The organism is Gordonia spumicola (assembly GCF_009932475.1).
GTDB lineage: Bacteria > Actinomycetota > Actinomycetes > Mycobacteriales > Mycobacteriaceae > Gordonia > Gordonia spumicola.
In genome coordinates, this window is record NZ_BJOV01000001.1 from 227199 (window position 1) to 339789 (window position 112591).

Annotated in this window: 118 protein-coding genes and 2 pseudogenes (2 of these 120 only partly in view); 90 read left to right on the top strand and 30 right to left on the bottom strand. The window is 68.3% G+C overall.

What is annotated here, in order from left to right:
* Positions 1–109, bottom strand: partial view of a hypothetical protein gene (locus tag GYB83_RS01165; RefSeq protein WP_161893741.1) — the 5' end (the start) only. Its footprint begins 536 nt before the window's first position; the window shows 109 of its 645 coding nt (coding positions 1–109); it begins with the start codon at positions 107–109; its stop codon lies off the left edge, out of view.
* A 227-nt stretch (positions 110–336) separates the two neighbouring features.
* On the opposite strand from GYB83_RS01165, the gene GYB83_RS01170 reads away from it, so the two are divergent.
* The 3 genes from GYB83_RS01170 to GYB83_RS01180 are packed head-to-tail and all read left to right on the top strand — an operon-like array spanning position 337 to position 5098.
* On the top strand, positions 337–1581 hold the full coding sequence (locus GYB83_RS01170) for an ABC transporter substrate-binding protein (RefSeq protein ID WP_161893742.1): 1245 nt from the start codon (positions 337–339) through the stop codon (positions 1579–1581).
* Positions 1582–1640: 59 nt separating this feature from the next.
* Positions 1641–4361, top strand: coding sequence for a branched-chain amino acid ABC transporter permease/ATP-binding protein (locus tag GYB83_RS01175; protein ID WP_161893743.1), 2721 nt, complete (start codon positions 1641–1643; stop codon positions 4359–4361).
* On the top strand, positions 4361–5098 hold the full coding sequence (locus GYB83_RS01180) for an ABC transporter ATP-binding protein (RefSeq protein WP_161893898.1): 738 nt from the start codon (positions 4361–4363) through the stop codon (positions 5096–5098). The genes GYB83_RS01175 and GYB83_RS01180 overlap by 1 nt, the downstream gene beginning before the upstream one ends.
* A 22-nt stretch (positions 5099–5120) precedes the next feature.
* Here GYB83_RS01180 and GYB83_RS01185 read toward each other — a convergent pair whose 3' ends face one another.
* The 3 genes from GYB83_RS01185 to GYB83_RS01195 are packed head-to-tail and all read right to left on the bottom strand — an operon-like array spanning position 5121 to position 7647.
* Positions 5121–5681: a hypothetical protein gene (locus GYB83_RS01185; protein ID WP_161893744.1), complete on the bottom strand. Its 561-nt coding sequence runs from the start codon at positions 5679–5681 to the stop codon at positions 5121–5123.
* 26 nt (positions 5682–5707) lie between these two features.
* On the bottom strand, positions 5708–6691 hold the full coding sequence (locus tag GYB83_RS01190; protein WP_228461127.1) for a TIGR03617 family F420-dependent LLM class oxidoreductase: 984 nt from the start codon (positions 6689–6691) through the stop codon (positions 5708–5710).
* 41 nt (positions 6692–6732) lie between these two features.
* Complete coding sequence (locus tag GYB83_RS01195; protein ID WP_228461114.1) at positions 6733–7647, bottom strand: amidohydrolase family protein; 915 nt, start codon at positions 7645–7647, stop codon at positions 6733–6735.
* Positions 7648–7790: 143 nt separating this feature from the next.
* On the opposite strand from GYB83_RS01195, the gene GYB83_RS01200 reads away from it, so the two are divergent.
* Both GYB83_RS01200 and GYB83_RS01205 read left to right on the top strand, forming a co-directional pair.
* Positions 7791–8456, top strand: coding sequence for a GAP family protein (locus GYB83_RS01200; protein WP_161893747.1), 666 nt, complete (start codon positions 7791–7793; stop codon positions 8454–8456).
* Between the two features lie 11 nt (positions 8457–8467).
* Complete coding sequence (locus GYB83_RS01205; RefSeq protein WP_186349689.1) at positions 8468–9313, top strand: formylglycine-generating enzyme family protein; 846 nt, start codon at positions 8468–8470, stop codon at positions 9311–9313.
* 115 nt (positions 9314–9428) lie between these two features.
* Here the strand turns inward: GYB83_RS01205 and GYB83_RS01210 are convergent, their stop codons facing one another.
* The 5 genes from GYB83_RS01210 to GYB83_RS01230 form a co-directional block, all read right to left on the bottom strand.
* A complete protein-coding gene (locus GYB83_RS01210) occupies positions 9429–10109 on the bottom strand; it encodes a PaaI family thioesterase (RefSeq protein WP_161893749.1) in 681 nt (226 codons plus the stop codon).
* Between the two features lie 11 nt (positions 10110–10120).
* The gene (locus tag GYB83_RS01215) at positions 10121–10507 is read right to left on the bottom strand and encodes a carboxymuconolactone decarboxylase family protein (protein WP_186349690.1); all 387 of its coding nucleotides are present in this window, start codon (positions 10505–10507) and stop codon (positions 10121–10123) included.
* Positions 10504–11379, bottom strand: a complete 876-nt coding sequence (locus GYB83_RS01220; protein ID WP_228461115.1) for an NAD(P)-dependent oxidoreductase — start codon at positions 11377–11379, stop codon at positions 10504–10506. Before GYB83_RS01220 ends, GYB83_RS01215 begins: the two co-directional genes overlap by 4 nt.
* Entirely contained in the window at positions 11376–12119 is a 744-nt protein-coding gene (locus GYB83_RS01225; protein ID WP_161893750.1) for an SDR family oxidoreductase, read from the bottom strand. Before GYB83_RS01225 ends, GYB83_RS01220 begins: the two co-directional genes overlap by 4 nt.
* 117 nt (positions 12120–12236) lie before the next feature.
* Complete coding sequence (locus GYB83_RS01230; protein ID WP_161893901.1) at positions 12237–13697, bottom strand: aldehyde dehydrogenase; 1461 nt, start codon at positions 13695–13697, stop codon at positions 12237–12239.
* A gap of 78 nt (positions 13698–13775) precedes the next feature.
* Here GYB83_RS01230 and GYB83_RS01235 point away from each other — a divergent pair, with 78 nt between their 5' ends.
* Genes GYB83_RS01235 through GYB83_RS01265 form a run of 7 tightly spaced genes read left to right on the top strand, consistent with a single transcriptional unit; the run spans position 13776 to position 19865 of the window.
* The gene (locus GYB83_RS01235; RefSeq protein WP_161893751.1) at positions 13776–14360 is read left to right on the top strand and encodes a TetR/AcrR family transcriptional regulator; all 585 of its coding nucleotides are present in this window, start codon (positions 13776–13778) and stop codon (positions 14358–14360) included.
* Positions 14357–15607, top strand: coding sequence for a cytochrome P450 (locus GYB83_RS01240; RefSeq protein WP_161893752.1), 1251 nt, complete (start codon positions 14357–14359; stop codon positions 15605–15607). Before GYB83_RS01235 ends, GYB83_RS01240 begins: the two co-directional genes overlap by 4 nt.
* 5 nt (positions 15608–15612) lie before the next feature.
* Complete coding sequence (locus GYB83_RS01245) at positions 15613–16401, top strand: SDR family oxidoreductase (protein ID WP_161893753.1); 789 nt, start codon at positions 15613–15615, stop codon at positions 16399–16401.
* Positions 16398–17873, top strand: a complete 1476-nt coding sequence (locus GYB83_RS01250) for a cytochrome P450 (protein WP_228461116.1) — start codon at positions 16398–16400, stop codon at positions 17871–17873. The genes GYB83_RS01245 and GYB83_RS01250 overlap by 4 nt, the downstream gene beginning before the upstream one ends.
* Positions 17874–17876: 3 nt before the next feature.
* Positions 17877–18068 carry a ferredoxin gene (locus GYB83_RS01255; RefSeq protein ID WP_161893754.1) on the top strand — a complete coding sequence of 64 codons (192 nt, stop codon included), beginning with the start codon at positions 17877–17879 and terminating at the stop codon, positions 18066–18068.
* 1 nt (position 18069) lies between these two features.
* On the top strand, positions 18070–18627 hold the full coding sequence (locus GYB83_RS01260; protein ID WP_161893755.1) for a nuclear transport factor 2 family protein: 558 nt from the start codon (positions 18070–18072) through the stop codon (positions 18625–18627).
* Positions 18624–19865: a hypothetical protein gene (locus GYB83_RS01265; RefSeq protein WP_161893756.1), complete on the top strand. Its 1242-nt coding sequence runs from the start codon at positions 18624–18626 to the stop codon at positions 19863–19865. The genes GYB83_RS01260 and GYB83_RS01265 overlap by 4 nt, the downstream gene beginning before the upstream one ends.
* A gap of 70 nt (positions 19866–19935) precedes the next feature.
* On the opposite strand, the pseudogene GYB83_RS01270 reads toward GYB83_RS01265, so the two are convergent.
* A pseudogene (locus tag GYB83_RS01270) lies at positions 19936–21151 on the bottom strand (acetyl-CoA C-acetyltransferase).
* Positions 21152–21328: 177 nt separating this feature from the next.
* On the opposite strand from GYB83_RS01270, the gene GYB83_RS01275 reads away from it, so the two are divergent.
* On the top strand, positions 21329–22120 hold the full coding sequence (locus tag GYB83_RS01275; RefSeq protein WP_161893757.1) for an SDR family oxidoreductase: 792 nt from the start codon (positions 21329–21331) through the stop codon (positions 22118–22120).
* 518 nt (positions 22121–22638) lie between these two features.
* On the opposite strand, the gene GYB83_RS01280 is transcribed toward GYB83_RS01275, so the two are convergent.
* Positions 22639–23523: a PaaI family thioesterase gene (locus GYB83_RS01280; RefSeq protein ID WP_161893758.1), complete on the bottom strand. Its 885-nt coding sequence runs from the start codon at positions 23521–23523 to the stop codon at positions 22639–22641.
* A 146-nt stretch (positions 23524–23669) separates the two neighbouring features.
* Here GYB83_RS01280 and GYB83_RS01285 point away from each other — a divergent pair, with 146 nt between their 5' ends.
* From GYB83_RS01285 to GYB83_RS01320, 8 genes are read left to right on the top strand one after another with little or no spacing between them, the layout of a single operon-like run.
* Entirely contained in the window at positions 23670–24452 is a 783-nt protein-coding gene (locus tag GYB83_RS01285; protein ID WP_161893759.1) for a TIGR03084 family metal-binding protein, read from the top strand.
* A 1-nt stretch (position 24453) separates the two neighbouring features.
* Positions 24454–26151, top strand: a complete 1698-nt coding sequence (locus GYB83_RS01290; RefSeq protein WP_161893760.1) for an acyclic terpene utilization AtuA family protein — start codon at positions 24454–24456, stop codon at positions 26149–26151.
* Between the two features lie 45 nt (positions 26152–26196).
* Entirely contained in the window at positions 26197–27357 is a 1161-nt protein-coding gene (locus tag GYB83_RS01295; RefSeq protein WP_161893761.1) for an acyl-CoA dehydrogenase family protein, read from the top strand.
* A gap of 34 nt (positions 27358–27391) precedes the next feature.
* Positions 27392–28990, top strand: a complete 1599-nt coding sequence (locus GYB83_RS01300; RefSeq protein ID WP_161893762.1) for an acyl-CoA carboxylase subunit beta — start codon at positions 27392–27394, stop codon at positions 28988–28990.
* Between the two features lie 8 nt (positions 28991–28998).
* Positions 28999–31026, top strand: a complete 2028-nt coding sequence (locus GYB83_RS01305; RefSeq protein WP_161893763.1) for an acetyl/propionyl/methylcrotonyl-CoA carboxylase subunit alpha — start codon at positions 28999–29001, stop codon at positions 31024–31026.
* Entirely contained in the window at positions 31023–32180 is a 1158-nt protein-coding gene (locus GYB83_RS01310; RefSeq protein ID WP_161893764.1) for an acyl-CoA dehydrogenase family protein, read from the top strand. Before GYB83_RS01305 ends, GYB83_RS01310 begins: the two co-directional genes overlap by 4 nt.
* Before the next feature lies 1 nt (position 32181).
* Positions 32182–32976, top strand: a complete 795-nt coding sequence (locus GYB83_RS01315; RefSeq protein ID WP_161893765.1) for an enoyl-CoA hydratase family protein — start codon at positions 32182–32184, stop codon at positions 32974–32976.
* A complete protein-coding gene (locus GYB83_RS01320) occupies positions 32973–33569 on the top strand; it encodes a TetR/AcrR family transcriptional regulator (RefSeq protein ID WP_161893766.1) in 597 nt (198 codons plus the stop codon). The genes GYB83_RS01315 and GYB83_RS01320 overlap by 4 nt, the downstream gene beginning before the upstream one ends.
* 34 nt (positions 33570–33603) lie before the next feature.
* On the opposite strand, the gene GYB83_RS01325 is transcribed toward GYB83_RS01320, so the two are convergent.
* The 4 genes from GYB83_RS01325 to lipA form a co-directional block, all read right to left on the bottom strand.
* The gene (locus tag GYB83_RS01325) at positions 33604–34716 is read right to left on the bottom strand and encodes an NDMA-dependent alcohol dehydrogenase (RefSeq protein WP_161893767.1); all 1113 of its coding nucleotides are present in this window, start codon (positions 34714–34716) and stop codon (positions 33604–33606) included.
* Positions 34717–34747: 31 nt separating this feature from the next.
* Positions 34748–36244 (bottom strand): aldehyde dehydrogenase family protein, encoded by a 1497-nt coding sequence (locus GYB83_RS01330; protein ID WP_161893768.1) that lies wholly within the window; start codon positions 36242–36244, stop codon positions 34748–34750.
* 148 nt (positions 36245–36392) lie between these two features.
* Complete coding sequence (locus GYB83_RS01335) at positions 36393–38000, bottom strand: helix-turn-helix domain-containing protein (protein WP_161893769.1); 1608 nt, start codon at positions 37998–38000, stop codon at positions 36393–36395.
* A gap of 63 nt (positions 38001–38063) precedes the next feature.
* Complete coding sequence (gene lipA / locus GYB83_RS01340; RefSeq protein WP_161893770.1) at positions 38064–38996, bottom strand: lipoyl synthase; 933 nt, start codon at positions 38994–38996, stop codon at positions 38064–38066.
* Positions 38997–39127: 131 nt separating this feature from the next.
* On the opposite strand from lipA, the gene GYB83_RS01345 reads away from it, so the two are divergent.
* The 10 genes from GYB83_RS01345 to GYB83_RS01390 all read left to right on the top strand — a co-directional run bounded on the left by GYB83_RS01345 (position 39128) and on the right by GYB83_RS01390 (position 49231).
* Positions 39128–40120, top strand: a complete 993-nt coding sequence (locus GYB83_RS01345) for a thiamine pyrophosphate-dependent dehydrogenase E1 component subunit alpha (RefSeq protein ID WP_161893771.1) — start codon at positions 39128–39130, stop codon at positions 40118–40120.
* Positions 40117–41100, top strand: coding sequence for an alpha-ketoacid dehydrogenase subunit beta (locus GYB83_RS01350; RefSeq protein WP_161893772.1), 984 nt, complete (start codon positions 40117–40119; stop codon positions 41098–41100). Before GYB83_RS01345 ends, GYB83_RS01350 begins: the two co-directional genes overlap by 4 nt.
* A 45-nt stretch (positions 41101–41145) precedes the next feature.
* On the top strand, positions 41146–41415 hold the full coding sequence (locus GYB83_RS01355) for a biotin/lipoyl-containing protein (protein ID WP_161893773.1): 270 nt from the start codon (positions 41146–41148) through the stop codon (positions 41413–41415).
* Between the two features lie 11 nt (positions 41416–41426).
* Positions 41427–42167: a 2-oxo acid dehydrogenase subunit E2 gene (locus tag GYB83_RS01360; protein ID WP_161893774.1), complete on the top strand. Its 741-nt coding sequence runs from the start codon at positions 41427–41429 to the stop codon at positions 42165–42167.
* The gene (locus GYB83_RS01365) at positions 42164–42646 is read left to right on the top strand and encodes a VOC family protein (protein ID WP_161893775.1); all 483 of its coding nucleotides are present in this window, start codon (positions 42164–42166) and stop codon (positions 42644–42646) included. The genes GYB83_RS01360 and GYB83_RS01365 overlap by 4 nt, the downstream gene beginning before the upstream one ends.
* 33 nt (positions 42647–42679) lie before the next feature.
* Entirely contained in the window at positions 42680–43927 is a 1248-nt protein-coding gene (locus GYB83_RS01370; protein ID WP_161893776.1) for an amidohydrolase family protein, read from the top strand.
* 31 nt (positions 43928–43958) lie between these two features.
* A complete protein-coding gene (locus tag GYB83_RS01375; RefSeq protein ID WP_161893777.1) occupies positions 43959–45440 on the top strand; it encodes an aldehyde dehydrogenase family protein in 1482 nt (493 codons plus the stop codon).
* Positions 45437–46225 (top strand): TIM barrel protein, encoded by a 789-nt coding sequence (locus GYB83_RS01380; protein ID WP_161893778.1) that lies wholly within the window; start codon positions 45437–45439, stop codon positions 46223–46225. Before GYB83_RS01375 ends, GYB83_RS01380 begins: the two co-directional genes overlap by 4 nt.
* Positions 46222–47592 (top strand): dihydrolipoyl dehydrogenase, encoded by a 1371-nt coding sequence (lpdA, locus tag GYB83_RS01385; RefSeq protein WP_161893779.1) that lies wholly within the window; start codon positions 46222–46224, stop codon positions 47590–47592. Before GYB83_RS01380 ends, lpdA begins: the two co-directional genes overlap by 4 nt.
* A gap of 145 nt (positions 47593–47737) precedes the next feature.
* Entirely contained in the window at positions 47738–49231 is a 1494-nt protein-coding gene (locus GYB83_RS01390) for a purine-cytosine permease family protein (RefSeq protein ID WP_161893780.1), read from the top strand.
* Positions 49232–49260: 29 nt separating this feature from the next.
* Here the strand turns inward: GYB83_RS01390 and GYB83_RS01395 are convergent, their stop codons facing one another.
* A complete protein-coding gene (locus GYB83_RS01395; RefSeq protein ID WP_161893781.1) occupies positions 49261–50016 on the bottom strand; it encodes a FadR/GntR family transcriptional regulator in 756 nt (251 codons plus the stop codon).
* Between the two features lie 78 nt (positions 50017–50094).
* On the opposite strand from GYB83_RS01395, the gene GYB83_RS01400 reads away from it, so the two are divergent.
* The 6 genes from GYB83_RS01400 to GYB83_RS01425 all read left to right on the top strand — a co-directional run bounded on the left by GYB83_RS01400 (position 50095) and on the right by GYB83_RS01425 (position 54670).
* Positions 50095–51201, top strand: a complete 1107-nt coding sequence (locus GYB83_RS01400) for an FUSC family protein (RefSeq protein ID WP_161893782.1) — start codon at positions 50095–50097, stop codon at positions 51199–51201.
* Positions 51202–51342: 141 nt separating this feature from the next.
* Positions 51343–52101, top strand: a complete 759-nt coding sequence (locus tag GYB83_RS01405; protein ID WP_161893783.1) for a FadR/GntR family transcriptional regulator — start codon at positions 51343–51345, stop codon at positions 52099–52101.
* A 128-nt stretch (positions 52102–52229) separates the two neighbouring features.
* Positions 52230–53069: a mycofactocin-coupled SDR family oxidoreductase gene (locus tag GYB83_RS01410; protein WP_161893784.1), complete on the top strand. Its 840-nt coding sequence runs from the start codon at positions 52230–52232 to the stop codon at positions 53067–53069.
* Between the two features lie 80 nt (positions 53070–53149).
* Positions 53150–53608 (top strand): hypothetical protein, encoded by a 459-nt coding sequence (locus GYB83_RS01415; RefSeq protein ID WP_161893785.1) that lies wholly within the window; start codon positions 53150–53152, stop codon positions 53606–53608.
* Complete coding sequence (locus GYB83_RS01420; RefSeq protein ID WP_161893786.1) at positions 53608–53754, top strand: hypothetical protein; 147 nt, start codon at positions 53608–53610, stop codon at positions 53752–53754. The genes GYB83_RS01415 and GYB83_RS01420 overlap by 1 nt, the downstream gene beginning before the upstream one ends.
* A gap of 31 nt (positions 53755–53785) precedes the next feature.
* A complete protein-coding gene (locus tag GYB83_RS01425; protein WP_161893787.1) occupies positions 53786–54670 on the top strand; it encodes an exodeoxyribonuclease III in 885 nt (294 codons plus the stop codon).
* 10 nt (positions 54671–54680) lie between these two features.
* On the opposite strand, the gene GYB83_RS01430 is transcribed toward GYB83_RS01425, so the two are convergent.
* A complete protein-coding gene (locus GYB83_RS01430) occupies positions 54681–56402 on the bottom strand; it encodes a cytochrome c biogenesis protein DipZ (protein ID WP_161893788.1) in 1722 nt (573 codons plus the stop codon).
* Positions 56403–56552: 150 nt separating this feature from the next.
* Here GYB83_RS01430 and GYB83_RS01435 point away from each other — a divergent pair, with 150 nt between their 5' ends.
* The 8 genes and pseudogenes from GYB83_RS01435 to GYB83_RS24210 all read left to right on the top strand — a co-directional run bounded on the left by GYB83_RS01435 (position 56553) and on the right by GYB83_RS24210 (position 65075).
* Positions 56553–57212, top strand: coding sequence for a fasciclin domain-containing protein (locus GYB83_RS01435; protein ID WP_161893789.1), 660 nt, complete (start codon positions 56553–56555; stop codon positions 57210–57212).
* 35 nt (positions 57213–57247) lie between these two features.
* Positions 57248–58582 carry a TIGR01777 family oxidoreductase gene (locus tag GYB83_RS01440; RefSeq protein WP_161893790.1) on the top strand — a complete coding sequence of 445 codons (1335 nt, stop codon included), beginning with the start codon at positions 57248–57250 and terminating at the stop codon, positions 58580–58582.
* Between the two features lie 44 nt (positions 58583–58626).
* Entirely contained in the window at positions 58627–59958 is a 1332-nt protein-coding gene (locus tag GYB83_RS01445) for an NAD(P)/FAD-dependent oxidoreductase (protein WP_161893791.1), read from the top strand.
* Positions 59955–60695 carry a DUF1365 domain-containing protein gene (locus GYB83_RS01450; RefSeq protein WP_161893792.1) on the top strand — a complete coding sequence of 247 codons (741 nt, stop codon included), beginning with the start codon at positions 59955–59957 and terminating at the stop codon, positions 60693–60695. Before GYB83_RS01445 ends, GYB83_RS01450 begins: the two co-directional genes overlap by 4 nt.
* A complete protein-coding gene (locus GYB83_RS01455; protein ID WP_161893793.1) occupies positions 60695–61969 on the top strand; it encodes an SAM-dependent methyltransferase in 1275 nt (424 codons plus the stop codon). Before GYB83_RS01450 ends, GYB83_RS01455 begins: the two co-directional genes overlap by 1 nt.
* Positions 61970–62088: 119 nt before the next feature.
* Positions 62089–62652: an ECF RNA polymerase sigma factor SigK gene (gene sigK / locus GYB83_RS01460; protein ID WP_161893794.1), complete on the top strand. Its 564-nt coding sequence runs from the start codon at positions 62089–62091 to the stop codon at positions 62650–62652.
* Positions 62645–63361, top strand: a complete 717-nt coding sequence (locus GYB83_RS01465; protein WP_161893795.1) for an anti-sigma factor — start codon at positions 62645–62647, stop codon at positions 63359–63361. Before sigK ends, GYB83_RS01465 begins: the two co-directional genes overlap by 8 nt.
* A 203-nt stretch (positions 63362–63564) precedes the next feature.
* Positions 63565–65075: pseudogene (locus GYB83_RS24210) on the top strand (HNH endonuclease signature motif containing protein).
* Between the two features lie 30 nt (positions 65076–65105).
* Here GYB83_RS24210 and GYB83_RS01475 read toward each other — a convergent pair.
* Positions 65106–66362, bottom strand: a complete 1257-nt coding sequence (locus GYB83_RS01475) for a CynX/NimT family MFS transporter (protein WP_161893796.1) — start codon at positions 66360–66362, stop codon at positions 65106–65108.
* A 55-nt stretch (positions 66363–66417) separates the two neighbouring features.
* Between GYB83_RS01475 and GYB83_RS01480 the strand changes: the two genes are divergently transcribed.
* The 6 genes from GYB83_RS01480 (at position 66418) to GYB83_RS01505 (ending at position 72786) form a co-directional block, all read left to right on the top strand.
* Positions 66418–67083, top strand: coding sequence for a FadR/GntR family transcriptional regulator (locus GYB83_RS01480; RefSeq protein ID WP_161893797.1), 666 nt, complete (start codon positions 66418–66420; stop codon positions 67081–67083).
* 356 nt (positions 67084–67439) lie between these two features.
* Positions 67440–67811, top strand: a complete 372-nt coding sequence (rpsL, locus tag GYB83_RS01485) for a 30S ribosomal protein S12 (protein WP_008376090.1) — start codon at positions 67440–67442, stop codon at positions 67809–67811.
* Positions 67812–67814: 3 nt separating this feature from the next.
* A complete protein-coding gene (rpsG, locus tag GYB83_RS01490; protein WP_008376088.1) occupies positions 67815–68285 on the top strand; it encodes a 30S ribosomal protein S7 in 471 nt (156 codons plus the stop codon).
* A 98-nt stretch (positions 68286–68383) separates the two neighbouring features.
* Positions 68384–70501 (top strand): elongation factor G, encoded by a 2118-nt coding sequence (fusA, locus tag GYB83_RS01495; protein WP_161893798.1) that lies wholly within the window; start codon positions 68384–68386, stop codon positions 70499–70501.
* Between the two features lie 189 nt (positions 70502–70690).
* Positions 70691–71881: an elongation factor Tu gene (gene tuf, locus GYB83_RS01500; RefSeq protein ID WP_161893799.1), complete on the top strand. Its 1191-nt coding sequence runs from the start codon at positions 70691–70693 to the stop codon at positions 71879–71881.
* 92 nt (positions 71882–71973) lie between these two features.
* Positions 71974–72786 (top strand): SHOCT domain-containing protein, encoded by an 813-nt coding sequence (locus tag GYB83_RS01505; RefSeq protein WP_161893800.1) that lies wholly within the window; start codon positions 71974–71976, stop codon positions 72784–72786.
* 4 nt (positions 72787–72790) lie between these two features.
* Here the strand turns inward: GYB83_RS01505 and GYB83_RS01510 are convergent, their stop codons facing one another.
* Entirely contained in the window at positions 72791–73738 is a 948-nt protein-coding gene (locus GYB83_RS01510; protein ID WP_161893801.1) for an EamA family transporter, read from the bottom strand.
* 58 nt (positions 73739–73796) lie between these two features.
* Here GYB83_RS01510 and GYB83_RS01515 point away from each other — a divergent pair, with 58 nt between their 5' ends.
* The 4 genes from GYB83_RS01515 to GYB83_RS23315 all read left to right on the top strand — a co-directional run bounded on the left by GYB83_RS01515 (position 73797) and on the right by GYB83_RS23315 (position 75704).
* On the top strand, positions 73797–74546 hold the full coding sequence (locus GYB83_RS01515; protein ID WP_161893802.1) for an alpha/beta fold hydrolase: 750 nt from the start codon (positions 73797–73799) through the stop codon (positions 74544–74546).
* Positions 74547–74628: 82 nt separating this feature from the next.
* Positions 74629–74910 (top strand): ArsR/SmtB family transcription factor, encoded by a 282-nt coding sequence (locus tag GYB83_RS01520; protein ID WP_161893803.1) that lies wholly within the window; start codon positions 74629–74631, stop codon positions 74908–74910.
* Complete coding sequence (locus GYB83_RS01525) at positions 74907–75299, top strand: VOC family protein (RefSeq protein ID WP_161893804.1); 393 nt, start codon at positions 74907–74909, stop codon at positions 75297–75299. The genes GYB83_RS01520 and GYB83_RS01525 overlap by 4 nt, the downstream gene beginning before the upstream one ends.
* A 180-nt stretch (positions 75300–75479) precedes the next feature.
* Complete coding sequence (locus tag GYB83_RS23315; RefSeq protein ID WP_186349691.1) at positions 75480–75704, top strand: hypothetical protein; 225 nt, start codon at positions 75480–75482, stop codon at positions 75702–75704.
* Between the two features lie 87 nt (positions 75705–75791).
* On the opposite strand, the gene GYB83_RS01530 is transcribed toward GYB83_RS23315, so the two are convergent.
* Positions 75792–76703, bottom strand: coding sequence for an oxygenase MpaB family protein (locus tag GYB83_RS01530; protein WP_161893805.1), 912 nt, complete (start codon positions 76701–76703; stop codon positions 75792–75794).
* 122 nt (positions 76704–76825) lie between these two features.
* Here GYB83_RS01530 and GYB83_RS01535 point away from each other — a divergent pair, with 122 nt between their 5' ends.
* The 11 genes from GYB83_RS01535 (at position 76826) to GYB83_RS01585 (ending at position 86131) form a co-directional block, all read left to right on the top strand.
* The gene (locus tag GYB83_RS01535; RefSeq protein ID WP_161893806.1) at positions 76826–77941 is read left to right on the top strand and encodes a hypothetical protein; all 1116 of its coding nucleotides are present in this window, start codon (positions 76826–76828) and stop codon (positions 77939–77941) included.
* Between the two features lie 16 nt (positions 77942–77957).
* Positions 77958–79019 carry an o-succinylbenzoate synthase gene (locus tag GYB83_RS01540; protein ID WP_161893807.1) on the top strand — a complete coding sequence of 354 codons (1062 nt, stop codon included), beginning with the start codon at positions 77958–77960 and terminating at the stop codon, positions 79017–79019.
* Positions 79020–79106: 87 nt separating this feature from the next.
* Entirely contained in the window at positions 79107–80447 is a 1341-nt protein-coding gene (locus GYB83_RS01545; RefSeq protein WP_161893808.1) for a cytochrome P450, read from the top strand.
* The gene (locus tag GYB83_RS01550) at positions 80448–81041 is read left to right on the top strand and encodes a TetR/AcrR family transcriptional regulator (RefSeq protein ID WP_161893809.1); all 594 of its coding nucleotides are present in this window, start codon (positions 80448–80450) and stop codon (positions 81039–81041) included.
* A gap of 23 nt (positions 81042–81064) precedes the next feature.
* Complete coding sequence (locus GYB83_RS01555; RefSeq protein WP_161893810.1) at positions 81065–81925, top strand: SDR family NAD(P)-dependent oxidoreductase; 861 nt, start codon at positions 81065–81067, stop codon at positions 81923–81925.
* Between the two features lie 70 nt (positions 81926–81995).
* Positions 81996–82565, top strand: coding sequence for an Rv1363c family protein (locus tag GYB83_RS01560; protein ID WP_161893811.1), 570 nt, complete (start codon positions 81996–81998; stop codon positions 82563–82565).
* The gene (locus GYB83_RS01565; RefSeq protein WP_161893812.1) at positions 82562–83065 is read left to right on the top strand and encodes a hypothetical protein; all 504 of its coding nucleotides are present in this window, start codon (positions 82562–82564) and stop codon (positions 83063–83065) included. The genes GYB83_RS01560 and GYB83_RS01565 overlap by 4 nt, the downstream gene beginning before the upstream one ends.
* Positions 83062–83661 carry an Rv1363c family protein gene (locus GYB83_RS01570; RefSeq protein WP_161893813.1) on the top strand — a complete coding sequence of 200 codons (600 nt, stop codon included), beginning with the start codon at positions 83062–83064 and terminating at the stop codon, positions 83659–83661. The genes GYB83_RS01565 and GYB83_RS01570 overlap by 4 nt, the downstream gene beginning before the upstream one ends.
* Positions 83658–84176, top strand: coding sequence for a hypothetical protein (locus GYB83_RS01575; protein ID WP_161893814.1), 519 nt, complete (start codon positions 83658–83660; stop codon positions 84174–84176). Before GYB83_RS01570 ends, GYB83_RS01575 begins: the two co-directional genes overlap by 4 nt.
* Positions 84177–84212: 36 nt before the next feature.
* Positions 84213–85406, top strand: coding sequence for an NAD(P)/FAD-dependent oxidoreductase (locus GYB83_RS01580; protein WP_161893815.1), 1194 nt, complete (start codon positions 84213–84215; stop codon positions 85404–85406).
* The gene (locus GYB83_RS01585) at positions 85403–86131 is read left to right on the top strand and encodes a DNA alkylation repair protein (RefSeq protein ID WP_161893816.1); all 729 of its coding nucleotides are present in this window, start codon (positions 85403–85405) and stop codon (positions 86129–86131) included. Before GYB83_RS01580 ends, GYB83_RS01585 begins: the two co-directional genes overlap by 4 nt.
* 5 nt (positions 86132–86136) lie before the next feature.
* Here the strand turns inward: GYB83_RS01585 and GYB83_RS01590 are convergent, their stop codons facing one another.
* The gene (locus GYB83_RS01590; protein WP_161893817.1) at positions 86137–86526 is read right to left on the bottom strand and encodes a DoxX family protein; all 390 of its coding nucleotides are present in this window, start codon (positions 86524–86526) and stop codon (positions 86137–86139) included.
* A gap of 30 nt (positions 86527–86556) precedes the next feature.
* Positions 86557–87615, bottom strand: coding sequence for a ferredoxin--NADP reductase (locus GYB83_RS01595; protein WP_161893818.1), 1059 nt, complete (start codon positions 87613–87615; stop codon positions 86557–86559).
* A gap of 186 nt (positions 87616–87801) precedes the next feature.
* Here GYB83_RS01595 and GYB83_RS01600 point away from each other — a divergent pair, with 186 nt between their 5' ends.
* Entirely contained in the window at positions 87802–88962 is a 1161-nt protein-coding gene (locus tag GYB83_RS01600; RefSeq protein ID WP_161893819.1) for a DUF6924 domain-containing protein, read from the top strand.
* Here the strand turns inward: GYB83_RS01600 and mftR are convergent.
* Entirely contained in the window at positions 88939–89559 is a 621-nt protein-coding gene (gene mftR, locus GYB83_RS01605; protein WP_228461119.1) for a mycofactocin system transcriptional regulator MftR, read from the bottom strand. The two genes, GYB83_RS01600 and mftR, sit on opposite strands and share 24 nt — an antisense overlap.
* 130 nt (positions 89560–89689) lie before the next feature.
* Between mftR and mftA the strand changes: the two genes are divergently transcribed.
* Genes mftA through mftD form a run of 4 tightly spaced genes read left to right on the top strand, consistent with a single transcriptional unit; the run spans position 89690 to position 92634 of the window.
* Positions 89690–89782 (top strand): mycofactocin precursor MftA, encoded by a 93-nt coding sequence (gene mftA, locus GYB83_RS01610; RefSeq protein ID WP_132992091.1) that lies wholly within the window; start codon positions 89690–89692, stop codon positions 89780–89782.
* Positions 89782–90123 (top strand): mycofactocin biosynthesis chaperone MftB, encoded by a 342-nt coding sequence (gene mftB, locus GYB83_RS01615; RefSeq protein WP_161893820.1) that lies wholly within the window; start codon positions 89782–89784, stop codon positions 90121–90123. Before mftA ends, mftB begins: the two co-directional genes overlap by 1 nt.
* Positions 90120–91388, top strand: a complete 1269-nt coding sequence (gene mftC, locus GYB83_RS01620) for a mycofactocin radical SAM maturase (RefSeq protein ID WP_161893821.1) — start codon at positions 90120–90122, stop codon at positions 91386–91388. The genes mftB and mftC overlap by 4 nt, the downstream gene beginning before the upstream one ends.
* Positions 91389–91416: 28 nt before the next feature.
* Positions 91417–92634 (top strand): pre-mycofactocin synthase MftD, encoded by a 1218-nt coding sequence (gene mftD / locus GYB83_RS01625; RefSeq protein WP_161893822.1) that lies wholly within the window; start codon positions 91417–91419, stop codon positions 92632–92634.
* Between the two features lie 15 nt (positions 92635–92649).
* Here mftD and GYB83_RS01630 read toward each other — a convergent pair whose 3' ends face one another.
* On the bottom strand, positions 92650–93561 hold the full coding sequence (locus GYB83_RS01630) for a cation efflux transmembrane domain-containing protein (RefSeq protein WP_161893823.1): 912 nt from the start codon (positions 93559–93561) through the stop codon (positions 92650–92652).
* 175 nt (positions 93562–93736) lie between these two features.
* Here GYB83_RS01630 and GYB83_RS01635 point away from each other — a divergent pair, with 175 nt between their 5' ends.
* Positions 93737–94537: a mycofactocin-coupled SDR family oxidoreductase gene (locus tag GYB83_RS01635; protein ID WP_161893824.1), complete on the top strand. Its 801-nt coding sequence runs from the start codon at positions 93737–93739 to the stop codon at positions 94535–94537.
* A gap of 96 nt (positions 94538–94633) precedes the next feature.
* Here the strand turns inward: GYB83_RS01635 and GYB83_RS01640 are convergent, their stop codons facing one another.
* On the bottom strand, positions 94634–95749 hold the full coding sequence (locus GYB83_RS01640) for a CaiB/BaiF CoA transferase family protein (RefSeq protein WP_161893825.1): 1116 nt from the start codon (positions 95747–95749) through the stop codon (positions 94634–94636).
* A 157-nt stretch (positions 95750–95906) separates the two neighbouring features.
* Between GYB83_RS01640 and mftE the strand changes: the two genes are divergently transcribed.
* From mftE to mftG, 3 genes are read left to right on the top strand one after another with little or no spacing between them, the layout of a single operon-like run.
* On the top strand, positions 95907–96614 hold the full coding sequence (gene mftE, locus GYB83_RS01645; RefSeq protein WP_161893826.1) for a mycofactocin biosynthesis peptidyl-dipeptidase MftE: 708 nt from the start codon (positions 95907–95909) through the stop codon (positions 96612–96614).
* Positions 96611–98017, top strand: coding sequence for a mycofactocin biosynthesis glycosyltransferase MftF (gene mftF / locus GYB83_RS01650; protein ID WP_186349692.1), 1407 nt, complete (start codon positions 96611–96613; stop codon positions 98015–98017). The genes mftE and mftF overlap by 4 nt, the downstream gene beginning before the upstream one ends.
* Positions 98014–99207 carry a mycofactocin system GMC family oxidoreductase MftG gene (gene mftG / locus GYB83_RS01655; protein WP_161893828.1) on the top strand — a complete coding sequence of 398 codons (1194 nt, stop codon included), beginning with the start codon at positions 98014–98016 and terminating at the stop codon, positions 99205–99207. Before mftF ends, mftG begins: the two co-directional genes overlap by 4 nt.
* Here mftG and GYB83_RS01660 read toward each other — a convergent pair.
* The 5 genes from GYB83_RS01660 to GYB83_RS01680 form a co-directional block, all read right to left on the bottom strand.
* Entirely contained in the window at positions 99195–99761 is a 567-nt protein-coding gene (locus tag GYB83_RS01660; RefSeq protein WP_161893829.1) for a hypothetical protein, read from the bottom strand. The two genes, mftG and GYB83_RS01660, sit on opposite strands and share 13 nt — an antisense overlap.
* 190 nt (positions 99762–99951) lie before the next feature.
* Entirely contained in the window at positions 99952–100599 is a 648-nt protein-coding gene (locus GYB83_RS01665; RefSeq protein ID WP_228461120.1) for a vitamin K epoxide reductase family protein, read from the bottom strand.
* A gap of 7 nt (positions 100600–100606) precedes the next feature.
* The gene (locus tag GYB83_RS01670) at positions 100607–101359 is read right to left on the bottom strand and encodes a DsbA family protein (protein ID WP_161893830.1); all 753 of its coding nucleotides are present in this window, start codon (positions 101357–101359) and stop codon (positions 100607–100609) included.
* Positions 101360–101492: 133 nt separating this feature from the next.
* Positions 101493–102176, bottom strand: coding sequence for a DsbA family protein (locus tag GYB83_RS01675; protein ID WP_161893831.1), 684 nt, complete (start codon positions 102174–102176; stop codon positions 101493–101495).
* Positions 102173–102670, bottom strand: a complete 498-nt coding sequence (locus GYB83_RS01680) for a hotdog fold domain-containing protein (protein WP_161893832.1) — start codon at positions 102668–102670, stop codon at positions 102173–102175. Before GYB83_RS01680 ends, GYB83_RS01675 begins: the two co-directional genes overlap by 4 nt.
* Positions 102671–102692: 22 nt before the next feature.
* Between GYB83_RS01680 and GYB83_RS01685 the strand changes: the two genes are divergently transcribed.
* The 15 genes from GYB83_RS01685 to GYB83_RS01755 form a co-directional block, all read left to right on the top strand.
* Positions 102693–103427 carry an SAM-dependent methyltransferase gene (locus GYB83_RS01685; RefSeq protein ID WP_161893833.1) on the top strand — a complete coding sequence of 245 codons (735 nt, stop codon included), beginning with the start codon at positions 102693–102695 and terminating at the stop codon, positions 103425–103427.
* Between the two features lie 83 nt (positions 103428–103510).
* Positions 103511–104428: a type IV toxin-antitoxin system AbiEi family antitoxin domain-containing protein gene (locus GYB83_RS01690; protein WP_161893834.1), complete on the top strand. Its 918-nt coding sequence runs from the start codon at positions 103511–103513 to the stop codon at positions 104426–104428.
* A gap of 512 nt (positions 104429–104940) precedes the next feature.
* Entirely contained in the window at positions 104941–105246 is a 306-nt protein-coding gene (rpsJ, locus tag GYB83_RS01695) for a 30S ribosomal protein S10 (RefSeq protein WP_003938093.1), read from the top strand.
* Positions 105247–105265: 19 nt separating this feature from the next.
* Positions 105266–105922: a 50S ribosomal protein L3 gene (rplC, locus tag GYB83_RS01700; RefSeq protein WP_161893835.1), complete on the top strand. Its 657-nt coding sequence runs from the start codon at positions 105266–105268 to the stop codon at positions 105920–105922.
* Complete coding sequence (gene rplD, locus GYB83_RS01705; RefSeq protein WP_161893836.1) at positions 105919–106575, top strand: 50S ribosomal protein L4; 657 nt, start codon at positions 105919–105921, stop codon at positions 106573–106575. Before rplC ends, rplD begins: the two co-directional genes overlap by 4 nt.
* 2 nt (positions 106576–106577) lie before the next feature.
* Positions 106578–106883: a 50S ribosomal protein L23 gene (rplW, locus tag GYB83_RS01710; RefSeq protein WP_161893837.1), complete on the top strand. Its 306-nt coding sequence runs from the start codon at positions 106578–106580 to the stop codon at positions 106881–106883.
* 31 nt (positions 106884–106914) lie between these two features.
* A complete protein-coding gene (rplB, locus tag GYB83_RS01715; protein ID WP_008376017.1) occupies positions 106915–107751 on the top strand; it encodes a 50S ribosomal protein L2 in 837 nt (278 codons plus the stop codon).
* A gap of 16 nt (positions 107752–107767) precedes the next feature.
* Entirely contained in the window at positions 107768–108049 is a 282-nt protein-coding gene (gene rpsS, locus GYB83_RS01720; RefSeq protein ID WP_006895647.1) for a 30S ribosomal protein S19, read from the top strand.
* Positions 108050–108051: 2 nt separating this feature from the next.
* Positions 108052–108462 (top strand): 50S ribosomal protein L22, encoded by a 411-nt coding sequence (rplV, locus tag GYB83_RS01725; protein WP_161893838.1) that lies wholly within the window; start codon positions 108052–108054, stop codon positions 108460–108462.
* 3 nt (positions 108463–108465) lie between these two features.
* Positions 108466–109278: a 30S ribosomal protein S3 gene (gene rpsC / locus GYB83_RS01730; protein WP_161893839.1), complete on the top strand. Its 813-nt coding sequence runs from the start codon at positions 108466–108468 to the stop codon at positions 109276–109278.
* Positions 109279–109281: 3 nt separating this feature from the next.
* Complete coding sequence (rplP, locus tag GYB83_RS01735) at positions 109282–109698, top strand: 50S ribosomal protein L16 (RefSeq protein WP_008376013.1); 417 nt, start codon at positions 109282–109284, stop codon at positions 109696–109698.
* Complete coding sequence (gene rpmC, locus GYB83_RS01740; protein WP_161893840.1) at positions 109698–109931, top strand: 50S ribosomal protein L29; 234 nt, start codon at positions 109698–109700, stop codon at positions 109929–109931. Before rplP ends, rpmC begins: the two co-directional genes overlap by 1 nt.
* Positions 109928–110209, top strand: a complete 282-nt coding sequence (gene rpsQ / locus GYB83_RS01745) for a 30S ribosomal protein S17 (protein ID WP_161893841.1) — start codon at positions 109928–109930, stop codon at positions 110207–110209. Before rpmC ends, rpsQ begins: the two co-directional genes overlap by 4 nt.
* Positions 110210–110532: 323 nt before the next feature.
* Complete coding sequence (locus GYB83_RS01750) at positions 110533–111972, top strand: ATP-binding cassette domain-containing protein (protein WP_371864981.1); 1440 nt, start codon at positions 110533–110535, stop codon at positions 111970–111972.
* Positions 111969–112591, top strand: partial view of an ABC transporter permease gene (locus GYB83_RS01755; RefSeq protein ID WP_161893842.1) — the 5' portion only. 196 nt of this gene lie beyond the right edge of the window; the window shows 623 of its 819 coding nt (coding positions 1–623); the start codon lies at positions 111969–111971; the stop codon falls past the right edge of the window. Before GYB83_RS01750 ends, GYB83_RS01755 begins: the two co-directional genes overlap by 4 nt.

A 112591-nucleotide genomic window follows, 5' to 3' on the forward strand; every position in this document is an offset into this window, starting at 1 on the left:
CGTGCGGATCGTTCGACGTGTCGGTGTCGAGCGTCGCCGAGCCATGCGCGTACGCGGCCTCGGGAGTGGGGCAGCGGTCGGCCGGGATCAGCCAGAGGTCGTAGCTCACGTCCTCGACTGTATCGGGCGTCGTGGCGACGGGCGTGAGCGTCGAATTCGTGCCAATCGGATCATCGGATCTGTCCAGAAAGCGCATAACGATCGGTGTGTGACTGTCGTCACGCTAGGGTCCGATCTCAAGTCGAACGGACCGCGCGAATGCGACGTCGTCGTCGACTTCCTGGCTGGTGAGAAACGTTCTCGCCGCAGGTCGACTCCCACCCGAAGGGACACCGAATGCACTCTCCCCGCAGATTCCGTCGAGCTTTTCGGACCGCGGCCGTCCTCGGCGCGACCGGCGCACTTCTCGCAGGCGGCCTCACCGCCTGCTCGTCCGACTCGGACGACAGCGCAGCCAGCAGCGGGCCGACCGTCGAACTGACCGAGAAGGCGGCCACCGGTGAGGCGATCAAGATCGGCGTGATCAGTTCCGAAGGCGGCCCGGTGTCGGCTCCGGCGCCGCGTGAGGCGGCCGAGGCCGCCGTCCGATACCTGAACGACAATGCGGGCGGCGTCAACGGGCACAAGATCGACCTGGTGGTCTGCAAGCAGCACGAGGAGGCCGCTTCCGCGACGGCCTGTGCCAACGAGATGGTCGAGAAGAAGGTCGCCGCGGTGATCAGTCCCTTCAGCTCGATGGGCGCCGTCATCGGGCCGATCATCGTCGGAGCGAAGATTCCGTACATCTCGCAGGCCCCGGTGTCGGCGATCGAATACGGGCTGCCCGGCGCGTACATGCTCTCCGGCGGCGGCTACGCGGTGCTCGCCGGTCAGGCGGCGCACGCGGCCAAGAACAAGTACAAGAAGGTCACCGTGATCATCGGCGACACCGGCGACGCGGCCGCGTCGATCGGCAAGCTCGGCGGCGCGATCTTCAAGCAGGTCGGCGTCGAGTTCAAGGTCGTGACCGTTCCGACGTCCACCGCGGACGTGGTGCCGGTCATCACCGCCGGACTGGCCGACAAGCCGGACGCGGTGTCGATCCTCGGTGACGCCAAACAGTGCAGCACCGCCATCAAGGCGCTCCAGACCGTCGCGCCCGACATCAAGAAGTACCTGATCACCAGCTGCCTCGACTCCAACGTCACGGACGCCACCGGCGAAGACGCGATCGAAGGCTCGGTCGCGTTCACGACGGTGAACCCGATGACCGACGATCCGACCGTCAACCTGTTCCGCAGCGTGCTCGCGAAGTACTCGCCGTCCACCGACATCCGTGGTCTCGCGTACCTCGGGTACCAGCCGATCATGTCGATCGCCGAGGCGGGCAAGGCCCTCCCGGCAGGGCCCGTCACCGCCGAACAGATCCACGCGGCGCTGAAGGGCGCCAAGGATCTCCCGGTCCCGGCGGCACCCGGCCTGACCTTCACATGTGACGGCAAGCAGGTTCCGCAGATGCCGACCCTGTGCGGAAAGTCGATCCTCGTGAGCGACATCGGGGCCGACTTGGCGTTCGAGAACACCGTCGTAGAGAACAAGTAAGCATCGTGAACTCCGGGGGTTGCAGTTGATGCGGCCCCCGGATTCATGTGAGGGAGCCCATGACTTCTCATCTCGCCAACTTCGTCCTCGGACTCGGCAACGGCGCCGTGTACGCGGCGCTCGGTCTCGCCCTGGTGATGACCTTCAAGAGCTCCGGGGTGGTCAACTTCGCCACCGGAGCCGTCGCCCTGTACGCCGCGTACACGTACGCGTTCCTGCGGAAGGGTGAACTGCTCGTCCCCATCCCGGGGCTGGAACCGACAGTCGACGTCGGTGGCAAATGGGGTGTCGTTCCCGCCTTCATCGTGGCGGTGCTCCTCGCGGGGCTCCTCGGAGTCCTCCTCTACGTGGCGGTCTTCCGGCCGATGAGGAATGCGCCGGTCCTCGCAAAGGCCGTCGCGGCGATCGGCATCATGCTGGTCCTGCAGTCGTTGTTGAACATTCAGGTCGGTGAGAACGCTCCGTCGGTGAAGCCGATCTTCCCCGAAGGGACGTTCTCCATCGGCGACGCCGTGGTCCCGACCGATCGGATGTGGCTGACCGCCGTCATCGTCGGGCTGGGCGTGGTCTCGGGCCTGGTCCTCAAGTACACCCGCTTCGGCATCGCGACCGAAGCGGCGGCCGAGTCGGAGAAGGGTGCGCTCGTCACCGGGCTCTCGCCGGATCGGATCGCCGTCACCAACTGGGGACTGTCGTCGATGACAGCGGCGGTCGGCGGTGTCGTGATCTCCCCGATCGTGCCGCTCAGTCCGATCGCGTACACGATGTTCATCGTCCCGGCGCTCGCGGCCGCGCTCGTCGGGAACTTCACCAGCGTCGCCGTCACCGTCGGTGCGGGGCTCGCGATCGGCATGCTGTCGTCCGAAGCCACCTACCTGCAGGTGACGATCGACGCGATGCCGGACGCGGGCGTCGCCGAAGCGGTGCCGCTCCTCTTGATCGTGGTGTTCCTGCTCGTGCGCGGTGAGCCGATGCCGGGCCGCGGCGCCGTGATTCGAAGCGACCTCGGCCGTGCTCCTCGCCCCGATCGGATCGTGGTCCCGGCCGTCGTCGGCGGCGCGATCATGCTCGTCGCGCTGCTGCTGACCGAGGGCAGCGTGCGGCTCGCCCTCGTCATGTCGATGATTCTGGCCGTCGTCGCGCTCTCCCAGGTCGTCATCACCGGATACGCGGGCCAGGTGTCGCTCGCCCAGTTGACCCTCGCGGGTGCCAGCGCGTTTGCGCTCAACCGGTTCAGTGAGGACCTCGGGGTGCCGTTCCCCATCGCACCGATACTCTCGGCCCTGGTCGCGGCCGCCATCGGCGTGATCGTCGGGCTGCCCGCGCTGCGGGTGCGGGGACTGCCGCTGATGGTCGCCACGCTCGCCCTGGCGGTGTTCCTCGAGGCGTTCTGGTTCCGCAATCCGTCGCTCAACGGAGGAATGGCCGGCGCGCCGGTCCGAACGCCGACCCTCTTCGGCATGGATCTCGGGATCGGTGTCGGTGAAGGCGCCCCGAAGACGGGATTCAGCGTCCTGTGCCTCATCGTCCTCGTCGGCGTCGCCGTCGGTGTCGCGCTCCTACGTCGGAGCAGGCTCGGTGCAGCGATGCTCGCCGTCCGCGCGAACGAGCGATCGGCGGCGGCGATCGGAATCAACGTCGGTGCGACCAAACTCGCCGCGTTCGGGATCTCGTCGTTCATCGTCGGACTCGGCGGCGCGCTGATCGCCTATCAGCAGAACAATCTCGCCAACCCGGCGTCCTTCTCGGCGCTCGGAGGCATCGGTCTCTTCGCAGTCGTCTACATCGCGGGAGTCACGTCGCTGACCGGCGGACTGCTCGCGGGCTTCCTCGGCACGGGCGGACTCGTCTTCTACCTCGTCGACAGGTATCTCTCCCTCGACGATTGGTACATGCTGATCAGCGGGGTCCTCCTCGTTGTGACGGTGATCGTCAACCCGGACGGCATCGCCGGTGCACTGGGGCGGATCAGGCTTCCCGGGTGGCTGACGAAGTCGACCGGGGTGCCGATTCCCGCGGCAGCTCCGACGCCGCGTCCTTCCGGCGACCACACGATCGGCGAACCGCTGCTCACCGTCACAGACGTCGGGGTGTCGTACGGTTCGGTGCAGGCCGTCGACGGTGTGACATTCGAGGTCCGGGAGGGTGAGATCGTCGGATTGATCGGCCCGAACGGCGCGGGAAAGACCACCCTCGTCGACGCGATCAGCGGTTTCGCACCGTCGAGCGGACACGTCGAACTCGGCGGCGTCCGTCTCACCGGCTTGGTTCCGCACCGGCGTGGCCGCGCCGGCCTCGGACGGACGTTCCAGGACATCGAACTGTACGACGAACTCTCCGTGTCCGAGAACGTCTACGTCGCGGCGCCGCGGGCGGGAGCCGCCGACGCCGTCGCACGCACGCTTGCACTGTTGGAGATCACCGAGCTGGCCGATCGGCCGGCGGCGGATCTGTCTCAAGGGCAACGACAGCTCGTGTCCGTCGCGCGTGTGCTCGTCGCGTCGCCGCGTGTCGCACTGCTCGACGAGCCGGCCGCCGGGCTGGACAGCACGGAGAGCCGTTGGCTCGGCGAACGGCTGTCCGCGGTCCGGGCCGACGGCGGTTCGATGCTGCTGATCGACCACGACATGGACCTCGTCCTGTCACTGTGCGATCGGATCATCGTGCTCGATCTCGGTCGGGTGATCGCCTCCGGAACGCCGGACGAGATCCGCACCGACGAGCGTGTGGTGCAGGCATATCTGGGCGCCCCGGCCGGCGCCGACCAGGAGGCTCGGTGATGACGGTGTTGGCGTGTGACGATCTCGACTGCGGGTACTTCCAGGACAACCCGTGTGTGCGCGGCGTCGACCTGGCGGTCGACGAAGGCCAGGTGATCGCGCTCCTCGGGCCGAACGGTGCGGGTAAGACGACTCTGCTGGAAACTCTCGCCGGACTGGTCCCGCGGATCGGCGGCACGGTCTCGGTCAAGGGGACTCCGGTGAAGTCCGGAGACGCGAGGCGCGCGGTGCGAGCGGGGATGGTGCTGGTACCCGATGATCGAGCCCTCTTCAAGAACCTCACCACCGAGCAGAACCTTGCGCTCGCGATCCCGCAACGAACGATCGGCGGCCTGGTGTCGAACCGGCGGAGCGTCGCAGAGGGAGTGGCTCAGACCGTGAGCCGATTCCCGGCGCTGGAGAAGCGACTCAAGGTGAAAGCCGGTCAGTTGTCGGGTGGCGAACAACAGATGCTCGCCATTTCGCGCGCGTTGCTGCAGCGCCCGAACGTCCTGCTGATCGACGAGTTGAGCATGGGCCTGGCACCGGTGATCGTCGAATCTATTCTTCCGGTGCTGCGTGAGGTCGCCGCGTCGGACGGCACCGCGGTGATCCTCGTCGAGCAGCACGTCCGGCTCGCCCTCGACGTGGCCGACCGGGCGCTCGTCCTCGTCCACGGCGACATCGTCATCGACGAGTCCGCGGCATCGTTGGCAGCGGATCCGGGGCGCTTGGAGAAGGCGTACCTCGGCGGCTGAGGTCGGGCGGCGCGGCTGCTGGTCACCAGAACTGGTACCAGGCGAGATGGTCGGGGTGCAGTCCGGTCGTGTACAGCAGGCCACGGCGACCGCGGTAGGCGGTGACGGGGGTGCCGATCCGGTATCGGGCTATGAGCGCGTTCACATCGTCGCGGTCGCGGGCGTTGAAGCTGAACCGACGGGTCAGCGTCACCTGCTCCCGTGACTTCAGTGCCGGGTCGGTGGGGTCGGCGGCGAACCGGATCGTGATCGACACGATCACGATGTCGGCGCCCCGAGGGTTCGGGCGGAACGTGTTCGAGACGTCGACCACGGTCCCGTCCCGGCGGTCCCCGACAGCGACGATCCGTCGTCGCAGCAGAGCCACGCCGCTCCGCACCAGTCGTCTGTAACCCCAGAGCCCGACGGTCCCGCAGACGAATCCGACGAGCACCATCGCGTTGCCGCTGAACGAATACGTGGCGGCCAGCGACAGGCCGAAGCAGGCGATCGCGACGACGGGCATGCCGATCACGTAGGCGACGGCGGCGCAGACGGCGGGCCATCGGTGCTCGGCGGAGCGCATCGGTGCGGTACGCGACATGGGGTCGACCGTACGCCGGCGACGGGTCAGCGATCGCGGTCGCGCACCGCTCGGGCCAGTCGGGCGAGGATGGCGGGATCGGCCGAGTACGGGGTGTTGAAGCCCAGCCGGTCCACATAGGGGCCGTAGCGTCGGAGCAGTTCCGCCGCGCCGTCGCGCGGATCGTCGACGGTGACGGCGATCGAGTCGACGAGTTCGTCTGGGACCTGTCGACCCATCGCCTGCCAGTCTCCCGACTTCGACATCGCGTGGAGCATCGGATGCAGGTCCGCGAACCCGACCGACGCGAGGATCGGCTGATACGCGGGTGTCGACGCGTAGAAGGCGATCTGCGTCCGGACCGCTGCCCGAGCCGCCGCCGTCTCCTGGGCCGTGTCGCCGATGATCACCATCGCCGAATGGTGGACGGCCGTGCGCCCCCTGCCCGACGACTCGGCCCCCTGCGCCAACGACGGGAGAGTCGTGTCGCGGAGGAACTCGGGTGTGCACAGCGGGTGAGAGAGGAAGCCGTCCGCCACCCGTCCCGCGACGCGTGTCATCGCAGGACCGACCCCGGCCAGCCACACCGGCGGCGGCCCGAAGCCGTCGACTTCGGACGGGCTCGGGCGGAACAGCGGCGGCATCAACGTGTGCTGATAGAAGTCGCCGCGATGGTCGAGCCGCCCACCGGTCGTCCACGAGTCCCAGATGGCGCGAACCGCCGACACCATGTCGAGCATCCGGTCGGCCGGTCGACTCCACGGCATCGAGTACCGACGGGTTATGTGCGGCCGGATCTGAGTGCCGAGGCCGAGAATGAAGCGCCCCCGCGAGTACGCCTGAAGGTCCCATCCGAGTGTCGCCAGCAGCAGCGGATTGCGGCCGAACGCGACCGCGATCGACGTCCCGAGCATCACCCGATCGGTGTGCTCGGCGGCCAACAGGAGTGGAAGGAACGGGTCGTGTGCTCCCTCGAATGTCCAGACGGCGTCGTACCCGGACTCCTCTGCGCCGGCCGCGGCCGCACCCATCTCCGCCAGCGGGCATGCGATGGTGGTGTCGATCAGCACCGTCACACCGGCCGCACGTCGAAGAGGCGGGCGGCGTTGTCGTGCAGGACGCCGCGGACCCAGTCGTCGCCGAGGTCGAGGCGGACGATCGCATCCAGTGCGTGGCGGTAGCCGTACGGGATGTTCGGGAAGTCGCTGCCGAAGAGGATCTTGTGCCCCAGCGCCGTCAGTCGCGGCATCAACGTCCGCGGGTACGGTGCGCCTTCCTCGGAGAAGTCGGTGAACGACATCGTCGTGTCCAGGCGGACGTTCTCGTACTGCTCCGCGAGGTCGAGGAACTGCACGTATTCCGGCGTGCCCATGTGCGCGACGATCAGCGGGAGGGTCGGGAAGCGCGACAGCAGCGTCCGGATCGGTTCGGGGCCCGTGTGCCTGCCGGGTGCGGGACCCGATCCGCAGTGGATGACGACGGGGATCTGCGCGTCGTCGACGAGGCCCCACACGTCGTCGAGCATCGGGTCGAGCGGCGAGTAGTCGCCCACCTGGATGTGCGACTTGAACACTCGCGTGCCCGCGTCCACCGCGGCGGAGACGTATGCGCCGGCGCCGGGTTCGGGATAGAACGTCGACGTGTGCAGGCAGTCGGGGTGCGTCGCCGCGAACTCGACGGCCCACGAGTTCAACCACTGTGCCATCGCGGGCTTGTGCGGATAGATCATCGACGAGTACGCGAGGACCCCGAACGAACGGAGCGCGTCGACGCGGGCCTCCTCGTTTGCGCGGTAGGTGATCGGCCAGTCGCGACCCAGCATGGGGCCGGCCGAGTCGAAGTACGCCCACACCTTGTCCATCACGCGACCGGGCATGAAATGCGTGTGGACGTCGATGATGCCGGGGAGACCCAGCCGCTGCCACATGTCCCGGACGGCGTCGACTTCGGCGGGGGAGAACGGGGCGATGTCGCGATCGTCACACATGAGACCGACGCTACCCATCACGGACCTCCGGCGGGTCGCCGGGTCGGATCCTCCGCGCCGACCACCGTGCCCCACATCCGGACGTCCACGGTGGGATACGATCGCCCTCCACCGGACCGACGACTGTGCTGGAGGGACTGCCGATGGGCGCGATGATCGTCGACGTGCTGCCCGCGGCCGTCGGAGTCGCGACGTCGCCCGTGCTGTTGATCGCGGTCGTCCTCGTCCTGTTGAGCGAGCGGGCGCGGCCCGCGAGCATCGCGTTCGCCGCGGGCTCGGTCGGGACGATCGCGACGATCACCGGTGCCGCCGCAGTCCTCGGCGGGGCCGCCGACCCGGACGCGTCGTCGCCGATGTTCATGTACTGGGTCAAACTGCTCGGCGGTGCGGTGCTCGTGGTGTTCGGCATCCGGCGCTGGCGCGGCAGGCACGAGTCGACGGAACAGCCCGCATGGATGGCCTCGCTCGCCCACACGACCCCGGCGAAGGCCCTGCTGGCCGGGATCGTCGTGACGGCGGCCAACCCGAAGCACCTGGTGTTCTTCGTGGCCGCCGGAGTGGGCATCGGAGCAGCGGGCCTCGGTGCCGCCCGGGAGTCGCTGGGCGTCGCGGTCTTCGTGCTCCTCGCCGGGTCGTCGATGCTCCTCCTGGTCTTCGGGTGCTTGATCGCCCCGGCGTGGGCCGCGCCCCGCCTCGTCGCGGTCCGCACGTGGCTCGAGCACCACACCGCCGCCCTGATCGCGGTGATCCTGATCGTCCTCGGCGTGATCCTCGTCGGTCAGGGACTCGGCGGGCTGGTGTCCCGATGACGGTCGACGCCATGACCCGAATCGACGGCGGCGAGTTCGACATGGGATCGGACGACTTCTTCCCGGAGGAACGGCCCGTCCACCGCAGGAGGGTCGACGGGTTCTGGATCGACACGACGCCGGTCACCGTCGCCGAGTTCGCTGAGTTCGTCGACGCCACCGGGTACGTGAGCGTCGCGGAACGACCCATCGACCCGGCCCGGTATCCGGGCGTCGACCCCGCGCTTCTCGTCCCCGGCGGCCTCGTGTTCGTGCGACCCGATCGGCCGGTCCCCCTCGACGACTGGAGCCGCTGGTGGGCGTACCGTCCGGGCGCCCGGTGGCGGCGCGACGGGGCCGGCGATCACCCGGTGACGCAGATCGCCTTCGAGGACGCGCAGGCCTTCGCGACCTGGGCGGGCAAGTCGTTGCCGACCGAGGCCGAGTGGGAGTTCGCCGCGCGCGGCGGAACGGTCGGGACCGTCTACGCGTGGGGCGACGACGTCGCACCCGACGGCCGCCGCATGGCGAACACGTGGGTCGGCAGGTTCCCGAGCGAGTTCATCCCCGGCGACGGGCAGCACGCCGAACCCGGCACGACTCCGGTCGGGACGTACCCGCCGAACGGATACGGCCTGTCCGACATGATCGGGAACGTGTGGGAGTGGACCGTCGACGAATATCGCGACCGACACGTGTCGTCGTGCTGCGGGCCGTCGTCGCCGATGTCCGACGGCGTCGTCCGCCGCGTCATCAAGGGCGGCTCGCACCTGTGCGCCCCGAACTACTGCCTCCGCTACCGGCCCGCCGCCCGTCAGTCGCAGGACGACGACACGTCCACCTCGCACATCGGGTTCCGCTGCGTCGTCCGCGACTGAGTACCAGCGATTGTCACGAGGTGTCGACTCGACGCCTCGGCTGGCGCCTCGGTGTCGGCTCAACCAGCGTGGGGTGGGCTCCTCTGGTGGTTGAGCCCTTCCCGGTTCGCTGGAACTACGGAGTCGGTTTGTCGGCGGTCGGGGTGTCGTGGCCGGTGATGGCGGCGGAGATCTGGTCGCGGGAGGGGAAGCTCTTCGGCCGGATCATGACGGCGTCGGCCTCCACGGTGACGCCGTCGGCGTCCGACAGTTCGCCGTGCACGAACGTCTTCCGGCCCTCAGTGCCGGTCACCCGACCAGTCAGCGTCACCGGGCCGAGGGGCGTCGGACGCAGATAGCGGACCGTCAGCGTGCCGGTGAAACTAGGCATGTTGTCGGCCGCGGCCGTCTCCCCGACCAACTGGTCGAGGAGCAGCGCCGCGATTCCGCCGTGCACATGCCCGCCCGGACCCTCGTACGCGGCGCCGAGCACCACGTCACCGCGCGTCACGCCGTCGACCTTGGACAGTCGCAGCGGCGGCGCGACAGCGTTGCGGGCGCCGGTCGCGGCATTGCCCCACGGCATGCCGGTGAAGTCGCGGGTGAACGCGACGCCGTATCCCTTGTCCTTCTGGCGGGCCCGGAGGCGGGTGACGATCGCCTCGATCGCCGTGCGTGCGGCGATCAGTTCGGCGTCGTCGACCTCCGTGCGGATCACCGCGTCCACCAGGTCGCGGACGGAGTCGGTGAGCGGTTCGACGATCGACAGCCGACGTGCGATCTCGGCGTCGTCGATGTCTTCGAGGCGGAAGTCCATGTCTGCAGACACTATTCGGCTCGCTGGGCGCGGCGGTGCTTCTTGATGACCTCGCCGAACATCATCGTCATGCCGGTGCCGAGGGGCCAGCCGACGTAGTAGCAGAGGAACAGGCCGATCTCGTTCAGCTCGTCGGGCGTGAGTTCGCCGTTGCCGAGCGCCGCGGTGGCTTGGATCTCGGCGATGTCCTTCATTCCGTTCGCGGCGAGCGCGCCGAGCAGGATCAGGCGTCGATCGCGGTGGGTGAGGCCGGGGCGGCTCCACACTTCGCCGAACACCTGGTCGGCGGTGTGCGCGAAGAAGTCGCCGGGGCCGTCGGCCATCTCCCAGCCGTACACCTCCGACATCATCGCCAGACCCTTGCGGCGCTGTTCGGTCATCTCGGGCTGGTCGGTCATGATGCTCCTTCGGTGCGGGGGACGCCGAGTCCCGTCGCGAGATCGGTGAGGGCCTGGCGGCCGAGGGGGAGGTCGACGCCGAGCGAGTCGGCGAGCTGCAGGGCCAGGCGCAGATCCTTCTCGCCGAGGTCCCGCACGTGGGTGAACACGCCGTGCCAGAAGTCGTCCGGAGCGATCGGCGCGGTCGTGTCGCGGAGCATGATCGCGCCCGCACCGCCCGTGATCGCATCGGTGTGTCGGACGACGCGTCCGAGTTTCGCGATGTCGATGCCCGCCGCTTCGGCGAGCCGGGCCGCCTCCGTGGTCGCCGTGAACGACACGAAGTGCAGCAGATTCCTGGCGAGTTTCATGCGGGTGCCGTCGCCCGGCAGGTCGCCCGCGTGGACGATCATGTCGCCGGCGAGTGCGAGGGCGGGTTTGGCGCGGTCGTAGGCCGCGCGGTCGCCGCCGACCATGATCGCGAGCCTGCCCTCCTTGGCTCCGACGGCTCCGCCGGAGATCGGTGCGTCGAGCACTGTGACGCCGGAGGCCGCGCATCGCGCGGCGAGGTCGGCCGCGGTCTCCGGGGCGATCGTCGAGTGCACGACGATCATCGACCCCGACGCGAGGGTCGGGAGGAGGCCGTCGACGACGTCGCGGACCTGTGCGTCGTCGCGGACGCAGATGCTCACCAGGTCGGACGCGGCGCCGAGCGATGCGGGCGAGTCGGCCGCGGCCGCCCCGGCCTCGGTGAGCTCGGCGACGGCTGTCGGGTCGACGTCGTACACGGTGAGCCCGCCGGGCGCGGCGACGAACCGGGCGGCCATCGGGCGGCCGATGTTGCCGAGTCCCGCATAGCCCAGCCGCAGTGTCGAGTCGGCGGAGTGTGTCACGAGCGGATGACCTGTCCGCCGTCGACGTTGAAGATCTGTCCGGTGATCCAGGACGCCTCGTCGGACAGCAGGAACAGACACATGCCGACGAGGTCGTCGGGGGTTCCCATGCGGCCGATCGGCAGCTTGGAGACCATGTCCTTCACGATGGCTTCGGGGGTGCTGTTCCGGGTGGCCTCGGTGTCGATCGGGCCGGGGGCGATGGCGTTGATCCGGACGCGCTGTCCGCCGAGTTCGACGGCCAACTGCTGGGTGAGACCGTTGACGCCGACCTTGGCGAGGCCGTAGAAGCCGCTGTACACCCAGGCTGCCGTCGACGACTGGTTGACGATCGCGCCGCCGTGCCGCATGTGCGTGTAGCAGGCGCGCGTGACGTTGAGCGCGCCGTCGAGGTTCACGCTCATGAACGTCTTGTAGTAGTCCCACGGGACGGTGGTGAGGAAGTCGAGCTTCATGCCGCCGTAGATCGCGGCGTTGTTGACCAGCGCGTCGATGCGGCCGTGCGCGTCGACGACTGTCTTCGCGAGGTTCGCCGCCGAGTCGGGGTCGGAGACGTCGGTGTGGACGTACATGCCGCCGATGGAGTCGGCGACCGCCTGTCCGGCCTCGTCGTTGACGTCGGCCACGACGACCTTCGCGCCTTCCGCCGCCAACGCCCGCGCGTAGGCCTCGCCGATGCCGCCCGCCGCTCCGGTCACGATCGCGACCTTGTCGGTGAACCTGTTGTTTCGATCAGTCATGTGTGTCTCCTTGTTGCTGGGTCTGTCGTCTTGTCGCGATGGTTTCGACACGTCTCCGCTTTCGCTCCGACGGCTCAACCACCATGGAGGATCCGCCGGGCCGGAAGAGCGGGGCCGTCAGGCGGGCCGGGCGACGGCCTTGGTCTCGAGGTACTCCTCGAAACCGGCCACCCCCATCTCGCGCCCGATGCCTGATTGTTTGTAGCCGCCGAAGGGGACGTCGGCGGAGTACCAGATGCCGCCGTTGACGCCCATGGTTCCGGTGCGGACGCCGTCGACGACGGCGTCGAGGCGGTCGGGGTCGGCGCCCCACACGGCGCCGGAGAGCCCATACGGGGAGTCGTTGGCGATGTCGATCGCGTCCTGGTCGCCGTCGTGCGGGAGGATCACCAGGACGGGGCCGAAGATCTCCTCTCGGGCGACGCGGGAGGAGTTGTCGAGCCCGGAGACGAGGGTCGGGGAGACGAAGTAGCCGGGCCGTTCGGGACGGTCGCCGCCGGTCTCGAGGGTGCCGCCTTCCTCGAGGGCGAGTCGGATGTAGCTCTCGACGCGGTCGCGTTGGCGTGCCGAGATGACGGGCCCGCAGACGGTTCCGGGTTTGGTCGGGTCGTCGGCGCGCAGGCCGGCGAGGGCGTTGCGGGTGATCTCGGTGGCCTCGGCCAGCTTCTCCCGCGGCACGACGAGGCGGGTGGTGATGGCGCAGCCCTGGCCCGCGTGAGTGACCACCGAGAAGGCGGCCATCGCGCAGGCGGCGTTCAGGTCGGCGTCGTCGAGGACGAGGAACGCCGACTTGCCGCCGAGTTCGAGGAACACCTTCTTGAGGGTGGGCGCGGCGTCGGCCATGACGGCGCGTCCGGTGGCGGTGGAGCCGGTGAAGGAGACGATGTCGACGCGCGGGTCGGTGGAGAGTAGGGCGCCGAGGCTGTGGTCGTCTCCGGTGACGATGTTGATGACGCCCGCCGGGAAGTCGGTCTCCTCGGCGATCACCTTGCCGACGAGGGCGGCGCACCACGGAGTGTCGGGTGCGGCTTTGAGGACGACTGTGCAGCCGGCGGCGAGGGCCGGGCCGATCTTGGCGAAGTTGATCTGGTGGGGGAAGTTCCACGGCGTGATGGCTCCGACGACGCCTGCGGCTTCGGAGCGGATCTCGCGGCGGTTGGGGATGCCCATCGGTTTCGCTTCGCCGAGGTCGCGGCGCCATTCGTAGGTCTCGGCGAGATCGGCGAAGTAGCCGAGGTCGGTGACGGGCCCGACGAGTTGCGGGCCGTGGGTGAGGAAGACGGGGCAGCCGACTTCGGCGACGGTGAGTTCGCGGAGTTCGTCGGTGTGGGCGAGGAGGGCGTCGCGGAGCTGGCGCAGGCAGCGTGCGCGGAATGCGTGGTCGCGTGACCAGTTCGTGTTGTCGAAGGCCTTCCGGGCGGCCGCGATGGCGGCGTCCATGTCGTCGGCGGTGGCGTTCGCGGCCTGGCCGATGACCTGTTCGGTGGCGGGGTTGATCACGTCGAACGTGCCGCCGGAGCCGGGGCGCAGTTCGCCGTCGATCAGGAGATCGCTGCTGGTGGTGGGACGTAGCGGCATCGGATGGTCACTCACTTCCGGAATCAGTTCTGGACACCTGTCTAGACTTCGTTTCAAACCTAGAGTAGTGTGGCTCACATGTCCACCCCCGTCGAAATCGAATCCACCCGCCGCAGACTCACTCCGGCACAGGCGGAGAAGATCGCGAAGATGGCAGACGCCGCAGTCGAGATCGTCTCCGCCGACGGCTTCGACAAGCTGTCGGTCCGCGAAGTCGCCAAACGGGCGGGTGTCGCGCCCGCCACCGCCTACACCTACTTCAGCTCCAAGAGCCACCTCGTGGCCGAGGTGTTCTGGCGCAGGCTCGCCGTCGGCGTCCCCGAGCCCGACCCGTCGCTGCCCGCGATGGAGCGGGTGGCGCAGGTGCTGCGGGGCGTGTCGATGGTCGTCGCGGGCGACGGCCAGCTCGGCGGCGCCGTGACGGTCGCGCTGCTCGGCGACGACCCCGAGTCCGAGCACTTGCGCTGGCGCATCGGCGGGTTCATCCACGATCGGCTCGCCACCGCCGTCGGCGACGACGTCGACAACGCCGCCGAGGTGATCGACGCCCTGCAGATGCTGTACGCGGGCGGACTCGTCACCGCGGGGATGGGACATCTGAGCTACGAAGCGACCTCCGAGCGGCTCGTCGCGGCCGCTCGCCTACTGATGGGACAACGATGACCGTCACCATGCCGGGGATGCAGAACCACATCCCCTTCGACCCGTACGACTACGACTTCCACGAGGACCCGTACCCGACGTACGCGCGGCTGCGCGCCGATGCGCCCGTCTACCGGAACACCGACGGCGACTTCTGGGCGCTCGCCCGTCACGAGGACGTCGCCGAGGCGTTCCGTGACAACGTCCGGCTGTCGAACAGTTGGGGCGTGTCGATGGACGCGGCGTCGTACAACGAGAACGCCGAGTACGCGATGAGCTTCCTCGCGATGGACGATCCGCGCCATCTGCGACTGCGCAAACTCGTGTCGAAGGGCTTCACGCCGCGTCGCGTGTCGGAACTGGCCTCGCGGATATCCGAACTGACCGCCAAACACTGGGACCGCTGCCTGCAGATGGGGGAGTTCGACTTCGTCCACGACTTCGCGGGTCTGCTTCCGATGGACGTCGTCTCCGAACTCCTCGGCGTCGGCGAATCCGACCGGGCGCACCTGCGCACGCAGTCCGACCTGTTGATCCACCGCGAGGAGGGCGTCACCGACGTCCCGAAGGCCGCCGTCCACGCCTACCTCGACCTGCACGGGTACTACACGTCGCTGCTCGCCGAGCGACGTAAGAACCCGGGTGACGACCTGGTCTCGGCGCTGACGACCGCCGAACTCGTCGACGGCGGCGAACGGACCGCGCTGACCGACCAGGAGATCATCGGCTTCATGATGCTGATGGTGGTCGCGGGCAACGAGACCACCACGAAACTGCTCGCCAACTCCGTGTTCTGGGGTGCTCGGCGACCGAATCAGGTGGCTCCGGTGATCACCGCCTCCACGTCGACCGATGCGGCACTCGACGCTGTCGCACCGTGGGTGCAGGAGACTCTGCGGTACGACACGTCGACCCAGATGCTGCTGCGTCGCGTCGTCGAGGACGTCGAGTACGGGGGCTACACGATCCCCGCGGGCGACCGTGTCCTGCTCCTCGTCGGGTCGGCCAACCGCGACGAGGAAGTGTTCGGGCCCGACGCCGCCGAGTACGTCATCGGTCGTGAGAGCTCACGCACCATCCTCAGCTTCGGCCTCGGCACCCACTTCTGCCTCGGCGCGCACCTCGCCCGCCTCGAAACCGAGATCGGCCTCGCTCAGATCGCCCGGACGGTCAGCGCGTTCGACGTCGACGTCGAACGGTCCAACCGTGTCCACTCGGTGAACGTCCGCGGGTTCGCGGATCTCCCCATGACCGTGAAGGCTCGGTGACCCGGATGGGATTCGCACCTCACCCAGAACGCCGCCCCGTGCTCGTCGCGGGCGCGTCGTCCGGCATCGGAGAGGCCACCGCGAAAGCGCTCGCGGAACTCGGACATCCCGTCGCCCTCGGGGCCCGTCGCGTCGAGAAGTGCGCCGAGACCGCGGCCGCGATCGTCGACGCAGGCGGTGAGGCGATCGCCGTTGCGCTCGACGTGACCGACAACGACTCCGTCGTCGCCGCATACGACGAGGCCACGAAGGCCCTCGGCGACATCGAGATCGTCGTCTCGGGTGCGGGCGATCTGCAGATCGGTCGCGCCCACGAGATGGACGTCGACGAGTGGGCGGCGCAGATCGACGTGCACCTCGTCGGCGCCTATCGCTTGTACCGGGCGGCCGTGCCGTCGATGATCGAGCGTCGCCGCGGCGACTTCGTCTTCATCAGCTCCGACGTCGTCTCCCATCCGCGACCGTGGTCGTCGGCGTACGTCGCCGCCAAGTACGGCGTCGAAGGACTCGCCGCCACCGCGCACATGGAGCTGGAGGGGACCGGCGTCCGCGCCGGCCTCGTCCGCCCCGGTCAGACGTTGACCGGAATGGGCATGAACCTCGACCAGAAGGCCACCGAGGCCATGCTGAACGACTGGATCGCGTTCGGTCTCGCCCGTCACGGGAACTTCATGCGCCCGGAGAACCTCGCCCACGCGGTGGTCTCGATGATCACGCTGCCGCCCGGCGCACACATGAAAGCCGTCGACGTCGAAGCCGAAGGCAAGCTCGCTCGACCGAAGGAGAACTCATGACAGGCATCTCGACTCCGCTCGATGGGCCGGGTGGAACGCTCGACGGGCCGGGTGGAACGCTCGATGGGCAGGGAGTGCGGACTGCACCCCGCGTGTCCGGCGGAACCGGAGAACACGGTCACCTCGACGAGTTGGCGACCGACCCGATCGGGCTGTTCCGGCGAGTCCTCGACGAGTGCGGCGACGTCGGCTACTTCCAGCTCGCCGACCGGGACGTGGTGCTCGTGTCGGGTGCGGCGGCCAATGAGGAGTTCTTCCGCGCCCCCGACGAAGTGCTCGACCAGGGCGCCGCGTACCCGTTCATGACGCCGATCTTCGGCGAGGGCGTCGTCTTCGACACCAGTCCGGAACGCCGATCGGAGATGCTGCACAATCAGGCGCTCAAGGGCGCCCACATGAAGCAGCACGCGGTGACGATCCCTGACGAGGTGGAGCGGATCATCGCCGACTGGGGTGACGAGGGCGAGATCGATCTGCTGGAGTTCTTCGCCGAACTGACGTTGTACACGTCGTCGTCGTGCCTGATCGGGCGCAAGTTCCGCGAGGAGCTGTCCGGCCACATCGCACACCTGTACCACGAACTCGAGAAGGGCACCGACCCCATCGCGTACGTGGACATGCACGCCGACATCGAGAGCTTCCGCCGCCGCGACGCCGCGCGCGCCGAACTCGTCGAGTTCATCGGCGGGGTGATGGAACGACGGACCGCGAACCCGCCGACCGACAAGGACGATCGAGACCTGCTCGACGTCCTCGTCTCCCTGAAGAACGACGACGGCACGTACATGTTCAGCGCCGACACGGTCACCGGCATCTTCATCTCGATGATGTTCGCAGGCCATCACACGACGTCGGGCACCGCCGCGTGGACGTTGATCGAACTGCTCAAGCACCCCGACTATCTCGCGCAGGTCACCGACGAGTTGGACGGCATCTACGCGGACGGCACCGAGTACTCGTTCGCGGCGATGCGTCAGATCCCCAAGCTCGAAGGCGCGCTCAAAGAGGCACTGCGCCTGCATCCGCCGCTCATCATCCTGATGCGCATGGTGCAGGAGGCGTTCGAGGTCGGCGGCGTGACAGTTGCGAAGGGCCAGTCGATCGCCGTCTCGCCCGCGGTGTCGAACCGGTTGCCCGGTGACTTCCCCGATCCCGACGCGTTCGATCCCGACCGGTACGCCGACGGTCGCCAGGAAGACCTGGTGAACCGGTGGACGTGGATCCCGTTCGGCGCGGGCCGCCATCGCTGTGTGGGAGCCCAGTTCGCGATGATGCAGCTCAAAGCCATCTTCTCGGTGCTGCTGCGCAACTACGAGTTCTCCCTCGCGCAGGACCCCGACAGTTACCGCAACGACCACTCGAAGATGGTCGTCCAACTGCAGCAGCCGTGCCGCGTGGCGTACCGGCGCCGGGAGCAAGGCGAGCGGGCCGAATCCGATCAGCGTCGCGCTGCCGCGTCCGGAGGGAACTGAGCGATGCGCGTCGTCGTGGATCTGGACCTGTGCCAGGGGCACGGGATGTGCGAACTCGAAGCGCCCGACGTGTTCGAGGCGGGACGTGACAGCGTCGACCTGCTCGACGAGAACCCTGATGAATCGCGGCGCGCCGACGTGGAGGCCGCCGTCCGCTACTGCCCGACCCAAGCCCTGAAGATCGTGGAGGATTGACATGCCGTTCGACCGCAGTGAACTCGATGAGATGAAGACCCGGTGGCTCGATGCCAACATCGAGGCGGAGAAGGCGGGCGACTGGCGCCCGCTCGCCGAGTTCTACACCGAAGACGCCACCTACGGCTGGAATTACGGTCCGGAGAAGGACTTCATGGCCGTCGGTCGTGAGGAGATCCGGGAGATCGCGCTCGGCCAGGAGATGGAAGGGCTCGAAGGCTGGATCTACCCGTACCAGGCGTGGGTGATCGACGAGCAGACCGGCGACATGATCGGCCTGTGGCGGCAGATCAATGAAGGCACGCGGGCCGACGGCTCGAACTACGGCGTGCACGGGATCGGCGGCAGCTGGTTCAAGTACGGCGGGAACTTCCAGTTCAAGTGGCAGCGCGACTTCTTCGACTTCGGCAACGTCTCGGCGCTTTTCCTGGAGATGCTGACCAACCAGGCGTGCAGCGACGGGATGCTCAAGCGCATCGAGAAGTCGGCGCCGGGCACCCTCCCCGGTTGGTACCCGCGCGGCACCGCGCCGGTCGACCTGTGGGATCAGGACAAGTGATCGACAAGCTCTCGCACGACCGGCTCGCGACGCTGGTCCCCGAACTGCTCCTGACCGGGCAGCTCATCGACCGGAGCGGGATGGCCCATCTGATCGCGGCGTTCGGCCGCGAGGGGATGGGCGAGGTGGCGATCGAGGAGTGGATGGCGGCCAGCCCGGTCTACACCGGCCGCATGCGCGAGGCGCTCGGCATCGACGGCGACGGCGTCGCCGACATGATCAAGTGCCTGCAACTCGACATCGGCGCCCCGCCTCAGTTCATGGACTTCCGGTACCGGATCGACGACGAGTATCACGGGTCGTTCGTCCTCGATCACTGCGGCGCGCTGCTCGACGTGGAGCCGATGGGCGACGAGTACGTGACCACGATGTGCCACACGATCGAGGATCCGACGTTCGACGCGACGGCCATCGCGACCAACCGCCGCGCCCGGATCCGGCCGGTGCACCGTCCGCCGCGTCGTCCCGTCGATCGCGCTCCGCACTGCGAATGGACGATCACGATCGAACCGGACCGCGACGAACTGCCGTTGCCGGAGGTCACCGAGCCGATGCTCGCCACGCGTGCCGCGACGATCGCGTTGACTCCCATCGACCCCGACGCGGCCGACGGCCTCGTCGACTACCGAGGGCCGGTCGTCGACGATCTCGCGTTCGGCGAGTGGTCGAGCACGGCGCTGGTCCGCATCATCGAGGAGGTGATGCTGCAGCACCAGTTGTTGTCGTTGGGGTTCCTCGCCTCGGTGCGGCGTCGGACCGATCACGCCGCGGCGGACGACATCCTCGACAAGCAGCTCATCGGCATCGCGGGCATCGCGTCCGAGCGGGTGGCCGCCGCGGTGTTGGGGTCACGGTCGGACGCCGCCGCGCTGGTCGACGCCCTGAACCTGAACCCGGTGTTCGGACCGGCGCAGTACACGGGAGTGCGCGCCGAACTGGTCGGCGACGACGTGCAGGTGCGGATTCCGAACGCCTCGGCGGCGGTCGCCGACGGCGGCTGGATGCGTCTTCTCGTGTCGGGCCGGCTCGGGTCGCTGCAGTCCGCGGCCACCGCGATCGACCCGACGTGGGTGGTCGGGGAGTCGGTGGAGGTCGGCGACGCCACGGTGGTCCGCATCGGACGTGGGGAACCTCAGCGGGAATCCGGGGAAGTCGCCATCGTCCGCTTCTCCGCGGGCTCGTCCTTCACCTTCACCGACCGCGGCCCGTCCCGCCCCCTCCCACTGACGGTGGTCTGACCCGTCTCCTGCACGGTGGTTGGGCTGGCGCCTCGGTGTCGGCTCAACCGACGTGCAGGAGGGTCGACCGTCAGCTCAGTCGTTCGAGGACCATCGCCATGCCCTGGCCGCCGCCGACGCACATGGTCTCCAGGCCGTACTGCTTGTCGTGGGTCGTGAGGTTGTTCAGGAGCGTCGCGGTGATGCGCACCGGTCATGCCGAAGGGATGGCCGAGGGCGATCGCGCCGCCGGAGACGTTCAACTTGTCCTCGTCGATCGCCAGCTCGCGCGCCGAACCGAGCACCTGGACCGCGAACGCCTCGTTGATCTCCACGAGGTCGATGTCGTCGATCGTCAGGCCCGCGATGTCGAGGGCCCGCTTGGACGCCTCGATCGGGCCGAGGCCCATGATCTCCGGCGACAGGCCCGAGACGCCGGTCGACACGACGCGGGCCAGCGGGGTGAGACCGAGGTCCTTGGCCTTGGTGTCGGACATGATCACCAGTGCCGCGGCGCCGTCGTTGAGCGGGCAGGCGTTGCCCGCGGTGACCGTGCCGTCGGGCCGGAACACCGGCTTCAGGGCGCTGATGCCCTCGTAGGTGGTACCCGCGCGGGGGCCGTCGTCCTTCGACACGACCGTGCCGTCGGGGAGAGTGACCGGGGTGATCTCGCGGTCGAAGAAGCCCGATGCGATCGCCGCCTCGGCGCGGTTCTGCGACCGGACGGCCCAATGGTCCTGCTCCTCGCGGCTGATGCCGGTGATCTGGGCGACGTTCTCGGCGGTCTGACCCATCGCGATGTAGGCGTCCGGGAGGTTCCCGGCCTCACGCGGATCCACCCACTGCTGTCCGCCGGCCGCGAGTTCGGCGGTGCGAGCCTGGGCGTCGGCGTAGATCGGGTTCTGCGTGTCGGGCAGGGAATCGGAGGTTCCCTTCACGAACCGGGACACCGTCTCGACACCCGCCGAGATGAAGACGTCGCCCTCGCCTGCCTTGATCGCGTGCAACGCCATGCGCGTGGTCTGCAACGACGACGAGCAGTACCGGGTGATCGTGGTGCCGGGGATCGCGTCGTGGCCGAGCGCGATCGCGACGTTGCGGCCCAGGTTGAAGCCCTGCTCGCCGCCGGGCAGACCGCAGCCGAGGAGGAGGTCGTTGACGTCGCGCGGGTCGAGAGCGGGGACCTTGTCGAGCGCGGCCCGGACCATCTGGGCGGCCAGATCGTCGGGGCGCATGCCGACGAGCGAGCCCTTCATGGCGCGGCCGATCGGGGAACGGGCGATGGAAACGATGACGGCTTCGGGCATGAGGGCCTCCTGGTCGACGAGATATCGCAATATGCGGACGCATAGTTTCTATGCGATTGCATATAGTGGGCCAGACCGACGATCCGTTGTCAATAGCCCGTTCGGCGGCCCGTACACGGTGCCGTTGAGGTATGACTCGACGGGGGAACGTCCCGTGAGACGAACAGGAGAAGACTCGTGAAGGTTGCAGGAAAGGTCGCTGTGGTCACCGGAGCCGGCGGCGGCATCGGTGCGGCGATCGCGCGGAAACTCGTCGACGAAGGCGCGAAAGTCGTGCTCACGGACCTGCACGACGACGGGTTGAACGCCGTCGTCGCCGAGTTGGGCGACGCCGCGGTTGGTCTCGGTGGTGACGCCTCCGCGGCGGACCACATCGCCGCCGTCATCGCGCTTGCCGAGGAGTCGTTCGGACCGGTCGGCCTCTACTTCGCCAATGCGGGCGTCGGCATCGGATCGGAGCTCGAGTTCGACGACGCCGTGTGGGACACGGTGATCGACGTGAACCTCCGCGCTCACATCCGTGCCGCCCAGCAGCTGATTCCGGGGTGGGTGGATCGAGGCGAAGGCTACTTCGTCAGTACCGCGTCGGCCGCCGGACTCCTCACCCAGATCGGGTCCGCGCCGTACTCGGTCACCAAACACGCCGCCGTCGGATTCGCCGAATGGCTGTCGGTGACCTACGGCGACCAGGGAGTCCGCGTCAGCTGCCTGTGTCCGATGGGCGTCAACACGAAGCTGCTCACCGACGACGCGTCGCTGTCGCCGACCGCGGCCCGCGCCGTCACGACGGCCGGTGCCGTGCTGGAGCCGTCCGACGTCGCCGACGCCGTCCTCGAGGCGATGGACGCCGAGCGGTTCTTGATCCTCCCGCACCCCGAAGTGCTCGACATGTACCGCCACAAGGGCGCCGACTACGACCGCTGGATCCGTGGCATGCGGCGGTTCCAGAAGGCGCTGCGCGGCGACTGACGCCGGTGTCGACGGGGCGAGCTCCTGCTTGTTCCTGGCTGTTGAGCGCAATCTCTTCCGGTCGTTGAGCGAGCTTGCGAGTCGAAGCGTCTTCTCGGTTCTATGGTCGATTCGGCTGGTTAGACGCTTCGGCTCGCTGCGCTAGTGTCCCGAATCGTTAGTCCGTTGAATAAGTATTCGCGCCCAATGGTGGTTGAGCCGGGCCGGAGCGATAGCGGAGGGCCGCGTCGAAACCCGGCGACAGTAGCTGGAACTGCGGTCCAGCTACTGTCGAATCGTTCCCACGAAACAGGTGTGACCAGTAATTTCGATAGACTCTGTCACTGAGTTTCAGCCGACCTCACCAGGTTTCGACACGGGCCTCCGCTATCGCTCCGGCCCGGCTCAACCACCATGAGGACTCGAATAGTTATGCAACGAGTTTACGGTTCGGGACACTAGCTCAATGATCGGGCGGGTGGCGACTGTGCGAGTCACTGCTCGCTCGTGGCGGGTGGGAGCTGAACGTCCCTGACGCCTCAGACGTCGAAGCGGGCGTCGGCGGTCGCGCGAGCGAGGAGGGTTCCCTCGTCGTCGCGGAGTTCGGCGTCGAAGATCGACAGGCGCTTGCCGAGTTTCACGGGAGTGACGCGGGCGTGGACGCCGCGGCCGTCGACTGCGGGGGAGCGCAGGAAAGCGACCGTGAAGTCGACGATCTGGTACTCGCGACCGGGCAGCATCGCCGCCTGCGCGCCGAACGAGCAGGCCTGACCGACGATCGCGCCGATCACGCCGCCGTGCATCGTGCCCATCACGTTGCCCATCCACGGCGCGGTGATGCAGGTGAAGGTGAGTCCGTCGTCGTCGACGGCGGTGACCGAGCCGCCCAGCAGTTCACTGAGCGGACCGATCGGCGCATCGCCCGCCCGGATCGCGTCGATCACCTCGCGGCCGGACAGTGACGCGTCCGGTGCGGCGGGCACGGCGGCGTCGTCCGGGGTGACCGGCGACGCCAACTCGAGAGTGCCGTCGCCGTCGACGACGAGCGCTCGACCCACCCGGACGTTGCGAGCCAGGCCGACGCACAGCGTGCGACCGTCGTCGCCGCTGATGTCGACGGTGGTGGTGCCGTAGCCGGGATTCTGCAGGCGCAGTTCCGCTGTCGCGGTGAGGCGTTCGGTGACCGCGGGCCGGTGCAGCATCGACATGGTCAGTCGCGCCTGCATCGACGAGGACGACCGGTCGGTGACGTAGAACGGGTAGCCGCCGAGGTCGTCGAACAGCACGGTGATCGCGGGCAGGTCGATGAGACCGCGGTGATCGGTCAATCGGGGTCCGAGCGCCTGGGTCATCTCGATCTTCGGCGCGCCGGGCTCCCTGCCGACGGCGAAAGCGGTGAAGGCGTCGGCTGGCGTCATCGTCATTGCTTGTGTCTAGCACACGTCTGAGCGATCGCTTACTCGGCTTCTCGACTGCGCTCGAAGACCCGAGAAGGTTGCTCGCCAAGGCCCGAAGCAGGAAACAATCATTCATGCTTGATTTATTGCGGGTGGTGTGTGACGCTCGACGCATGTCGATCGCCGAAGACTTGAGGGCCGAGTACGCCTCCCTCGACAACCTGGTCGCCGACCTCCCGGACGAGCGGTGGGCGTCACCCACGCCCGCGGAGGGCTGGACCATCGCACACCAGGTCGGACACATTCTGTGGACCGACCGAGTCTCGCTGCTCGCGGCCACCGACCCCGACGGCTTCGCCGAACTCCTCGTCGTCGCGGGCGCCGATCCGCTCGGCTTCGTGGACCAGGCCGCCGAGGTGGAGTCGCGGCGGACGCCCGCGGAGATCCTCGCCGACTGGCGCGACACGCGAGAGATGCTGCTCGCCGCGCTGGCCGACGTCCCCGACGGTGTGAAGGTCCCGTGGTTCGGTCCGCCGATGTCGGCCACGTCGATGACCACCGCCCGCATCATGGAGACCTGGGCGCACGCGTTGGACGTGGCGGACGCTCTCGGCGTCCGCGTGGAGCCGACCGACCGCATCCGCAACGTCGCCCACATCGGCGTCCGGACCCGCGATTTCGCGTACATGGTCAACGGCAGGACCGCTCCGACCGAACCGTTCCGCTACGAACTGACGGGTCCGAGCGGCGAGGTGTGGACGTGGGGTCCGGACGATGCGACGAACATCGTCCGGGGAGACGCCGTCGACTTCTGCGAACTCGTCACTCAGCGGCGCTCGATCGACGATCTCGGACTGGAGCTCATCGGCGACGACGCGAACGAATGGGCGACGATCGCGCAGTGCTTCGCCGGCCCGCCCGGAAGCGGCCGCGCGTCGTCGAAGGAAGGTCTCTGACATGAGCGATCCTGTCCGCATCGGAAATGCGTCCGGCTTCTACGGGGACCGTCTCACGGCCGTCCACGAGATGCTCGACGGCGGTCATCTGGACTACCTGACCGGGGACTACCTCGCCGAACTCACCATGCTGATCCTCGGTCGCGACCGGCTCAAAGACCCGTCGCGGGGCTACGCCAAGACCTTCCTGAAGCAGATGGAGACGAGTCTCGGGCTGGCGATCGACAAGAACGTCAAGATCGTCGTCAACGCGGGCGGCCTCAACCCGCACGGCCTCGCCGTCGCCCTCCGCGAACTCGCCGACACCCTGAGAGTCGACGCCCAGATAGCGTTCGTCAGCGGCGACGACCTGCAGCCGCGAGCGGCCGAGCTCGGCCTCGGGACCCCTATCACGGCCAACGCCTACCTCGGCGGCTTCGGCATCAAGGCGGCGCTCGACCGAGGAGCCGACATCGTCGTGACCGGCCGGGTCACCGACGCATCGCTCACCGTCGGCGCCGCGGCCTCGGCGCACGGCTGGGGATACAAGGACCTCGACGCCATCGCGGGTGCGATCGTCGCGGGTCACGTCATCGAATGCGGACCGCAGGCCACCGGCGGCAACTACTCGTTCTTCACCGAGATCCCGATGGGACGCCTCGGTTTCCCGATCGCCGAAGTCGCGGCGGACGGGTCGTCGGTCATCACCAAGCACGAGAACACCGGCGGTGCGGTCACCGTCGGCACCGTCACCGCGCAGCTCCTCTACGAGATCCAGGGGCCGCGTTACTACAACCCCGACTCGACGGCACTGCTCGACACCATCGAGATCGCCCAGCTCGGCGACGACCGGGTCGGCATCAGCGGGGTCCGGGGCGAAGCCCCGCCGACGGACCTGAAGGTGTCGTTGAATCACCTCGCGGGCATCCGCAACGAGGTGGACGTGGTCCTGACCGGACTCGACATCGAGGCCAAGGCGGATCTGTTCAAAGCGCAGTTCACCGCGGCGCTGCCGACGTCGCCCGCCGAACTCACGTGGGAGCTGTCGCGGCTGGACCGGCCGGACGCGGAGACCGAGGAACAGGCCAGCGCCCTCCTCAAGTGCGTGGCGCGCGACCCGAATCCGGCGGTCGTCGGCCGTCCGTTCAGCGCGACGGCCGTCGAACTCGCCCTCGCCAGCTACCCGGGCTTCACCCTCACCGCGCCGCCCGGAAACGGTGCGCCGTACGGCGTGTTCGAACCCGGCTATGTGGACGCGGGCCTCGTCGAACATCGCGTGACACAGCCGGACGGCGTGTCGATCGTCATCGAGCCGTCGCCGCTGCGGGCCGAGCCGACGCGCGATGTGAGCGTCCCCGACTCCGGGCCCGTCGACGACTGGGGGCCGACCAGACGCGCGCCGCTCGGCGAGATCATCGGAGCCCGCAGCGGCGACAAGGGCGGCAGCGCGAACATCGGCGCCTGGGCCCGGACCGACGAACAGTTCACCTGGCTCGACCAGACACTCACCGTCGATCGGGTCAAGGAACTGCTGCCCGAGGTCGCGGACCTGACCGTCCACCGGTACCGCCTGCCGAAACTGCGCGCCCTCAACTTCGTCATCGAAGGCGTCCTGGGCCGCGGTGTCGCCGAGAACGTCCGCTTCGATCCACAGGCCAAGGGCCTCGGCGAATGGCTGCGTTCGCGTGTGGTCGATCTGCCCGAACGGTTCAGTCGCTAGACCTTTCGACTCGCAAGCTCGCTCAAGGAGCGGGAGAGGAAATCAATGCCCATCCCCAGTGACATTTGGGACTCGGAAGAACGTCGTGACCTGCGCAGTCTTGCCGCAGACTTCGCGACCAGACACATCCTGCCGTTCCAGGACCAGTGGGAGCGCGACGGCCTGATCCCGCGAGAACTGCACAAGCAGGCGGGCGACCTCGGTCTGCTCGGCCTCGGCACCCCCGAGGAGAAGGGCGGCAGCGGCGGCGACGGGATCGACGCGCTCATCGTCTGCGAGGAACTGCACTACCGGGGCGTTTCCGGCGGTGTGTTCGCGAGCCTGTTCACCTGCGGTATCTCCACCCCGCACATCGCGAACAACGGGACCCCGGAACAGATCGCGAAGTGGGTCGCACCCGTCCTCGCGGGCGACAAGATCAGCAGCCTCGCCATCACCGAGCCCAGCGGCGGCAGCGACGTCGGTCACTTGCGGACCACAGCGAAGCGCGACGGTGACCACTTCATCGTCAACGGCGCCAAGACGTTCATCACCTCGGCTGTGCGCGCCGATCACATCGTCGCCGCGGTCCGCACGGGCGGAGACGGCGCGGCGGGGGTGTCCCTCCTCGTGATCGAGAAGGGGACGCCCGGCTTCAACGTCGACCGCAAGCTGGAGAAGATGGGCTGGCTGGCGTCCGACACCGGCGAACTGTCGTTCGTCGACTGCCGGGTGCCGGTGGAGAACCTCATCGGTCCGGAGAACTCGGGCTTTGCGCAGATCGCCCAGGCCTTCGTGTCCGAGCGCGCCGCGCTCGCGGTGCAGGCGTACGCGCAGGCGCAGCGGTCGCTGGACCTGACCCTGGAATGGGTCCGCAACCGCGACACGTTCGGCAAGCCGTTGATCAAGCGTCAGTCGGTCCAGGACACGGTCACGGAGATGGCCCGCAAGGTGGACGTCGCGCGCACCTACACACGGTCCGTCGTCGACCGGCACATGATGAACGGCGACCCGATGCTCGCGGAGATCTGCTTCGCGAAGAACACCGCCGTCGAAGCCGCCGAATGGGTCATCGACAAGGGCGTCCAGCTGCACGGCGGCATGGGCTACATGCGGGAGTCGGAGATCGAGCGCCAGTACCGCGACATCCGCATCATCGGAATCGGCGGCGGCACCAACGAGATCCTCACCGGTCTCGCCGCGAAGGTCCTGGGGTACCAGGGATGAGCGCGACCGCACGGGCGAAGCGAAAGGGCACCCGATGACTGTTCTGAGAAGCAAGGTCGACACGACGTCCGACGAGTTCGTCGCGAACGTCGAGGCGATGAACGCCAAGCTCGCCGATCTCGACGTCGAGTTCCGCAAGGTGCTCGTCGGTGGCGGCGAGAAGTACGTGGAGCGGCACCGCAAGCGCGGGAAGCTCACGGCGCGCGAACGTATCGAGTTGTTGATCGACGAGGACTCGCCGTTCCTCGAACTGTGCGCGCTCGCCGCGCACGGTTCGCAGTTCACCGTCGGCGCCTCCGTCGTGGTAGGCATCGGGGTTGTCGAGGGTGTCGAATGCCTGGTCGTCGCGAACGATCCGACGGTCAAGGGCGGCACGTCGAACCCGTGGACGCTGCGCAAGGTGCTGCGCGCCAATGACATCGCCATGCAGAACCGCCTCCCGGTCATCTCCATGGTGGAGTCGGGCGGCGCGGACCTGCCGACGCAGAAGGAGGTGTTCGTCCCCGGCGGCCGGATGTTCCGCGATCTGACGCGACTGTCGGCGGCCGGTATCCCGACCATCGCGCTCGTCTTCGGCAACTCGACCGCGGGTGGTGCCTACATTCCCGGGATGAGCGATCACGTCGTGATGATCGACGACCGGTCGAAGGTGTTCCTCGGCGGCCCGCCGCTGGTCAAGATGGCGACCGGTGAGGTGAGCGACGAGGAGGAGCTCGGCGGCGCGAAGATGCATTCGCGCGTCTCCGGTCTCGGCGACTATCTCGCCGCCGACGAACAGGACGCGGTGCGGATCGGCAGGCGGATCGTGGCCCGTCTCAACTGGCGCAAGCAGGGTCCCGAACCGATCGCCGAGGTGGTCGAGCCCATCTACGACGAGAACGACCTCCTCGGCATCGTGCCGTCCGACCTCAAGATCCCGTTCGACCCGCACGAGGTGATCGCGCGCATCGTCGACGGCAGCGACTTCGACGAGTTCAAACCCGAGTACGGCACATCGCTCGTCACCGGGTGGGCCACCGTCCACGGCTACCCTGTCGGCATCCTCGCCAACGCGCAGGGCGTCCTCTTCTCGCAAGAGGCGCAGAAGGCGACGCAGTTCATCCAGCTCGCCAACCGCAGCGACACTCCGCTGCTGTTCCTGCACAACACCACCGGCTACATGGTCGGCAAGGAGTACGAGCAGGGCGGCATCATCAAACACGGCGCGATGATGATCAACGCGGTGTCGAACTCGACGGTCCCGCACATCTCGATCCTGATGGGCGCCAGCTACGGCGCCGGGCACTACGGCATGTGCGGCCGCGCCTACGATCCGCGGTTCCTGTTCGCGTGGCCCAGCGCCAAGAGTGCCGTCATGGGCGCCGCGCAGCTCGCGGGCGTCATCTCGATCGTGTCCCGCGCGGCAACCGAGGCCCGCGGCGGCGTCGTCGACGAAGAAGCCGACGCCGGGATGCGCGCCATGATCGAAGCCCAGATCGAGATCGAGTCGGTCCCGACGTTCCTCTCCGGGATGCTCTACGACGACGGTGTGATCGATCCCCGCGACACCCGCACGATCCTCGGCCAGACCCTGTCCGCGATTGCTACCGCCCCCATCGAGGGCACCAGCAACTTCGGCGTCTTCCGGATGTGAGAGAACACATGAGCAACCCGATCACCTCAGTCCTGGTCGCCAACCGCGGCGAGATCGCCTGCCGCGTGTTCACCACCGCCAAGGCCCTCGGCCTGCGGACGGTGGCCGTCTACTCCGACCCGGACGCCGACGCCCCGCACGTCCGGCAGGCCGACGCCGCCGTTCACCTGCCGGGTTCGACGTCTGCCGAGACGTACCTGCGGGGTGAGAAGATCATCGCCGCCGCACAGGCCGCGGGCGCCGACGCCATCCACCCGGGGTACGGCTTCCTGTCGGAGAACGCCGAATTCGCCGACGCCGTCGTCGCCGCCGGGCTCACCTGGATCGGTCCGCCCGCGGGCGCGATCACCGCGATGGGTTCCAAGGTCAACGCCAAGGAGCTGATGGCGGCCGCGGGAGTGCCCGTCCTGACCGACATCGACCCCGAGAACGTCACCGCCGATGATCTTCCCCTGCTCATCAAGGCCTCGGCAGGCGGCGGCGGCCGCGGTATGCGCGTGGTCCGCGACCTGTCCGAACTCGCCGACCAGGTCGCGGGCGCACGACGGGAAGCCGAATCGGCGTTCGGCGACCCGACGGTGTTCTGCGAGCCGTACATCGAGCGTGGGCATCACATCGAGGTCCAGGTGATGGCCGACGCACACGGCACCGTCTGGGCGGTCGGTGAGCGTGAATGCTCCATTCAGCGTCGTCACCAGAAAGTGGTGGAGGAGGCGCCCGCGCCGCTCGTCGAGCGCATCGGCGGCGACATGCGCGAGCGTTTGTACGCCGCGGCCCGCACCGCCGTCGAATCGATCGGCTACCGAGGTGCGGGCACGGTGGAGTTCCTCGTGGACGCCGGGAGCGCAGCGAGCGGGTCCGATGACAGCAGCCGGAATGCGAAATTCTATTTCCTGGAGACGAACACGCGGCTTCAGGTGGAGCACCCGGTCACCGAGCTGACCACCGGCACCGACCTCGTCGAATGGCAGATCCGCGTCGCCGAGGGGGAGGCGCTGCCCGCACAGGAGCCGACCACATCGGGCCACTCCATCGAGGTCCGTCTCTACGCGGAGGACCCGGCGAACGATTGGCAGCCGCAGTCGGGCACGATCACCACGATCCACCTGCCCGCCGATACTCGGTTCGGTCTGCTGTCGCGGCCGGGCGTGCGCGTCGACTCCGGCATCGCCGACGGCAGTGAGATCTCCACGTTCTACGACCCGATGCTCGCCAAGGTCATCTCGTGGGCGCCGACCCGTGACCGTGCGGCGGCCATGCTCGCTCGGGCGCTCGCCGATGCCACGATCCACGGCCTCGTCACGAACCGGGACATGCTCGTCAACACCCTTCGGGACGCGACGTTCCTGTCCGGCGACACGGACACGGCCTATCTGGACACCGTCGGCCTCGACGTTCTCGCGGCGCCGCTGGCATCCGACGACGACGTCCGCGTCGCCGCCGTCGCGGCGGCCCTCGCGCAGTCGGCGGCCAACCGGTCGTCGGCCCGCAGGCTCGGCTCGCTGCCGTCCGGCTGGCGCAACATCGCGTCCGGCCACCAGACCAAGAGCTACGTCACCGCTGGGGGTGACGAGATCGTCGCCCGGTACCGGATCGAGCGTTCCGGCGTCGACCTGCCCGACCTGGACGGCACGTCCGTCGTATCGGTGTCCGCGGGCGAGGTGGTCCTGCAGACCGCGGGCGTCACCCGCCGGTACACGGTGACCGTCGACGGTTCGGCGGTGCACGTCGACTGGCCGGGCGCGGCGGTGTCGCTGACCCGAGTGCCCCGGTACATCGATCCGGCCGCTCAGGAACGCCCCGGTTCGCTGCTCGCGCCGATGCCCGGCTCGGTGATCCGCGTGGCCGTCGGCGAAGGCGACCGCGTGGTCGCCGGCCAACCGCTCCTGTGGCTCGAGGCCATGAAGATGGAGCACACCATCAGTGCGCCTGCCGACGGCGTCGTGTCGGTCCTGGCCGTCGAGGTCGGCCGTCAACTGTCCGTCGGCGACGTGCTCGCCGTCATCTCCTCCGAAGAAGAAGGAACGAACGAATGAGCTTTGTCGAGACCGAAGAACGCGCCGCGCTGCGGGAGTCCGTCGCCGCGCTGGTCAAGAAGTACGGACAGGAGTACTTCACCGACTGCGCGCGCGAGGGTCGCAAGACCGACGAACTGTGGGAGGAGGCGGGCAAGCTCGGCTTCATCGGCGTCAATCTCCCCGAGGAGTACGGCGGCGGCGGGGCAGGCATGTACGAACTCGCGATCGTCATGGAGGAGCTCGCCGCGGGCGGTTCCGGCCTGCTGATGATGGTCGTCTCGCCCGCGATCTGCGGCAACATCATCGCCCGCTTCGGCACCGATGAGCAGAAGCAGCGCTGGATCCCCGGCCTCGCCGACGGGTCGATCACCATGGCGTTCGGGATCACCGAACCCGACGCCGGGTCCAACTCGCACCAGATCACCACCACCGCACGCCGCGACGGCGACGAATGGCTGCTGACCGGCCGCAAGGTGTTCATCTCCGGTGTCGACCAGGCGCAGGCCGTCCTCATCGTGGCCCGTACCGAGGACTCGAAGACGGGACGGCTCAAGCCCGCCCTGTTCATCGTGCCGACCGACGCCGAGGGCTTCGAGGCCCAGGTCATCGAGATGGACATCATCAACCCCGAGAAGCAGTTCACCCTGTTTCTCGACGACGTCCGTCTGCCCGCCGACGCGCTGGTCGGCTCGGAGGACGCGGCGCTGTCGCAGCTGTTCGCCGGCCTCAACCCGGAGCGGATCATGGCGTCGGCGTCGGCCGTCGGCATGGGTCGCTTCGCCCTCGAGAAGGCCGTCGAGTACGCCAATCAGCGCACCGTGTGGAAGACGCCGATCGGCGCCCACCAGGCCGTCGCGCATCCGTTGGCGCAGGGCAAGATCGAACTCGAGATGGCGAAGCTGATGATGCAGAAGGCCGCGACCCTGTACGACGCGGGCGACGATTGGGGTGCGGCCGTCCCGGCCAACATGGCGAAGTACGCGGCGGGCGAGGCGGCGGCGAAGATCGTCGATCAGGCCGTGCAGACGCTCGGCGGCAACGGGCTCACCGTCGAGTACGGCATGGCCGCCATGCTGCCGCTGTCGCGTCTCATGCGGATCGCCCCGGTCAGCCGCGAGATGATCCTCAACTTCGTCTCGCAGACGTGCCTCGGCCTCCCGAAGTCGTACTGACATGACCGACACCCTCGTGCGGACGGAGGTCGACGCCGCGATCGCCACCGTGACGCTCGATTCGCCGGCCAACCGCAACGCGCTCAGTTCGGTGCTGGTCGCCCAGTTGCGGGCGGCGTTGGCCCATGCGGCATCCGACGACACGGTCCGCGCCGTCGTACTGACCCACACGGGCGGGACGTTCTGCGCGGGCGGCGACCTCCGCGAAGCGCTCGGCAGGGGACTGTCGCCGGAGGAGGCGACCGCGGAGGGCGCCGAGGCGATGATCGGCGTGATGCGGGCGATGATGGAGATGCCGAAGCCGGTGATCGTGGTCGCCGACGGGCACGTCCGAGCGGGTGGTTTCGGTCTGCTCGGCGCGGCCGACATCGCGATCGCCGGACCGGGCGCCACATTCGCGCTCACCGAGTCGCGACTCGGACTGGCCCCGTCGATGATCTCGATCGTCCTGCTGCCGAAGCTCACCGCGCGGGCGTCTGGCCGCTACTTCCTGACGGGGGAGACGTTCACTCCCGCGCAGGCGGAGTCGTTCGGGCTGGTCAGCAAGGCCCTCGCCGCGGCCGACGACGTCGTAGCCGAACTGCGGTCGGTTTGCGAGGGGATCCGCAAGGCGTCGCCGCAGGGCCTTGCGGCGTCCAAGAGACTGACCACGGCGGCGCTCCTCGCGTCGTTCGACCGGCAGGCGCGGGACAGGGCAGCCGAGTCGGCGGCGCTGTTCGCGTCCGACGAGGCGCGTGAGGGGATGACGGCCTTCCTGTCGAAGAGCCGTGCCCCGTGGGACACGAGCGCGCAGTGAACCAGCCGGTCCGCGCACCCCAGCAGGACCGCTCCCGGATCACCCGGGAGCGGCTCCTGGCGTCGACCCTGGACATCCTGGCGGTCCACGGGTGGGCTGCCGCGACCGTGGCTCGTGTCGCCGAGGAGGCCGGGGTGTCCCGCGGTGCCGCCCAGCATCACTTCCCGACGCGGGAAGCGTTGATCACCGCGGCCCTGGAGCAGATGTTCACCGAACTCATCGCGATGGCCGACACCCGCGAGGCCCTGCCGGACGGGCCCGAACGCATCGACATCGTGGTCGGGCGGGCGGTCGAGATCTACACCGGCCGCGAGTTCAAGGCCGCCCTGCAGGTGTGGGCGGCCGCCGCGTCCGACGAGGTGCTCCGCGAACAGATAACCCCGCTGGAGGCGAAGTTCGCGCGCGCCGCCTACCGGATGACCCGCAACGGGTTGGACCCGGACGGATCGCAGCCCCTGTCGCATCGTCTCGCTCAGGCCACACTCGACCTCGCACGCGGACTCGGGCTCGCCGACACGCTCACGGACGACTCTGTCCGCCGAGCCCAGGTGGTCGCGACGTGGAGCGAACAGCTCCGCGCCGCGTTGCGGTGACGGCCGCGTTCCCCCTGGGTCGCACGGCGGAGATCTACTGGGCGTGGTCGATGACGCCGCGGACGTTCAGACCGTTGCGAAGGTCCTCGTATCCCTGGTTGACGTCTTCGAGTGAGTAGCGCTTGGTGACCAGCTCGTCGAGCTTGAGCTCGCCCGCGTCGTACAGACGAAGCAGGCGGACGATGTCGTACTGCGGGTTCATCGAACCGAACAGCGAACCCATGATCGTCTTCTGATTCAGGGTCAGGTCGGTGCCCGACACCTGGACGGTGAGCTTGGTCGGGTCGGCCAGACCGGTGATCACGACTCGTCCGCCCTTGCCGATCACCGCGGTCGCGGCCTGAACCACCGGCACGTCGACGGTGCCGACGAGGATCAGCGCGGCGTCGGCGCCCTGACCCCACGTGAGCTCGGTGACCTTCTCCTGCGCCTCCTCCGCGGTCGCGAACGCATGGGTCGCGCCGAACTTGAGCGCCTGGTCCCGCTTCATCGAAATCGGGTCGACGGCGACGACGTACTTGCAGCCTGCCGCGACGGCGCCCTGAACGGCGTTGATGCCGAGGCCGCCGATGCCGTAGATCACGGCGGTGTCGCCCGCGCGCAGGTTGCCCGCGTTGACCGCGGTGCCCCACCCGGACGGGACGCCGCAGCCGACCAGGACTGCGGTCTCCAGCGGAAGCCAGTCGTCCACCTTGACCACCGAGTGCTGCGAGATCGTCGCGTACTCGGAGAAGGTGCCCAGCATGCACATCGCTCCGAAGTCGACGCCGTCGCCGTGGAACCGGAACGTGCCGTCGGGCATCGATCCCTCCAGGATGGTGGCGCCCATGTCACAGAGGTTCTGGCGGCCCGTCGAACAGTAGCGGCAGGTGCCGCAGTTCGGGATGAAGCTGCACACCACGTGGTCGCCCGCCTTGACCTTCGTCACGCCGGGACCGACCTCCTGGATGATTCCGGAGCCCTCGTGACCTCCGACGATCGGGTAGCGGGGCGGGAGGTCGCCGTCGGTGAGGTGCAGGTCGGAGTGGCACAGGCCCGCGGCCGTGTACTTGATCAGCACTTCGCCCGGACCGGGGCCGTCGAGTTCGAGTTCCATGATCTCGAACGGCTTGCCCGCTTCGAGGAGTACTGCTGCCTTGGTCTTCATGGGGTGTCCTTACGTGGTGGTGGGGTTGGGGTCAGAGCGCGATGTTGACGGACTTGGTCTGCGTGTAGTGATCGACGGCGGAGTCGCCGAGTTCGCGGCCCCAGCCGGACTGCTTGAATCCGCCGAACGGCAGAGCGGTGTCGAAGCCGTTGTACTGGTTCACCCAGACCGAACCGGCCTGCAGCTTCGCGGCCGTGCGGTGGGCCTTCGAGACGTCCTTGGTCCAGATGCCCGCGGCGAGACCGTAGATCGAGTCATTGGCGGCGCGAGCGACGTCCTCTTCGTCGTCGAACGGGAGCGCGACCACAACCGGGCCGAAGATCTCCTCTTCGACGATCGAGAACTCGGGCTTCACGTCGACGAACACGGTGGGCTCGACGAAGTAGCCCTCATCGCCCCATCGGCCGCCGCCGGTCAGCGCGCGGGCGCCGTCGGCTAGACCCTGCTGGATGTAGCCGCTCACCCGATCGAACTGTTCCTGCGACACCAGCGGTCCGAGCTCGGTGGTCGGGTCGAGTCCCGGGCCGATCTTCGCCTGCGATGCGGCGTTCGCGACGGCCTGCGTGAAGTCGTCGAAGATGTCGCGCTGCACGAACATGCGGGTGCCCGCCACGCAGCACTGGCCGTGGTTGAACATCCACGCGGCCACCGAACCGGCGACGGCTGCGTCGAGATCGGCGTCGTTGTAGACGATGTTCGGGCTCTTGCCGCCGAGTTCGAGGGTCACCTTCTTGAGGTTCCCGGTGGCGGCGTGAACGATCTTCTTTCCGACCTCGGTGGAACCGGTGAACGCGACCTTGTCGACGTCCATGTGCGCGGACAGCGCGGCGCCCGCGTCGCCGAAGCCGGGCACGATGTTGACGACGCCGGGCGGGAATCCGGCCTCCTCGAACACCTCGCCGAGCATCAGTGCGCTGAGCGGAGTCTGCTCGGCGGGCTTGAGCACAACGGTGTTGCCCGCGGCGAGGGCGGGTGCGAGCTTCCACGTCGCCATCAGGATGGGGAAGTTCCAGGGGATGATCTGGCCGCAGACGCCGATCGACTCTCGTCGGGTGTAGGCGTGGAACTGCTGGTCGGGAGCGAACGGCATCGACGGTGTGACCGACGAGCCGGTGATCTTGGTGGCGAGACCGGCGTTGTACCGCCAGACGTCCGCCGACCATCCGACGTCGACCGCGGTGGCGATGGCGACCGACTTCCCGTTGTCGAGCGCCTCGAGCTGACCGAAGATCTCGGCTCGCTCGGAGAGGATGTCGCCGACTCGCCAGATGAGACGTTCCCGCTCGTTCGGCTTCATCCGCGACCACGGGCCCTCGTACGCTGCGCGGGCGGCCGCGACGGCACGGTCGATGTCGGCTGCCTCGCCCTGCGCGACGTTGGTGATGACGCGGCCGGTGGCCGGGTCGTTGGTGGCGAACGTGCGTCCTGATGCCGCATCGACCCACTGGCCGCCGATCAGCATCTTGCGGTCAGTGGAGACGAAGTCGGCGACGGCGGGAAGCAGTCCCGGAATCGTGGTCGTGGTCATCGGAGACCTCCTGGCGAGAGTATGTGAAGCGCGCCACTGTGACGCACATCATTTCTCGCACGGGGCCGCGGACCCGCCGTGTACGGAAACTGAACACTCCAACTGGACAGGCCCTCCTCCGGCGGCGGGTGGCGACTGTCCGAGCAGGTCAGCCGGTGATTCCGAGGGCCCGGATGCGGGCGTACAACGTGGTCCGACTGATGCCGAGAGCCTTGGCCGCTGTGCTCTTGTTGCCTTCCGCGGTGGACAGTGCCGCCACGATCGCCTGACGTTCGGCCTGCTCGAGTCCCATCAACTTGGATGCTCGCGTCGACGCCTGGTAGTCGACGGGCAGGTCGATCGAACCGACCGTGCGTGAGCCCCGTGCGGCCGACGCGTCGGCCGCACGGCGGAGGACGTTGGTCAGTTCGGTGAGATTCCCCGGCCATTCCTGGCACACCAGAGCATCGGCGGCGTCGGACCCGAGATCGAGGCGCGGGTCGATTCTGGCGAGAGCTTCCTGCCCGAGTGCCGCGAGTTCCGTGGGTCGGTCGCGGAGCGGAGGCAGAACGATTCGCCGCCCGCAGCACGCCGTCAACGCGGCGACAGTCGGGGCGAGTGATTCCGGGGGACCGGTGACGACGATGATCGGGGGATCGGACGGGTTGTTCGACGCCACGGCCGAGTGCATCAGCCGCAGGGACCTCTCGTCGAGAAGGTCCGCGCCGTCGAAGAGCACCCCGTCGCCCGACAGCCGAGCCTGACGCAGGACCGCTGTCACATCGACCGGGGAGCCGTCGAGGATGGCCGCGGCGACGTCGACGATCGTCGCCCGATCGTCGGGCAGGCACGCGCGAGCTCGCGTCGAACGGCCCGTCCCCGGCTCGCCGCAGACCGCGGTGGTCGCGCCGACTGCGACCGGCACCGTCAACGGCACGGCGGTCGCCGATCCGACCTCGGGGCGCAGGCGGAACACGGCCGCGTGCGCGACGCCCGGAATCCGGTCGATCGCAATCTGCGCCACCGCACCGGAGACGAGGGTGATCGTCGACGGCATGAGGCGATCGTGGAGCAGGAGACGGAGGGTTCCGAAGTCGGCCGGGGCGAGCAGGCCCGCGGCCAGGGCGTTGGTGAGCTGGAGGTCGTCGCCGACGGCGGCGACCGCGTAGTCGCGGCGAGCCGAGGCCTGCTCGAATGCGGCGATCACCGTGCGGTGCTCGGCGTGTGAACGGCTGAGGAGTCGGTCGGCGATATCGTCGACCAGTCCGCGCACGAGTGGGACCGACAGCGGGTTGATCCGGTCGGCGACCTCCGTCATGCAGATGATGCCTGCCACGCGACGGGTCGCCGGGTGGATGATTGGTCTGCCGAAGCAGCTCAGGGAGCGGAACTGCTCCAGATAGTGCTCACCGCTGTTGATGACGACGTCGCCGCGGACTTCGGCCGTGGTGCCGAGCGCCGTGGTGCCCATCGCCTCCTCGTGGAACGACGCGCCGTCGATCGCCCCGATGTCCTCCAGGCGCCGTTCGAGCGTCGAATCCGACGACACGCGGGCCACCATCCGGCTCTGGCTGTCGACGAGCAGCAGCGCCGTCGACGTTCCGCTGAGCACTTCGGCCGCGCGAGCGAGTACCGGTCGCGCGGCGTCGAGCAGGGGATCGGCGGCCGCGATGTCCGACAGGACGGGCTCGGGTCGGTCGTCGGGGAGCAGTCCCGACGACTGGACTCGCCGCCAGGAGGCGGCGATCACGTCACGGTGTGGCAGGGCGGTCGGCACCTGTCCACTGTGGCACGGATTACACCACGGAAGGAAGGTCCGCCGACCTCGATCGCGCGCCGGTCACGCGTCCTGACGGGCGGCGACGGCCGACTGGTACAGGCGTCCGGCGCGGTACGAGGACCGCACCAGCGGTCCCGACATGACGCCGAGGAAGCCGATCTCTTCGGCGCGCCTGCTCCAGTGCACGAACCTCTCCGGCTTCACCCACCGGTCAACCGGATGGTGACGCGGCGACGGACGAAGGTACTGGGTGATGGTGACGAGGTCGCAGCCGGCGTCGTGTAGATCGCGGAGGGCTTCGTCGATCTCGTCGTCGGTCTCTCCCATGCCGAGGATCAGGTTCGACTTGGTGATCAGTCCGGCGTCGCGCGCGTCGGAGATGACGCCGAGCGACCGTTCGTACGTGAACGCCGGGCGGATCTTCTTGAAGATGCGCGGCACGGTCTCGACGTTGTGGGCCAGGACGCTCGGGCGGGTCTCGAAGACCTCGTCGAGCAGGTCGGCCCGACGGTTGAAGTCGGGGATGAGCAGCTCGACGCCCGTGTCCGGGCAGGACCGACGGATCTGGCGTACGGTCTCGGCCCACAGCCAGGAGCCGCCGTCGTCGAGGTCGTCGCGGGCGACTCCGGTGACGGTGGCGTACCGGAGCCCCATCGTGGCGACCGATTCGGCGACTCGTCGGGGTTCGTCGGTGTCGAGGGCCGCGGGTCGACCGGTGTCGATGTTGCAGAAGTCGCAGCGTCGGGTGCACTGTTCGCCGCCGATGAGGAAGGTGGCCTCCCGGTCTTCCCAGCACTCGAAGATGTTGGGGCACAGGGCTTCCTGGCACACCGTGCGGAGTTGTTCGCTCCGGACGAGGTCGTTGATGGCGAGGAACTCGGGCCCGGTCTTCGCGCGTGCCCTGATCCAGTCCGGCTTCGTCTCGATCGGGGTCTGCGAGTTCCGGACTTCGAGTCGCAGCAGTTTGCGCTGGGGATCTCGTGCTGACGTCATGGTTACTCCTAGGTCACATTCGACCACCACTTGTGTGATGGATTACAGGTATGACAACATACCGGATGTCCGAACTGGTGCGGATCGATCCATCCGATGAGGGACCGATCCGCAGGAACTCAGGAGTGAACATGGCAGATGCTGTGACCCGCGAGGAGGCGCTGGAGCTGATGGCTCGCATGGTGCGGATTCGCAAATTCGAGGAGCTGGCGGCTCGCCTGCGCGCCAAGGGACTGATACCGGGCTTCCTGCACCCGTACATCGGCCAGGAAGCCGTCGCGGTCGGCGTCTGCGCCGCGCTCGGCGACGGTGACGTCCTCACGAGCGCGCACCGCGGCCACGGTCACATCCTCGGCCGCGGCGCCGACCCGGCCAAGATGTACGCCGAGCTCTTCGCGCGAGTGACCGGCTACAACCGCGGCAAGGGCGGCTCCCTGCACATGATCGACACCGAGCTCGGCTTCCTCGGGGCCAACGGCATCGTCGCCGGCGGCATCCCGCTGGCGACCGGAGCCGCACTGCAGCTCAAGCGTGCGGGCGACGGCTATGTCGCCGTCACCTTCTTCGGCGACGGCGCGTCGAACGAGGGCGCGTTCCACGAGTCGATGAACCTGGCCGCACTGTGGAAGCTGCCCGTGCTGTTCATCTGCGAGAACAACCTGTACGGCGAATTCACCCGCCAGGACAAGCACCAGCTCGTCACCGACGTCGCCGACCGCGCGGCGAGCTACGTGATGCCCGGCGTCGTCGTCGACGGCAACGATGTGCTCGCGGTCCAGCAGGTGACCGCCGAGGCCGTCGAACTCGCACGCACCGGCGGCGGCCCGACCCTCATCGAGGCGAAGACCTACCGTCATCGGGGCCACTTCGAGGGCGACATGGCTCGCTACCGTCCGAAGGACGAGGTCGCCCACTGGATGGGTCGCGACCCGATCGACCTGTTCGCCGCGGTCCTCACCGACCGCTGGGGCGTCTCCGCGGACGAGATCGACAATCTCAAGACCGAGGTCGCCGAGGAGCTCAAACGTGCGGCGGCGTGGGCCGAGGAGCAGCCGTTCCCCGAGCCGTCCGACGCCCTCACCGACATCTACGTCAACGACTACGAAGGAGCGATGCTGCGATGACTCGATTCACCAATGCCGACGCAGTCCGGCAGGCCATCGCCGAAGAGATGGAACGCGACCCCAACGTCATCCTCATCGGCGAGGACGTCGGCGAGCCCGGCGGCGTCTTCGGCGTCACCAAGGGACTGTGGGACCAGTTCGGCGCCGACCAACTGTGGGACACCCCGATCTCCGAGGAGGCGATCGTCGGCGCGGCCGTCGGCGCCGCCATGGTCGGCGCTCGCCCGATCGCCGAGATCATGTTCGGCGACTTCGTCACGCTCGCCATGGACATGATCGTCAACCAGGCGGCCAAGCTGCACTACATGACCGGTGGCAAGCTGTCGGTCCCGATGGTCGTCCGCATGGTCACCGGCACCGCGGGCTCCACCGCGGCGCAGCATTCGCAGAGCCTCGAGTCGTGGTTCCTGCACGTACCGGGTCTCAAGGTGGTCGCTCCCGGCACCCCCGAAGACACCAAGGGCCTGATGAAGCAGGCCATCCGCGACCCCGACCCGGTCATCTTCTTCGAGCACAAGCAGGTGTACGGAGGCCGCGGCGGCCCGGCGGGCGAGGTCGTCGAAGTCGAGCCCATCCCGTTCGGCAAGGGGCGCGTGCACCGTGAGGGCACCGACGTCACCGTCGTCTCCTACCTGAAGACGATGCACGACAGTCTCGCCGCGGCCGAAGAACTCGCCGACGAAGGCATCTCGCTCGAGGTCTGGGACCCACGCACGCTCGTTCCGTTCGACTACGACGGCCTGCGCGAGTCGATCGCCAAGACCGGACGACTCGTCATCGCCCACGAGGCCGTGCAGCGCGGCGGCATGGGCGCCGAGATCGCGGCCTGGGCCGCATCGGAATGCCACGACCTGCTCAAGGCCCCGATCCTGCGCATCGGCAACCGCAACTCGCCGATTCCGTACGCGCCGGTCCTCGAACGCGAGGTCATCCCCGGCAAGGAGCGGATCGTCGACGAGATCCGCGCGCTCGTCCGCTGACCGACCGATCACCACCCGATTCAACCAACCAAGGAGCGAAACAGCATGGCAACCGAATACCCGATGCCGCAGTGGGGCATCACCATGGAAGAGGGCATCATCGCCGAGTGGGCCGTCGCCGTCGGCGACGAGGTCGAGGAGGGCACCGTCCTCGGCCAAGTCGCCACCGACAAGATCGACGTCGACTTCGAGTCGCCCGCCGCGGGAGTCATCGCGGCACTGCTCGCCGCGGAAGGCGACACCGTCGCCTGCGGCACCGCGGTAGTGGTCATCGCCGACGACGCCGCCGACGCGGCCGCCTACCAGGCATCCTGAGACGTCGACCCATGACTGAACAGACCACGCGGCTCACCCGAATCCGCGCGATCATCGCCCAGCGCATGCACGCCTCGCTGTCGACGACCGCACAGCTCACCTCGGTGGTCGAGGTCGACGTCACCGACGTCATGGACGCGCGCCGCGCGCACGGCGCGACGTTCAAGGAGCGCCACGGCGTCTCGCTGTCGCCGTTCGCGGTGATCGCCCGCGCCGCGACCCTCGCCCTGGCCGAGCACCCGCTGCTCAATTCGGCGATCGACGTCGACGCGGGCACTCGGACGACGCACCCCGAGGTCAATCTCGGCGTCGCCGTCGACACCGAGGCCGGTCTCCTCGTGCCGAACATCAAGTCGGCGCAGGACCTCGACGTCGTCGGCCTGGCCGGTGCGATAACCGAACTGGCAGGCAAGGCCCGCGGTCGCGGTCTCAAGCCCGCCGACCTGGAGGGCGGCACGTTCACGCTCACCAACACCGGCTCGCGCGGGTCGATCCTCGACACTCCCATCCTCAACGCACCGGAGGTCGGCATCCTCGCCACCGGAGCCGTGGAGCGCCGCGTCATGGCGATCGGCGAGATCGACTCGGAGACGATCGCGGTCCGCGACTGCGCGTACTTGTGCCTGACCTACGATCACCGGCTCGTCGACGGCGCCGATGCCGCCCGCTACCTGGGAACCGTCAAGGACATCCTGGAATCGGGTCGTCTCCTCGACGAACTCGGACTCGCCCCGGCGAAGGCGTCACTGTGACGTTTCGTGTCGATCACCTCGGGGTGGTGGTGACAGACCTCGACGTCGCCGTCGAGTTCTTCACCACCCGCCTGGGTGCGGAGCTGACGTTCCGCATGGAACGTTTCGTCGACGACACCGAAGCGGCCCCACGTCGCCTCGGCGCCGCAGGCGGAAGCTTCGCCCTCGCGATGCTGTCGATCGCGGGGCGACAGGTGGAACTCGTCCAATGGTGGGACGGGGACGGCTCGGGAATCGTCGACGTCGCCGACGCCCGCCGCCCCGACCGGGTCGGCGCCGCCCACCTCGGCGTCGACGTCCCGGACGTCCCGGCCGCACTGGAGAAGCTGCGGGCCGTCGACGGCGTCACCGTCGTCGGCGAACCCGTCACCTTCGAGTCCGGGGTCACACCCGGCCTCACGAATGCCTTCGTGTGGACCGGTTTCGGTGTCCTCCTCGAACTCATGGCCTGGCCCGCCCCGTCACTCGGCCATCGGTGATCGCACCCGCGATCCGGCGATGAAAGGACTGTCGTGACCAACGACGACGCGCTCCTGCTCACTGGCGCACACATCTCGGGGAGCACCGATCGGCACGATGTGCTGATCATCGACGGCGTCATCAGCGACGTCGCCCCGGCCGGGAGGTTCCCGACCGACTCGCAGCGGTCGCCGCAACGCGTCGACCTGTCCGGCCACGTGCTGATGCCCGCGGCCGCCGAACCCCACGCCCACCTGGACAAGGCGTTCCTCGCCGACCGGGCGGCCAACCTGACCGGCGACCTCGGCGGCGCCATCGAAGCGCTGATCAGCGTGTACCCGACGCTGTCCGCCGACGACGTCGCCGACCGGGCCCGCCGTGCCGTCGACATCGCCGTCGCCAGGGGCTTCACCGCCATCCGCACCCACGCCGACGTCGACCCGCTCGTCGGCGTCACCGGGGTCGGCGAACTGGTGAAGCTCGGCCGGTCGCGCAGCGACGTCGACCTGACCGTGGTCGCACTCGTGTCCGCGCCGGTCACCGGCGACGAGGGCGCGCAGCGTCGCCGTCTCCTCGACGAGGCGATAGAAGCGGGTGCTCACGCGGTCGGCGGTGCGCCCGCCCTCGACGTCGACCCGCACGGCGCGGTCCGGATCCTCGCCGAACGGGCCGCCGACGCCGGTCTGCCGATCGACCTGCACCTCGACGAGACGCTCGACGCGGGCAGCCGCACCCTCGAGACGTTCATGGGGGAGGTCGAGCGGTTGGGTCTCGGCGGCCGAGCCACCGCGTCGCACTGCGTCAGCCTCGGCCGACGCGACCTCGCCGAGGTCGTCGACGTCGCTCGACGTCTCGCCGACGTCGGCATCGCCGTCGTCACGCTGCCGCAGACCAACCTCGGTCTGCAGGCACGGGAGCACCCGACGCTCACACCGCGTGGACTGCCGCCGCTCCGGCCGTTGCTCGACGCCGGTGTCGCGGTCGCCGGCGGCAGCGACAACTGGCGCGACATGTTCAACCCGCTCGGTCGGATCGATCCGCTCGAGACGGCGGCCCTCCTCGTCGCCGCCGGACACCTCCTTCCCGACGAGGCGGTCCACGCCGTGACCGGTGCGGCCCGCGACGCGATCGGCGCACCGGTCATCGACCGGGTCGAGGTCGGCGCCCCCGCCGAACTCCTCGCCGTCCGCGCCGGATCCGTGGTCGAGGCGATCGCCTCCGGCACCGAGGCCCGCACCGTGATCCACCGCGGACGGGTGGTGGCACGCACCGACGTGACCACGCACCGCCCCACCCTCTGACTCATTCGAGAACACCCTCAGGAGAGACACCATGACCACCGCCTTCACCCGTGGACCCTGGACCACGCTCAACCTCCCGACGGCCGACCAGACGTTCTGCGTCACCGGCAACGGCACCCTCGACAGCATCGACCCCACCACCGGCGAGGTCGTCGCGACCCTGTCGGTGTCGACGACCAACGCCGAGGTCGACCAGGTGGTCGCCGCAGCGCATGAGGCGATGGCGTCGACGCCGTGGCGCAACGACGGCGCCCGCCGCGCCCGCGTCCTCAACCGCTACGCCCAGGGCTTGCGCGACAACGTCGACTTCCTCGCCGAACTGCTCACCCGCGAGCAGGGCAAGACCATCGGCGAAGCCCGCACCGAGGTGCTGTCCTCAGCGGAGATGGTCGAGTACTACGCGGGCGCCGCTCGGATGCTGTACGGCCGCGCGATGGCGCTCGGCGACAACGCCCACGCCGTCATTCTGCGCGAACCGATCGGGGTCGTGGGCGTCATCACGCCCTGGAACTGGCCGCTCCTGCTGATGATCCGGGCGATCGCACCCGCCCTCGCCGCGGGCAACGCCGTCGTCGTCAAACCTGCCAGCGTGACTCCCGCGATCACCGTCGAAGGACTCGCGCCGCTGGCGGCCGACCCCGAGCTGCCTGCCGGGATCGTCTCCTGCGTCCTCGGTTCCGGCGGCATCGTCGGCGACGCCGTCGTCACCAATCCCGGCGTCGACATGATCGCTTTCACCGGCGAGTCGAGCACCGGCATCAACGTGATGAAGCGCGCCGCGGACGACCTCCGCAAGGTGTCGCTGGAACTCGGCGGCAAGTCGCCGAACATCGTCTTCGCCGACGCCGACCTGGACAAGGCGCTCGACGGCGCGCTGAACGCCGCGTTCTCCACCAGCGGCCAGATCTGCACCGCGGGCAGCCGCCTCCTCGTCGAGGACTCGATCTACGACACGTTCATGGCTCGCCTCACCGAGCGCGTCGAGGCGTTCCGCATCGGCGACCCGCTCGACCCGGCCACCACCATGGCGCCCGTCGTGTCGAAGTCGCAGCAGAAGTCGGTCACCGAGTACGCCGAGATGGGCCGCGACGCGGGCACCGTCATCGCCGAGGCCACCGTCCCCGCAGACGCTCCCGACACCTCGTGCTACGTCGCCCCCATCGTCATCGGCGACCTCGCGTCCGACTCGCCGGTCGTTCAGGAGGAGATCTTCGGACCCGTGCTCGTCGTGCAGCGATTCGCCGATGAGGCCGAGGCCGTCGAGATCGCCGAGGACAGCGAGTTCGGTCTCGCCGCGGGAATCTGGACGAGCGATCTGAATCGCGCATGGCGCATGGGCCGGGCGGTCAGCGCAGGCTCGGTGTGGATCAACACCTACCATCACTTCTACGCCGAAGCCGAGGTCGGCGGTTTCAAGAAGTCTGGTCTGGGCCGCCAGCAGGGCGTCACCGGGATCGAGGAGTTCACCGAGACCAAGCACCTCAACTTCGACATCGCGGACACGCTGTGGTGACCCGCGCCATCTCGATCGAGCTGATCTGGCGCGATCGACCGTTCCCCGAGCGTGCCGTCGCCGCCGCACGGGCAGGCTTCGACCTCGTCGACCTCTGGGACCGCCGGACCAGCGACCTCCCGGAACTCGCCGAGGCGTGTGCGGACAACGGCATCGGCATCAACGGCTTCTTCGGCAACCGGGACAACGGTCTCGCCGACCCGGACGGCGGCTCCGCCGCTCTCGACGAGATCGCCCGCAACCTGGAGGCCGCTCACGAGGTCGGCGCCCGTCAGCTGCACGTGTTCTCCAACGCCATCCTCCCCGGCGGAATCGTCAAAGCGGTCCCCGCGCCGCGCGTCACCGCGTGGGGCACGGCCGTGGAGAACCTGTCCAAGGCGGCCGACATGGCGCGTGAGGCCGGTGTCCAGCTGATGCTGGAGCATCTGAACTCGGTGTACCTGCCCGGATACCTGTGGAGCGACGCGGGGGCGGTCGCGGCCGTCGCGCGGGAGGTCGGCCGTGCCGAGGTGCGCGGCGTCTTCGACACCTATCATCAGCAGCTCACCGCGGGTCGTCTCGTCGACACCCTGATCGCAGGGTGGGACCAGTGGGGCCGTATCGACATCGCGGGCGTCCCCGGACGGTGCGAGCCGGGCAAGGGCGAGATCGACTTCCGCTACCTGCAGTCGGTCATCACCGAACGCGGATGGGACGGTCCGATGACCTTCGAGATCACCCCCTCCGGCGACCCCGATGACGCGATGACGCTCATCGACGACATCTTCCCCAAGGACCGACCATGACTGACTACGAAAACGACCTGGTGATCCTGGGCGGCGGTTCCGGCGGCTACGCGGCCGCGCTGCGCGCCGCAGGCCTCGGATTGACGGTGACGCTCGTCGAAGCCGACGAACTCGGCGGGACATGCCTGCACCGTGGATGCATCCCGACGAAGGCGCTCCTGCATGCGGGCGAGGTGGCCGAGACGGTCCGCACCGCGGGCAAGCTCGGCATCGGAGCCGAGTTCACCGGCATCGACGTCGCCGCCGTCCAGAAGTACAAGAACGCCATCGTCTCTCGCCTGCATCGAGGTCTCGCCGGTCTCGTCGGCGTCAACGGCATCACGGTCGTCAAGGGATACGGCACACTCGTCGACGGGCACACGGTCATGGTCGACGGCGATGCCGTCCGCGGCGAGCACATCGTCCTCGCCACCGGCGCGGCTCCGGTCGTGCCGCAGGCGTTCGCGTTGAGCTCCACGGTTCTGACCAGCGATCAAGCGCTCGACCTCGACCGGATCCCCGACAGCGCGATCATCCTCGGCGGTGGCGTCATCGGCGTCGAATTCGCCAGCATGTGGTCGTCGATGGGAGCCGAGGTGACGATCGTCGAGGCGGCCGACCGCCTCGTCCCCGCCGAGGACCCGGAGCTCGCGGCTCGTCTGCAGCGGGCGTTCAAACGCCGGAAGATCGTCATGCGGACCGGTACCATGATGACCGGCGTCACAAGTTCGGACGCGGGTGTCGAGGTCGCTCTCGACGACGACTCGACCATCGCGGCGGACGTCCTGCTCATCGCGGTCGGTCGTGCGCCGGTCAGCGGGAGCCTCGTCGAATCCGGCATCGAGATCGATTCCGCGGGCTTCGTCGTCACCGACGACCGCCTACGGACGAGCATCGACTCGGTGTTCGCGGTCGGCGACCTGGTTCGCGGTCCTCAGCTCGCACATCGTGGGTTCGCCCACGGCGTCTTCGTCGCCGAAGAGATCGCGGGCACGAACCCGACTCCCGTCGATGACGACGGCGTCCCCCGCGTCACGTACTCCCAGCCGGAGATCGCTTCGGTCGGCCTGTCCGAGGCCGCGGCCACGGTGGAGTACGGCGGCGACGTCCGAACGGTCACCTACGACCTCGCAGGCAACGGGCGATCTCAGATCCTCGCCGCATCGGGTCTGGTGAAGCTCGTCCTCGCGCCCGACGATCGGGTGCTCGGAGTACATCTCGTCGGCGAACACGTCGGCGAGCTCATCGGTGAAGCCCAGCTGCTCACTCAGCTCGGCGTACCGGCGACGGATGCGGCACGGCTCGTCCATGCCCATCCGACACAGGGCGAAGCCCTGGGGGAAGCGCTGCTCATGGCGGTGGGCGCGCCCTTGCACGCACACAGTTGACGTGGTCCCCGAGAAGCCCGGTTCGGACGTCCCCGTCCGACCAGGCTCCGCAGATCTGGGCAGTGAACCTCTTTCAAACGACCCGCAGTGCCGACAGCACTCCTCGAGTAAGGCGGTGGACACAATGATTGATCCACATTCCGCAGTGAAACCCAGCGAGCAGATCGAACGCGAACTCGCCGAGAAGTACAAGCAGCCCAAGAACGTCGAACAGTTCGGCGTCGAGCGAATCCCCGATGAACTGAGGACCGTTCGCTGGTGGGACATCTTCGCGATCTTCCTGAACTTCCTCATCAACCCGGGCACTATCACCATCTCGGGAATCCTGATCGCCGCGGGCCTCGGCTTCTGGCAGGCCATGGTGACCGGTGTCCTGAGCATCCTGATCGGCTTCTCGGTCTACCTGATCGCCGCGACGGTCGGCTCCGACTACGCGATCCCCGGCCTGGTCAGCATGCGTGCGATCTTCGGCATCCGAGGCGCCGCGATCACGTCGATCCTCCGCGCGCTCTCCAGCATCTACTGGTTCGCGTTCCAGACGGTCGCCGCGTCCCTCGGCATCGCGATGGTCCTGCACCGGCTCTTCGACCGCGACTTCTCCCTGATCTGGATCAGCGTCGGCTGCGCGGTCCTGCAGCTCGTCGTCTCGATGTACGGCTACCACGCGCTCGCCAAGCTCTCGCGGTTCGCGTTCGTCTACAAACTGATCTTCTCGTGCGTCATCATCGTCATGCTGATGACGTTCCCCGAAGACGGCTACGCGCCGAGTGAGGTGCTCAGGTTCGCCGGCTCCGATCACGGCCAGATCACCCTGATGGCGTTCTGGGCGTTCGCGTGGGGCACCTCGTGGTTCACGAACTTCACCGACGCCGCCGACTTCTGCCGCTACACCAAGTCGCGCAAGGAGATGTGGCTCGGCACCCTGCTCGCAGCCATCGTCGGCCAGTTGATCTGCTCGTTCATCGGCGGCTACGCCGTCGCCGCGCTCGGCGGTGACATGGGCCCCGAGGACAGCGCGCTGACCGTCATCGTCGACACCACCCGCGGTTCATGGATCCTGCTCGTCCTGCTGCTCGTCTACGTCGTCCTGGACGCCTGGATGATCAACGTGCAGAACCTGTACACCGCCGGACTGGCGATCACCTCGCTGTTCTCGCGGGTCGGCCGCTTCTGGGGCACGCTCGGCGTCGGCATCCTCGGCATCGCGCTGTCGATGTCGTCCACGTTGATCAGCGGTTTCGACGGGTACATGGACGCGCTCGGCAACATCTTCGCTCCGCTGGCGGGCGTCTTCGTGGCCCACTACGTGATCCTGCAGAGGTGGGGGATGCAGGTGGACGAACTGTTCACGCACCGCGACAGCCGCTACTGGTACTGGGGAGGTGTCAACTGGGTCGCCATGATCGCCGTCGCGGTCGGCATCCCGGTCAACCACCTGGTCCCGCAGGAGTACGGCAACATCCTGGTCTCGGCGGCGTTCTCCGGACTGGTGTACCTGGTTCTCGTGCGGCTGTCCAAGAGCGGTTCGGACCAGCTGACCAACGCGCTGTACCCGATCCCGCACCGTCCGACCTTCTCGTACATGAAGGGCGACGCCTCGGTCGACGCGGTCCGGAGCGACTACGTCGCCGCGGACTGACGGTCTCGTCGACGGCGTCGGGCGGACACCTACCGTTCGGCGTCGTCGGTCGACGGGACGCGATCGTCGGTGGATCGGAGCCAGGCGCTGATCCGCTCCATGTGGGCGCGGGCGGCGTGCCGGGCGGCGTCCGGATCGCCCGCCGCGATGGCGTCGACGATCGCTCGGTGCTCGACGACCGAGCATTCGGCCTGACCCCGGTAGGAGAAGGTGGCCCCCCGCGACTCGGTGAGGACGTCGTTCAGGTCGTGGAGCAGCCGCGTCAGCAACGTGCTGTCGCTGTGGTCGGCGATCGCCAGATGGAACCGGCGGTCGAGGTCGGGCGCCGAAGCCAGGTCGTCGCGCTCGATCGCGTCGGCGAAGGCCTCGCTGGCCGCGCGGATCCGGTCGATCGCCTCCCGGTCACCGGCGGCCGCGACCTTCGCCGCCGCCAGCTCGTCGAGGGCCCCGCGGACGTCGGTCAACTCGATGAGACTGTCGCGGTGGACCGAGATGAAGGTCTTGACGCGAGACCCGTACTGATCGTCCGGGGTGTCGCGGACGAAGGCGCCCCGGCCGTGCTGGATGGTCACCAGGTCCATCGCTTCCAGGGCGGCGAGGGCCTGTCGGACGCTGACTCGGCTGACCCCGAACGTCTCGGACAGCTCGCGTTCGGGTGGCAGGGCCGACCCCGGTGGGAGGTCGCCCTTCTGGATGGCGGCCAACAACTGCTCCCGCACCTGCTGCGTCGGGCCGAATCTGCGGACGGCTTGGAACTTCGGTGCGCTGTTCTTCGGCTCGGTCATGCGTGCACGCCCCCGCTGTCGTGTCCGTCGCATCGGGACGGGAAAAATGTACGTTACGTGAGAAGGATGATCTTACCCATGAGTGTGCTGTACGGGTGTTCGCGCCGCTGGCGAGGATTCGCCGCCGTGTTCCGCGGCTCGGAGGTCGCCGCGCGGACGGCGGTGCTCGCGGGCGTCGGGCTGGTGATCCTCGGGATCGTCGGGCGCGTGGATCTGTCCGCCTACACGATGTTCGGCGCCTTCTGCGCCGCATACGGCGGCAACGAGACGTACGCGACGCGCGGTCGGACCGTCGCGCTCGCCGGCGTCCTCAACACCGGCGCGATCATCGCGGGTGTGCTGCTCGCCTGGGCCCACGGCAGTGAATGGGTGCGATTCGGCGCGTTCGCCGTCATGATCCCCATCGCCGTGATCATGGCGTACCGGTACGAACTGGTCCCGGCGCAGCCGTTCTTCCCGGCCATCTCCCTCGGCGTGTGCGGCGTGATCCCGGTCGCGGGGGCGGGCGACGCCGCGATGCGCATCGGTCTCGCCGTTCTCGCGACCGTCGTGTCGTGGGCGTTCTGCATGTCGGGCTGGCTGGTGCGGCGCGTCGCGCACGACGGCGCCGTGCCGAGCATTGCGCCAGGTATGGCGTCGACGATGCTCAAGGATCTGGAACGGACCACTCGAGTGCGTGACCTCTCGCCGGGATGGCCCGCGATCGGCGCCGTCGTCGGGCTGATCGTGGTGTCGGGTGCGATCTCTGAACTGACGGTCCATCTGCTCGGTCTGCCACGGTCGTACTGGGCGCTGATCACCTGTGCGTCGGTGATGCCCGTCGTCGGCGGTGCGATCTCGTTCCGCAAGTCGGTCGAGCGGGTCGTCGGAACGGCGATCGGTGTCGGGGTGCTGACCCTGTTCCCCTCGTTGCCGTTGCCGCTGGTGCTTGGCATAGCGATCATCGTCGTGTGTCAGTTCTTCACGCAGCTCCTCGTCGTCGCGTACTACGTGGAGGCGCTGGTGTTCATCACCGTGCTGGTCTTCGTGAGCCTGGGCTACGCGATGCCGCTGGACGAGTCGGACCTGCTGGCACGATTGGCCGACACGGCGATCGGCGCGGCCGTGTCGCTGCTCCTGCTGACCGTCGCCGTGCGGCTGGTTCCGGCGCTCATGCGACCGGGAGGTCTGGTGCGCGACGAGTGAGGCGGTGTCCGATGACGAGACACCTGGTCGCGCCGGCCGCCGCCCAGGCGGCTAGGGTGAGTAATTCCGCATGCTCGGATCGCGTGGCGCTCCTCCCGGGGTCGCGACGGTGTATCGGACATGATGACGAGAGAAGTCGGTATGACCGCGAAAACTAATAGGGCTCCCGTCTCGACGGGAGCGGGGGCGGAGTTCACGGCGGTGCGACGGGTGAGCCCGACGCAGCAGGTCCGCAAGCAGCTGCTCGAGGCCATCGAGACCGGCGAGTTCGCGCCGGGCGCGGCCCTGCCCTCCGAGCGCGAGCTGTGCGAGTCGTTCGGCGTGAGTCGGGTGAGCGTGCGAGAGGCGCTCGCCGGACTGGAGGCGATGAATCTCATCAGCATCCAGCACGGTCGGGGCGCGTTCGTGCGGGAGAGCGTCCACAAGCAGTACATGGCGCCGTTCTCCAAGTACCTGGAGATTCACCACGCGGAGATGATCGAGATGATCAAGGTGCGCGGCGCGCTCGACGAACTGGCGGCTCAAGAAGTGGCGGTGGCCGGTCGGCCGGAGGCGATCGAGTCGATCCGCGAGGCGGCCCGCGAGTTCGAGGCGGCGGCCGAGTCGGGTGACTACCGCGCCGCGGCGGACTCCGATCGCGACTTCCACCTCCGCATCGCCGACAGCGTCGACGGGGAACTGCTGCCCAAGCTGATCCACATGTCGAACAGCGTCCTGCTCGACTCCCGTGTCGCGACGTTCTCGCACGAGGGTCAGTTGTCGCAGTCGGTGGATGAGCATCGAGCGATCGTCGAGGCGATCGCCGCGGGCGACGTCCCCGCCGCCCGTGCGGCGGTCAACGCGCACATGGCCCGCATTCTGCTGTGGTTGGAGACCTTCGTCCCCGACGACGCGACGTAGCCGGTCCCGCCGCGCTCGCGTCTCGCGCGTGAGCGGATTCGCCTCCTGCATCACATTCTCGATTTGATATGATTCAGATAACAGGTCCTACAACCAACCTATAGTCCTCATGCCACGAAAGGGCACTCATGAACGTCAGCCTCGAAGGAAAAGTCGCCTACATCACCGGTGCGGCCCGTGGGCAGGGCCGCGCTCACGCGCTCCGGCTGGCCGCCGCGGGCGTCGACATCATCGGCATGGACCTGTGCGAAGACATCGACGGCATCGAGTACCCCCTCGCCACCCAGGCCGACCTCGACGAGACCGCAGCGCAGGTCGAGGCGCTCGGCCGGCGCATGTACTGGGAGCGGGGCGACGTCCGCGATCACGAGTTCCTCGAGGGACTCGCCGAGCGTGGACGTGCCGAGCTGGGCCGCATCGACTTCGTCATCGCCAATGCCGGAGTCATGCCGCTCTACGGTCCCCGTTCCAACGAGCGCGGAGCCTGGACGTTGGCGCTCGACGTACTGCTGACCGGCGTCATGAACACCGTCGAAGCCACCTATCGGCACATCGTCGAACAGGGCGACGGCGGCTCCATCGTCCTCATCGCGTCGATGGCGGCGGAGCAGCCGATGATGCGCACCGAGATCGGTCACTCGATGGGCAACCTCGGCTATGCCGCGGCGAAGGCAGGCGTCGTGAACATGGCGGCCAACTATGCGAGCCTGCTCGCGAGCCACCGGATCCGCGTCAACGCCCTCTGTCCGGCGGGCGTCGCGACGCCCATGGTCGAGAACCCGATGGTCGACCACTTCTACACCAATGTCGCCACTCCGGAAGACTGCGCGGTCCTCGTTCCCGCGATCGCCATCGACAAGGTCGAGTCGGAAGACGTCGCCGGTGCGGCCTTCTGGTTGTGCAGCGACGACTCTCGGTACTTCACGGGCAGCACCATGCGGATCGACGGCGGCGCCTACTTGCGCTGATCCCGACGGTCACTCCGTCCACTGGCGCAGCCGTATGCCGATCGACCGACGGGCCCGCTTAGCGGTCGTACCGTCGATGCATGCGCTACTCCACGAAGGTCCTCACCGTCCTCCTGTCCGTCGTGGCCGCTCTCGGCCTCGTCGCCGCGCCCGCGACCGCGACGCCCGTGCCGCCGGTCGGTGTGCACCAGGTGAAACAGGTGGGGCCGGCCGGGGCGAAGTACACCGGCAAGTGGATCGGACACACGCGGAGCATGGCGCTCAACTCGAACGGGTGGGGCTACATGACGATCTTCTCCGGCGCGGCCGACGGCGCCAAGCATCTCGTGTCGTGGGGAGTCACCCGCAACGGCGGCATCCGCGTTCAGTTGCGCAAGCGCGTGAAGACCTACGGTGCGGGCGTGCCGATGCGTGCGGGCACCGTGTACTACGGCCGCCTCGTCAGGAGCGCGAAGGGGATCACCTACATGAACCTCGGCCGCGGTTCCACCTGGTGCAACGACGCGCGATTCGGCTACGCCCAGGAATGCGGCGCCTGATGACCTGCGTCGTTCTCGGACGAGTGGCGTCGCGACCGGCCGTCCTACCGGTGTACGAGCGGGCCGCCGTGCTCGCGCTCCACCGGATCGAACCGTCGCCGCGGGCGGACTCTCCGCGGCCCGAGATCGGCCGACGCCACCACTGATCTCGGACTGCGCCGGACTACCGTTGTCGGCATGCGTGTCGCGACTTGGAATGTGAATTCGGTGAAGCAGCGGATCCCGCGGTTGTTGCCGTGGCTCGACGAGCGGGAGCCCGACGTCGTCTGTCTGCAGGAGACGAAGGTGTCCGACGACGCGTTCGCCGCCGAACTCGGCGACGAGCTCACGGCCCGCGGGTACGAGTTCGCCCACGCGGGCCAGGGCCAATGGAACGGTGTCGCGTTGTTGAGCCGAGTCGGCCTCGACGAGGTCCGCGTCGCGTTCCCCGGTGCTCCCGGCTTCCCCGACCCGGCGGCCGATCCGGAGGGACGCGCGATCTCCGCCGTCTGCGGCGGCGTTCGTGTGCACTCCCTGTACGTGCCGAACGGCCGCGAAGTGGACTCCGACCACTACCTCTACAAACTGACGTGGCTTGAGGCGCTGCGCGCGGCCATCGCCGACGAGGCCGAATCGACGATGATCTGCGGGGACTACAACATCATCCCGACCGACGCGGACAGCTTCGACCCGTCGGCGTTCGTCGGGCACACCCACGTGACGCCCCGCGAACGTGACGCGCTCGCCGCACTGGAAGCCCTCGGCCTGCACGATGTGATGCGCGAGCGGTGGCCCGACGAGCGGATCTACACGTACTGGGACTACCGTGCGGGCATGTTCCACAAGGACCTCGGCATGCGGATCGACCTGATCCTCGCCGGATCGCCGATCGCCGAGCGCGTGCGGGCGTCGTGGGTCGACCGCAAGGCCCGCAAGGGCACCAAACCGAGCGATCACGCGCCGGTGTTCGTCGACCTCGACACCGCCCCCGACGGCGATGTCGGGCCGGTCGTCCCGCCGCCGTCGCGCCCGGCGAAGGTCGCGGCCGGATCGGTGAAACTCCCGCACACGGTGGCCGACTGACGTCCGTCCGTCAGCCGTAGGTGAACGAGAAGACCTGCAGCCCCGGCGACGCCGCGACCACCACACGACCGCGGTCGTCGTCGGCGGTCGAGACGATCTCGTGAAGGGTCGGCGGGCCGTCGATCGGTACGGTCGAGGTCGCCGAGCCGCTGGTCACGCGCAGGCTCCCGGTCCCGCCGACGACGATGTAGACGTGCTTGGCCCGGTACTCGAGCGCGATCGACGAGTCGGCGACGGCGGTCGCGCCCTGGTAGTCGAGCGTCCACCGGCCCCCGAGGGCGAACGAGTCGTCCGGCTGGTCGGCGGGCAGTGAGAAGTCGCCGACGCCCGCGGCGTACGAGCCGCCGCCCGCATAGTTGACGACCTTCCCGATTCCGAGATAGGTCTCCGGCGTCGTCGCCTCGGTCGGGGTCGTGTCCTGACGTTCGGACGGCTGCGGGAGCGAGACGCCCGGTCGGGCCTGGACGAGCAGTTCCCGGATGAGGCGCTCGGAGTCGGCGTACCCGCCCTCGCCGAACTCGATGTGCCGCACGGTGCCGGACGCGTCGATGAGGTACTGGGCGGGCCAGTAGCTGTTCCGGTACGCGGTCCACGTGGAAAACGACGGGTCCAGGGCGATCGGGTACGTGATGCCGAGCCGTCCCGCGGCGTCGACGACGTTCGACGGCACCTTCTCGAAGGCGTACTCGGGCGTGTGCACACCGATCACCTCGAGCCCGCTGGAACGGTACCTGTCGTACCAGTCGACAACGTGGGGGATGGACCGCTGGCAGTTGATGCACGAGTACGCCCAGAAGTCGATGAGCACCACCTTTCCGCGCAGCTGCGAGAGGGTGAGCGGGGCGTCGCCCGGCGTGTTGAACCACTGGCTGATACCCGTGAGTCGAGGCGCGGCGCCACAGCTCTGCAGCCGGTCGGCTCCGTCGTCGCAGTTGGCGAGCTCCCGGTTCTCGTCAGTCACTATGCCGCCGAGTTGGAGTCGGGACGTCAGGCCGTCGGTGCCGCCGACGGAGTCCTGCAGCGCCCCCGTGTAGTCGGGGATCGCGCGTTGCAGGGCCGCGGGCACGTTCAACACGAGGCCGACGGCGAGCGCGATCATCACCACTCCGCCCGCGACCCGGATCGCCCGCTGCCGTTTCCGGAAGCCCGCGACGCGTTCGGCGATCCGTCGACCGGCGAGAGCGAAGACCAGCAGCGGAAGCGCGGCTCCTACCGCGAACGACACGGTCAACGCGACCGTGTCGACGCCGATGCGGCCGGTGGCTCCGGCGACGACGATCGCGGCCAGGACCGGACCCGCGCACGGGACGTAGAGGACGCCGAGCGCCAACCCGAGCCCGAAGCCGGACTTGCCCTGCCCGACCCGGCGGGTGGGGAGGCGGGAGAAGGGCTTCTCCAGGAGTCGTTCGACGGGAGGGAAGATCAATCCGACGCCGATCGTCGTCAGGACGATCAGGCCCGCCCAGCGGAACGCGTCCTGGGGGAGGCGGAGCAGCGACAGCAGGCTGGACCCGACGAGCGTCACGGTGGCGAAGCTGACCACCAGCCCGGCGATGACACGGTAGGGGCGGCTCCCCTCGACGAAGCGTCGTCGCAGGTCCGGCCGCTCGCCGTCGTCGTCGCGGGTGTTCTGCGCGCCCGACAGGAACACCACAGGCAGGACCGGGAGGATGCACGGCGAGATCCCGGTGATCAGGCCGCCGACGAATCCGATGAGCACGAGTGAGTTCATGCTCGGCATTCGACGCCGCCGCGGCAGCGGATGGGTCGGTGCCCCCGCGCCGCGGACCGCACCCATCCGATCCGTCGACCGCTCCGAATGGCTCCTGTCACACATCGAGTCGCCGGCGATCGGCCGGGACTCACGACAAGGGAGCAGTCGATGAGGATCACGAAGAACACCGGAGTGAAAATGGCGGCCGTGGCCTTCGCGGCAGCGTTGGCGACGACGACGGCCGCATGTTCGAACGACGACTCGTCCAGCGCGGCGGACACGTCGACCACGGCGATGACGGCCACGAGTGCGATGACCGCCGATCCGGCGGCCGACCTCGTCGGGCCCGGCTGCGGCGACTACGCGAAGAAGGTGCCGACCGGACCGGGGTCGGTGACCGGCATGTCGACGGAGCCCCTCGCCGTCGCGGCGTCCAACAATCCGCTGCTGACCACGCTGACGTCGGCGGTGTCGGGCAAGCTCAACCCTGACGTGAACCTCGTCGACACGCTCAACGGGGGAGAGTTCACGGTGTTCGCCCCGGTCGACGACGCCTTCGCGAAGGTCCCGGCCGCGACCCTCGACTCGTTGAAGACCGACGCGCCCGGGCTCACGTCTCTGCTGACCTACCACGTCGTCTCGGGCCAGACGGCGCCGTCGAGCGTCGTGGGCGAACACAAGACCGTCGAGGGGTCGACGCTCGAGGTGACCGGAAGCGGCGACGACCTCAAGGTCAATGGGGCATCGGTGATCTGCGGCGGTGTGCACACCGCGAACGCGACCGTCTACCTGATCGACGGGGTCTTGATGCCGCCCGCGAAGAAGTAGCGGCGGCCGACGTCCGTCACGGGCAGGCTGGAGTCATGAGCATCGAGTTCACGAGCACCGTCGACGCGCCGATCGACGAGGTCTTCGACTGGTTCGGGCGTCCGGGGGCGCTGCGCCGCCTCCTTCCGCCGTGGCAGCCCATGCGCGCGATGAGTGAGGCCGGCTCGTTGGCGGACGGCCGGGCCGTGTTGGGCCTGCCCGCCGGTCTGGTGTGGCACGCCCAGCACATGGGCGCGGAGTTCTCGCCGCCGCACCGTTTCGTCGACGAGCGTGTCGTCGACGGCCCGGCGAGCGCTCCCGCGGCGCTCGCCGGGCCGTGGCGTCACGTGCACGACTTCCGGGAGGCTCCGGGCGGTGGCACCGTCATGATCGACCGCGTGCGCACCCCGGTGCCGGAGGCGCTCCTCCGGTCCACGTTCGAGTTCCGGCACCGTCAGGTGGCCGACGATCTCGCCGCGCACCGCACCTCGCGGCGCGGCGGCCTCGCCCCGTCGACGATCGCGGTGACGGGCGCGTCCGGGCTGGTCGGTTCGGCGCTGTGCGCCTTCCTGTCGACCGGAGGTCACCGCGTGATCAGGCTGGTCCGGCGGGCAGCGGACGGTCCGAACACTCGACTGTGGGACCCGGCGTCGCCCGCATCGGACCTGCTCGACGACGTCGACGCGGTGGTGCACCTGGCGGGCGAGCCGATCGCGGGCAGGTTCACCGACGGCCACAAGGCGGCGATCCGCGACTCCCGCGTCGAGCCGACACGCCGCCTGGCCGATCTCGCCGCGGCGTCGCCGACGGTCCGCACGTTCGTCAGCGCGTCGGCGATCGGCTTCTACGGGTTCGACCGACCGGATGCGGTGAGCGAGTCGTCGTCGAAGGGCGGGGGATTCCTGGCCGACGTCGTCGACGAGTGGGAACGAGCGGCGCGGGTGTCTGGCGTGCGAAGCGTCCACGTCCGGACGGGCATCGTCCAGAGCCCGCTCGGCGGCACCCTCCGACTGCAGCGCCCGATCTATGCGGCCGGGCTCGGCGGTCGCATCGGAACCGGCCGCCAACGGCTGTCGTGGATCGACCTCGACGATCTGCTCGACGTCTACCTCCGCGCGCTGTTCGACGACAGGCTCGACGGCCCGGTCAACGCCGTCGCGCCCGGACCGGTGACCGCCCAGGAGTACGCGGCGACCCTGGGCCGGGTGCTCCGCCGTCCGGCGGTGCTTCCGGTCCCCGCGTTCGGGCCGGCGCTGCTCCTCGGCCGACAGGGCGCACGCGAACTGGCCGCCGCCGATCAGCACGTGTCGTGCGGTGCGCTCGACGCCGTCGGACACACGTTCCGGCATCCGACGCTGGAGGCGTCGCTGCGGCATCAACTCGGTCGATGACGGCCTGATCGGGCTCGACCCATCCGATCCTCGCGCGGCTCCGAATGCCGTGCGTGAACACTCCATCACCACTGCCGCCCCGATCGTCCGTCGCAGTCGTCGGAAGCGGAGTCGCGGGCCTGACCGCGGCGCACCTGCTGTCGCGCGAGCACACCGTCACCGTCTTCGAGGCCGACGGACGGCTCGGCGGGCACGCGCACACCCAGCGGCTGACGACGTCGGACGGGCGAGCACACCGCGTCGACACCGGATTCATCGTCCACAACGACCGGACCTATCCGACACTCCTGCGATTGTTCGCCGAACTCGGGGTGGCGACTCGGGAGACCGACATGTCGATGTCGGTCACCTCCGAGGCCACCGGCCTGGAGTACGCCGGGGCCCGCGGCATCGGCGGGCTGTTCCCCTCCGTCCGGAACCTGACGAGCGCGCGTCATCTCCGGATGCTCGTCGAGGTCCGCCGCTTCCACCGCCTCGCCCGCGAACTGCTCGACGGGCCGTCGGACGACGTCCCGCTGCACCGCTTCGTCCGCACGGCGGGACTGTCGGACTACTTCGTCGACAACTTCCTGCTGCCACTGGTCGCCGCGGTGTGGTCGTGCGACTCCGCGACCGCCGCCGACTACCCGGCCCGCCACCTGTTCACGTTCCTCGACCATCACGGGATGCTCACGGTGTTCGGGTCTCCGACGTGGCGGACCGTCGTCGGCGGATCGGCGACCTACGTCGAGGCGGTGTCGCGCGGGATCGACGCGTCCGGCGGAGCCATCCGGACGTCGTCGCCGGTGATCGGGCTGCGCGAGAGCGCCGACGGCGTCGTCCTGCGCACCGCCGACACGACGGACGTGTACGACGCGGTCGTCGTCGCGACGCACCCGCACCAGGCGTTGGCGCTGCTCGACGAGCCGACCGCGGTGCAGCGCTCGGTCCTCGGGGCCATCCGGTACGCGGCCAAGCACGCGGTCCTGCACACCGACGAGGCACTGCTCCCGCGTGCCGAGCGGGCCCGCGCGTCGTGGAACTACCAGATCCGCGACGACGGGCGCGAGGTCGCCGTCACCTACGACCTGACCCGCCTGATGCGTCTTCCGTCGTCGCCCGAGCGGGCGCTGGTCACGATGGGGCGGACCGACCTCGTCGACCCGGCGAGGATCGTCGCGGAGATGACGTACGAGCATCCGGTGTACGACCTGGACTCCGTCGCGGCGCAGCGCCGACTCGCCGAGGTCGGCACGCCACGGACGGCGTTCGCGGGCGCGTACCGCGGGTGGGGTTTCCACGAGGACGGCGCGGCGGCGGGCGCGGCGGCCGCGCTCGGCTTCGGCGGACGGTGGGGACGGACCGGCGACGACCGGCTCGCCGAGGCGGCGCGATGACTCGCGCGCACATCGTCCCGGTCCGGATAACGCACGTGCGGAGAGCGCCGGTCGACCACCGGTTCGCCTACCGCGGGCTGCTCTGGCTGATCGACGTGGACAGCCCGCCGACGCTGCCGATCGGACTCGGGTGGCTCGCGCGGTTCGCGCCGGACGATCACTTCGCGCGGGAGTCGTCGCCGGGCCGGTCGCTGCGGGACAAGCTCGACGACGCGGTGCGCGCGCAGGGAGTCGAGGCCCCGACCGGCCGAGTGGTCGCCCTCGCCTCACCGCGCGTGGCGGGCCACACGTTCAATCCGCTGAGCGTCTACTGGTGCCACGACCGGGACGGCGCCCTGGCGTACGTGGTCGCCGAGGTCCACAACACGTACGGCGGCAGACACACCTACCTGGTCCGCACCGACGACGAGGGACGCGCCGTCGTCGACAAGGAGTTCTACGTGTCGCCGTTCAACGACGTCGACGGCGAGTACCGACTCCGACTGCCCGAGCCGACACCCGACGGCCGGGTGTCGGTCGCGGTCGTCCTCGACCGTGCCGGGCAGCCGCCGTTCACGGCCGCAGTGTCCGGGCGTGCCCGACCCGCCACGATCCCGGCCGTGCTGCGGGCGAATCTCACATCGCCGTTCGCGCCCTGGCTGGTGACGCTGCGCATCCGCTTCCAGGGCATCCGACTGTGGGCGGCGGGCGTCCCGGTCGTCCCCCGACCCCGAACCGCACGACGAGAGGCAGCCTGATGACCGTCGACCGAGACGACCGCCCGTCCATCTCCCGAACCGACCGGACCGGCAGACCCGCGGTGGAGCCCGCACCCGACTCCGCGGCGGCGGCGGTCCGCGGCGTGGCCGCGCGCGTGCTGTTCCGCAGGACCGCACGCGCCGCGCAGGTGACCGTCGACGACGGGAGCACCCGGTCCGAGGCCGGGGGAGGCGGGCCGACGATGACCCTCGTCGACCCCGATGCGATGTTCCGACGTCTCGGATCGTCCGGCCTGATCGGTTTGGGCGAGGCGTACATGGCGGGCGAATGGACGGCGGACGACCTCGTCGGCGTCCTCGTCCCGTTCGCCGAACGGGTCGGAACACTCGTGCCGCCCGCCCTCCAGCGACTCCGACGCCTGGTGTTGCCGTCGCAGCCGCCGGAGGAGGAGAACACGGTCGACAACACGCGGTCGAACATCTCGCGGCACTACGACCTGTCCAACGAGCTGTTCGCGCTGTTCCTCGACGAGACGCTCACGTACTCGAGCGCGCACTTCGAGTCGGACGTCGCCGCGGAGCGCGCCACGGCGCACGATCTCGCCCGCGCCCAGCGCGTCAAGATCGACAGGCTGCTCGATCACGCCGGGGTCGGACCTGGCACGCGGGTCCTCGAGATCGGAACCGGCTGGGGCGAGCTGGCAGTACGCGCCGCGGCCCGCGGTGCGACGGTCCGGTCCGTCACCCTGTCGGCCGAGCAGCGCCTGCACGCGCGTCGGAAGGCGCGTGACTGCGGGTTCGAGGACCGGATCCGCGTCGACCTGCTCGACTACCGCGCGGTTCACGGCGAATACGACGCCGTCGTGTCCGTCGAGATGATCGAGGCGGTCGGCATGGCCTACTGGCCCACGTACTTCGCGACCGTCGAGCGTCTCCTCGCTCCCGGCGGACGCGCGGCGATCCAGGCGATCACCATGCCGCACGACCGGATGATCGCGTCGGCGGGAACCTACACGTGGATCCACAAGTACATCTTCCCCGGCGGTCAGATCCCGTCGAAGGAGGCCATGCGGGACGCGGCGGCGGGTGCGGGCCTCCGGGTCGACGAGACGGACGCGTTCGGCGTCCACTACGCGCGCACGCTGCGGCTGTGGCGCGAGCGGTTCGAGGCGAACTGGCCGCGGATCGCCGACCTCGGGTTCGACGAGACGTTCCGGCGGATGTGGACGTTCTACCTCGCCTACTCCGAGGCCGGGTTCGCGTCCGGATACCTCGACGTGGTGCAGGTCCGGCTCGTGCGGGACCGGCGATGAGCGGCCGTCCGCGCGGGGCGTGGTCGGCGTCGGCGTGACGGGCGGTGGGACGCGTGGTGATCGGGAATCCGGCGAGGTCCAGGGTTACGCTGGACCTCGATGACCTCTGGAGACCAGTCGTGACGCGAGCCGACACCGATGCGCACGTCCTCGTCGACCTGCTCGCGAGCGCCGCGGACGGCGACGTGGAGGCGTTCGCCGACCTGTACGACCGCACGAGTGCGCGGGTGTACGGCATGGTGCTGCGGGTCCTGCGCGACCCCGGCTACTCCGAGGAGACGACCCAAGAGGTGTACCTGCAGGTGTGGCGGGGCGCGGCGCGGTACGACCCGGCCGAGGGATCGCCGGTCGCGTGGCTGCTGTCGATCGCGCACCGTCGTGCCGTGGACCGGGTGCGGTCGGAGACGTCCGCCGCGCGGCGCGAGTCGGACTACGGCGCGCGTGAGCTCACCTCCGTCGCGGACTACGTCGGCGACGAGGTCCAGGCGCGGGACGACGGCCGCCGCATCCGGAACTGCCTCGGCACGCTCAGCGAACGGCAGGCCGAAGCGGTGGGCCTGGCATACTACGGCGGCCTCTCGTACAGCGAAGTCGCCGAGCGGCTCACCGTCGGACTGCCCGCGGTGAAGAGTCGGATCAGAGACGGACTGCGACGTCTGAGGGGGTGTTTGGAGAATGGCTGACGACACCGCGGGCGACGACCTGCTCGATCAGGCCGTGCCCTTCGCGCTCGACGCGCTCACCGAACTCGAGCGCGCCCGGCTGACGGCTCGCCTCGACTCGGCGTCGCCGATCGTCCGCGACGCCTTCGCCGCCGAGGTCGCGGAGATCCGCGAGACGCTCGCCGACATCGCCGAGACCACGGCTCTGGCTCCGCCCGCCGCGCTGCGCGCCGAGCTCGTCGAGTTCGCGCGGGCCGACACCGGGCGTGCAGCGTCCGCTCCGTCGAGACGACGACTGTGGGCGGTGGCCGCGGCCGCGGCGGTCGTGATCGGCGTCGGCGGCGGAGTCGTCGGGTACACGCTGTCCCGGGACCCGGCGCCCGCCCAGACCACGGCCGGGCGCGTGTTCGGCTCCGCCGACGTCCGCACCACCACGGGGACCCTCGCCACCGGCCGTGCCTCGGTCACCTACTCGCCGTCGACGGGCGCAGGCGTCCTCGTGATGAACGACGTCCCGCCGCCCGCGGCAGGCACTGTGTATCAGCTCTGGCTCGTCGGCCCGAGCGGAGCCCGTCTCGGCGGTGTGATGACGCGGGACGATGTCGCGCCCTCCACCACGGCGACCGTCGACGACCTCGGCGACGCCACGTCGATCGCGTTCACCGTCGGCGACGCGTCGGAGCCGGATCGCATGATCAGTGCTCCGGTCGCAAGCCTTCCGTTGAGCTGAGTCGTCCACCCCAGGAGCAGTGTCGCGAAGCGTCTGGGGTCACACGGTGCCGTAGATATGCGATTCCGGCGGACCGGCGCACCGATCGCGTCGTTGTGACTGATCGTGGCCGTCGAACTCACGGGCGAACCTATTGTGATAGAACACATATTCGACTAGAATGGAGACAGCAAAGACCAGGCACTCGACGGGAGGTGGACGCCATGACGAACATTGAACTTCCCGACAATGCGCTGGACCTCGTGCGGTTGCAGGACGAGGTCGCGCAGAAGCTCGCCACGGTGTCGCTGGCCCGGCTGTCCGACCGGGAACTGCTCGTGGCCTCCGAGGTCAATGAGCGGTCCAACCGCCGCGGTGTCGGCGTGGATGCCCGCCTGTTTGCCGAGGTCTCTCAGCGTGGTGCGTACCGTCTTGCCGGGTCGCAGATGCCCGGCAAGTACTTGGAAGGCCAGTTGCGGTTGTCGGCGCGGGCCCGCAAACAGCGGACCGACGCCGCATTGTGCCTGAGTTCGTTGGTCGCCTTCTCCGGTGAACCGCTCGACCCGACCCTCCCGGCCACTGCAGGCGCCGTCGCGGATGGTGACCTGTCGCTCGACCACGTTGCGGAGATCGTCGACGTCATCGACGCGATCCCAGCTGCTATTCCTGCCGATGTGAAGGCCCGTGCCGAAGCAGAGTTGGCCGGGGTGGCGCGGACGTTGACTCCCGAGCAGACCCGGGCCGCGGGCAAGCGGATCTCGCTCACCTCGACCCTGATGGGGAGTTGACCGACGACACCGACCGGGCCCGCACCCGTGGCGTGACTCTCGCCCCGCAGGATCGGCGGCTCATGTCGGCGATCAGCGCGAAGCTGACCCCGGCGGCCCGCGCCAAACTCGAAGCGCTGCTCGTGTCATGGGCGGCGCCGGGGATGAACAGTCCCGACGACGAGCAGTCGCCGTCCGGATCATCCGCGAACGTCGACCCCGACGCCCTCGCCGCAGCCGCCGAACGCGACACTCGTTCCCAGTCCCAGCGCAATCACGACGCACTCGAAGCGATGTGGACGTTCCTGATCGCCAACGGCGGCCTCGGCGAGGGCACGTCGCTGTCGTCGCAGTTGGTGGTGACCGCGTCGCTGGATGATCTCGAATCCCGCTCGGGTGTCGCGACCACCGCGACCGGGACTCGTCTGCCGGTCAAGGATCTCGTCGAGATCGCCGGCGATGCGACCCCGTGGTTGGAGGTGTTCGCCACCGCGTCCGCACAGGTTCTGTACCTCGGACGCGGCAAACGCTTCGCCTCCAAGGCGCAGCGGCTCGCATTGTTCGGCCGCGATCGTGGCTGCACCGCGCCCGGATGCACCGTCCCGTGGTCGCGGACCCAAGCGCATCACATGCCCGACTGGCAGGACGGCGGCCCCACCGACATCGACCACCTCGGTGGAGCGTGCGGAGGCCACAACCGCAGCGTGGACACCAAGCCCGGCGGATGGGAGACCACCATCCTCCAGTCCGGTCCCTTCACGGGCCGGGTCGGGTGGCGACCCGCCGGCTCGAATGAGCCGTGGAAGGTCAATCACGCCCTGCAGCCGGAGAAGATCCTCCCGACGTTCGGCGATCGGGTCACCGCGTCCGGATCGGCCGTCGAGAAATGGCTCGCCTGCCGAATCCCGGCCCCACCTCCGGGTCCGCCCGTCCCGCCGGGGACGGATGTGGTGCGGTACCCCGCCTGACAAGGGTCAGGCGGGGACACCGTCATGCGTTCACTCCGTCTGTACCCGGCCACCCAGCTGGTCTTCGAGGTAGCGGGGACGGCAGATGACCCATGCGCCGCACAGCATCACCGCAGTCATCCCCGTGAGCAGGATGAACGGCGTTCCCCATCCGTCGCTGACGTCGTGGAGGACTCCGAACAGCATCGGACCGGCGCAGGCCAACAGGTACCCGACGCCCTGGCCGAAGCCCGAGAGCGACGCAGATGTGGAACTGCTGCGGGTGCGGACGTTGATCAGGGTCAACGCCATCGGGAAGGTGGTCGGGCCGAGGCCGCACAGGACGGCCCACAGCACCGGAGCCGACAGGGGAGCCCACATCAGTCCCGCGAAACCGGAGAGCCAGCACGCGGCGAACAGGACGGTGAACCCGAACGGATTCGCGAAGCGCGTGCACAGCCACGGCGCGACGAGAGTCGCGGCGAGGCCGACGCCGGAGAACACGGCGACCATGCTTCCGCCGAGCGATTCGCTGCCGCCCGCATCGCGCATGATCTTCGGCATCCAGGTGAACATCGCGTACGTGCAGGCCGAGGTCATGCCGAACATCAATGTGAGGCCCCACGCCATCGACGTCCGCCACACCGGGACGTGTGCGCCTTCGGTGACGGGCGCGTCGTCGGTCGATCGGCGCGCCGCCGCCCGACGTTCCTTGACGACCCAGATCCACGGGCCGAGTGCGGCGAGAGGGAACAGGGCCCAGATGCCGAGCGAGGTCCGCCAGTCGGTCGCGTCGGCGAGCGGGATCGCGACGGCGGCGGGAATGACGGTGCCCATCTGCACGAACACGATGTACAGGGTGCTGATCGGTGCGATCCGGTCGGAGAAGTAGCGCTTCACGAGCGGCGGGATCAGGATGTTGCCGACGCCCATGCCGAACAGTGCGACGCACGACAGCAGGATCAGCGTGATCACGTTCTGGCTCAGTGACCGGGTGGCGATGCCGACACCGGTGATGATCACCGCGGCCAACGTGACCTGCTCGATGCCGAACCGGCGTCCGAGCGCGGGGGAGACGATGCCGGCGACGCCGAAGGTCAGGGTCGGGATCATGCCGAGGAGTCCGGCGATCGTGTCGCCGAAGCCGATGTCGTCGGAGATCCGCCCGAGCAGGGGCGTCAGCGACGTGACCGCGGTCCGCAGCGTGAACGCGAACACGACGATGGCGAGGAGAGTCACGATGCGGCCGCGCCACATGCGCGGCAAGGTCGTCGGTGCGATGGTCGCGGGCGGAGCGGTCGCAGTCATGCCGAAATCATAGGATGAATGGTCGAATCGGAGCAATGTGTTTTAGGCTGCAGTCGTGGAGACCATCAAGCGGCAGAGCCTGATCGCGCAGGTGACCGAGCAACTGCGTGCCGAGATCGCGTCGGGTCGCTGGACTGTCGGGCAGCGGATCCCCACCGAGCCCGCGCTGTGCGAGATGACCGGCACCGCCCGGAACACGGTGCGCGAGGCCGTCCAGTCGTTGGTGCACGCAGGACTGTTGGAGAGGCGTCAGGGGTCGGGCACATACGTGATCGCCACCGACGAGCAGGAGGTCGTGTTCACCGACTTCTTCGCGGGTGCCCGCAGGCGTGACCTCATGGAACTGCGCGAGGCCCTCGAGGTGACCGCCGCGGGCCTGGCCGCCCGTCGCCGCGACGCCGACGACGTCCGCGCGCTCCGCGATGCGCAAGAGATCCGCAATCGCGTCTGGGCCGACGTCGTCGACGCCGACGCGGCCGTCGAGACCGACACCCGCCTGCATCGGGCCATCGTCGCGGCCAGTCACAACGAGGTCTATCTGGAGTTCTACGACTCCCTCCTCCCTGCGCTGAGGCAGTCCGTCGCCCAGCAGGGCGTGGTCGGCGGGCCGTCGTACAGCGATCTGCACGATGCGGTGGTCGAGGCCGTGATCGACGGGGACGAGGTCGCGGCCCGCGACGCGGCCCGCGACCTGCTCGTCGGGGTCGCGGAGTTCGACTGATCGCCGTCGGGCATCGGGCGTTCATGCGCCGTTCGACCGGCGCTGTCAATGATTTTGACCTCGGTAAATCCGGGCGGTAGAGTATTTCGTCGGTGCCTGCCCACGGTAGGTGCTGCCCTCGATCGGGTCGGCGACGACAACACCGAACGAGGGTGTCGCGAATCCGCGCGTGCGTGTCTGACACGCCCGACCTCGGGGTAGCGATTCCATAGTTGACCGGCGCAAACGCGCCGGTGGGGCGAGTTGCGGACATCGCTCGGAGCGTGCAAATGCGACACCGAGTGAAGTGCCCGGAGCACCAACCGCGACTACACATCGGACCGGCGGGAGCCGGCCCACAAGGAGAAAAGAACTCAGTGCCAACGATCAACCAGCTGGTCCGTAAGGGCCGCAAGGACAAGGCGTCGATCAAGAAGACCGCCGCCCTCAAGGGAAGCCCGCAGCGTCGCGGCGTGTGCACGCGTGTGTACACCACCACCCCGAAGAAGCCGAACTCCGCACTCCGCAAGGTCGCCCGTGTGCGCCTGACGAGTGGCGTCGAGGTCACCGCCTACATTCCCGGCGAGGGCCACAACCTGCAGGAGCACTCGATGGTGCTCGTCCGCGGCGGTCGCGTGAAGGACCTCCCCGGTGTTCGTTACCGCATCATCCGCGGCTCGCTCGACACCCAGGGTGTCAAGGACCGCAAGCAGGCTCGCAGCCGCTACGGCGCCAAGAAGGGAAGCTAAGTCATGCCTCGTAAAGGACCCGCTCCCAAGCGCCCGCTGATCAACGACCCGGTCTACGGTTCGCCGCTGGTCACCCAGCTCGTCAACAAGATCCTGCTGGACGGCAAGAAGTCGACCGCCGAGCGCATCGTGTACGAAGCCCTCGAGCAGGCTCGTGAGAAGACCGGCACCGACCCGGTCGTCACCCTCAAGCGTGCGCTCGACAACGTCAAGCCCACCCTCGAGGTCAAGAGCCGCCGCGTCGGCGGCGCCACCTACCAGGTGCCGATCGAGGTCAAGCCGGGCCGCGCGAACACCCTCGCACTCCGCTGGCTGGTGACGTTCAGCCGTCAGCGCCGTGAGAAGACCATGGTCGAGCGTCTCGCCAATGAACTGCTCGACGCGTCGAACGGTCTGGGCGCCTCGGTCAAGCGTCGCGAGGACACCCACAAGATGGCCGAAGCCAACCGCGCATTCGCCCACTACCGTTGGTGACCTTCTAGGATCCCCGGCCGCCGGAGACTCACAGTCTCCGGCGGACTGGCATCCTGGAAAACCACAGTCTTCAGTCCGAACTCTTCCGAAGGAACCACATGGCACAGGAAGTGCTCAACGACCTCAACAAGGTCCGCAACATCGGCATCATGGCGCACATCGACGCCGGTAAGACGACGACGACCGAGCGAATCCTGTTCTACACCGGTGTGAACTACAAGATCGGTGAAACCCACGACGGTGCATCGACCACCGACTGGATGGAGCAGGAGAAGGAACGCGGCATCACGATCACGTCCGCGGCGGTCACCTGTTTCTGGAACAAGAACCAGATCAACATCATCGACACCCCCGGCCACGTCGACTTCACGGTCGAGGTCGAGCGTTCGCTCCGCGTCCTCGACGGCGCCGTCGCCGTCTTCGACGGCAAGGAAGGCGTCGAGCCGCAGTCCGAGCAGGTCTGGCGTCAGGCCGCCAAGTACGACGTCCCCCGCATCTGCTTCGTCAACAAGATGGACAAGATGGGCGCGGACTTCTACTTCACCGTGCAGACGATCATCGATCGTCTGGGCGCGAAGCCGCTCGTCCTGCAGCTCCCGATCGGTGCCGAGGACGACTTCGTCGGCGTCGTCGACCTCCTCGAGATGCGCGCACTGGTGTGGCCGGGCGACGCCAAGGGCGACGTCACGATGGGCGCCTCGTACGAGGTGCAGGAGATCCCCGCCGATCTCGCCGACAAGGCCGCCGAGTACCGCGAGAAGCTGCTCGAGACCGTCGCCGAGTCCGACGACGCGCTGATGGAGAAGTACTTCGGTGGCGAGGAGCTCTCCATCGAGGAGATCAAGGGCGCCATCCGCAAGATGACCGTCAACTCCGAGCTCTACCCGGTGCTGTGCGGCTCTGCGTTCAAGAACCGCGGTGTGCAGCCGATGCTCGACGCCGTGATCGACTTCCTGCCGACTCCGCTGGACATCGGCGAGGTCCACGGTCACGCCGTCAACAACGAAGAAGAAGAGCTGATCCGCAAGCCCAGCAAGGACGAGCCGTTCTCGGCTCTGGCCTTCAAGATCGCGGCTCACCCGTTCTTCGGCAAGCTGACCTTCGTCCGCGTCTACTCGGGCATGGTGGAGCCGGGCACTCAGGTGCTCAACGCCACCAAGGGCAAGAAGGAGCGCATCGGCAAGCTCTTCCAGATGCACGCCAACAAGGAGATGCCCGTCGACGACGCGGTGGCAGGCCACATCTACGCGATGATCGGCCTCAAGGACACCACGACCGGCGACACCCTGTGTGCCACCGACTCGCCGATCGTCCTCGAGTCGATGACGTTCCCGGACCCGGTCATCAACGTCTCCATCGAGCCGAAGACCAAGGCCGACCAGGAGAAGCTGGGCACCGCGATCCAGAAGCTCGCCGAAGAGGACCCGACCTTCTCGGTCAACCTCGACGAGGAGACCGGCCAGACCGTCATCGGCGGCATGGGCGAGCTCCACCTCGACATCCTCGTGGACCGCATGAAGCGCGAGTTCAAGGTCGAGGCCAACGTCGGCAAGCCGCAGGTCGCGTACCGTGAGACGATCCGCAAGACCGTCGAGAAGCACGAGTACACCCACAAGAAGCAGACGGGTGGCTCGGGCCAGTTCGCCAAGGTCATCGTCAAGCTCGAGCCGCTGGTCGACGCCGAGGACGGCGCGACCTACGAGTTCGCGAACGCCGTCACCGGCGGTCGCGTCCCGCGCGAGTACATCCCGTCGGTGGATGCGGGCGCGCAGGACGCGATGCAGTACGGCGTCCTGGCCGGCTACCCGCTAGTCAACCTGAAGTTCACTCTCCTCGACGGTCAGTACCATGACGTCGACTCGTCGGAGATGGCCTTCAAGATCGCCGGTGCGCAGGCTCTCAAGGAGTCCGCACGCATGGCGCAGCCCGTCATCCTGGAGCCGATCATGGCCGTCGAGGTCACGACTCCGGAGGACTACATGGGCGACGTCATCGGCGACCTGAACTCCCGCCGTGGTCAGATCCAGGCCATGGAGGAGCGCAGCGGTGCTCGAGTCGTCAAGGCTCAGGTCCCGCTGTCGGAGATGTTCGGCTACATCGGCGACCTTCGGTCGAAGACTCAGGGCCGTGCAAACTACTCCATGGTCTTCGACTCGTACGCTGAAGTTCCGGCGAACGTGTCGAAGGAGATCATCGCCAAGGCGACCGGCGAGTAACCACTCGTCTGCCACCTCGGCGGAACCACGCCGGTCGATCTGATCGGGACGGCGTGAACAACTCGATCCTCGGTGGGCGACGCTAATCGTCGCCCATCGGGGGATCATAAGAAGCCTCTCCGCGAATGCGGAGAACCCATACGACTGTCGGGAACCACCCGGCACTCTTACAGTCCAGGAGGACACAAAGTGGCGAAGGCGAAGTTCGAGCGGACCAAGCCGCACGTGAACATCGGCACCATCGGTCACGTCGACCACGGCAAGACCACCACCACGGCTGCCATCACCAAGGTCCTGGCCGACCAGTACCCGGACCTGAACGAGAGCTTCGCTTTCGATCAGATCGACAAGGCGCCTGAGGAGAAGGCTCGTGGTATCACGATCAACATCTCCCACGTCGAGTACCAGACGGAGAAGCGTCACTACGCTCACGTCGACGCTCCGGGTCACGCCGACTACATCAAGAACATGATCACCGGTGCTGCCCAGATGGACGGCGCGATCCTGGTCGTGGCCGCCACCGACGGCCCGATGCCGCAGACCCGTGAGCACGTCCTCCTGGCTCGCCAGGTCGGCGTTCCCTACATCCTCGTCGCACTGAACAAGGCCGACATGGTCGACGACGAAGAGATCATGGAACTCGTCGAGATGGAGGTCCGCGAACTGCTGGGCGCTCAGGAGTTCGACGAGGACGCACCGGTCGTTCCGATCTCGGCGCTGAAGGCGCTCGAGGGCGACGAGAAGTGGGTCAAGTCGATCCAGGACCTGATGGCTGCCGTCGACGAGTCGGTTCCGGACCCCGTCCGCGAGACCGAGAAGCCCTTCCTCATGCCCGTCGAGGACGTCTTCACGATCACCGGTCGTGGCACCGTCGTCACCGGTCGTGTCGAGCGTGGCGAGATCAACGTCAACGCTGAGGTCGAGATCGTCGGTATCCGCGAGAAGTCGCAGAAGACCACCGTCACCGGCATCGAGATGTTCCACAAGCTCCTCGACTCGGCTCAGGCAGGCGACAACGCCGGTCTGCTGCTCCGTGGCCTGAAGCGTGAGGACGTCGAGCGCGGCCAGGTCATCGTCGCTCCCGGCACCACGACCCCGCACACCGAGTTCGAGGGCCAGGCGTACATCCTGTCGAAGGACGAGGGCGGCCGCCACACCCCGTTCTTCAACAACTACCGTCCGCAGTTCTACTTCCGCACCACGGACGTGACCGGCGTCGTCACCCTCCCCGAGGGCACCGAGATGGTCATGCCGGGCGACAACACCGAGATGAGCGTCGTGCTCATCCAGCCGGTCGCCATGGATGAGGGCCTGCGCTTCGCTATCCGCGAGGGTGGCCGCACCGTCGGTGCCGGCCGCGTCACCAAGATCATCAAGTGATCAAGTGATCAAGCTCTGACCCAGCGTCAGAACTCTGGGAACCCCGCTCCGACTTCGGTCGGAGCGGGGTTTTCTGTTTTAGGCTTACCGGCATGTTCTCCGGTGCATTCCTCCGTGCTTTCGCCAAGTCGCTCGCGTTCATGCTGCTGTGCGGTGCCGTGGGGCCCGCGTTCCTGATCATCTACTTCCTGATGGGCGACGAGGGCCCGTCGTGGATGCTGTGGAACGGCATCGGCTGGACGGCGGTCGACGTGATCGCCGCATACGCTTTCGCTCGGTACTCGGTGAACAGTTCGGCCCGGACCGCGGTGTTGAAAGCGACCGGAGTGCCGGGCATCGGTCACATCGTGGGGATGCGCGAGACGAACATGGAGATCAATGACCGCCGTGTCGTGGAGTTCACGTTGCGCGTCACAGGCCCGCGCGTCACCGAATTCACCACTTCGCTGAGGTTCCCGATGCCGGTGACCGCGACGCCTGCCATCGCCAAGGGCATGTTCGGCGTGTTCGTCTCCGCGGATCAGACGAAGGTCGACATCGACTGGGACGCGACCGGTCTGTACATCGGTTCGATGCCCGCCACGTTCGAATCGTCCGAAGACGGGCAGACCTATGATCTGACCGGCAACGCCGAAGCATTAGTTCAGGTGATCGATGTGCTGCGCCGCAACGGCATCTCCCTCGACGCAATGGTCGACGTCCGGAACGACCCCGCGGTCCGCGACGAGGTGATGGCGATCGTGCGACGGTACGCGGTGGCATCACCGCCCATGACCAAGGGACAGCCTGCTGACGGGCGCACCCTCAGCCAGCGTCTCACCGAGCTCGACGGCCTCTTTGCGGGCGGCCGCATCACGCGCGAGGAGTACGAACGTCTCCGCGGGAAGGCGATCGACGAGTACTGACGTCTCAGACGGTGACCGGCCGCTCCTCTGTGGCGGGGCGTTCCCCGAGCTTCACCACGATGACGCCGACGATGATGAGCCCGCCGCCGATCAGTTGGATCGCGGCGGGCACCTCGGCCAGGAAGATCCAGGCCGCCACGACGGCGGCGAGCACTTCGGCGAGGGCGACGAAGGAGGCGAGGCGCGGTCCGAGCCTACGGACCGCGGCGATCCCGGTCGCGTAGGCGAGGGCCGCGGTGATCAGGCCGAGGACCGCCATCGGTATCCACCAGGGGACCGTCGACCCGGCGAGCCGGACGTCGTCGGTCGATGTCGACATGGGTAGGACGCCGACCGCGCCGGACAGTCCGAGGATCGCCGCGGCCGACAGCAGTCCACCCGCGGCCATCGCGATGCCGGGAAGCCTGGTCTCCGCGTCGCCGGACATCACGAAGTAGCCGGCGGCGCCGATCATCGCGCCGAGAGCCCATGCGACGCCCGCGGCGTCCAGTGAGACCGCGCCGAATATCTGCAGCACGAGGGTCAGACCCGCGGCCGACACGATGGCCCCGACGAGCGTGAAGGCGGTGGGACGCTGGCGGTGCCTGAGCCACATCCAGACGATGACGACCACCGGCGACGTGTACTCGATGAGAAGGGCCACAGCCACCTGCAGTGTCTGGACCGCGTAGAAGTAGCAGAGCTGGGGGACCGCGACGGCGACGACGCCGTACGCGACCAGTGACCCGATCGCTCGCGGACCGCGCAGCAGGTCCCACTTGCCGCGCATCGCGACGACGGCGGGCAGCATCAGTGCCAGACCGCCGATCGTGATGCGCAGGGTCACGGCCGCCCCCGCCGACCATCCGGTGTCGAGGAGACTTCGGGCCATCGCGCCCGACAGGCCGAATGAACACGATGAGATCAGCGCGAACGCGATGCCCGCGGACAGGCGCGCCGTTTGACTGTGCATTCAGTCAGTTTAGGGCCTCTGGGGGTCGATCCGCAGCCGGTGCGTCTACCGTGGACGAATGGGTGAATCGCGCCGAGTCCCGTCCGCGGCCGGGCCGCCGTTGGCGACGACTGTCTCCGGGCCGCTCGACTCGTCGACGCCCGTCGTCCTGGTGCACGGGATGGGCGGGGACAGGTCGACGTGGCGGATGTTCGCCGGGGAACTGCGCAGCCGCGGGCGGACCGTCGTGAGTTTCGATCTGCGAGGTCACGGCCGTACCGGGCCGGGTGACTCGTACCGCCTCGGCGACTTCCGGGACGACCTCGCGGCGGTCGTCGACCACCTGGGGGTCGATCGGGTCGATCTCGTCGGTCACTCCCTCGGCGCGCACACCGCACTCCGCTACGCGATGGCCGAGCCGGGACGGGTCCGCCGCATGGTGCTCGAGGAGGTGCCGCCGATGCCGCGCGACGACGCCGACCTCGCCGAGGCGATCACCCCGTCCGCGACGTTCGGCGAACGGATCCGCGGCGTCGCGGCGGTCATCGCGAACCCCGGCCCGCTCCTGCGGTACGACAGGGCGCTCGGCGCACCGGTGACCGAGGCTTTCGGCGTCGCCGAGCCGCAGTGGTGGTGCGGGCTGTCGAAGGTGACCGCACCGACGCTCGTCGTGTCCGGCGGTCGGCGGAGCTTCCTTCCGGCCAGACATCTCCGGGACCTCGCCTACGCTCTCCCGTCCGGCGACTTCCTGACGATCGACGCCGGGCACAGCATCCACCGCGACCGGCCCGTCGAATTCGCACGCGCCGCATCGGCGCACCTCGGCTGACGCCGCCGCTTGCGCGGTCGCTCGACCGTATCGATGGCCCGCGACCTTGATAGGCAAGTAAATACTTGCCTATAGTGGATCCGTGTCCGACGTCTACCGTGCGATAGCCGACCAGACGCGGCGGGAGATCCTCGACGACCTCGTCGCGCACGGCGAGCTGACGCTGTTCGACATCTGCGGGCGGCTCGCGGTCCGCGGCAACACGTCGTCGCGTCAGGCGATCTCGCAGCACCTCTCGGTGCTTGAGGCGGCGGGGCTCGTCCACTCCCGGCGCGACGGTCGAACCAAGCGGCACGTCGTCGACACCACCCCGCTCGCCGCCATCACCAGGCGCTGGCCCACCGAACCGAACGGAGCATCATGAAAGCCCGCATCGAACTGACGAGCGTCTTCGTCGACGACCAGACGAAGGCGGAGGCCTTCTACACGGAGAGGCTCGGCTTCGTCGTCAAGCACGACGTGCCGACCGGCGTGTTTCGGTGGCTCACAGTCGTGAGCGGCGACGCCCCCGACGGCCCCGAGCTGCTTCTCGAGCCGAACGAACATCCGGCGGCCAAGGCGTACCAGGAGGCGCTGGCCGCGGACGGCATCCCGTGCGCGTCGTTCAAGGTCGACGACGTCCGTTCCGCATGCGCCGAGCTGGCCGACGCGGGAGTCCGCATCGTCAGCGAACCGATGGAGGCGGGTCCCGTCACCGTCGTCGTCATCGACGACACCTGTGGCAATCTCATCCAGTTGATGTCTGAGAACTAGGTGCACCCAGTCCCCTCGGGGCGGCACCGGTTGAACGTGAGAACTGTGTTCAGTCGATGTCGGGGAGTCGACCGTTCGCCTAATTCACACCCGCACCTCAGGTGCGACACAGCAGTAGTCGTATTCAATGACGGCAGACGAGGTCGTCCGACTTCGCGCGACGCAGAGAGAAGGTGTGCGGTGACGTTTTCGGTTGTGGTGGGCGTGTTCATCGTCGTGTGCCTCGCGGCCGCGTTGGTCTCGGATGTCCGGGCCGGACGCGGATCGCGCGGATCGCACGGATCGGCCGACTCCGGTGGTTCCGGCTCCGGCGACAGCGGCTGGAGCTGGGGCGGGGACGGCGGCGGCTGGGGAGGCGACGGCGGCAGCTGTGGCGACTCGGGCGGCGGCGGAGGCTGTGACTGACGCGGCTGTCCCGACGATCGGCCCGATCATCGAACTCCGGCGGCAATACGCCGTCGCAACGGTGCATGCGGACCGATCTTCGGAGCATCACCCGTTGTGCAGTCGGCGCGGATCGACGCCGACGCGGTCCCATCCCTCGTTGGCCCACGACAGGTACAGCCATCGGCGCGGCAGGCGGTTGACGAGCGGGTTGATCGATCGCATGAAGCCCGCGAACCGATCGAACCGGCGTTGGCGTCGATCATCCCAGTCGAGTTCGCAGACGTCGCGCATCTGCTGGGGGAGCGTTCCGACGATCACGGTCCGAACGAACCCGTTCAGCGGAGCCGACGCCAGCCGCCACACCGGCCGCGGCAGCCAGCGAGGCCCGGGGACGCCCTGCCTGATGTAGCCGGTCGCGTAGACGATCGTCTTCGTCGGGACGAACTTGTCGAGCATCGAATTCCAGTAGTCGACGAACTCGTCGTACGTCTGCGGCTGACTGCGGTCGGACACCCCGTACAGCTGATACCAGACCTTGCTCTCGTCGAAGATCTGGGCCTTCTCCTCGTACGAGAGCCGACGGATGAAGGTGTCCGTGATGTAGATGGTCTGGTCGACGAACGTCGCGTGCGCCCAGTAGAACAACTCCGGGTTCAGCGCGTGATAGCGGGAGCCGTCGCTGATCGTGCCCTTGATGTCGCGGTGGAAGTCGCGGACCGTCCGACCCCACCGGAGCGGGTCGTCGGAGTAGATCGTGCGCATGATGGGCGGCCCGCTGCGCTGTGCGCGCCCGACGAAGTCGTTGAAGATCACCGAGTGGTCCTCGACGCCCTTGGCGAGTTGCTCGATGCAGTTCTCCGTCCCCGCGAGTCGCTGGAAGCCGAGGACGGCGCGGACGTCGCCGTAGAACTTCCAGACGAGGGAATCGGCTCCGAGCTTGAGGTCGAGCGAAGCGACGTCGTCGATCGGAGCGGGCTCGGCGTCCCCGACGTGCGCGTCGAAGTCGGTTGAGGTCATGTCGTGACACTAACCCCAGTTTGAGACAAAATCTAGAGATCGTTCCAACGGTCGTCGTCGAAATGGTCGACCCGAACTCCGTTCCGGGTGCTGGGCAGTGCGTCCCGGGCTAACATGCGGCAATGACGAACCCTCCTGGTCCGGTCGGCCCACCGCCTTCGCCTCCGCCCACACCGCCGTCGGCGGCGGAGACCAGGCTCACCGCGATACCGGGCACGGACACGCCGTCGGGGCGACACGGGGCACTCCCCGGCGACCCGTCGCAACCCGACCAGCCGTGGGCGTCGTCGCCCGCGACGCACAGTCATGCCGCGGTCCCCGCCGGTCCCGAACCGACACGCGCCATGCCGGTGGCTTCGCCGGACTCGACCGTCGTCCACGGGCAGCCGTCGGTTCCGACCGCGCCGCAGCCTGCTCCGGTGCATCAGCCGCAGTACGCACCCCAGCCGCAGTTCACGCCCCAGCCGCAGTACGCGCCGCCGCAGTACGGGACCACTCAGTTCGGACCCGCGCCGCATCAGCAGCCGATGATGCCGCCGTCGCAACCGTTCAATCAGGTCGGTCAGGTGCCGTACTACCCGACGGCTGCGCGTCCCGCCGATCGGCGGCGGTCCGCGGGGGTCGCCATCGGGATCGCGTTCGCGGTGCTCGCCGTGTACTTCGCCATCGACATGGCGACCTCTGCCGCGACGTACAAGATCTACGAGTCGACGGCGATCGACGACGCGGAGACGCTGCGTCGAATCGTGGGGTGGCTCTGGATGATTCCCTTGCTGGTCCTCGTGATCGGCGTCGTCGCGTCCGCCGATCGTGCGGTCCGATCGCGCGGAGCGTCGATCGGTGCGGGGCTCCTGGCGGTCCTGATCTATGCGGTCCACCGGCTCGCGGCGACGACCGACAAGTTCTGGGAGATCGTCGGCGATCGCGACGGCGTGACTGCCGGGTTCCGGTCCCAGGTGTTCTGGATTCTCACCGCGCTGACCGTGGCGGCGCTGACCGCGGCATGGGTTCTCGGGCATCGGAGGAGTCTCGCGGGGCTCATCGTCGCACCGTTCGCCGGCCTCGCCGCATACGGTGTCAGCGTCGGCCTGGACGAGGTCGACTTCCGGTGGGAGACGATCACCGAGACCATGATCAGCGAGGCTGCGTACACGGCTGCGTTCATCGCGGTCGCCGTCGTCTTCTGCTGGATCGCCGTCGGCATCGACAAGATGACGGAGCCGCGGCAGCCGTTCTGATCGATAGGCTGGGGACATGGTGTTCTCGCAGCCTTCGGGAAAGAACAAGACGTCGCCGTTCGGGACGTCGGACGACCGGAAGAGTCCGGTTCCGACGTTCCGGTTGAAGCCGAAGGACGCGCCGCCGCCGTCGATGCCGACGGCCGACGACCTGCTCGAGAGCGCCCGCGTCGTCTCGCTGCCGATGCGGACCATGTTCCGTGGGATCACCGTCCGCGAGGCGTTGCTGTTCAAAGGTCCGGCAGGCTGGGGCGAGTTCGCGCCGTTCCCGGAGTACGACGACGCCGAATCGCGACTGTGGCTCGCCGCGGGCATCGAGGCCGCCTATCTGGGAGCGCCGCAACCGCTGCGGGACGCCGTCGACGTCAACGCGACGGTGCCCGCGGTCCCCGCCGATGAGGTGGCCGCGATCATCGGCCGTTACCCGGGAGCGAAGACGGTGAAGGTCAAGGTCGCCGAGCCCGGTCAGACTCTCGCCGACGACGTCGACCGCGTGGCCGCCGCGCGAGACGTGGTGCCGAATGTGCGGATCGACGCGAACGGCGCGTGGACCGTCGACCAGGCCATCGCCGCGATCGCCGCGATCGGCGACGTCGAGTACGTCGAACAGCCGTGCCGCACCGTCGAGGAGCTCGCGCAGGTGCGGCGGTCGGTGGACGCGCTGATCGCCGCCGACGAGTCGATCCGCCGGTCGACCGATCCGATGCGCGTCGCCAAGGCTGAGGCCGCCGACATCGCGGTGCTCAAGGTCGCGCCGCTGGGCGGCATGCGGTCGCTGCTCAACCTCGCGGCACGCCTGCCCATGGACGTCGTCGTCTCCAGTGCGCTCGACACCGCGATCGGGATGTCGGCGGGCGTCGCCGCCGCTGCCGCGCTCCCGAACCTGCACCGTGCGTGCGGACTCGGCACCGGAGCGATGTTCACCCGCGACGCCGGGATGTCGTTCCGCATGCACGACGGCGCCGTCGAGCCGCGCAGCGTGGTCCCGTCGGACGACGCGCCCCTCGCATCGGCCGCCCGCAGGCTGTGGTGGGAGGAACGTCTCCGCAGGTGCCACGCTCTGCTCGTCAACCGCTGAGACGAAGTACTAGAAACAATCTCAAGAATCTGTTCCAATGGGTGAGAGCGGCGTCACAGCGACGCCGCGCCCGAGGAGGAGATCATCATGGCGGCACCGGTTCTCGCGCAACCCGACATCGACAGCGGTCTGCGACCGGTGCCCGTGACCGACCGCAACGGCGTCCTCGAGATCCTCCGCATGCGCCGCGATCCGTTCTCCTTCGGCGACGACAAGCGTCTGCGGTTCGGCGAGGTGTACGGCATGAACGCGCTCGGCGTCCGGATGGTCACCTGCAACGGGCCGGCCGCGGCGGACGAGATCCTGATGAACAAGCGCCGAGCGTTCGCGAACGCCCCCGCGTGGAGCTACTTCATCGGCCCGTTCTTCAACCGTGGCGTCATGCTCCTCGACTTCGACGAGCACCGTCACCACCGGCACATCCTGCAGCAGGCGTTCACGCCCAAGGTCCTCAAGGGCTACATGGACGAGATGCAGCCGATGATCGCCGAGCGGATGACGCGCTTCCCGACCGGCCGCGTGCTGATGCTCAACGAGTTCAAACAGCTCACCCTCGATGTGGCGCTCGAAGTGTTCCTCGGCCTCGAACTGCCCAAGGCAGAGGCGGACCGCCTCAACAAGGCGTTCATCGAGACGGTCCGCGCGGGAGTGGCGTTCGTCCGCAAGCCGGTTCCCGGCGGACGCTGGTGGAAGGGCGTCCGCTCGCGCAAGATCCTCGAAGACTTCTTCTACCAGCACATCCCGGCCAAGCGGGCCACGGCGACGCCCGACCTGTTCTCGGTGCTGTGCCATGCCGAGAGCGACGACGGCGACACGTTCACCGACGAGGACGTCGTCAACCACATGATCTTCGTGTTGATGGCGGCGCACGACACGTCGACCATCACGATGTCGCAGATGGCGTACCACATGGCGAAACACCCCGAGTGGCAGCAGAAGGCGCGCGAGGAGTCGCTCGCGCTCGGCGAGCATCTCACCTACGACGACCTCTCCTCCATGACGACGATCGACCTCATCATGCGCGAGTCGCTGCGCATGTGTCCGCCGGTGCCCGCACAGCCGCGGATGGCGATCGAAGACACCGAGGTTCAGGGCTACTTCATCCCGAAGGGGACGATGGTCGTCGTGCCCCAGCTGGGGAACCACCGGCGCAAAGACCTGTACTCGCACCCGGACGTGTTCGATCCGGAACGGTTCGGAGCCGACCGCGCCGAAGACAAGGCGCATCGGATGGCGTGGATGCCGTTCGGCGGCGGCGTCCACAAGTGCATCGGCCTGTACTTCGGGCAGATGGAGATCAAGACGATCATGCATCATCTGCTCCGCGGCTACGAGTGGACAGTCCCCGACGGCTACGTGATGCCGATGGACTACAGCGCGCTGCCCGTCCCGAAGGACAAGCTGCCCGTCACGATGCGGCGACGCTGAATGGTCGGGTCCGCACGCAAGCCGCGTGTCACGACGTCGCCGTCCGACCAGGAGGAGGCGATCCTCGCCGCCGCGGCGGGTGAGTTCGCCGAGGTCGGCGTGCGTCGTGCCAACATGGACGAGGTGGCGCGTGTGGCGGGTGTCAGCCGATCCACGCTGTACCGCCGGTTCCCCAACAAGGACAACCTGCTGCTCGCCGTCGCGAACCGCACGTTCGAGGCAGGCATGGAGCGGATCGAGCGAGGCGTCGAGGGACTCGGCCCGGCCGACGCCGTCATCGAAGCGTTCGCGACGGGCGCCGACATGGTCGAGAACGACCCGCTGCTGCGCCGCGTCGTCATCGAGGACGTCGAGATCCGCAGCATCACGGCCACCGTCAGCTCGTTGTTCCTCGTCATGGTCACCGAGCGTGTCGCCCGAACGCTGCGCCGAGCGGGAGCCACCATGCCCGACGACGACCTCCTCCAAGCCGTCGAACTGCACGTTCGGCTCGTGACGTCGTTCCTCGAGTCGCCGGTCGACGACCCGGAGCGTCGGACGCCCGAACACGTCCGCGCGATGGCCGCCAAGTTCCTCGCCCCGATGATCTATTGATCCCTCATTCAGGAGTGCTCCCCATGTCGTTCTTCTCTCGCCGTGCCGACGAACGCCTCGCCCGGATCCGTGGCGGGGTCGCGGGCAAGGTCGTCGCGATCACCGGCGGCGCCCGAGGCATCGGCTTCGAGATCGCCGGGCAGGTCCTCGCCGCGGGCGGACGGGTCGCGCTCGGCGACATCGACGTCGACGCCGTCGCCAAGGCTGCGGCGGACCTCGGTGTGGAGGGCATGGCGCTCGACGTGACCGACAGCGCGTCGTTCGACTCGTTCCTCGACACAGTCGAGGAACGGGTCGGACCCGTCGACGTGCTCATCAACAACGCCGGGATCATGCCGGTCGGATCGATCCTCGACTACGACGAGGCGCTCATCCGTCGGACCGTCGAGATCGACCTGGTCGGCGTCATCCTCGGCACGCGCGCGGCGGGGCGACGCATGGTCGCGCGCGGACACGGACAGATCGTGAACATCGCGTCGGTCGCGGGCCGACTCGCCGCGCCGGGACTGTCGGTGTACAACGCCGCCAAGTCGGGGGTCATCGAGTTCTCCGAGACGGCAGACGCGGAGCTGATGGGCAGGGGAGTGCGGGTGTCGACGGTGATGCCGTCGTTCACCGACACCGGGCTCATCGACGGACTGCAGACCAACATGCTCGTCCGGTCCGTCGGCACCGACGTGGTCGCGCGCGAAGTCCTTGCGACGATCGCGACACCGCGCGTCCGGGTCACGGCTCCGCGGTCCTTCGGTTGGGTGGATGCGAATCCGGCGGTGCCGGTCGGGCTCAAGCGTCGCCTGAGCCGTCTGACCAAGACCGACACGATGTTCCTGAACGCCGATCGCACGGCCCGCGCCGACTACGACGCCCGGATCGGCCAGTCCTGACGGTTGCTCCGAGCCTGGTGACCACGGGCTGGTCACCGGGCTCGGAGCAGCGGTGATTATCGTGGCAAGCGTGTCCGAAACCGACCGATCCCTCGCCCGACTGCGCGCGGCGCGGCGCGCCGCCGGACAGGCGCGTGACGAACTCGCCGACGTCCGGGCGGGCTCTCGGACGTCGACCCGGTCGGTGATGGCGCTCGCGGTGATCACGGTGGTGGTCGCGGCGCTGATCGGGGTCGTGTCCTGGCGGTATGCGACCGCCCCGTCGTACTTCTCCGACGACGAGTTCATCGCGGCGACCACCGAGCGGGTGTCGCTGCTCCTCGAGGCGGACAACGGTGACACGGCCCGCGCCGGGCGGATACTGGCCGGGGCGACGGGCGAGTTCCACGACTCGTTCGCGCAGTCGGCCGACGCATACAGCAAGTACATCGAATCGGCCCGCACCCGAGGCGCGGGGCGGATCGACGGGGTGGCGGTGGCCCGACGCGACGGGAGCTCCGCGTTGATGCTCGTCACCGCGAGCGTTCGCATCAGCACGGCCGACGGCACCGACGACGCCGCGTCCGACTTCCGGATGCGCGTCCTGATGACCCCGGAGGACGGAGTCCTCAAGATCGCGGGCGTGGAGGTGCTGGCGTGAGGATCGTCGAACGGTTGGAGGCCCCGGTCGACCGACGGACACGGCTCGCCGTCGCGGCGGTGGCCGTCGTCGTCGTGATCGCGTTCGTCTGGTGTGTCGCCGCGCTCGGGTCGAGGTCGACCGCGGTCGCCGACGCCGACGCGCGGACCGACCTCGCCGACCAGGCCCCGGTCGCCGTCGCGACCGTGTTCACGGTGCACGCCGCCACCTGGCGGAGCGACCGCGCGGCCGCCCGCGGCCATCTCGCCGAGCCACTGGCGACGACGCTCGCGCCTGCCCTCGCGTCGGGTGCCCCAGACGGCGTCGCGACCGTCGAATGGGCGCCGCTGACGACGGCGGTCGTCGACGTCGACGGTGACACCGGGTCGGTGCTGTTGACCGTCCGCGTGACGGTCACTCCCGCGTCCGGCACCCCGTCGACCGCACGGAAGGCCGTCCACGCGGACTTCAGCCGCGTGGCAGGCCAGTGGCGGCTGTCCGGATTGGACGACCTCTCATGACCGATACCCAGCGCGTGCGACAGGCCCGTGAGAAGCTCGCCGACGCCGTCCGCGAGGAGCGTCTCGCGCTGATCGCGGCCGCCCCGGCCCTGCGCGGTCGTGCCCGACGACGCCGCGCCGCGGTCCGGCTCGCGCTTGTCGCGGCGCTGGTGGTCGCGGTCGCCGCGGCGGGTGTCGGACTGTGGGCCACATTGTCCGCGTCGTCGACGCGGTCGGCGGTGGCGTCGTCGGACGACGCCGTGGCCGCGGCGTCCGCCGCCGTCGTCACGATGCTGACGCCCGACCCCGCGAACGCCGACGCGTACCTGGCCGCGATCGTCGACGACAGCACCGGCGACCAGCGCAGACGGTTCGAGCAGAATCACGGGGCGATCGCCGAGTACGTCCGCTCGTCGGCGGTCCGGCCGGCGGGCAGTGTCGTCACCGCGGGATCCGAGCGCGCGGACGGCGACACCGTCGATGTCGTGCTCGTCGCGCAGGCCACCGATCCGACTCTCGTCGGCGGACAACAGGGGGAGCAGCGGGTGACCCTCCGGGTGACGATGACGAGGTCGGACGACAGGTGGCTCGTCGCGAACACGGAGCGACTCTCATGATCGGATGGAGTGATCGGCCGACGGGCGAGCGTCGCAGACTGTCCGTGTGGCTCGCGCTGATCGCGGCCGGACTGACCGTCGCGGTCGTCGTGGGCACGCTCAGCGTCCGCGCCAGAGTCGAACCGGTGCCGCCCGATGGAGAGGTCGCGGCGGCCGCCGCGTCGGCGGTGTCGGCGTTGATGACGTTCGCGCCCGCCGACACCACTCGCCGACGGGACGAGGTGGCCGCACACCTCACCGGGGTGCTGGCCGCCGACTACGCCCTTCGCGGGCCGGACGTCGTCTTCACCTCCGCCGTCGAGTCGGACGTGACGATGACCGTCGACGTGACCGACGCGGCGGCCGTCACCCGGTCCGACCGGTCGGCGCGGGTGATGGTCTTCGCGGATCAGACGATCGTCGTCGGGGCGCACGCGGACACGCCGTCGCATACCGGTGTCGCCCGCTGGGCGTGGATGCGGCGCGTGGACGGCCGGTGGCTTCTGGCTAAACTAGAACCTGTTACACCTCAGTGAGCCGCGGGGCGGCCGAGAAGTCGTGAAGGAGACTCCATGAACGAACCGATCGTGATCGTCGGCGCAGGCCTCGGCGGAATCCGGCTCGCCGAGAACCTCCGCAACGGCGGCTACGAAGGCGAACTCGTCCTCATCGGGGAGGAGCCGCACGCCCCGTACGACCGCCCGCCGCTGTCGAAGGCCGTCCTGACCGGCGACCACACCACGACCGACCTCAAGCGCCCCGAGTACTACACGGACAGTCGTATCGATCTGCGCACCGGCACCCGGGTGACCGCGGTCGACCCGGCGTCGCACACCGTGACCGTCGACCATGACGGTGTCGTCGACCAGGTGAGCTATGGGACTCTGGTCCTCGCGACGGGGCTCGTCGCGCGCCGATTCCCGGGAGCCGACGACGTCCGCGGCGTCCACGTGATCCGCACGATCGACGACGCCCTCGCCCTGCGCGCCGACGCCGCCACCGCGACGAAGGCGGCCGTCGTCGGCGCCGGATTCATCGGTTGCGAGGTCGCGGCCAGCCTGCGGGCCCTGGACATCCCCGTCACGGTAGTGGAACCCGCGCAGACCCCGCTCGCCGTGGCGGTCGGCGCCACGATCGGTGAGATGATCACCCGTCTGCATCGCGAGGCCGACGTCGACCTGCGCACCGGAACCGGCGTGGACGAGCTGGCCGTCGCTGACGGTGCGGTCACCGGGATCGTGCTGTCGGACGGGACGACGATCGACGCCGATCTGGTCGTCGTCGGCATCGGCGGCTACCCCGACCTCGGCTACCTCGACGGATCGGGCATCCCGATGGCGCCGCGCGAATCCGGCGGCGGCATCGCCTGCAACGGAGTGGGACTGGCCGTGGACGACGTCTACGCGCTCGGCGACGCCGCGAACTGGACCGATGTCCACGGCGACCACAACCGTGTGGAGCACTGGAATCACGTCGTCGACCAGGCCGCGATCGTCGCCGCGCAACTGCTCGGCCATCCGATCGCGCATCAGGCCGTGCCCTACTTCTGGAGCGACCAGTACGGTCTCAAGATCCAGATGCTCGGTGCGCCGCATAGCGACGACGACGTCCACGTGGTGGACGACGACGGCCGCCGATTCCTCGCCTACTACAGTCGCGACGGAATCCTGACCGGCGTCGTCGGTGCGGGCCGCGTCGGCAAGCTGATGAAGACCCGGCCACACCTGTTGACGCCAACGCCGATCGCCGCTCTGCTCGACGCATGAGCGTGAGCCCGGAGTCGACGGCGGCCGACATCTCGTCGGCGGTCGTCGCGATGGGCGACGCCGACAAGGCCGCCTCGGCCCGGCGCTACTTCAAGACCGGTCCGGGCGAGTACGGCGAGGGCGACGAGTTCGTCGGTGTCCGGGTCCCGGACCTGCGACGACTGTCGCGATCGCTGCGTGGACTGCCGGCCGGGGTGATCATCGAACTTCTCGACTCACCACTGCACGAGGTCCGCCATCTGGCCCTGCTCACGATGGTTCTGAACTTCTCGGCGCGCGGATCGGAGCGTGAGTCGTGGGTGCAGACCTACCGGGAGGCGGTGGTGTCGGGGCGGGTGAACAATTGGGATCTCGTCGACTGCTCGGCGTCGGACGTTCTCGGCGCCTGGCTTGTCGAGGTCGACGATGCGGGCGAGTTGCTCGAGTGGGCGGCGTCGGATGATCTGTGGCGTCGTCGTGTGGGGATCATCGGCGCCTACGCCTTCATCCGGGCCGGTCGGGCAGACGCGATTCTCGCCGTCGCCCCGCTGGTGATCGACGACCGCCGCGATCTGATCCAGAAGGCGTTCGGTTGGATGCTCCGCGAGGCGGGAGGCCGGATCGACGAGTCGGTGCTCACCGACTATCTCCAGGCTCACGCCTCGCAGATGGGCCGTACCGCGCTCTCCTACGCGGTCGAGAAGCTGACGCCCGACCAGCGGGCGCATTTCCGGTCACTCCGCTGACGGGGTCAGGCCTCGTCGACGACGCGACGGGGAGCGCCCCGCCGGACCAGCAGCGCCAGCACGATCAGGGGGACCTGGAGGGGCAGGCGCGCCCATGCGATGGACTTCATCAGCGTGCTCTTGTCGACCCACAGCCGGATCATGTTGACGTTCGCGGGGAACACCGCGATGAACAGAAGTGCCGCGAGACCGGCCGCTGTCCGGCGGGTGCGGGGCACGAGAACCGCTGCGCCGAGTCCGATCTCGGCCGCGCCGGACGCGTACGTCCACATCCGCTTGTCGCCGGGAACCTCGTCGGGGACGATTCCGTCGAATGGTTCCGGCGCGACGAAGTGCAGGACTCCCGGCACCAGGAGGATCGCCGACAGGATGCGTGTGAGCCGCTCGTGGATCATGCCGTCGAGTCTAGGTTGTGTCTCCTAGAGTCAGAACTCGACGCGCAGCTTGTCGGACGTCGGCTTGGCCTGGCAGCCGAGGATGTAGCCGTCGGCGATGTCGTCCGGGTCGAGGGCTCCGGACACCTCCATCTCGACGGTGCCCTCGGTGAGCGTGCACGCGCACGAACCGCATTCGCCCTCCTGGCAGGAGTACGGGGCGTCGAGTCCGGCGGCGAGCATGATGTCGACGAGGGTGCGCGATCGAGGCCACACGAGTTCGTGGGTCTCGCCGTCGAGCTCCACCTCGACCTGCGCCGCGTCGGCGGCTTCCTCCTCGCTCACTTCGGCGTGCTCGACGTCGACGAACGGGTCGCCCGACAGCGAGTTGTACACCTCGGCGTGCACATTGTGGTGGTCGAACTTGGCCTTCGCCAGGCCTGCGTGGACGGCGTCCATGAACGGCCCCGGACCGCACATGTAGGCAGAGTGGGTCGCGGACATGGGCGCGAACAGTGTCGCGAGCTTCTTCTCGGTCGGCAGGCCCTGGACAGATTCGAGCCAGTGGATCACCGACAGCCTGCCGGGGTGCTTGTCCTGCAGGTCGCGCAGTTCGGCGCCGAATATGACGTCGTTCTCGCTGCGGTTGGCGTAGAAGAACATGATCGGCCCGGTGCCGGTCGCGAGAGCGGTCTTGAGGATCGACATGACCGGTGTGACGCCGGATCCGGCGGCGAGCAGCAGCATCGGCGCGTGGATGTTGGCCGGGGTGAACACGCCGGACGGGGGCAGCGCCTCGACCTGATCGCCCGCGGACAGGTTGTCGCAGATCCAGTTGGAGCCGTAGCCGTCGACGGTCCGCTTGACCGTCACCTTGGGCAGCGCGTCGTGCTTGGGTGCGGACGACAGCGAATAGCAGCGCGCGACCGACCCGGTCTGGTCGGACGGGATGCGCAGGGTGAGGAACTGACCCGGCAGATAGTCGGCGAACTTCTCGGCGTGTGTGCCGGGGATGTCGAAGACGATGCTGCGCGAGTCCGCGGTCTCGTCGATCACCTCGGCGACGGTGAGGATCGCGCTGCGCGTGCTGTGCGGGGTCAGGTCGGTCATGGTGCGCTCTCTGTGCGGAGACGTCCGACCGAGGCCGGAACTAGAACGTGTTCTACATGAGGGTATCAGCGCTTGGAAGTGTGTCACAGACGCCGCGTTCCGCGATGGAGGGCGCACCTGGTCGATGGGTCGATCGGATTCGTGCATTGTCCCCTGAACGGATGAAACGGTTGATAGCGTCGAGTCATGACGCCTTCGGGGGAAGAACTCATCGAGTTCAATCGTGCGACGGCCGAGTCGACGATCGTCGCGACGGTCAACTTCTCGCACAACGTCGGCAACGGGTGGGAGGTGCGACGAGTCTGGTACAGCCCGCCGGGCTACTGGCGGGTGGAAGGCGCCGACGGAGTGGAACTCGTCGTCGGCCCCGACTATGTCTACCGCCCGGTCGACGGTCGAATGGAGCGTTCGCGTGCCACGCACGCGAGGTCGAGTGTGGGCATGCTCCCCGCCCACCTGATGCAGCCTCACCAGATACTCACGATGTACACGGCGTGGCCCGCGCCGGAACCGCCGCGGTCGATCGGTCCGACGCCGCCGGGGCCGGATGCGGGGTTGCTGGCTGTCGCCGGTTCCGTGCACGACGGCGGGCCACGGTGGACCATCGCGTCGGATGTGCTCGCGAAGCCTGTGCGAGGCAGGCCCGCGTGGGCGGTGACGATCGCGCTGTCGAACGACATGGGCAACCGGGCGTACGAGTGGGTGTTCGACGCCGCGACGGGTGTGGTGATCGGCCGGAATCTCGGCTCGCTGTACGGCGTCACCGAGGTGTCGGATCTCGTGGTGGGCGCGCCTGTTGATCCGGCGATGTTCGAGTGGGCGGGCGACTGCATCGATGCGACGGTGGCGGCCGCTCAGCGTGCCGACGCGGCGCGGGAAGAGGAGCGCTTTCGGGACTCGAACGGGGCGGGCAACACCGTCGAACGCTATCTCGATCGCGAGTACGGCACCGTCCTGGTGCGAACCGACTTCACGGACGACGACGCATGGGTCGCGCTCGTGGACTCCGTCAACTCGGATCGGGACGGATTGATCGGGGCGGGCCTTCCGGTCGTCGACAACCGACGCTACGAGGGTTGGGGCGTCGACGACTTCCTCGCCGCGTACGACCGCACGCCGCGGAATGTGGTGATCGCGGGCCCGGACGCGTTCGTGCACCCCGAACGTCTGTTGACTTATCTCCGGATCACTCCGGCGGACGTCGATTCGACGGAGCGGGGGACCGTCAGGATCGTCAACGCGGATTCGCTCGCCCTGATGCAGGCGAACATCGACGTGACGAACATGTTCCTGTACGAGATGACACCGGACGCTGACGGAATCCTACGAATGGAGTGGCTCGGCTGATCTGGCCGTCGTCAACGACCCGACCCCGTCGACGAGGACGCGGCCGCCGGTCTCGAGGAGTTCGGTGAGGTCGGACGTCGGGTCGGCGAGCCACTGGTCGTAGGCCGCGAGGGCGGTGCCGAGGGTCATCCACGCGATGGTCTGCGGGATGTGGTCGCCGGGGTCGACGGCGAGTCGGGCCGCGCAGTGCTCGGCGATCACCTGGCGCCAGTCGGCGTACATGAGCATCGAATGGGCCTGCAGCGCGGGCACTCCCAGCAGGAGCGACATGCGGCTGCGGTGCTTCTCCACGTAGTCGCCGGGCACCTCGTTGAACACGATGAGTGCGCGGATCAGGCTCTCCCCGAGGCTGATGTCCTCGGGTGCTCGCGCGAGCCGGGTTCGCAAGTCGTCGAGATGATCGTCGAACTCGCCCCAGGCGAGCGAGTTCTTGGACGGGTAGTAGCGGAACAGCGTGCGCCGCGCGATGCCTGCCGCCGAGGCGATGTCGTCGACGCTCGTCTCGTCGAAGCCGTTGGCGGTGAAGAGGTCGATCGCGACCTCGCTGAGGCGGCCGCGAGTGGTCGCGGCGGGGCGTCCGGCGAACGGTCTCGACACGATCGTCTCCTGTCTGTGCTGGTCACGATGGTACCTGGGATGAATCTGCGCCGAACGCTAGCAATTCTGCACTCAGTGCCATTATGGTGTGAAGCGAACCACACAGAACTACATCAGGAGGTTGGTTCACATGGCCGAACAGGCAGCCCAGACTCACGACGAGCTCGTCGCCGAGTCGCTGGTGGAAGAAGTGTCCATCGACGGGATGTGCGGCGTCTACTGATGACCACCGCATCGACCACTGCTCCCGGCGGCCCCTCGGCCGCCGGGAGCGGTCCCGCCTTCGACCTCGCCGCCGCGTGGACGCTCAACCCGAAGGTCGCCCTGCGACCCGAGCCGTTCGGCGCCCTGCTCTACCACTTCGGAACGCGCAAGCTGTCGTTCCTCAAGAACCTGACAGTCGTCGGAATCGTGAAGTCGCTCGCCGACCATCCGACCGCCGGCGCCGCACTCGACGCCGCGGGCATCACCGACGGCGACCGCCCGCTCTATCTGCAGGCGCTCACCGCGCTGGCCGAGTCGGGAATGATCATCGAAGGCCGCACCCCAGGAGTGAACCCGTGACCACGATCGAACGTCCGACGGTGCTCCCGTCGACCACCCCGCCGCTCAATCTGGCGCCCGCGACACCCAAGGTTGGCCGCCTCGTCGACCAGTTCGAGAAGGGCCTCGACGCCCCGATCTGCCTCACGTGGGAGCTCACCTACGCCTGCAATCTGGCGTGCGTGCACTGCCTGTCGAGTTCGGGCAAGCGCGACCCGCGCGAGCTGAGCACCGAGCAGTGCAAGGCGATCATCGACGAACTGCAGCGGATGCAGGTGTTCTACGTGAACATCGGCGGCGGCGAGCCGACCGTCCGCCCCGACTTCTGGGAGCTCGTCGACTATGCGACCAGCCACCAGGTCGGCGTGAAGTTCTCGACCAACGGTCTGCGGATCAACGCCGACGTCGCGCGGCGCCTGGCCGCGTCCGACTACGTCGACGTCCAGATCTCGCTCGACGGCGCGACCGCCGAGGTCAACGACGCCGTCCGCGGTCCCGGCTCGTTCGACATGGCGGTCCGGGCGTTGGAGAACCTCAAGAACGCGGGTTTCAAGGACGCCAAGATCAGCGTCGTCATGACGAGGCAGAACGTCGCCCAGCTCGACGAGTTCAAGGCCCTCGCCGACAAGTACGACGCGACGCTGCGCATCACCCGTCTGCGCCCGTCCGGCCGCGGCGCGGACGTCTGGGACGATCTGCATCCGCTGCCCGAACAGCAGCGGGAACTGTACGACTGGCTCGTCGCGCACGGCGACCGCGTCCTGACCGGCGACTCGTTCTTCCATCTGTCGGCGTTCGCCGGTTCGAGCGGCGGCGCGCTGCCGGGCCTCAACCTGTGCGGCGCCGGCCGCGTGGTGTGCCTCATCGATCCGATCGGCGACGTTTACGCGTGCCCGTTCGCCATCCACGAGAACTTCCTCGCCGGCAACATCACCACCGACGGCGGGTTCCAGCAGATCTGGCAGCGCAGCGACCTGTTCCTCGAGTTGCGCGAGCCGCAGAACGCGGGAGCCTGCACCAAGTGCCAGCACTTCGACGCGTGCCGCGGCGGCTGCATGGCGGCGAAGTTCTTCACCGGCCTCCCGCTCGACGGCCCCGATCCCGAATGCGTCCAGGGCTACGGCGAGGAACTCCTCGCAGGCGACCGGTCGAAGCCGACCGCCAACAAGGACCACTCCCGCGGCGTCCCGCTCACCCTGATGACCCGTCCCCCGTCGCGCGACTGCGACGAGAATCCCCTCGCCGGATTCGCGCCGACAACGGCCACCGGCTGCTCGTCCTGCTGACGAGTTCTCACGAATAGGAATTGAATCGATGTCGAAGTTCTCCGAGTTGGTGGAGAAGAACCCGTGGCGCCGGAACCCCTGGTTCGAGACGGTGGGGGAGGCGCAGCGTCGCGCCCAGAAGCGGCTGCCGAAGACGGTGTACTCGTCACTTGTCGCCGGCACCCAGGCCGGTATCACCCTGCGCGACAACGTCGAGGCCTTCGACGAACTCGGCTTCGCTCCGCACGTCGTCGGAGCGACGCCGGAGCGCGACCTGACCACCAGGGTGATGGGCCAGGACCTGCCGTTCCCGGTGATGATCAGCCCGACCGGAGTGCAGGCCGTCAACCCGGACGGCGAGGTCGCCGTCGCGCGCGCCGCCGCCAACCGCGGCACCGCGATGGGCCTGTCGAGCTTCGCGTCGAAGCCCGTCGAAGAGGTCACCGCCGTCAACGACAAGGTCTTCTTCCAGATCTACTGGCTCGGCAGCAAGGAAGACATCCTCGCCCGCGCCCAGCGGGCGAAGGAGGCGGGCTGCAAGGGTCTGATCGTGACCACCGACTGGGTGTTCAACGTCGGACGTGACTGGGGCAGCCCGGAGATCCCCGAACAGGTGGACGTCCGCGCCGTCGCCAAGCTCGCGCCGGAGATGATCACCAAGCCGAGCTATGCGATGAGCTGGTTCCGCGACGGCAAGCTCATCATCCCCGACTTGTCCGCGCCGAACATCGCGCACCGGGGCGAACCCGGTCCGACGTTCTTCGACGTCTACGGCACCTGGATGAACACGCCCCCGCCCACGTGGGACGACCTGCAGTGGCTGCGTGAGCAGTGGGACGGCCCGTTCATGGTCAAGGGCATCACCCGCATCGACGACGCCAAGCGCGCCCGCGACATCGGAGCCACGGCGATCTCGGTGTCGAATCACGGGGGCAACAACCTCGACGGCACGCCTGCGACGATCCGCGTCCTCGGCCCGATTGCCGACGAGGTCGGCAAGGACCTCGACGTCCTGCTCGACGGCGGCATCCGCCGCGGCAGCGATGTCACGAAGGCGCTCGCGCTGGGCGCGAAGGCGGTCATGATCGGCCGCGCCTACCTGTGGGGCCTGGCCGCCAACGGACAGACGGGTGTGGAGAACGTCCTCGACCTGCTCCGCATGGGTGTCGACTCGTCGTTGATGGGACTGGGCAAGGCGTCGATCGCCGACCTCTCCCGCGACGACCTGATCATTCCCGAGGGCTTCGAGCGCACCTTCGGCGCCTGAGCGTTTGTTGTCGGCTCAGTCGGCGCTGAGCTCCGGGTCGGCGGTGATCGAGACGGTCGCCCAGACCTCGTAGTCGAGCGCACCGAGTTCGGCGCCGACGGCCCGCCGGACTTCATCCTCGTCGTGGACCGTCCAGCCGTCGTCGTCGACGATGACGTAGTCGATCTCCACGTAGAGTCGTCTGCCGAGTCTCGCCGATCGGATCAGCGGTGCGGGAAGCCCGAACGGCGTCTGCGCGCGGGCGACTGCGGCCGCCACCTCGTCGCGGATCGGCCTGTCTGGCGCCGCCTCCATCAGCTGACGGACGGCCGTTCGCATGAGTCCGACGGTTGTCGGGAGGATTCCTGCACAGGCGACGATCACCAGGATCGGATCGATGTACCGGGCGATCGTCGCGCCGCCCGCGAGCATGCCGAGAAGTCCGCCTGCTCCGATCACGGCACTCAGGGCGAAACTGACCCGCCACGACACCTTTTCGGTCATGGCGAGTTCGGAGGCGGCCGACGGGCCTCGCAGGAGGGCGATGACAACGAGGCAGGCTATCGCCGTCACCGCGCCGTAGACGAGGATGTTCGTCGCCGACGCGTCCGCCCCGCCGTCGATGATCAGCGTGATCGCGTCGAGGGCTCCGTACACGACGGTGCCGAGGAGTGCGGCGCTTTGCAGCGCGATGGCGAGCGGGACCGCGGCATGCTTGCCGTACGGGTGTCGGGCCGTCGGAGGCTCGGAGGCGGCGCGGGCCGCGGCCTTCGAGACGAACACGAGTATCAGGCCCGCGAGCGCGAAGACTCCGTCGAACAGTATGACGCGGGTCGATGTGACCAGCCCCCACACCACGGCTCCGCCGCCGATGACGATCATCGCGACGAGACTGATGTCGAGGGCCCGTTGTTCCGCGCGTTCGATCGCCGCAGAGTTCGTTCCCATGCGGTGACAATGCCAGACTTCTCCGCCGATCGGCGGTGAACTCCGGCCCGAGTCTTCCGGTGTCCGCCGGGAGGCTGCCCGCTCGTGGGACGACGACCGGCGATGTCCGGTCCGGGATGACTAGAACGTGTTACAGTTCGGCAATTCGACAGTGTGTCAGGAAGGTGCTGCGGTTATGGGTCAGTTCGACGGTCAGGTCGTCTACATCACGGGAATCGCCCGAGGTCAGGGGCGCAATCACGCGATCCGGTTCGCGCGGGAGGGCGCCAAGGTCATCGGCATGGACATCGCCGACCGCGTCGCCGACCACATGACGTATCCGCCTGCGACGGGCGACGACTTCGCCGAGACCGTCCGCCTCGTCGAGGCGGCGGGCGGCGAGATCCTCGCGCGCCAGGGCGACACCCGCGACCTCGCATTCCAGCAGCAGCTGATCGCGGACGGCGTCGAACGCTTCGGACGTCTCGATCACGTCGTCGCGAACGCGGGAATCCTGACGTGGGGACTCACCTGGGAGCTCACCGAGGAGCAGTTCACGGACGTCGTCGACGTCAACCTCGTCGGTACCTGGAAGACGCTGAAGGCGGCGATCCCCGCCATGATCGACGCGGGCAACGGCGGAAGCATCGTGATCATCTCGTCGTGTGCGGGCATCAAGGCCATGCCTGCGCAGGCCTCGTACTCGGCGTCGAAGTTCGGACTGCGCGGCCTGGCGCAGACCGCGGCCAAGGAACTCGGACCGCAGAAGATCCGCGTCAACACCGTGCACCCGTACGCCGTGCACACGGCGATGGGCCTCGAGGACTCGTCGGCCATCAAGGCCTTCCAGGAATGGGGCCGCCACTTCCCGTCGATGATGGACCACTATCCGGTCGCCAGCGTCGACGATCTCACCGACGCCGTCGTCTACCTGTCGTCCGCCGCAGCGGTCACCGGAGCCGAGTTCCAGATCGACATGGGCGCCACCAAGGTCTAAGTTCTCCGAAGATCGGTTCAACCATTGAGGTCCGCTGGCAATCTGCCAGCGGACCTCACTAGTTGAACCGATCTTCGGAGAGCGTGTGCGGGTGTGTCAGCTGTCGGGCCAGAGCGACGCAGGGTCGGTGGCGACGCGGGTGGGCCCGGTCGGGGTGACCGTCTGCGAGCGGGCGAACCGCGGGGCCACCTGAGCCTGCATCACACCGTCGATCTCGACGAGTGAACCGCGGGCGGCCAGATGCGGGTCGTTCGGGGCCTCGGTGAAGTCGAGGATCGGCGACGTGCAGGCGTCGGTGCCGTCGAAGATCTCGGCCCACTCGTCGCGGGTCTTGGTCTTGAACGTGTCGACGAAGATCTGCTTCAGCTCGCCCCAACGGGCCTGATCGAGCTGGTGGGGCAGGGCGTCGGTGTCGAGTTCGAGGAGGCGGACGAGCTCGGCGTAGAACTGCGGCTCGATCGCGCCGACCGCCATCCACTTGCCGTCGGACGTCTCGTACACCTCGTAGAACGGCGCACCGGTGTCGAGGAGGTTGACGCCGCGCTGGTCCTTCCACAGACCGGTGCCGCGGAACGCCCACATCATCTGGCCGAGGACGCCCGCGCCGTCGACCATCGCCGCGTCGATCACCTCGCCCTTGCCGGACACCGCGCGCTCGACGAGGGCCGCCAGGATGCCGACGACCAGGAACATGGAGCCGCCGCCGAAGTCGCCGACGAAGTTGAGCGGGGGAGTGGGCTTCTCGTCGGGACGGCCGATGGCGTGGAGCATGCCGGTCAGCGAGATGTAGTTCATGTCGTGCCCGGCGAGGTTGGCGCGCGGACCATCCTGGCCCCAGCCGGTCATGCGACCGTAGATCAGGCCCTCGTTGACCTGGGCGAGGTCGTCCGGCCCGAACCCGAGACGCTCCATGACGCCCGGACGGAATCCCTCGATCACCACGTCGGCCTTCGCGACGAGGTTGAGGATGGTCTCGCGGTCGGACGGGTTCTTCAGGTTCGCCTCGACCACGCGGCGGCCGCGGAGCAGGGCGTCGGCGTTGCGGTTCGGGTCGGGGAGTTCTCCGGGACGCTGGACGCGGATCACGTCGGCTCCGAGGTCGGCGAGCAGCATCGCCGCGTGCGGGCCGGGTCCGATACCCGCGAATTCGATGACGCGAATGTTCGCGAGCGGGCCGGAGCGGCCCGACGGGGCGCGGTTCGTCGTGGTCATGAAGTGCCTCCGATGAAGTCGGGTGAGTGTTCTGTATCACCTGGTTTCACTCAGCATTACACACGCCGCATAAGTGGACTTGTCGCGGGCGTCGGTCGTCGAACTTCTCGCGCCTCGGGTGCTGACGGGAGTCACGCGCATCGGTAGGGTTGTCCGAATGACGCCTGCGCTCGAACTGGGGTCGTCGACGTGGAGCGAACTGATCGACAGGGAACTGACGATCGTCGTACCGGTCGGGGCCGTCGAACAGCATGGACCGCACCTTCCGCTGCACACCGACGGCGTGATCGCAGCCGAGGTGGCGACGCGCGCGGTGACGCTGGCCGACGTCGACGCGTTGACCGCTCCCACCGTCGCCTACGGGGCGTCGGGTGAGCACGAGGGATTCCCCGGGACGGTGTCGATCGGCGTCGACGTGATGGAGCGACTGATCGTCGAGTACGGCAGGAGCGCGTGCCGCTGGGCCACGCGCATCGTCTTCGTGAACGGCCACGGCGGCAACGCTCTCGCACTCGCGGCCGCGGTGCGGCTGCTGCGGTACGAGGGACGGGACGCGGCGTGGTGGCCGTGCGCGTTCCCCGGAGCCGACGCGCATGCGGGCGACACGGAGACGTCGATCCTGCTCGCGACCGAACCCGCTGCGGTCCGCGTCGAGCGTGCCGCGGTCGGCAACACCGCCCCGATCGCGACGTTGATGGACGACATGCGCGCGGGTGGCGTGGCCGCGGTCAGCGCCACCGGAGTGCTCGGCGATCCGACCACGGCCGACGCGGGCCGCGGCGCCGCACTGCTCGCCGCGTCGGCGCGGACGCTCGCCGACGCGTTGACCGGTTGGACAGTCGGCGACGACGGGCGGCTCTCGTGAGCGGTCCGTCGACCACGGCGCTGCCGGTGGGCTTCCAAGTGCAGATCGACCTGCGGTGCGCCCGCAACGGCAACCTGCGGCACCTTGTCGGCGGTTCGCCGATGCGGGTGATGAAACTGTCCGACGCGGCGCTCGGCATGACGTCGGCCGACGGTCGGATCGCGGTCGCCGACGCGGGCACCCGCGTCCTCGCGCGCAGACTGCTCGACGCGGGCATCGCGCATCCCCGGCCCATGTCCGGCCCGGGCCGAGACGACGTGACCGTCGTGATCCCGGTGCGCGACAACCAGTCCGGCGTCGAGCGCCTGATCGCTGCGCTGCACCGCTGCGACGTGCCGGTGATCGTCGTCGACGACGGGTCGAGTGCGCCGATCACCGCGGCCGAGCCGGTCCGCGTGATCCGGTTCGACGAGAACCGCGGTCCGGCCGCGGCGCGCAACGCCGGACTGGCGGCCGCCGAGACGGACTTCGTCGCGTTCCTCGACTCCGACACCGTCCCGACGGGCGACTGGCTCACCATGCTGCTCGGGCACTTCGCCGATCCGGCCGTCGCCATCGTCGCGCCGCGCATCGTCGGACTGCAGGCGGGTTCCACGGGCGCCGTCGCCGACTACGCGAACCGCTTCTCGTCGCTGGACATGGGGCCGCGCGAGGCCCTCGTCGCGCCGGGCAGCCCGATGGCGTACGTTCCGAGCGCGGCGATGATCGTCCGACGTGACGGGTTCCTCGGGTTCGACGAGTCGCTCCGGGTGGCCGAGGACGTCGACCTGTGCTGGCGGACGCAGCGCGACGGCTGGCACATCCGGTACGACCCGATCGCGGAGGTCGCGCACGACCACCGGGAGTCGTTGTCGGGGATGCTGAACCGCCGTCGGTTCTACGGGACGGGCGCCGCCGAACTCGCCGTCCGACACGGCTCGCTCGCCGCGCCGCTCGTGATGACCGCGCCGATCGCGACGGGCGTGATCGCCCTGTCGACGCGGAGTCGTATCGGGATGCTCGTCGCGGCGGTGATCGCCGCGTTCGTCTTCCGGCGCACCGTCGGGTTGCTGAAGCATGTGCCGTACGCGCCCCGGATCGCCGCGCGGAACACGGGCCGGGCCTTCGGGTTCGGACTCGGCCAGGTCGCGGCGGCCGTGTTGCGGCACTACTGGCCGCTGTCGCTGCTCGGGTGCCTCATCAGCAGGCGTTTCCGGGTGTGGCTGGCCTGGGCGGCGATCGTCGAGGCGTTGGTGATGTGGGTCCGAAGCCAACTCGTCGACCCGGAGGCCCCGGTGATGAGCCCCGTCCACTACGTGGTCTTCCGGAGGTTGGACGATCTCGCCTACGGTGCGGGCCTCTGGCAGGGCGTCGTCGGTCGGCGCGATGTCGGTGCGCTGCGTCCGGTGCTGTCGCTCTCGTGACTCCCGACGTCCTGATCGTCGGCGCGGGTTCGGCCGGCTGTGTGGTGGCGGAACGACTTTCGCGGGACCCGGCCCGATCGGTGACCGTCCTCGAACGCGGCCCGGGCGAGGCGGCCGTGGAGCCGTTGAACCGGCTGCCCATCGATTCGCCCGACCGTGCCGTGACGATCGGCGAGCGACGCGGCAGGCCGGTGGTCCGTGGTCGCGGACTCGGCGGCTCGTCGGCGATCAACGGTGGCTATTGGCTCCGCGGTGATGAGCGCGACTACGGCGACTGGCCGTGGGATCACCGCGATATCGAGGCGTCGTTCGACGAGGTCGAGCGACTCATGCGAGTCCGTCCGTTCGAGGAGCTCGGTGAGGTCGCCCGGGCGGCGGAAGCATGGGCGCGCGGGCGTGCCAGGCGGGTGTCGAGCAACGCCGTCGGTGGGGTCCGCTGGACCACCGGCCACCTGCTGAACGGTCTGGATCGGCCGAATCTGACGGTCGTCGCCGACGCCGAGGTCGCGCGACTGGTCATGGTCGGAACCCGAGTGACCGGCGTCGTCACGGCGCGTGGCGCGGAGTACGCGGCCGGTGAGGTGATCCTCTGCGCCGGGACCTTGGGGACCGCGCCGCTCGTGGCGCCGATCGTCGGACCGATGCCGCTGCACGAGCACGCCGAACGCATCGTCCGGTTCGCTCCGCGTCGTCGATTGACGTCGAACGCGTTGTTGCAGACGGTGATCCCGACGTCCTCCGGCCTGGAGATCAGGCCCTACTCGGACGACTTCGCGGCCTTCACGTCGTCACCGCCGTCCGGGGTCCCGATCGGCGTCGCCGACATGCGAGGCACCGCGGGCTCGTGGGTCGAGGGGGTGATCGATCTCGGGGAGCCAGATGCGGAGTCCATGAACCGTATTGACGACGGTGTCGCCACGGTGACGGAGATGCTCGGATCGCCGGAGTTCGCGGAGATCGTCGAACCCGGATCCGTGCGGGTCGATCCGGTCGTCGGCATGTCTCAACACGCGTGGGGCACGATGCCCGCCGGTGTCGCAGTGGACCCCGGCGGGCACGTGTACGGGACGGAGGGTCTGCGGGTGATCGACGGATCGATCCTGCCCGGTCCGCTCTCGTGCGGGCCGCACGCGACGATCATCGCGATCGCATCGTTGATCGCCGGGCGAGACACCCGTCAGCTGCCGTAGGGGATGACCTTGATCGGCCGCTTGGTCACGATCGGCTTGCCGCCACCGGGCGGAGTCAGGGTGACGGTGATCAGGAAGTCGCCTGCGGTCTTGGCCCGGGGCAGACCGTTGACGAAGCCCGTGCACTCGTCCGAACGATTGCGCTCGTCGTACCCGCCGGGGCCGGTGAAGTCGACGATCACCCCGCACTCGTTCGACTTGTTGTCGCCGTCCTCACTGCGGGCCGCCCACCTGACGGTCGGGAGTTCGACGTCGCCGAATTTGGACAGCTGGTAGGTGTCGTTGGCGACCTTCATCCCGTACTCGAGTTCGACCTTCACCGAACGGATCGAATTGTTCGGCGACGCGGACGACGATTCACTCGAGTCCGTGGACGCGGTCGTACTCGACGTCGTCGGGGACGTCTCCGTCGCGGACGCCGTCACGGTGACGGTGGCGGGCGGGGTCGACGTCGAGGTCGCGGCGGCGGCGTCCTCCGACTTGCTGCATCCCGCGACGAAGAACGTCGCGGCCGCGATAGCCGCGATGGCGGGGAGGACGTGTCGACGAAGCACAGTGTGACCTTTCGTTGATCCGATCCGGATCAGGTCCGGCCGCCCCCGATGCTCGCACGGCACACATGCGGATCGGCCTGCAAGTGGACCGGTGTCGCGCGAAATCAGTCGAATGGTTGAACTGAAGGGTCTCCCGCTCGTCGAGCGGAACGCCGTCCTGAGCGAGCTCGCGAGCCGACGGGTCGAGACGTCAGAACAGCGTCTGCCAGTAGTCCCAGAACTTGACGCCGATGACGCATAGGACGCCGATGTACCAGACGGGGAGCAGCACGGTGATCCACTCGCGGACCGACCGGCCGAGCTTCGAGTCGGGGAGCGCGCGCGACAGGCTCAGGGCCCAGATGATCGGGACGATCGTCCACACGACCATGCAGTACGGGCACAGGGCCCCGATGCGGAAGGCGCTCTGGAAGATCAGGTAGTGGACGAAGATCCAGCCGAGGCTCGCACCGATGGTCTGACCGATCCAGTACCAGCGGGGGAGATTCACCCGGCCGATCGCGAGGACCGCGGTGGTGATGATGACCGCGAACGCGGGCAGGCCGAGGATCGGGTTGGGGAATCCGAAGAATCGCGCCTGCTCGGTCGTCATCACCGACCCGCACGAGATGATCGGGTTGAAGTTGCACGACAGGCTGGCCTGCGGGTTGATCAGCAGTTCGATGCGTTCGATCGTCAGCATCGCCGCGGCGGCCAGACCGAGGACGCCGGTGATGAGCAGCACCCACGCGGCGACCGGCGACACCGACGGCCGCTCGGTCCAGACGTTCGTGTCGGCGGGACGCTCGGTCTCGGACGGGTCGGCTTCGTGGGTGTCGGCGACGTCCTGGTGGGCCATCACGGTGCTACTTCGCCGCGGCGGTGACGGCGGCGATCAGCTCGGCGGGCGAACTGAACTGGACGGTCTTGCCGTTCAGCTGGACCCACGGCGTGCCGGAGAAGGCGTTGCCGTCGACGTCCTTGCTGTTCATGACGTCGGAGCTGTGCTTGGTGATCCACTTGCCGAACTGCTTGTCGTTGATGCACGACGTGACGCCGGTGACGCCCGCGTCCTTGGCGAGCTTGATCATCTTGTCGCTGCCGAGGCCGGGGCCGCCCTCTTCGGTCTGATTGGCGAACAGCGAGTCGTGGAACGTCTTCCACTTGGTGAAGTCGCCGTCCTTGCCGGACGATTCGGCGACGCACAGCGACGCGTTCATGGCCTCGGCCGAGTACGTGTTGCCGAATTTGGTGTCCAGGAACGCGATGGTGCGGTAGTCGACGGCGACGTTCGGGTTCTTGGCGAGGCTGGCGATCGCCTCACCCATGGAGCCTTCGTACGCCTTGCATGCCGGGCACTGGAAGTCTTCGACGATGGTCAGGACGGCCTTCGGCGTGGCGCCCTTCGGCGCGCCGGTGATCCGGATCGATCCGTTGTCGGTCACGACCGACGGCGTCGCCGAACCTCCGGTCGCGGAGTCCTCCTTGTCGGGGATCACCAGGATCACGACGACGACGGCGATGACGGCGAGCACGACTGCGGCGAGGATCTTGTAGATCAGCGAACGGCGGCGTTCCGCCTCGCGCGGGTCGACGATCTTCGGGCGGTTCTGGGTCACGGCAGACGGTCCTTCACGTGTCGTGTCGCTCATGAGGTGGCGCGACGTGGCGTACTCCGGTGCCAGACTACTGCCCTATGCCTGAGAACTTCATGACAGGTCGCCGCGCGGGCGGTGGTTTCTCGCGGCGAGTTCAGCGGCGTTTCGCCTCGTCGATGGCGGCGCGCAGGGCCTCCGGTGACGACAGCGTGTAGTCGGCGTCGTCGATGCGGACGGTCGGGGTGCCCGCGAACCTCGAGTCGTCGGTCACGGTCGACGTGGTCCGTTTGACCTGTGTCGCGAGCTGCCGACCGGTGATGCACGACGCCGCCTTCGTCGCGCCCGCCTGATCGGCGAGGCGGACGAGCCGGTCGTCGGGCAGTCCGGCGCCGCCCTCATCGGGCTGGACACGGAATGCCGCGTGCTGGAATCCACGCCAGATCGACTGCTGTCGCGCCTGGTCGTCTGGGTTGTTCCAGACGCAGTGCGACGCGTTCGCGGCCCGCGAGGAGTAGTCGTCGGCCGACATGCGGTCGAGGAAGGAGATGACAAGGTAGTCGACGGCGACGTCCGGGTCGGCTGCGTAGGCGTCCAGGGTGGAGCCGAACCGGCTCTCGAATAGCGCGCACGCGGGGCACGCGAGGTCCTCGATGACGGTGACGACGACCTTCGGCGTGGTTCCGGCGTGAATGCGGAACGTCGTGTCGCCGGAGGCGTCCGCCGTGGTGGCGGCGACGTCGGCGGCTCGTCGCGGGGCGCCGTCCACGGTGCACGCCCCGAGCGCGAGGGTGCTCGCGGCCAGCGCGGCCGTGACGGCCCGGGCGGCGCGGCCGATCACGCGGGCGTCACCCAGGTGGTGATGTCGCAGTGCACCACTTCGGTCGACTCCTTGTCGAGGATCCGGATCGACACGACGACGTCGGTCCCCTCGGTGATCGCGTCGAAGTCGACGGGTTCGGCGAATTCGGCGTGCGCGGTGAGGCGAGTGTTGGCCTTGGTGAGGTAGCGGGTGTTCATCGCCTTGGGGATCCAGCGGTGCGACGTGGGGACCGACGCCTCCATCAGCATGCCCATCGCGGTCTCGGCGAGGTTGCACGCGGCGATCGCGTGGAAGGTGCCGATGTGGTTGTGGACGCCGAACCACTTGGGCGCCGTCACTCGGCAGTATCCGGGTTCCATCTCCTCGACCAGCGGGAGAATGGTGCCGAAGTAGGGGACGCGGGCGACCATGCCGAGGGAGAACAGGGCGTCTCCGATGCGGTTGTTCGGGAGCTTGCGGCGCAGGGCGTAGGTGGCGCTGCCGTGGTTGCTGTTACTCGACGTCTCACTCATGGCTAGATAGTAGGCTCGGGGGGTGACCGACGACCAGTTCGCCCAGTTCATGCACGTTCACTCCGGCCTGCCGCGGGAGGCTCCGGGGTCCGAGGAGACGCTTGATCTCCTGTTGCGTCTGGCGGGGTCGTTGCCTGCGGATCCGCGGATCGTCGACGTGGGCTGCGGGCCCGGTGCGGCTGCCGTTCCCCTCGCGGTGAAGACGGGTGGCACGGTGATCGGCGTCGACCTGCACGAGCCGTTCCTCGCCGACCTCGCTTCTCGCGCCGACGCGGCGGGTGTCGCCGATCGCGTGACGGGTCTCGCGGCGTCGATGGAGTCGCTGCCGCTGGAGCCCGGCTCGGTCGACCTGCTGTGGGCCGAGGGGTCGATCTACATCATGGGCTTCGACGCAGGCCTCGCCGCGTGGCGCGAGCTCCTGTCCGACGACGGCGTCATCGTCCTCACCGAATGCGAGTGGCTCACCGACACCCCGTCGGACGAGGCTCGCGAATTCTGGGCGGCCTACGAGGGGATGCGGTCCACCCCGGCCAACGTCGCCGCGGCCTGGGACGCGGGCTACCGCGTGATCGCGACCTACGTCCTGCCCGACTCCGATTGGGACGCCTACTACGTCCCCCTCGCCGCCCGCATCGACAAGCTCCGCGCCGAAGGCTTCGACCCCGACGTCCTCGATGCGGCCTCCGCCGAGATCGGCGTCCGCGCCCGCAACGCCTCCGACTTCGCCTACACCGCCTACGTGTTGAAGCCTCGTTAGTCGTTGGGCGGGGCCTGTGGACAACGGGTTCGCGCTTTTGTCGGATCCGTCGGACCATTGTCGAAACGACAACGGGGGACGTCATGACAATGTCGCTGGTAGTGCCGCGGGACCGATTCGGATTGGTGCGCCGTGCCGATGCGGGGTGGACCGACGCCATGCTCTCGGCCGCGGTGAGACGAGGCGACCTCATACGGCTCGCGCTCGGCGTCTACGCGATCAGCGGCCCGGAGTTCGATGGCCCCGACGGCGCGGACAGGCTGTACCGTCTGCGCTCGATTGCGACTGTGAGCAGTACGCGTGACGGCGGAGCCACCGTCCTCAGCCATCAGTCCGCCGCGGCAGTTCACGGCCTTCCGCTCCTCAAGCCGCGGAGGGAGTACGTTCACGTGACGTCGCTCGGGGGTGGCGGCCTCATCCGAGGCGGCCGGCATGTCCACGGCGGGAGTCTGACGGACGACCAGATCATCGAGGTCGGCGGCATTCGCGTGACAGATCTCGTGCGGACAGCGGTTGACGTGGCCGAAGCCGGCACGTTCGCGCAGGCGCTGACCGTGTTCGACGCAGCACTCCGGGCCGGCGTCGACCGGGCCGACCTGGCCTCGGAGATAGGACGGCGGCGAACGAAGGGCGCTCGCGAGACGAAGCCTGCGATCGTCGTCGCCGACGGGCGTTCGGCATCGGTAGGGGAGTCGTGGAGTCGGGCTCAGATGATCGAGGGCGGGATCGAGATCCCCGATCTGCAGGTGGAGCACGTCATCGACGGCGATACGTACGCCGTCGACTACGAATGGGTCGGCCGTCTCCTGGGCGAGTTCGATGGAATGCACAAGTACGGACGACTCCTGCGGCCGGGGGAGACGACGACCCAGGCCGTCATCCGAGAGAAGCTCAGGGAAGACCGACTTCGGAGGGCCACGGGTCTGGTGATGGTCCGCTGGGCATGGGCCGACCTCGAGAATCACCGCGTCGTCGCGATCATCCGCGAATGGCTCGACTGACCTGCCTCATCTCGCACTCCCCTGCCTCAACTTGACTCCCCTGCCTGAGCTCAGGCAGGGGAGAGACGATGAGGCAGGGGAGTGCGAGATGAAGCAGGGGAGTCGACGCCGGGTAGGCACTGGGGCGGACGGTGAAGGACGAGACGCATCTCACCCCACCGGACCTGCGGCGACGATTTGAGATCGGGGTCCCAGTGCTGCATACTGTTCAGGTTGCCCCGAACCGGGGCGCACATACTTCTAGGGCCGCAACTGCGGGCCGGGTTGTGTAACGCGTGCAATTTGCTGATTGACACGGTCACGACACGCCCGACCGCGGGGTACCGGAGGCGAAGCCGACTACTACGTCGGCGGCCGGATGAGAGTTCGGCAACGTACAACGACAGAAGAACAGCGTCGATCCGCCCGATCTCACGGGGTGGTCATGTGGCTCAGTTGCCGCCCGTCTATGCACGGGTGTGGGCCGCGCGGTGTTCGTCTGTCGAGAGAAACAAGACGGAAGAGGACACAGCGTGGCGGGACAGAAGATCCGCATCAGGCTCAAGGCCTACGACCACGAGGCGATCGACGCTTCGGCGCGCAAGATCGTGGAGACCGTGACCCGCACGGGTGCACGCGTGGTCGGCCCGGTGCCGTTGCCCACCGAAAAGAACGTGTACTGCGTCATCCGTTCGCCGCATAAGTACAAGGACAGCCGCGAACACTTCGAGATGCGCACTCACAAGCGACTCATCGACATCCTCGACCCGACGCCCAAGACGGTCGACGCGCTCATGCGCATCGACCTGCCGGCAAGCGTCGACGTCAACATTCAGTGACGGCAGGGGATAGAGACTAATGAGCAAGCAGAATGCAACCAAGGGCATCCTGGGCACCAAGCTCGGCATGACCCAGGTTTTCGACGAGAACAACCGGGTCGTCCCGGTGACCGTGATCGCGACCGGCTCCAACGTCGTCACCCAGCTCCGCACTCTGGAGCGTGACGGCTACACGGCAGTCCAGCTCGCCTACGGCGCCATCGACCCCCGCAAGGTGAACAAGCCGGTCGCCGGTCAGTTCGCCAAGGCAGGCGTGACCCCCCGCCGCCACCTCACCGAGCTTCGTGTCAACGACATCTCGGAGTTCGAGGTCGGTCAGGAACTGGGCGCCGACATCTTCGCCGACGGCGTCAAGGTGGACGTGACCGGAACCTCCAAGGGCAAGGGCTTCGCCGGTGTCATGAAGCGTCACGGCTTCGCAGGTCTGGGCGCCAGCCACGGTGTGCACCGCGTGCACCGTTCGCCGGGCTCCATCGGTGGCTGCGCCACCCCCGGTCGCGTGTTCAAGGGCATGCGCATGGCCGGTCGCATGGGCTCCGACAAGGTGACCACGCAGAACCTGACCGTCCACAAGGTGGACGCGGAAGCCGGACTGCTGTTGATCAAGGGCGCGATCCCCGGCCGCAAGGGCGGCGTCGTGGTGGTCCGCGAGGCAGTGAAGGGTGGCGCCAAGTGAGCACCGAAACCGCAACCAAGTTGACGCTCGACGTCCGCGCAGCCGACGGCTCCACCAACGGAACCGTCGACCTGCCCGCCGAGCTGTTCGATCAGACCGCGAACATCGCACTGATGCACCAGGTCGTCATCGCACAGCAGGCCGCGGGCCGTCAGGGCACGCACGCGACCAAGACGCGCGCACAGGTCTCGGGCGGCGGCGCCAAGCCGTACCGCCAGAAGGGCACCGGCCGCGCGCGCCAGGGCTCGACCCGTGCACCGCAGTTCGCAGGCGGTGGCATCGTCCACGGCCCGCAGCCGCGCGACTACACGCAGAAGGTCAACAAGAAGATGAAGGTCGCCGCACTCCGTGGCGCCCTGTCGGACCGTGCTCGCAACGAGCGCATCCACGTCGTCACCGAGCTGATCTCGGGCCAGACGCCGTCGACCAAGTCGGCGCGCGCCTTCCTCGAACTGCTCAGCGAGCGTCGCAAGTTCCTCGTCGTCCTGACCCGCGAGGATCAGGCCGGCTGGAAGAGCATCGCGAACCTGCCGAACGTGCTGGGCATCACCGCTGATCAGCTCAACACGTACGACGTCCTCGACTCCGACGAGCTCGTCTTCAGCGTCGAGACGCTGAACGCGTTCGTCGCGCTCAACAAGAAGGAGGCCTAGGCATGGCTACGCACGCAGACCCGCGTGACATCATCCTGGCGCCGGTGATCTCGGAGAAGGCCTACGGCCTCATCGAAGACAACGTGTACACCTTCCTGGTGCACCCGGAGTCGAACAAGACCCAGATCAAGATCGCCATCGAGCAGATCTTCGACGTCAAGGTCTCCAGCGTCAACACCGCAAACCGTCAGGGCAAGCGCAAGCGCACCCGCTCGGGATTCGGCAAGCGCAAGAACACCAAGCGCGCCATCGTGACGCTGTCCGCTGACAGCAAGCCCATCGAGATCTTCGGGGGAGCGGTCAGCTGACCGCCCGCGAGAAGGATAGGGACTAACACTCATGGCAATTCGTAAGTACAAGCCGACGACCCCCGGTCGCCGCGGCTCGAGCGGAGCCGACTTCTCCGAGGTCACCCGCTCGCACCCGGAGAAGTCGCTGGTTCGCCCGCTGCACAGCACCGGCGGCCGCAACGCCCACGGTCGTATCACCACCCGTCACCGCGGTGGCGGCCACAAGCGCGCCTACCGTCTGATCGACTTCCGTCGTAACGACAAGGACGGCATCAACGCCAAGGTCGCACACATCGAGTACGACCCGAACCGCACCGCGCGGATCGCACTGCTCCACTACCTCGACGGCGAGAAGCGTTACATCATCGCGCCGAAGAACCTGAAGCAGGGCGACATCGTCGAGTCGGGCCCGAACGCCGACATCAAGCCCGGCAACAACCTGCCGCTGCGCAACATCCCCACCGGTACCCAGATCCACAACGTGGAACTGCGCCCCGGCGGCGGTGCGAAGATGGCACGTTCGGCCGGCGCGTCGATCCAGCTCCTCGGCAAGGAAGGCCCCTACGCCACGCTGCGTATGCCGTCCGGCGAGATCCGTCGCGTCGACGTGCGCTGCCGCGCAACCGTCGGCGAGGTCGGCAACGCCGAGCAGAGCAACATCAACTGGGGCAAGGCCGGCCGCATGCGCTGGAAGGGCAAGCGTCCCACCGTCCGCGGTGTCGTCATGAACCCGGTCGACCACCCGCACGGTGGTGGCGAGGGCAAGACCTCCGGTGGTCGCCACCCGGTCAGCCCGTGGGGCAAGCCGGAAGGCCGCACCCGCAAGAACAAGGCCAGCGACAAGCTGATCGTCCGCCGCCGCCGTACCGGCAAGAACAAGCGATAATAGGAGGAGGTAAAAAATGCCACGCAGCCTCAAGAAGGGCCCGTTCGTCGACGACCACCTCCTGAAGAAGGTGGATGCACAGAACGAGAAGGGCACGAAGCAGGTCATCAAGACCTGGTCGCGCCGCTCGACCATCATCCCCGACTTCATCGGTCACACCTTTGCGGTCCACGACGGTCGCAAGCACGTGCCCGTGTTCGTGTCGGACTCGATGGTCGGTCACAAGCTGGGCGAGTTCGCCCCCACCCGTACCTTCAAGGGTCACATCAAGGATGACCGGAAAGCGAAGCGCCGGTAATCATGACTACTGAAACCGACAACGCAGTGCAGACCGCTCGCGCGACCGCGAAGTTCGTTCGCGTCACGCCGATGAAGGCTCGTCGCGTCCTCGACCTCGTCCGCGGCAAGAACGTGGATCAGGCCCTGGACATCCTGCGGTTCGCCCCGCAGGCCGCCAGCGAGCCCGTGTACAAGGTGCTCGCCAGCGCGATCGCCAACGCGGAGAACAACCAGGGCCAGGATCGTCGCACCCTGATCGTCTCGGAGGCATTCGCCGACGAGGGCCCGACCCTGAAGCGGTTCCAGCCGCGTGCCCAGGGCCGTGCGTTCCGCATCCGCAAGCGCACCAGCCACATCACCGTGGTCGTTGCACCGGCGGCAGAGAACGGCGGACGTGCACGTTCGCGCCAGCAGAAGAAGAAGGGAGCCTAAACCGTGGGCCAGAAGATCAACCCGCACGGCTTCCGGCTGGGCATCACCACCGACTGGAGCTCGCGTTGGTACGCCGACAAGCAGTACGCGGAGTACGTCAAGGAAGACGTCGCCATCCGCAAGCTGCTGAGCACCGGCCTCGAGCGCGCAGGCATCTCCAAGGTCGAGATCGAGCGCACCCGTGACCGCGTCCGCGTGGACATCCACACCGCCCGTCCGGGCATCGTCATCGGTCGCCGCGGCGCCGAGGCCGATCGCATCCGTGGCGACCTGGAGAAGCTCACCGGCAAGCAGGTCCAGCTCAACATCCTCGAGGTCAAGAACCCCGAGGCCGACGCACAGCTCGTCGCACAGGGTGTGGCCGAGCAGCTCAGCAACCGCGTGGCATTCCGCCGTGCGATGCGCAAGGCCATTCAGTCGGCCATGCGTCAGCCGGGCGTCAAGGGCATCCGTGTCCAGTGCTCGGGCCGTCTCGGCGGAGCTGAGATGAGCCGCAAGGAGTTCTACCGCGAGGGTCGCGTCCCGCTGCACACGCTGCGCGCCGACATCGACTACGGACTCTACGAGGCCAAGACCACCTTCGGCCGCATCGGCGTGAAGGTGTGGATCTACAAGGGTGACGTCGTCGGTGGTCGCCGCGAGCTGGCTGCGGCCGCTCCGGCAGAGGACCGTCGTCCGCGTCGTCCCAGCCGCCCGCGTCGCAGCGGTGCCTCGGGCACCACGGCGACCGGCACCGACGCAGGCCGCACCGCGGCCGCGGAGGCCACGGCTGCCGACGCGCCTGCGCCTGCGCAGGCAGAGAACCAGGAGGGCTAGCCCATGTTGATCCCTCGTCGGGTCAAGCACCGCAAGCAGCACCATCCCAGCCTGAAGGGTCAGGCGTCGGGCGGAACCAAGGTCACCTTCGGCGACTACGGCATCCAGGCCCTGGAAGGTGCGTACATCACCAACCGTCAGATCGAGTCCGCTCGTATCGCGATCAACCGCCACATCAAGCGTGGCGGCAAGGTCTGGATCAACATCTTCCCGGACCGCCCGATCACGAAGAAGCCCGCCGAGACCCGCATGGGTTCCGGTAAGGGTTCGCCCGAGTGGTGGGTGGCCCCGGTCAAGCCGGGCCGCGTGCTGTTCGAGATGACCTACCCCAATGAGGAGACCGCTCGCGAGGCCCTGCGCCGCGCACAGCACAAGCTCCCCATGAAGACCCGGATCGTGACCAGAGAGGAGCAGTTCTGATGGCACTCGGAATCGCTGCGTCTGAGCTCCGCGAGCTCAGCGACACCGACCTGGTCGACCGCCTCAAGGAGTCGAAGGAAGAACTCTTCAACCTTCGCTTCCAGATGGCAACCGGCCAGCTCGACAACAACCGCCGTCTGCGCACCGTGCGTCGCGAGATCGCACGCGTGTACACCGTCATGCGTGAGCGCGAGCTGGGCCTGGCGTCGGGACCGGAAGGTGAAGACGCATGAGTGAGGACCAGAACGTGAACGTCGAAGAGCGTGGCAGCCGCAAGGAGCGGATCGGCTACGTCGTCAGTGACAAGATGACCAAGACCATCACGGTCGAGCTGGAAGATCGCAAGAGCCACAAGCTCTACGGCAAGATCATCCGCACGACCAGCAAGGTCAAGGCCCACGATGAGGACGAGACCGCCGGCATCGGCGACCGCGTGCGCATCATGGAGACCCGCCCGCTGTCGGCCACCAAGCGCTGGCGTCTGGTCGAGGTCCTGGAAAAGGCCAAGTAGGTCGTCTTCGCCTCTGCGAGAACAATTTTCAACAGATCACCCCTTCGTCGCCCTCGGGCGAGGGAGGGGTGATCTGCCTTTTCGGGCGCTATCGTCCGGGCGGGCGGGACATGCCCTAATGTGACGGGTGTCGGTCGATCGGGCGATGAGCGCAAGGGTCGATCGGTCCGAGAGGACGAGCGGTGATACGTATTCTCCGATTCGTCTGAAGTTCTACTCGCTTCTAACAATGTGGAAACGCCGGTGGCCGTGTAGGCGATAGTCATAGGGATCTTTACTAAGGTCTGAGACAGTCATCGACGACGATGGAGAGGGGGCGATTCGTGCCAGACGCGTACGGTCGATCCGCCGGGAGTCCCGGCGACCGCGAGCGGTCACGGCACGTCGCCGAACCTCTCGAGCAGACGATGCCGTGGGTTCCGGAAGACGATCCGATCCTCCGTGAGCTGCGTGCATGGCGTGACGACCTGTCCGCGCGCGAGCCGGCCCCCGCCGCGGCGCGCGTCGAGCAGCGCGAGATCGTAGCGCCCCGGACGCCGGTTCAGGCGTATTCGTCCGTTTCCGGCACCGTTCCGCCGCCGGTCCCGCGTCCCGTCACCCAGGCTCCGGTCCCCGAACGACCCGTCCGACCCCGACGGTCCCGGCCGCGTCACGCTGCGTGGAACGTCATGTCGTCAACGCCGCCCGCGCCCATCGAATCGATGGAGGAGCTGCGGCTTGCCAACCAGAGCACCGTCGCGTTCCCGTCCGTCGACCCGGCGTCGCTCGAGCCGTCGTCCGACGGTCCGCCCGCGATCGTCGCGAAGAACCTGAAGAAGACGTTCGGCGACTTCACCGCCGTCCACGACGTGAGCTTCGAGGTGGCCAAGGGCACCATCGTGGCGATCCTCGGCCCGAACGGCGCAGGCAAGACCACCACCGTCAACATGCTCTGCACGCTCCTGCCGCCCGACGGCGGCAGCGCGAGCGTCGCCGGGCACGACGTCGCGTCCAACCCGTCCGGGGTGCGGTCGTCGATCATGCTGACCGGCCAGTTCGCCGCGCTCGACGAATCGCTCACCGGCCGCGAGAACCTGATCCTGTTCGGCCGCCTCCTCGGACTGTCCAAGAAGGACGCGACGCGACGCGCCGACGAACTCCTCGACGAGTTCTCCCTCGTCGAGGCGGCGGGCAGGCGGGTGGGCCAGTACTCGGGCGGCATGCGCCGACGCATCGACATCGCGTGCGGTCTCGTCACCGCTCCCGAGGTGGTGTTCCTCGACGAGCCGACGACCGGCCTCGACCCGCGCAGTCGCCAGGACGTGTGGAACCTCGTCGAACAGCTCCGCGACAGCGGCGTCACCATCCTCCTGACCACGCAGTACCTCGAAGAGGCCGACATGCTGTCGGACAACATCGTCGTCATCGACTCGGGCCGGGTGATCGCCGAGGGCACCTCCGACGAGCTCAAGGCGCAGACCGGGGCCGCGTACTGCGAGGTGACGCCCGCTCACCCGGCGTACCTGCCGCGCCTTCGGGCGCGGCTCCGAGACCTGATCGGCCCGACGGACGTCGCCGACGGCGACACCGAACAGGGCGCCGTGTCGGTGCCCGCGCCCCGCGGCCCGGAGACGCTCGCCGAGGTGATGAGACGCACCGAGGCCGCGAAGATCCCGCTGGCCGACATCGCATTGCGTCGCCCGTCGTTGGACGAGGTGTTCCTTGCGTTGACCGGAGACCGCGCGACGCAGGATTCTGCAGTCGGGAGGACCGACGAACAGTGACAGCACAGACGGAAACCCCACGCCCCGTCGAGACTGTCAGTACGCCCACCGGGCTCCGTACCCTGCGGCAATGGCAGACGTTGACCGTCCGCGGACTGAAGAAGGTCCTCCGGAACGGCGAGTTCGTGTTCGCGTTCATCGCCCCGGCGTTCCTGGCGCTCTGCTTCTACCTGCCGCTGCGCAAGGTGATGGACGCGACCGGTGATCTGGACTACGGCTCGTTCCTCATGCCGATCATCCTGCTGCAGGCGATGAGCTTCGCGGCGACGTCGGCGGCCATGCGGGCGGCGTTCGACGTCAGCCAAGGCATCAACACCCGTTTCCGGGTCCTCCCCATGCCCGGCTGGGTTCCGCTCGCCGCCCGCATCGTCACGAACGTCGCGCTGCTGGTGGTGTCGATGGTGTGCGGCGTGATCGCCTGCCTGATCATCGGCTGGCGGCCGGGCGGCGGGGTCGGCGGCACCGCGGTCCTCTTCGCGACCACCCTCGGCATCGGCCTGCTGCTCGCCCTGCTCGCCGACGGCCTCGGTCTGGTGGCGAACAGCCCCGAGGCCACCAGCCAGGTGCTCGGCCTGCCGACGATGATCCTCGGCATGGCGTCGACGGGCTTCGTCCCCGA

Bases quoted from the DNA above. Each gene is read 5' to 3' on its own strand.
- GYB83_RS01170 (WP_161893742.1), top strand. From the start codon at position 337: ATGCACTCTCCCCGCAGATTCCGTCGAGCTTTTCGGACCGCGGCCGTC.
- GYB83_RS01175 (WP_161893743.1), top strand. From the start codon at position 1,641: ATGACTTCTCATCTCGCCAACTTCGTCCTCGGACTCGGCAACGGCGCC.
- GYB83_RS01180 (WP_161893898.1), top strand. From the start codon at position 4,361: ATGACGGTGTTGGCGTGTGACGATCTCGACTGCGGGTACTTCCAGGAC.
- GYB83_RS01185 (WP_161893744.1), bottom strand. From the start codon at position 5,681: ATGTCGCGTACCGCACCGATGCGCTCCGCCGAGCACCGATGGCCCGCC.
- GYB83_RS01190 (WP_228461127.1), bottom strand. From the start codon at position 6,691: ATGGGTGCGGCCGCGGCCGGCGCAGAGGAGTCCGGGTACGACGCCGTC.
- GYB83_RS01195 (WP_228461114.1), bottom strand. From the start codon at position 7,647: ATGTGTGACGATCGCGACATCGCCCCGTTCTCCCCCGCCGAAGTCGAC.
- GYB83_RS01200 (WP_161893747.1), top strand. From the start codon at position 7,791: ATGGGCGCGATGATCGTCGACGTGCTGCCCGCGGCCGTCGGAGTCGCG.
- GYB83_RS01205 (WP_186349689.1), top strand. From the start codon at position 8,468: ATGACCCGAATCGACGGCGGCGAGTTCGACATGGGATCGGACGACTTC.
- GYB83_RS01210 (WP_161893749.1), bottom strand. From the start codon at position 10,109: ATGGACTTCCGCCTCGAAGACATCGACGACGCCGAGATCGCACGTCGG.
- GYB83_RS01215 (WP_186349690.1), bottom strand. From the start codon at position 10,507: ATGACCGACCAGCCCGAGATGACCGAACAGCGCCGCAAGGGTCTGGCG.
- GYB83_RS01225 (WP_161893750.1), bottom strand. From the start codon at position 12,119: ATGACTGATCGAAACAACAGGTTCACCGACAAGGTCGCGATCGTGACC.
- GYB83_RS01230 (WP_161893901.1), bottom strand. From the start codon at position 13,697: ATGCCGCTACGTCCCACCACCAGCAGCGATCTCCTGATCGACGGCGAA.
- GYB83_RS01235 (WP_161893751.1), top strand. From the start codon at position 13,776: ATGTCCACCCCCGTCGAAATCGAATCCACCCGCCGCAGACTCACTCCG.
- GYB83_RS01240 (WP_161893752.1), top strand. From the start codon at position 14,357: ATGACCGTCACCATGCCGGGGATGCAGAACCACATCCCCTTCGACCCG.
- GYB83_RS01245 (WP_161893753.1), top strand. From the start codon at position 15,613: ATGGGATTCGCACCTCACCCAGAACGCCGCCCCGTGCTCGTCGCGGGC.
- GYB83_RS01250 (WP_228461116.1), top strand. From the start codon at position 16,398: ATGACAGGCATCTCGACTCCGCTCGATGGGCCGGGTGGAACGCTCGAC.
- GYB83_RS01255 (WP_161893754.1), top strand. From the start codon at position 17,877: ATGCGCGTCGTCGTGGATCTGGACCTGTGCCAGGGGCACGGGATGTGC.
- GYB83_RS01260 (WP_161893755.1), top strand. From the start codon at position 18,070: ATGCCGTTCGACCGCAGTGAACTCGATGAGATGAAGACCCGGTGGCTC.
- GYB83_RS01280 (WP_161893758.1), bottom strand. From the start codon at position 23,523: ATGACGATGACGCCAGCCGACGCCTTCACCGCTTTCGCCGTCGGCAGG.
- GYB83_RS01285 (WP_161893759.1), top strand. From the start codon at position 23,670: ATGTCGATCGCCGAAGACTTGAGGGCCGAGTACGCCTCCCTCGACAAC.
- GYB83_RS01290 (WP_161893760.1), top strand. From the start codon at position 24,454: ATGAGCGATCCTGTCCGCATCGGAAATGCGTCCGGCTTCTACGGGGAC.
- GYB83_RS01295 (WP_161893761.1), top strand. From the start codon at position 26,197: ATGCCCATCCCCAGTGACATTTGGGACTCGGAAGAACGTCGTGACCTG.
- GYB83_RS01300 (WP_161893762.1), top strand. From the start codon at position 27,392: ATGACTGTTCTGAGAAGCAAGGTCGACACGACGTCCGACGAGTTCGTC.
- GYB83_RS01305 (WP_161893763.1), top strand. From the start codon at position 28,999: ATGAGCAACCCGATCACCTCAGTCCTGGTCGCCAACCGCGGCGAGATC.
- GYB83_RS01310 (WP_161893764.1), top strand. From the start codon at position 31,023: ATGAGCTTTGTCGAGACCGAAGAACGCGCCGCGCTGCGGGAGTCCGTC.
- GYB83_RS01315 (WP_161893765.1), top strand. From the start codon at position 32,182: ATGACCGACACCCTCGTGCGGACGGAGGTCGACGCCGCGATCGCCACC.
- GYB83_RS01325 (WP_161893767.1), bottom strand. From the start codon at position 34,716: ATGAAGACCAAGGCAGCAGTACTCCTCGAAGCGGGCAAGCCGTTCGAG.
- GYB83_RS01330 (WP_161893768.1), bottom strand. From the start codon at position 36,244: ATGACCACGACCACGATTCCGGGACTGCTTCCCGCCGTCGCCGACTTC.
- lipA (WP_161893770.1), bottom strand. From the start codon at position 38,996: ATGACGTCAGCACGAGATCCCCAGCGCAAACTGCTGCGACTCGAAGTC.
- GYB83_RS01345 (WP_161893771.1), top strand. From the start codon at position 39,128: ATGGCAGATGCTGTGACCCGCGAGGAGGCGCTGGAGCTGATGGCTCGC.
- GYB83_RS01350 (WP_161893772.1), top strand. From the start codon at position 40,117: ATGACTCGATTCACCAATGCCGACGCAGTCCGGCAGGCCATCGCCGAA.
- GYB83_RS01355 (WP_161893773.1), top strand. From the start codon at position 41,146: ATGGCAACCGAATACCCGATGCCGCAGTGGGGCATCACCATGGAAGAG.
- GYB83_RS01360 (WP_161893774.1), top strand. From the start codon at position 41,427: ATGACTGAACAGACCACGCGGCTCACCCGAATCCGCGCGATCATCGCC.
- GYB83_RS01375 (WP_161893777.1), top strand. From the start codon at position 43,959: ATGACCACCGCCTTCACCCGTGGACCCTGGACCACGCTCAACCTCCCG.
- lpdA (WP_161893779.1), top strand. From the start codon at position 46,222: ATGACTGACTACGAAAACGACCTGGTGATCCTGGGCGGCGGTTCCGGC.
- GYB83_RS01395 (WP_161893781.1), bottom strand. From the start codon at position 50,016: ATGACCGAGCCGAAGAACAGCGCACCGAAGTTCCAAGCCGTCCGCAGA.
- GYB83_RS01400 (WP_161893782.1), top strand. From the start codon at position 50,095: ATGAGTGTGCTGTACGGGTGTTCGCGCCGCTGGCGAGGATTCGCCGCC.
- GYB83_RS01405 (WP_161893783.1), top strand. From the start codon at position 51,343: ATGACCGCGAAAACTAATAGGGCTCCCGTCTCGACGGGAGCGGGGGCG.
- GYB83_RS01410 (WP_161893784.1), top strand. From the start codon at position 52,230: ATGAACGTCAGCCTCGAAGGAAAAGTCGCCTACATCACCGGTGCGGCC.
- GYB83_RS01415 (WP_161893785.1), top strand. From the start codon at position 53,150: ATGCGCTACTCCACGAAGGTCCTCACCGTCCTCCTGTCCGTCGTGGCC.
- GYB83_RS01420 (WP_161893786.1), top strand. From the start codon at position 53,608: ATGACCTGCGTCGTTCTCGGACGAGTGGCGTCGCGACCGGCCGTCCTA.
- GYB83_RS01425 (WP_161893787.1), top strand. From the start codon at position 53,786: ATGCGTGTCGCGACTTGGAATGTGAATTCGGTGAAGCAGCGGATCCCG.
- GYB83_RS01430 (WP_161893788.1), bottom strand. From the start codon at position 56,402: ATGAACTCACTCGTGCTCATCGGATTCGTCGGCGGCCTGATCACCGGG.
- GYB83_RS01435 (WP_161893789.1), top strand. From the start codon at position 56,553: ATGAGGATCACGAAGAACACCGGAGTGAAAATGGCGGCCGTGGCCTTC.
- GYB83_RS01440 (WP_161893790.1), top strand. From the start codon at position 57,248: ATGAGCATCGAGTTCACGAGCACCGTCGACGCGCCGATCGACGAGGTC.
- GYB83_RS01445 (WP_161893791.1), top strand. From the start codon at position 58,627: ATGCCGTGCGTGAACACTCCATCACCACTGCCGCCCCGATCGTCCGTC.
- GYB83_RS01450 (WP_161893792.1), top strand. From the start codon at position 59,955: ATGACTCGCGCGCACATCGTCCCGGTCCGGATAACGCACGTGCGGAGA.
- GYB83_RS01455 (WP_161893793.1), top strand. From the start codon at position 60,695: ATGACCGTCGACCGAGACGACCGCCCGTCCATCTCCCGAACCGACCGG.
- GYB83_RS01465 (WP_161893795.1), top strand. From the start codon at position 62,645: ATGGCTGACGACACCGCGGGCGACGACCTGCTCGATCAGGCCGTGCCC.
- GYB83_RS01475 (WP_161893796.1), bottom strand. From the start codon at position 66,362: ATGACTGCGACCGCTCCGCCCGCGACCATCGCACCGACGACCTTGCCG.
- rpsG (WP_008376088.1), top strand. From the start codon at position 67,815: ATGCCTCGTAAAGGACCCGCTCCCAAGCGCCCGCTGATCAACGACCCG.
- fusA (WP_161893798.1), top strand. From the start codon at position 68,384: ATGGCACAGGAAGTGCTCAACGACCTCAACAAGGTCCGCAACATCGGC.
- GYB83_RS01505 (WP_161893800.1), top strand. From the start codon at position 71,974: ATGTTCTCCGGTGCATTCCTCCGTGCTTTCGCCAAGTCGCTCGCGTTC.
- GYB83_RS01510 (WP_161893801.1), bottom strand. From the start codon at position 73,738: ATGCACAGTCAAACGGCGCGCCTGTCCGCGGGCATCGCGTTCGCGCTG.
- GYB83_RS01515 (WP_161893802.1), top strand. From the start codon at position 73,797: ATGGGTGAATCGCGCCGAGTCCCGTCCGCGGCCGGGCCGCCGTTGGCG.
- GYB83_RS01525 (WP_161893804.1), top strand. From the start codon at position 74,907: ATGAAAGCCCGCATCGAACTGACGAGCGTCTTCGTCGACGACCAGACG.
- GYB83_RS01530 (WP_161893805.1), bottom strand. From the start codon at position 76,703: ATGACCTCAACCGACTTCGACGCGCACGTCGGGGACGCCGAGCCCGCT.
- GYB83_RS01535 (WP_161893806.1), top strand. From the start codon at position 76,826: ATGACGAACCCTCCTGGTCCGGTCGGCCCACCGCCTTCGCCTCCGCCC.
- GYB83_RS01540 (WP_161893807.1), top strand. From the start codon at position 77,958: ATGGTGTTCTCGCAGCCTTCGGGAAAGAACAAGACGTCGCCGTTCGGG.
- GYB83_RS01545 (WP_161893808.1), top strand. From the start codon at position 79,107: ATGGCGGCACCGGTTCTCGCGCAACCCGACATCGACAGCGGTCTGCGA.
- GYB83_RS01550 (WP_161893809.1), top strand. From the start codon at position 80,448: ATGGTCGGGTCCGCACGCAAGCCGCGTGTCACGACGTCGCCGTCCGAC.
- GYB83_RS01555 (WP_161893810.1), top strand. From the start codon at position 81,065: ATGTCGTTCTTCTCTCGCCGTGCCGACGAACGCCTCGCCCGGATCCGT.
- GYB83_RS01570 (WP_161893813.1), top strand. From the start codon at position 83,062: ATGACCGATACCCAGCGCGTGCGACAGGCCCGTGAGAAGCTCGCCGAC.
- GYB83_RS01575 (WP_161893814.1), top strand. From the start codon at position 83,658: ATGATCGGATGGAGTGATCGGCCGACGGGCGAGCGTCGCAGACTGTCC.
- GYB83_RS01580 (WP_161893815.1), top strand. From the start codon at position 84,213: ATGAACGAACCGATCGTGATCGTCGGCGCAGGCCTCGGCGGAATCCGG.
- GYB83_RS01585 (WP_161893816.1), top strand. From the start codon at position 85,403: ATGAGCGTGAGCCCGGAGTCGACGGCGGCCGACATCTCGTCGGCGGTC.
- GYB83_RS01590 (WP_161893817.1), bottom strand. From the start codon at position 86,526: ATGATCCACGAGCGGCTCACACGCATCCTGTCGGCGATCCTCCTGGTG.
- GYB83_RS01595 (WP_161893818.1), bottom strand. From the start codon at position 87,615: ATGACCGACCTGACCCCGCACAGCACGCGCAGCGCGATCCTCACCGTC.
- GYB83_RS01600 (WP_161893819.1), top strand. From the start codon at position 87,802: ATGACGCCTTCGGGGGAAGAACTCATCGAGTTCAATCGTGCGACGGCC.
- mftA (WP_132992091.1), top strand. From the start codon at position 89,690: ATGGCCGAACAGGCAGCCCAGACTCACGACGAGCTCGTCGCCGAGTCG.
- mftB (WP_161893820.1), top strand. From the start codon at position 89,782: ATGACCACCGCATCGACCACTGCTCCCGGCGGCCCCTCGGCCGCCGGG.
- mftD (WP_161893822.1), top strand. From the start codon at position 91,417: ATGTCGAAGTTCTCCGAGTTGGTGGAGAAGAACCCGTGGCGCCGGAAC.
- GYB83_RS01630 (WP_161893823.1), bottom strand. From the start codon at position 93,561: ATGGGAACGAACTCTGCGGCGATCGAACGCGCGGAACAACGGGCCCTC.
- GYB83_RS01635 (WP_161893824.1), top strand. From the start codon at position 93,737: ATGGGTCAGTTCGACGGTCAGGTCGTCTACATCACGGGAATCGCCCGA.
- GYB83_RS01640 (WP_161893825.1), bottom strand. From the start codon at position 95,749: ATGACCACGACGAACCGCGCCCCGTCGGGCCGCTCCGGCCCGCTCGCG.
- mftE (WP_161893826.1), top strand. From the start codon at position 95,907: ATGACGCCTGCGCTCGAACTGGGGTCGTCGACGTGGAGCGAACTGATC.
- GYB83_RS01665 (WP_228461120.1), bottom strand. From the start codon at position 100,599: ATGGCCCACCAGGACGTCGCCGACACCCACGAAGCCGACCCGTCCGAG.
- GYB83_RS01680 (WP_161893832.1), bottom strand. From the start codon at position 102,670: ATGAGTGAGACGTCGAGTAACAGCAACCACGGCAGCGCCACCTACGCC.
- GYB83_RS01690 (WP_161893834.1), top strand. From the start codon at position 103,511: ATGACAATGTCGCTGGTAGTGCCGCGGGACCGATTCGGATTGGTGCGC.
- rplC (WP_161893835.1), top strand. From the start codon at position 105,266: ATGAGCAAGCAGAATGCAACCAAGGGCATCCTGGGCACCAAGCTCGGC.
- rplW (WP_161893837.1), top strand. From the start codon at position 106,578: ATGGCTACGCACGCAGACCCGCGTGACATCATCCTGGCGCCGGTGATC.
- rplB (WP_008376017.1), top strand. From the start codon at position 106,915: ATGGCAATTCGTAAGTACAAGCCGACGACCCCCGGTCGCCGCGGCTCG.
- rpsS (WP_006895647.1), top strand. From the start codon at position 107,768: ATGCCACGCAGCCTCAAGAAGGGCCCGTTCGTCGACGACCACCTCCTG.
- rplV (WP_161893838.1), top strand. From the start codon at position 108,052: ATGACTACTGAAACCGACAACGCAGTGCAGACCGCTCGCGCGACCGCG.
- rplP (WP_008376013.1), top strand. From the start codon at position 109,282: ATGTTGATCCCTCGTCGGGTCAAGCACCGCAAGCAGCACCATCCCAGC.
- rpmC (WP_161893840.1), top strand. From the start codon at position 109,698: ATGGCACTCGGAATCGCTGCGTCTGAGCTCCGCGAGCTCAGCGACACC.
- rpsQ (WP_161893841.1), top strand. From the start codon at position 109,928: ATGAGTGAGGACCAGAACGTGAACGTCGAAGAGCGTGGCAGCCGCAAG.